The 115,343-nt window shown below is 71.0% G+C and carries 107 protein-coding genes and 4 pseudogenes; 48 read left to right on the top strand and 63 right to left on the bottom strand.

Going from position 1 to position 115,343, the window contains the following annotated elements; all coding sequences use genetic code 11:
* Window positions 1–51 precede the first annotated feature (51 nt).
* The gene (locus RR1_RS03035) at window positions 52–1,518 is read right to left on the bottom strand and encodes a FecCD family ABC transporter permease (protein WP_010839690.1); all 1,467 of its coding nucleotides are present in this window, start codon (window positions 1,516–1,518) and stop codon (window positions 52–54) included.
* Between the two features lie 285 nt (window positions 1,519–1,803).
* On the opposite strand from RR1_RS03035, the gene RR1_RS03030 reads away from it, so the two are divergent.
* Both RR1_RS03030 and RR1_RS03025 read left to right on the top strand, forming a co-directional pair.
* Entirely contained in the window at window positions 1,804–2,580 is a 777-nt protein-coding gene (locus tag RR1_RS03030; protein WP_010839692.1) for a hypothetical protein, read from the top strand.
* A 354-nt stretch (window positions 2,581–2,934) separates the two neighbouring features.
* On the top strand, window positions 2,935–3,336 hold the full coding sequence (locus tag RR1_RS03025; RefSeq protein WP_238559065.1) for a PaaI family thioesterase: 402 nt from the start codon (window positions 2,935–2,937) through the stop codon (window positions 3,334–3,336).
* 10 nt (window positions 3,337–3,346) lie between these two features.
* Here RR1_RS03025 and RR1_RS03020 read toward each other — a convergent pair whose 3' ends face one another.
* The 7 genes and pseudogenes from RR1_RS03020 to RR1_RS02990 all read right to left on the bottom strand — a co-directional run bounded on the left by RR1_RS03020 (window position 3,347) and on the right by RR1_RS02990 (window position 9,931).
* Complete coding sequence (locus tag RR1_RS03020) at window positions 3,347–4,783, bottom strand: NAD(P)/FAD-dependent oxidoreductase (RefSeq protein ID WP_010839694.1); 1,437 nt, start codon at window positions 4,781–4,783, stop codon at window positions 3,347–3,349.
* Between the two features lie 61 nt (window positions 4,784–4,844).
* Window positions 4,845–5,027, bottom strand: a complete 183-nt coding sequence (locus RR1_RS03015; RefSeq protein ID WP_010839695.1) for a hypothetical protein — start codon at window positions 5,025–5,027, stop codon at window positions 4,845–4,847.
* A gap of 170 nt (window positions 5,028–5,197) precedes the next feature.
* Entirely contained in the window at window positions 5,198–5,971 is a 774-nt protein-coding gene (locus tag RR1_RS03010) for an IclR family transcriptional regulator (RefSeq protein ID WP_010839696.1), read from the bottom strand.
* Window positions 5,968–7,107: an FAD-dependent monooxygenase gene (locus RR1_RS03005; protein ID WP_010839697.1), complete on the bottom strand. Its 1,140-nt coding sequence runs from the start codon at window positions 7,105–7,107 to the stop codon at window positions 5,968–5,970. The genes RR1_RS03010 and RR1_RS03005 overlap by 4 nt, the downstream gene beginning before the upstream one ends.
* A gap of 165 nt (window positions 7,108–7,272) precedes the next feature.
* The gene (locus tag RR1_RS03000) at window positions 7,273–7,821 is read right to left on the bottom strand and encodes a hypothetical protein (protein ID WP_010839698.1); all 549 of its coding nucleotides are present in this window, start codon (window positions 7,819–7,821) and stop codon (window positions 7,273–7,275) included.
* Between the two features lie 124 nt (window positions 7,822–7,945).
* Window positions 7,946–8,380: a PASTA domain-containing protein gene (locus RR1_RS02995; RefSeq protein WP_010839699.1), complete on the bottom strand. Its 435-nt coding sequence runs from the start codon at window positions 8,378–8,380 to the stop codon at window positions 7,946–7,948.
* Window positions 8,381–8,439: 59 nt separating this feature from the next.
* Window positions 8,440–9,931 (bottom strand): annotated as a pseudogene (locus RR1_RS02990) (flavin-containing monooxygenase).
* A gap of 189 nt (window positions 9,932–10,120) precedes the next feature.
* On the opposite strand from RR1_RS02990, the gene RR1_RS02985 reads away from it, so the two are divergent.
* On the top strand, window positions 10,121–10,891 hold the full coding sequence (locus RR1_RS02985; protein ID WP_010839701.1) for a VOC family protein: 771 nt from the start codon (window positions 10,121–10,123) through the stop codon (window positions 10,889–10,891).
* Here RR1_RS02985 and RR1_RS02980 read toward each other — a convergent pair.
* The gene (locus RR1_RS02980; RefSeq protein ID WP_010839702.1) at window positions 10,843–11,187 is read right to left on the bottom strand and encodes a Rho termination factor N-terminal domain-containing protein; all 345 of its coding nucleotides are present in this window, start codon (window positions 11,185–11,187) and stop codon (window positions 10,843–10,845) included. The genes RR1_RS02985 and RR1_RS02980 overlap by 49 nt on opposite strands.
* A gap of 84 nt (window positions 11,188–11,271) precedes the next feature.
* Window positions 11,272–11,937 carry a Pr6Pr family membrane protein gene (locus RR1_RS02975; RefSeq protein WP_040774753.1) on the bottom strand — a complete coding sequence of 222 codons (666 nt, stop codon included), beginning with the start codon at window positions 11,935–11,937 and terminating at the stop codon, window positions 11,272–11,274.
* A gap of 60 nt (window positions 11,938–11,997) precedes the next feature.
* Here RR1_RS02975 and RR1_RS02970 point away from each other — a divergent pair, with 60 nt between their 5' ends.
* Window positions 11,998–14,109 (top strand): heavy metal translocating P-type ATPase, encoded by a 2,112-nt coding sequence (locus RR1_RS02970; RefSeq protein ID WP_010839704.1) that lies wholly within the window; start codon window positions 11,998–12,000, stop codon window positions 14,107–14,109.
* 9 nt (window positions 14,110–14,118) lie between these two features.
* Here the strand turns inward: RR1_RS02970 and atpG are convergent, their stop codons facing one another.
* Window positions 14,119–15,018 carry an ATP synthase F1 subunit gamma gene (gene atpG / locus RR1_RS02965; RefSeq protein ID WP_010839705.1) on the bottom strand — a complete coding sequence of 300 codons (900 nt, stop codon included), beginning with the start codon at window positions 15,016–15,018 and terminating at the stop codon, window positions 14,119–14,121.
* 186 nt (window positions 15,019–15,204) lie between these two features.
* Entirely contained in the window at window positions 15,205–16,053 is an 849-nt protein-coding gene (locus tag RR1_RS02960; RefSeq protein WP_010839706.1) for an AraC family transcriptional regulator, read from the bottom strand.
* Window positions 16,054–16,302: 249 nt separating this feature from the next.
* On the opposite strand from RR1_RS02960, the gene RR1_RS21565 reads away from it, so the two are divergent.
* The 3 genes from RR1_RS21565 (at window position 16,303) to RR1_RS02945 (ending at window position 19,321) form a co-directional block, all read left to right on the top strand.
* A complete protein-coding gene (locus RR1_RS21565) occupies window positions 16,303–16,521 on the top strand; it encodes an antitoxin MazE-like protein (protein WP_081634230.1) in 219 nt (72 codons plus the stop codon).
* A gap of 526 nt (window positions 16,522–17,047) precedes the next feature.
* Window positions 17,048–18,553: an alpha/beta hydrolase gene (locus tag RR1_RS02950; protein WP_072713595.1), complete on the top strand. Its 1,506-nt coding sequence runs from the start codon at window positions 17,048–17,050 to the stop codon at window positions 18,551–18,553.
* Between the two features lie 63 nt (window positions 18,554–18,616).
* Window positions 18,617–19,321 carry a MerR family transcriptional regulator gene (locus tag RR1_RS02945; protein WP_010836229.1) on the top strand — a complete coding sequence of 235 codons (705 nt, stop codon included), beginning with the start codon at window positions 18,617–18,619 and terminating at the stop codon, window positions 19,319–19,321.
* Here RR1_RS02945 and RR1_RS02940 read toward each other — a convergent pair.
* A complete protein-coding gene (locus RR1_RS02940) occupies window positions 19,293–19,958 on the bottom strand; it encodes a class I SAM-dependent DNA methyltransferase (RefSeq protein WP_010836230.1) in 666 nt (221 codons plus the stop codon). The genes RR1_RS02945 and RR1_RS02940 overlap by 29 nt on opposite strands.
* A 400-nt stretch (window positions 19,959–20,358) precedes the next feature.
* Here RR1_RS02940 and RR1_RS02935 point away from each other — a divergent pair, with 400 nt between their 5' ends.
* Both RR1_RS02935 and RR1_RS02930 read left to right on the top strand, forming a co-directional pair.
* A complete protein-coding gene (locus tag RR1_RS02935) occupies window positions 20,359–21,000 on the top strand; it encodes a hypothetical protein (protein WP_010836232.1) in 642 nt (213 codons plus the stop codon).
* 63 nt (window positions 21,001–21,063) lie between these two features.
* On the top strand, window positions 21,064–22,107 hold the full coding sequence (locus RR1_RS02930; protein ID WP_010836233.1) for an alanine racemase: 1,044 nt from the start codon (window positions 21,064–21,066) through the stop codon (window positions 22,105–22,107).
* 1 nt (window position 22,108) lies between these two features.
* Here the strand turns inward: RR1_RS02930 and RR1_RS02925 are convergent, their stop codons facing one another.
* Window positions 22,109–22,441: a hypothetical protein gene (locus tag RR1_RS02925; RefSeq protein ID WP_010836234.1), complete on the bottom strand. Its 333-nt coding sequence runs from the start codon at window positions 22,439–22,441 to the stop codon at window positions 22,109–22,111.
* Window positions 22,442–22,659: 218 nt separating this feature from the next.
* Here RR1_RS02925 and RR1_RS02920 point away from each other — a divergent pair, with 218 nt between their 5' ends.
* The gene (locus RR1_RS02920; RefSeq protein ID WP_010836235.1) at window positions 22,660–22,998 is read left to right on the top strand and encodes an RNA polymerase-binding protein RbpA; all 339 of its coding nucleotides are present in this window, start codon (window positions 22,660–22,662) and stop codon (window positions 22,996–22,998) included.
* An 82-nt stretch (window positions 22,999–23,080) separates the two neighbouring features.
* Here the strand turns inward: RR1_RS02920 and lnt are convergent, their stop codons facing one another.
* The 6 genes from lnt to RR1_RS02890 all read right to left on the bottom strand — a co-directional run bounded on the left by lnt (window position 23,081) and on the right by RR1_RS02890 (window position 29,715).
* Window positions 23,081–24,655: an apolipoprotein N-acyltransferase gene (gene lnt / locus RR1_RS02915; RefSeq protein WP_010836236.1), complete on the bottom strand. Its 1,575-nt coding sequence runs from the start codon at window positions 24,653–24,655 to the stop codon at window positions 23,081–23,083.
* Complete coding sequence (locus RR1_RS02910; protein ID WP_010836237.1) at window positions 24,652–26,268, bottom strand: amidohydrolase; 1,617 nt, start codon at window positions 26,266–26,268, stop codon at window positions 24,652–24,654. Before RR1_RS02910 ends, lnt begins: the two co-directional genes overlap by 4 nt.
* A gap of 67 nt (window positions 26,269–26,335) precedes the next feature.
* Window positions 26,336–26,878 (bottom strand): FxsA family protein, encoded by a 543-nt coding sequence (locus tag RR1_RS02905; RefSeq protein WP_040772037.1) that lies wholly within the window; start codon window positions 26,876–26,878, stop codon window positions 26,336–26,338.
* 106 nt (window positions 26,879–26,984) lie between these two features.
* A complete protein-coding gene (locus RR1_RS22535) occupies window positions 26,985–27,902 on the bottom strand; it encodes an amidohydrolase family protein (RefSeq protein WP_040772016.1) in 918 nt (305 codons plus the stop codon).
* 53 nt (window positions 27,903–27,955) lie between these two features.
* The gene (locus RR1_RS02895) at window positions 27,956–29,137 is read right to left on the bottom strand and encodes an alcohol dehydrogenase catalytic domain-containing protein (RefSeq protein WP_010836240.1); all 1,182 of its coding nucleotides are present in this window, start codon (window positions 29,135–29,137) and stop codon (window positions 27,956–27,958) included.
* An 86-nt stretch (window positions 29,138–29,223) separates the two neighbouring features.
* Window positions 29,224–29,715: a CinA family protein gene (locus RR1_RS02890; protein ID WP_010836241.1), complete on the bottom strand. Its 492-nt coding sequence runs from the start codon at window positions 29,713–29,715 to the stop codon at window positions 29,224–29,226.
* 146 nt (window positions 29,716–29,861) lie between these two features.
* On the opposite strand from RR1_RS02890, the gene RR1_RS02885 reads away from it, so the two are divergent.
* From RR1_RS02885 to RR1_RS02875, 3 genes are read left to right on the top strand one after another with little or no spacing between them, the layout of a single operon-like run.
* Window positions 29,862–30,119 (top strand): hypothetical protein, encoded by a 258-nt coding sequence (locus tag RR1_RS02885; protein WP_010836242.1) that lies wholly within the window; start codon window positions 29,862–29,864, stop codon window positions 30,117–30,119.
* Between the two features lie 9 nt (window positions 30,120–30,128).
* On the top strand, window positions 30,129–30,386 hold the full coding sequence (locus RR1_RS02880) for a hypothetical protein (protein WP_010836243.1): 258 nt from the start codon (window positions 30,129–30,131) through the stop codon (window positions 30,384–30,386).
* On the top strand, window positions 30,386–30,868 hold the full coding sequence (locus RR1_RS02875; protein WP_040772017.1) for a DUF421 domain-containing protein: 483 nt from the start codon (window positions 30,386–30,388) through the stop codon (window positions 30,866–30,868). The genes RR1_RS02880 and RR1_RS02875 overlap by 1 nt, the downstream gene beginning before the upstream one ends.
* Window positions 30,869–30,964: 96 nt before the next feature.
* Here RR1_RS02875 and RR1_RS02870 read toward each other — a convergent pair whose 3' ends face one another.
* The 8 genes from RR1_RS02870 to RR1_RS02835 all read right to left on the bottom strand — a co-directional run bounded on the left by RR1_RS02870 (window position 30,965) and on the right by RR1_RS02835 (window position 35,866).
* Window positions 30,965–31,621 carry a methyltransferase gene (locus tag RR1_RS02870; protein WP_010836245.1) on the bottom strand — a complete coding sequence of 219 codons (657 nt, stop codon included), beginning with the start codon at window positions 31,619–31,621 and terminating at the stop codon, window positions 30,965–30,967.
* Window positions 31,618–32,382: a PIG-L deacetylase family protein gene (locus RR1_RS02865; protein WP_010836246.1), complete on the bottom strand. Its 765-nt coding sequence runs from the start codon at window positions 32,380–32,382 to the stop codon at window positions 31,618–31,620. The genes RR1_RS02870 and RR1_RS02865 overlap by 4 nt, the downstream gene beginning before the upstream one ends.
* On the bottom strand, window positions 32,379–33,311 hold the full coding sequence (locus RR1_RS02860) for an acyl-CoA dehydrogenase family protein (RefSeq protein ID WP_010836247.1): 933 nt from the start codon (window positions 33,309–33,311) through the stop codon (window positions 32,379–32,381). Before RR1_RS02860 ends, RR1_RS02865 begins: the two co-directional genes overlap by 4 nt.
* The gene (locus RR1_RS02855; RefSeq protein ID WP_010836248.1) at window positions 33,308–34,033 is read right to left on the bottom strand and encodes a glycosyltransferase family 2 protein; all 726 of its coding nucleotides are present in this window, start codon (window positions 34,031–34,033) and stop codon (window positions 33,308–33,310) included. Before RR1_RS02855 ends, RR1_RS02860 begins: the two co-directional genes overlap by 4 nt.
* Window positions 34,030–34,338, bottom strand: a complete 309-nt coding sequence (locus RR1_RS22590) for a hypothetical protein (protein ID WP_010836249.1) — start codon at window positions 34,336–34,338, stop codon at window positions 34,030–34,032. Before RR1_RS22590 ends, RR1_RS02855 begins: the two co-directional genes overlap by 4 nt.
* Before the next feature lie 122 nt (window positions 34,339–34,460).
* Window positions 34,461–34,742: a DUF7218 family protein gene (locus RR1_RS02845; protein WP_010836250.1), complete on the bottom strand. Its 282-nt coding sequence runs from the start codon at window positions 34,740–34,742 to the stop codon at window positions 34,461–34,463.
* A 25-nt stretch (window positions 34,743–34,767) separates the two neighbouring features.
* Window positions 34,768–35,616, bottom strand: coding sequence for an SDR family oxidoreductase (locus tag RR1_RS02840; protein ID WP_010836251.1), 849 nt, complete (start codon window positions 35,614–35,616; stop codon window positions 34,768–34,770).
* 16 nt (window positions 35,617–35,632) lie between these two features.
* Window positions 35,633–35,866: a metallothionein gene (locus RR1_RS02835; RefSeq protein ID WP_010836252.1), complete on the bottom strand. Its 234-nt coding sequence runs from the start codon at window positions 35,864–35,866 to the stop codon at window positions 35,633–35,635.
* A 221-nt stretch (window positions 35,867–36,087) separates the two neighbouring features.
* On the opposite strand from RR1_RS02835, the gene RR1_RS02830 reads away from it, so the two are divergent.
* On the top strand, window positions 36,088–36,780 hold the full coding sequence (locus RR1_RS02830; RefSeq protein WP_040772018.1) for a sigma-70 family RNA polymerase sigma factor: 693 nt from the start codon (window positions 36,088–36,090) through the stop codon (window positions 36,778–36,780).
* A 7-nt stretch (window positions 36,781–36,787) separates the two neighbouring features.
* Here the strand turns inward: RR1_RS02830 and RR1_RS02825 are convergent, their stop codons facing one another.
* A complete protein-coding gene (locus tag RR1_RS02825) occupies window positions 36,788–37,486 on the bottom strand; it encodes a GAF and ANTAR domain-containing protein (RefSeq protein ID WP_010836254.1) in 699 nt (232 codons plus the stop codon).
* Window positions 37,487–37,533: 47 nt separating this feature from the next.
* On the opposite strand from RR1_RS02825, the gene RR1_RS02820 reads away from it, so the two are divergent.
* The 3 genes from RR1_RS02820 to RR1_RS02810 are packed head-to-tail and all read left to right on the top strand — an operon-like array spanning window position 37,534 to window position 41,193.
* Window positions 37,534–38,301, top strand: a complete 768-nt coding sequence (locus RR1_RS02820) for a TSUP family transporter (protein WP_010836255.1) — start codon at window positions 37,534–37,536, stop codon at window positions 38,299–38,301.
* A 19-nt stretch (window positions 38,302–38,320) separates the two neighbouring features.
* Window positions 38,321–39,835, top strand: coding sequence for a TldD/PmbA family protein (locus tag RR1_RS02815; protein ID WP_040772041.1), 1,515 nt, complete (start codon window positions 38,321–38,323; stop codon window positions 39,833–39,835).
* Window positions 39,832–41,193: a metallopeptidase TldD-related protein gene (locus RR1_RS02810; RefSeq protein WP_010836257.1), complete on the top strand. Its 1,362-nt coding sequence runs from the start codon at window positions 39,832–39,834 to the stop codon at window positions 41,191–41,193. Before RR1_RS02815 ends, RR1_RS02810 begins: the two co-directional genes overlap by 4 nt.
* Window positions 41,194–41,223: 30 nt before the next feature.
* On the opposite strand, the gene RR1_RS02805 is transcribed toward RR1_RS02810, so the two are convergent.
* The 3 genes from RR1_RS02805 to RR1_RS02795 all read right to left on the bottom strand — a co-directional run bounded on the left by RR1_RS02805 (window position 41,224) and on the right by RR1_RS02795 (window position 43,382).
* Window positions 41,224–42,246, bottom strand: a complete 1,023-nt coding sequence (locus RR1_RS02805; RefSeq protein WP_010836258.1) for a zinc-binding alcohol dehydrogenase family protein — start codon at window positions 42,244–42,246, stop codon at window positions 41,224–41,226.
* A gap of 68 nt (window positions 42,247–42,314) precedes the next feature.
* Window positions 42,315–42,704 (bottom strand): PPOX class F420-dependent oxidoreductase, encoded by a 390-nt coding sequence (locus RR1_RS02800; protein WP_040772019.1) that lies wholly within the window; start codon window positions 42,702–42,704, stop codon window positions 42,315–42,317.
* A gap of 21 nt (window positions 42,705–42,725) precedes the next feature.
* Complete coding sequence (locus RR1_RS02795) at window positions 42,726–43,382, bottom strand: CG0192-related protein (RefSeq protein ID WP_010836260.1); 657 nt, start codon at window positions 43,380–43,382, stop codon at window positions 42,726–42,728.
* A 97-nt stretch (window positions 43,383–43,479) separates the two neighbouring features.
* Here RR1_RS02795 and RR1_RS02790 point away from each other — a divergent pair, with 97 nt between their 5' ends.
* The gene (locus RR1_RS02790) at window positions 43,480–44,331 is read left to right on the top strand and encodes a sulfurtransferase (RefSeq protein WP_010836261.1); all 852 of its coding nucleotides are present in this window, start codon (window positions 43,480–43,482) and stop codon (window positions 44,329–44,331) included.
* A complete protein-coding gene (locus RR1_RS02785) occupies window positions 44,328–44,804 on the top strand; it encodes a putative precorrin-3B synthase (RefSeq protein WP_010836262.1) in 477 nt (158 codons plus the stop codon). The genes RR1_RS02790 and RR1_RS02785 overlap by 4 nt, the downstream gene beginning before the upstream one ends.
* A gap of 125 nt (window positions 44,805–44,929) precedes the next feature.
* Here the strand turns inward: RR1_RS02785 and dprE2 are convergent, their stop codons facing one another.
* Window positions 44,930–45,685, bottom strand: coding sequence for a decaprenylphospho-beta-D-erythro-pentofuranosid-2-ulose 2-reductase (gene dprE2, locus RR1_RS02780; protein WP_010836263.1), 756 nt, complete (start codon window positions 45,683–45,685; stop codon window positions 44,930–44,932).
* A 79-nt stretch (window positions 45,686–45,764) separates the two neighbouring features.
* Here dprE2 and RR1_RS02775 point away from each other — a divergent pair.
* Window positions 45,765–46,170, top strand: a pseudogene (locus tag RR1_RS02775) (TIGR03618 family F420-dependent PPOX class oxidoreductase).
* 21 nt (window positions 46,171–46,191) lie between these two features.
* On the opposite strand, the gene ykgO reads toward RR1_RS02775, so the two are convergent.
* On the bottom strand, window positions 46,192–46,314 hold the full coding sequence (ykgO, locus tag RR1_RS02770; RefSeq protein WP_040772043.1) for a type B 50S ribosomal protein L36: 123 nt from the start codon (window positions 46,312–46,314) through the stop codon (window positions 46,192–46,194).
* Between the two features lie 192 nt (window positions 46,315–46,506).
* Here ykgO and treS point away from each other — a divergent pair, with 192 nt between their 5' ends.
* Window positions 46,507–48,342 carry a maltose alpha-D-glucosyltransferase gene (gene treS / locus RR1_RS02765; protein WP_010836266.1) on the top strand — a complete coding sequence of 612 codons (1,836 nt, stop codon included), beginning with the start codon at window positions 46,507–46,509 and terminating at the stop codon, window positions 48,340–48,342.
* Window positions 48,339–49,730: pseudogene (locus RR1_RS02760) on the top strand (maltokinase N-terminal cap-like domain-containing protein). Before treS ends, RR1_RS02760 begins: the two are co-directional and overlap by 4 nt.
* 23 nt (window positions 49,731–49,753) lie before the next feature.
* Here RR1_RS02760 and RR1_RS02755 read toward each other — a convergent pair.
* The gene (locus RR1_RS02755; protein ID WP_010836269.1) at window positions 49,754–50,881 is read right to left on the bottom strand and encodes a M24 family metallopeptidase; all 1,128 of its coding nucleotides are present in this window, start codon (window positions 50,879–50,881) and stop codon (window positions 49,754–49,756) included.
* 38 nt (window positions 50,882–50,919) lie between these two features.
* Here RR1_RS02755 and RR1_RS02750 point away from each other — a divergent pair, with 38 nt between their 5' ends.
* Entirely contained in the window at window positions 50,920–51,879 is a 960-nt protein-coding gene (locus RR1_RS02750) for a 5'-3' exonuclease (protein WP_010836270.1), read from the top strand.
* A 12-nt stretch (window positions 51,880–51,891) separates the two neighbouring features.
* Here RR1_RS02750 and RR1_RS02745 read toward each other — a convergent pair whose 3' ends face one another.
* The 7 genes and pseudogenes from RR1_RS02745 to pafA form a co-directional block, all read right to left on the bottom strand.
* Window positions 51,892–52,746 carry a DUF4333 domain-containing protein gene (locus tag RR1_RS02745; protein WP_010836271.1) on the bottom strand — a complete coding sequence of 285 codons (855 nt, stop codon included), beginning with the start codon at window positions 52,744–52,746 and terminating at the stop codon, window positions 51,892–51,894.
* A 121-nt stretch (window positions 52,747–52,867) separates the two neighbouring features.
* Window positions 52,868–55,522 (bottom strand): annotated as a pseudogene (locus RR1_RS02740) (DEAD/DEAH box helicase).
* Window positions 55,523–55,660: 138 nt separating this feature from the next.
* Window positions 55,661–56,632, bottom strand: coding sequence for a twin-arginine translocase subunit TatC (gene tatC / locus RR1_RS02735; RefSeq protein WP_010836275.1), 972 nt, complete (start codon window positions 56,630–56,632; stop codon window positions 55,661–55,663).
* Between the two features lie 106 nt (window positions 56,633–56,738).
* Window positions 56,739–57,011 (bottom strand): Sec-independent protein translocase subunit TatA, encoded by a 273-nt coding sequence (gene tatA, locus RR1_RS02730; RefSeq protein WP_071990674.1) that lies wholly within the window; start codon window positions 57,009–57,011, stop codon window positions 56,739–56,741.
* 105 nt (window positions 57,012–57,116) lie between these two features.
* Window positions 57,117–58,136 carry a helix-turn-helix transcriptional regulator gene (locus RR1_RS02725; protein WP_040772020.1) on the bottom strand — a complete coding sequence of 340 codons (1,020 nt, stop codon included), beginning with the start codon at window positions 58,134–58,136 and terminating at the stop codon, window positions 57,117–57,119.
* Window positions 58,133–59,146 (bottom strand): helix-turn-helix transcriptional regulator, encoded by a 1,014-nt coding sequence (locus RR1_RS02720; RefSeq protein WP_010836278.1) that lies wholly within the window; start codon window positions 59,144–59,146, stop codon window positions 58,133–58,135. The genes RR1_RS02725 and RR1_RS02720 overlap by 4 nt, the downstream gene beginning before the upstream one ends.
* A gap of 70 nt (window positions 59,147–59,216) precedes the next feature.
* Entirely contained in the window at window positions 59,217–60,575 is a 1,359-nt protein-coding gene (pafA, locus tag RR1_RS02715) for a Pup--protein ligase (protein WP_193746150.1), read from the bottom strand.
* Window positions 60,576–60,671: 96 nt separating this feature from the next.
* On the opposite strand from pafA, the gene RR1_RS02710 reads away from it, so the two are divergent.
* Window positions 60,672–62,210, top strand: a complete 1,539-nt coding sequence (locus tag RR1_RS02710) for a bifunctional phosphatase PAP2/diacylglycerol kinase family protein (protein WP_010836280.1) — start codon at window positions 60,672–60,674, stop codon at window positions 62,208–62,210.
* A 4-nt stretch (window positions 62,211–62,214) separates the two neighbouring features.
* On the opposite strand, the gene prcA is transcribed toward RR1_RS02710, so the two are convergent.
* From prcA to dop, 4 genes are all read right to left on the bottom strand, one after another.
* Entirely contained in the window at window positions 62,215–62,943 is a 729-nt protein-coding gene (gene prcA / locus RR1_RS02705) for a proteasome subunit alpha (protein WP_010836281.1), read from the bottom strand.
* A complete protein-coding gene (gene prcB / locus RR1_RS02700; RefSeq protein WP_010836282.1) occupies window positions 62,940–63,818 on the bottom strand; it encodes a proteasome subunit beta in 879 nt (292 codons plus the stop codon). Before prcB ends, prcA begins: the two co-directional genes overlap by 4 nt.
* Complete coding sequence (locus RR1_RS02695) at window positions 63,815–64,006, bottom strand: ubiquitin-like protein Pup (protein ID WP_010836283.1); 192 nt, start codon at window positions 64,004–64,006, stop codon at window positions 63,815–63,817. The genes prcB and RR1_RS02695 overlap by 4 nt, the downstream gene beginning before the upstream one ends.
* A gap of 215 nt (window positions 64,007–64,221) precedes the next feature.
* Entirely contained in the window at window positions 64,222–65,721 is a 1,500-nt protein-coding gene (gene dop, locus RR1_RS02690) for a depupylase/deamidase Dop (RefSeq protein ID WP_010836284.1), read from the bottom strand.
* 109 nt (window positions 65,722–65,830) lie between these two features.
* On the opposite strand from dop, the gene RR1_RS02685 reads away from it, so the two are divergent.
* From RR1_RS02685 to RR1_RS02675, 3 genes are read left to right on the top strand one after another with little or no spacing between them, the layout of a single operon-like run.
* Window positions 65,831–66,529 (top strand): HEAT repeat domain-containing protein, encoded by a 699-nt coding sequence (locus tag RR1_RS02685; RefSeq protein ID WP_010836285.1) that lies wholly within the window; start codon window positions 65,831–65,833, stop codon window positions 66,527–66,529.
* A gap of 4 nt (window positions 66,530–66,533) precedes the next feature.
* On the top strand, window positions 66,534–67,580 hold the full coding sequence (locus RR1_RS02680) for a MerR family transcriptional regulator (protein WP_010836286.1): 1,047 nt from the start codon (window positions 66,534–66,536) through the stop codon (window positions 67,578–67,580).
* 4 nt (window positions 67,581–67,584) lie between these two features.
* Entirely contained in the window at window positions 67,585–68,091 is a 507-nt protein-coding gene (locus RR1_RS02675) for an NUDIX hydrolase (protein ID WP_010836287.1), read from the top strand.
* A 76-nt stretch (window positions 68,092–68,167) separates the two neighbouring features.
* Here RR1_RS02675 and arc read toward each other — a convergent pair whose 3' ends face one another.
* Window positions 68,168–69,937, bottom strand: coding sequence for a proteasome ATPase (arc, locus tag RR1_RS02670; protein WP_040772021.1), 1,770 nt, complete (start codon window positions 69,935–69,937; stop codon window positions 68,168–68,170).
* A gap of 209 nt (window positions 69,938–70,146) precedes the next feature.
* On the opposite strand from arc, the gene RR1_RS22765 reads away from it, so the two are divergent.
* Window positions 70,147–70,662 (top strand): WKL family lipoprotein, encoded by a 516-nt coding sequence (locus RR1_RS22765; RefSeq protein WP_040772022.1) that lies wholly within the window; start codon window positions 70,147–70,149, stop codon window positions 70,660–70,662.
* 28 nt (window positions 70,663–70,690) lie between these two features.
* Here RR1_RS22765 and RR1_RS02660 read toward each other — a convergent pair whose 3' ends face one another.
* A complete protein-coding gene (locus RR1_RS02660; protein ID WP_010836290.1) occupies window positions 70,691–71,542 on the bottom strand; it encodes a tRNA (adenine-N1)-methyltransferase in 852 nt (283 codons plus the stop codon).
* A 238-nt stretch (window positions 71,543–71,780) separates the two neighbouring features.
* On the opposite strand from RR1_RS02660, the gene RR1_RS02655 reads away from it, so the two are divergent.
* Window positions 71,781–72,584, top strand: coding sequence for a thioesterase family protein (locus tag RR1_RS02655; protein WP_010836291.1), 804 nt, complete (start codon window positions 71,781–71,783; stop codon window positions 72,582–72,584).
* 19 nt (window positions 72,585–72,603) lie between these two features.
* Here RR1_RS02655 and RR1_RS02650 read toward each other — a convergent pair whose 3' ends face one another.
* The 8 genes from RR1_RS02650 to RR1_RS02615 form a co-directional block, all read right to left on the bottom strand.
* Window positions 72,604–73,932, bottom strand: a complete 1,329-nt coding sequence (locus RR1_RS02650) for a glucose-6-phosphate dehydrogenase (RefSeq protein WP_010836292.1) — start codon at window positions 73,930–73,932, stop codon at window positions 72,604–72,606.
* Window positions 73,929–75,797: a glycoside hydrolase family 15 protein gene (locus tag RR1_RS02645; protein ID WP_040772023.1), complete on the bottom strand. Its 1,869-nt coding sequence runs from the start codon at window positions 75,795–75,797 to the stop codon at window positions 73,929–73,931. Before RR1_RS02645 ends, RR1_RS02650 begins: the two co-directional genes overlap by 4 nt.
* Before the next feature lie 117 nt (window positions 75,798–75,914).
* Entirely contained in the window at window positions 75,915–76,766 is an 852-nt protein-coding gene (hisG, locus tag RR1_RS02640; RefSeq protein WP_010836294.1) for an ATP phosphoribosyltransferase, read from the bottom strand.
* Between the two features lie 52 nt (window positions 76,767–76,818).
* Entirely contained in the window at window positions 76,819–77,100 is a 282-nt protein-coding gene (locus RR1_RS02635) for a phosphoribosyl-ATP diphosphatase (protein WP_174555393.1), read from the bottom strand.
* Window positions 77,079–78,026 carry a pseudouridine synthase gene (locus tag RR1_RS02630; protein ID WP_010836296.1) on the bottom strand — a complete coding sequence of 316 codons (948 nt, stop codon included), beginning with the start codon at window positions 78,024–78,026 and terminating at the stop codon, window positions 77,079–77,081. The genes RR1_RS02635 and RR1_RS02630 overlap by 22 nt, the downstream gene beginning before the upstream one ends.
* A 1-nt stretch (window position 78,027) precedes the next feature.
* Window positions 78,028–78,858 carry an oxygen-dependent tRNA uridine(34) hydroxylase TrhO gene (gene trhO, locus RR1_RS02625; protein WP_010836297.1) on the bottom strand — a complete coding sequence of 277 codons (831 nt, stop codon included), beginning with the start codon at window positions 78,856–78,858 and terminating at the stop codon, window positions 78,028–78,030.
* 24 nt (window positions 78,859–78,882) lie between these two features.
* A complete protein-coding gene (locus RR1_RS02620; RefSeq protein WP_371836774.1) occupies window positions 78,883–79,602 on the bottom strand; it encodes an HAD family hydrolase in 720 nt (239 codons plus the stop codon).
* Between the two features lie 91 nt (window positions 79,603–79,693).
* Window positions 79,694–80,485: an SDR family NAD(P)-dependent oxidoreductase gene (locus tag RR1_RS02615; protein ID WP_010836299.1), complete on the bottom strand. Its 792-nt coding sequence runs from the start codon at window positions 80,483–80,485 to the stop codon at window positions 79,694–79,696.
* Between the two features lie 128 nt (window positions 80,486–80,613).
* Between RR1_RS02615 and RR1_RS02610 the strand changes: the two genes are divergently transcribed.
* Window positions 80,614–81,129, top strand: coding sequence for a MarR family winged helix-turn-helix transcriptional regulator (locus RR1_RS02610; protein ID WP_010836300.1), 516 nt, complete (start codon window positions 80,614–80,616; stop codon window positions 81,127–81,129).
* Window positions 81,130–81,167: 38 nt separating this feature from the next.
* On the opposite strand, the gene metH is transcribed toward RR1_RS02610, so the two are convergent.
* Complete coding sequence (gene metH, locus RR1_RS02605; protein ID WP_010836301.1) at window positions 81,168–84,737, bottom strand: methionine synthase; 3,570 nt, start codon at window positions 84,735–84,737, stop codon at window positions 81,168–81,170.
* A gap of 51 nt (window positions 84,738–84,788) precedes the next feature.
* Here metH and RR1_RS02600 point away from each other — a divergent pair, with 51 nt between their 5' ends.
* From RR1_RS02600 to RR1_RS02585, 4 genes are all read left to right on the top strand, one after another.
* Entirely contained in the window at window positions 84,789–85,742 is a 954-nt protein-coding gene (locus RR1_RS02600; protein ID WP_010836302.1) for a PAC2 family protein, read from the top strand.
* Complete coding sequence (locus RR1_RS02595) at window positions 85,739–86,899, top strand: MFS transporter (RefSeq protein ID WP_255312182.1); 1,161 nt, start codon at window positions 85,739–85,741, stop codon at window positions 86,897–86,899. Before RR1_RS02600 ends, RR1_RS02595 begins: the two co-directional genes overlap by 4 nt.
* 99 nt (window positions 86,900–86,998) lie before the next feature.
* Window positions 86,999–88,102: a hypothetical protein gene (locus RR1_RS02590; protein WP_051110984.1), complete on the top strand. Its 1,104-nt coding sequence runs from the start codon at window positions 86,999–87,001 to the stop codon at window positions 88,100–88,102.
* Between the two features lie 72 nt (window positions 88,103–88,174).
* A complete protein-coding gene (locus tag RR1_RS02585; protein WP_010836305.1) occupies window positions 88,175–88,399 on the top strand; it encodes a hypothetical protein in 225 nt (74 codons plus the stop codon).
* Window positions 88,400–88,410: 11 nt separating this feature from the next.
* Here RR1_RS02585 and RR1_RS02580 read toward each other — a convergent pair whose 3' ends face one another.
* The gene (locus tag RR1_RS02580; RefSeq protein WP_051110987.1) at window positions 88,411–90,756 is read right to left on the bottom strand and encodes an arylsulfatase; all 2,346 of its coding nucleotides are present in this window, start codon (window positions 90,754–90,756) and stop codon (window positions 88,411–88,413) included.
* A 367-nt stretch (window positions 90,757–91,123) separates the two neighbouring features.
* Between RR1_RS02580 and RR1_RS02575 the strand changes: the two genes are divergently transcribed.
* The 9 genes from RR1_RS02575 (at window position 91,124) to RR1_RS02535 (ending at window position 105,837) form a co-directional block, all read left to right on the top strand.
* Window positions 91,124–92,734 (top strand): ABC transporter substrate-binding protein, encoded by a 1,611-nt coding sequence (locus tag RR1_RS02575; RefSeq protein WP_010836307.1) that lies wholly within the window; start codon window positions 91,124–91,126, stop codon window positions 92,732–92,734.
* Window positions 92,731–93,744: an ABC transporter permease gene (locus RR1_RS22585; protein ID WP_051110985.1), complete on the top strand. Its 1,014-nt coding sequence runs from the start codon at window positions 92,731–92,733 to the stop codon at window positions 93,742–93,744. Before RR1_RS02575 ends, RR1_RS22585 begins: the two co-directional genes overlap by 4 nt.
* The gene (locus tag RR1_RS22580) at window positions 93,741–94,604 is read left to right on the top strand and encodes an ABC transporter permease (protein WP_081634048.1); all 864 of its coding nucleotides are present in this window, start codon (window positions 93,741–93,743) and stop codon (window positions 94,602–94,604) included. The genes RR1_RS22585 and RR1_RS22580 overlap by 4 nt, the downstream gene beginning before the upstream one ends.
* 25 nt (window positions 94,605–94,629) lie before the next feature.
* Complete coding sequence (locus RR1_RS02560; protein WP_081634049.1) at window positions 94,630–96,405, top strand: dipeptide ABC transporter ATP-binding protein; 1,776 nt, start codon at window positions 94,630–94,632, stop codon at window positions 96,403–96,405.
* 25 nt (window positions 96,406–96,430) lie between these two features.
* Window positions 96,431–97,423, top strand: coding sequence for a TauD/TfdA dioxygenase family protein (locus tag RR1_RS02555; RefSeq protein WP_010836310.1), 993 nt, complete (start codon window positions 96,431–96,433; stop codon window positions 97,421–97,423).
* A gap of 282 nt (window positions 97,424–97,705) precedes the next feature.
* Window positions 97,706–98,752 (top strand): hypothetical protein, encoded by a 1,047-nt coding sequence (locus RR1_RS02550; protein ID WP_371836771.1) that lies wholly within the window; start codon window positions 97,706–97,708, stop codon window positions 98,750–98,752.
* A gap of 91 nt (window positions 98,753–98,843) precedes the next feature.
* A complete protein-coding gene (locus tag RR1_RS02545; protein ID WP_010836312.1) occupies window positions 98,844–100,316 on the top strand; it encodes a TIGR02677 family protein in 1,473 nt (490 codons plus the stop codon).
* Window positions 100,313–101,593, top strand: coding sequence for a TIGR02678 family protein (locus tag RR1_RS02540; protein WP_010836313.1), 1,281 nt, complete (start codon window positions 100,313–100,315; stop codon window positions 101,591–101,593). The genes RR1_RS02545 and RR1_RS02540 overlap by 4 nt, the downstream gene beginning before the upstream one ends.
* Window positions 101,590–105,837 (top strand): TIGR02680 family protein, encoded by a 4,248-nt coding sequence (locus RR1_RS02535; RefSeq protein WP_010836314.1) that lies wholly within the window; start codon window positions 101,590–101,592, stop codon window positions 105,835–105,837. Before RR1_RS02540 ends, RR1_RS02535 begins: the two co-directional genes overlap by 4 nt.
* A gap of 37 nt (window positions 105,838–105,874) precedes the next feature.
* On the opposite strand, the gene mshC is transcribed toward RR1_RS02535, so the two are convergent.
* From mshC to RR1_RS02510, 5 genes are all read right to left on the bottom strand, one after another.
* Window positions 105,875–107,116, bottom strand: coding sequence for a cysteine--1-D-myo-inosityl 2-amino-2-deoxy-alpha-D-glucopyranoside ligase (gene mshC, locus RR1_RS02530; protein WP_010836315.1), 1,242 nt, complete (start codon window positions 107,114–107,116; stop codon window positions 105,875–105,877).
* 81 nt (window positions 107,117–107,197) lie between these two features.
* The gene (locus tag RR1_RS02525) at window positions 107,198–108,022 is read right to left on the bottom strand and encodes an SCO1664 family protein (RefSeq protein WP_010836316.1); all 825 of its coding nucleotides are present in this window, start codon (window positions 108,020–108,022) and stop codon (window positions 107,198–107,200) included.
* Window positions 108,015–108,614, bottom strand: coding sequence for a DUF3090 domain-containing protein (locus RR1_RS02520; RefSeq protein WP_010836317.1), 600 nt, complete (start codon window positions 108,612–108,614; stop codon window positions 108,015–108,017). Before RR1_RS02520 ends, RR1_RS02525 begins: the two co-directional genes overlap by 8 nt.
* A gap of 141 nt (window positions 108,615–108,755) precedes the next feature.
* On the bottom strand, window positions 108,756–109,424 hold the full coding sequence (locus tag RR1_RS02515) for a histidine phosphatase family protein (RefSeq protein WP_010836318.1): 669 nt from the start codon (window positions 109,422–109,424) through the stop codon (window positions 108,756–108,758).
* Between the two features lie 71 nt (window positions 109,425–109,495).
* A complete protein-coding gene (locus RR1_RS02510) occupies window positions 109,496–110,341 on the bottom strand; it encodes an undecaprenyl-diphosphate phosphatase (RefSeq protein ID WP_010836319.1) in 846 nt (281 codons plus the stop codon).
* A gap of 281 nt (window positions 110,342–110,622) precedes the next feature.
* Here RR1_RS02510 and RR1_RS02505 point away from each other — a divergent pair, with 281 nt between their 5' ends.
* The 5 genes from RR1_RS02505 to RR1_RS02485 all read left to right on the top strand — a co-directional run bounded on the left by RR1_RS02505 (window position 110,623) and on the right by RR1_RS02485 (window position 115,296).
* Window positions 110,623–111,561, top strand: coding sequence for an aldo/keto reductase (locus tag RR1_RS02505; protein WP_010836320.1), 939 nt, complete (start codon window positions 110,623–110,625; stop codon window positions 111,559–111,561).
* Between the two features lie 90 nt (window positions 111,562–111,651).
* A complete protein-coding gene (locus RR1_RS02500) occupies window positions 111,652–112,302 on the top strand; it encodes a biliverdin-producing heme oxygenase (protein ID WP_010836321.1) in 651 nt (216 codons plus the stop codon).
* A complete protein-coding gene (locus RR1_RS02495; RefSeq protein WP_010836322.1) occupies window positions 112,299–113,339 on the top strand; it encodes a heme/hemin ABC transporter substrate-binding protein in 1,041 nt (346 codons plus the stop codon). Before RR1_RS02500 ends, RR1_RS02495 begins: the two co-directional genes overlap by 4 nt.
* A complete protein-coding gene (locus RR1_RS02490; RefSeq protein WP_010836323.1) occupies window positions 113,336–114,424 on the top strand; it encodes a FecCD family ABC transporter permease in 1,089 nt (362 codons plus the stop codon). The genes RR1_RS02495 and RR1_RS02490 overlap by 4 nt, the downstream gene beginning before the upstream one ends.
* A complete protein-coding gene (locus RR1_RS02485) occupies window positions 114,421–115,296 on the top strand; it encodes a heme ABC transporter ATP-binding protein (RefSeq protein ID WP_010836324.1) in 876 nt (291 codons plus the stop codon). The genes RR1_RS02490 and RR1_RS02485 overlap by 4 nt, the downstream gene beginning before the upstream one ends.
* Window positions 115,297–115,343: the final 47 nt, after the last annotated feature.

Here is a 115,343-nt window from a genome sequence, read left to right as displayed (position 1 = left end):
CGGCGCCATGCGTCGTGGCGCCTGCGCCGATGGTCGTGTTCGGTGTCGTCGTCACAGCGACACCAGCTTCCGGCGCCGCACCAGCGCGACGAAGAAGGGGCCGCCGATCAGGGCGAGCACGATGCCGACCTGGAGTTCACCGGGCCGGACGAGAACGCGGCCGAGGACGTCGGCGACGAGCAACAGCGCGGAGCCCAGCAGCGCCGAGTAGGGGACGAGCCACCGGTAGTCGGGCCCGGTGATCGCGCGGGCGATGTGCGGGACGACGAGGCCGATGAACGCGATCGGTCCGCACGCCGCCGTGGCCGCGCCCGTGAGCAGGGTGATCGCGACGACCCCGACGATGCGGCTGAAGACGATGTTCGAGCCGAGCGAGCGGGCGACGTCGTCGCCGAGGCCGAGCAGGTTCAGCCCCGGCGTTCCCGCGAGCGCGAGCAGAAGGCCGACGACGATGAACGGAAGAACGGTCCAGAAGATGTCGAGGCCGCGGCCGGCGACCGAGCCGACGACCCAGAAACGGTAGGAGTCGAGGCTGTTCTGGTCGAGCACGATGATCGCCTGGGTGAGCGCCTGCAGCGAGAAGGCGACGGCGGCCCCGGCGAGGGCCAGGCCGAGCGGGCTGCCGCCGCCACCTCCGATCGAGGACAGTCCGAACACGACGATGCTCGCGAAGAACGCACCCGCGAACGCGAACCACAGGTACTGGCTCGGTGCGGTGAACGAGAACAGGTACATCGACAGCACGACGAGGAACGCCGCACCTGCGTTGAGGCCGAGCAGACCGGCGTCCGCGAGCGGGTTGCGTGTGAAGCCCTGGATGAGCGCACCCGCGACGCCGAGCGCGGCGCCGACGACGAGCGCGAGGAGCGTGCGCGGTCCGCGCAGCGTCTGCACGATGACGTCGGTCTGCGACCCGTCCGCGGCGAACACGCCGTGTGCGACCTCGGCGATGGTCAGCGGACGCGCACCGATAGCGACGCTCGCGACGACGGCGAACACGAGAATCGCGAGGAGCGCGAGTAGGCCGAGGAGGCGTCGGCGCCGCACCGCGGCGGGTGCGCCGTCGGGCTCGTGGGGCGTGAATCCCTCGGCGCGCGCGGTCTTCTCCCGCACGACCTCGATTCCGTCGCGGCGCAGCGCGCGCAGCAGAGCCCGGTCGCGGCCGATCGGCCCAAGGGTGCCGGTGTCGCGGGCGAGGACCCCCGCCCACCGCATTCCGGTGCTCTGCCCGGTGCCGCCGACGCGCAGCCCGAGATTCCAGACCGCGAGGGCGACGGCCGTTACGAGGGCGACGGCGCCGAAGATCCAGCGGTCGGCCTGGCCGCCGCCGTTGGCGTCACGCAGCGAGTCCACCACGAGCCATCCGAGGACGACGGGTGCTGCGGTGAGTCCGGCGTCGACGGTCCAGGCGAGCGCGCGCGACCGCATGGGGGCGGGGCCCTCGGGGATGTCGTCGTATCCGGCGCGGCGCTCGGAGAGACGGCTGGTCGAGCCGTCGGCGAGGCCGTGCGCGGTCACGTGGTGCTCTCGGACAAGATGTCGTGCTCCTCGGGGACTGCCGGTTCACTCGATGCTTAGGTTACGGAAACCTTACCCAGTCCGCCGGTGCGGGTCCTGCCGTGACGTGAATCACCGCACGGGCCGGTGTTCAATTGTTGTGAGGCTAGCCTAAGCTTCGTTCACATCGAGACGCGATCGCCGCGTGCCGCATGCCGGGTGTCCACCCGAACGGCCGCGGCGGCAGCGCTTTCGAGCCCCTGACCGCTTTTCGAGAACCAGTGAACGGAGTGCCTCGTGACCACGATGCTCGTCGCTCCCACCTCGCTCGCCGCCTTCGCGTCGCCGCTCGAGTCGTCCCGCGATCGACTGCGCGATCTCAACCCCGAGTACCCGCGCATGTACGCGGTCGCGGCGATGATGGACGAGGGGAAACGGCGATGGTGGGCGCTCGCGGACGCTCCCGGCAACGACCGCGTCGGCCGCATGTACCGGCGCGTGCTGCTCGATCTGCCCGATCCGGAGGCGGCGGCGCTGCAGGTCGCGGACTCGCTCATCCACGCCGTCGTGGGCCGGGTCGCCGCACTGATCGTCCTCGAGGGCCGCGCGTGGGATCCGGGCGTCGAGAACCTGTGGATCCACATGGACAACGACGAGGGTGCCGACTGGGCGGGCGTGCTCGACGAGGTCGTGCGGGTGCTGCCCGACGACCCGGCCGCGGGCATGCCGGGAACGGTCACCCTGCCGTGCGAGCGTGCGCTCGCGGTGTGGACGGCGCATCGGTGCCTGTCGTCGCTCACCGCCACGCTCACGGCCGTGACGGCCTGTGCGCCCGTCGATCCCGCGCGCTTCTGGAGCTCGGTGGGCCAGTCGATCCTCGGTGCGGCCGGCTGCGTGCCGTTGCTCGCCGGGGGAGGGGAGTCGACCGGGCACCGCCGCGGCCAGTTGCTGCTCGACGCGTTCACGGCAGCGGGCGTCCCGGTGCGCCGACGCGTGCATCCGTATCGGACGTCGCGGCGCAGCGGGGGGCGTGCACGCCGCGCATCGCTGAGCCTGCGGCGCGAGCGCACGGCATTCGTGTAGCTCTTGATAGTTAGGCAAGCCTTGCCTATAGTCGATCTCGGTTGTTCGTCACACGTCAGGCGACACGATCGTCCGGACCGGCCACACGGAGTCCTGAGGGCTGCAGCGACTCCCGGTCCATGCCCGGTGGGCCCCCACGACACGCGCGTCGTGGGGGCCCACTCTCGTCTCCGCCCCACACGGGCACGGGGGAGACGCCGAGGCGCAAGCGCGGTGGTGTAGTAACGACGGAGTACACAGCACGTCCAGATGCCGCCATCACGGGGCCCAGGGAAGGAACGGTGAACGATGGCCGAGACCCGAGGTGACACGCGCGATTCCGCGGCGCCGAGCCAGGACGAGATCGCCGAGCACATGGGCCGGCTGGGGCGCGGCTTCGACGCCGCGATCGGCCTCGAGTACCTCGAGGTGACGCCCGACCGCGTGCGCGCAACGTGGGAGGTCGTTCCCACCCTCCATCAGCCGGCGGGAATCCAGCACGGCGGTGTCTACTGCTCGGTCGTCGAATCGGTCGCGAGCGTCGCCGGTTCGGTGTGGTTCGCGGGCAAGGGGCACGTCGTCGGCGTCAACAACAACACCGACTTCCTGCGCGCAGTCCGTGAAGGACGGCTCGTCGCCGAGGGGCTGCCGATCCATCGCGGACGCAGCCAGCAGCTGTGGGAGGTGCGCATCACCGACGAGACCGAGCGGCTGGTCGCGAAGGGACAGGTTCGGCTCGCGAACATCGTCGACACGGCCGCCCTCGGCAACAGCTGACGGCCTCGGCTCAGCCGGCTGCGCGTGGCCTACCGTCCTGCGCATGTGATTCAGCGTCGAGATTCTGCGAGTCGCGCGCCGCTCTGTCGATCGCGAGTCTCGCGAACACCTGCTGCTCCGTCGACGCCATCTGCGCGCGGCTGCGGCCGAGGAAGGTCACCGTCCACGAGATGAGCGTCGACAGCCGATTGCGGAAGCCGACGAGGTACATCAGGTGGATGAACAGCCACGCGATCCAGCCGATGAACCCGGTGATCTCGAGCTTGCCGACCTGTGCGACGGCGTTGAACCGCGAGATCGTCGCCATGCTGCCCTTGTCGAAGTACTTGAACGGCGGTCGCGCTGCGGGTGATTCGCCGCGCGTGCCCGCGACGATCTGCTTCGCGGCGTAGCGGCCGCCCTGCATCGCCACCTGCGCGAGACCGGGGAGCTTGTCGAGCGACATCATGTCGCCGACGACGAAGACCTCGGGGTGACCGGGCACGGTGAGGTCCGGGTTCACGAGCAGCCGGCCCGCGCGGTCGACCTCGGCGTCGGTCTGGTCGGCGATGACGCGGCCGAGCGGGCTCGCCTGCACGCCCGCCGACCACACCTTGGTCCGTGCCTCGATCCGGCGCTCCGTCCCGTCCTTGTCCTTCACGACGAGTCCCGTGCTGTCGACGTCGACGACGAGCGCCCCGAGCTGGACCTCGATCCCGAGCTTCTCGAGGTCGGATCGCGCGGTGCGGCTGAGCTTTCCGCCGTACACAGGCAGGACGGCATCGGCGCCGTCGAGGACGATCACGTGCGCCTCGCGCGGGTCGATATGCCGGAACGCGCCGCGCAGTGTCCGGTGTGCGAGCTCGGCGATCTGCCCGGCGAGCTCGACGCCCGTCGGTCCGGCACCGACCACCACGAACGTGAGCAGCCGTCGGCGCTCGTCCGGGTCGGTGGTGAGTTCGGCGAGCTCGAACGCGCCGAGAATGCGGCCACGCAGTTCGAGGGCGTCGTCGATGGTCTTCATACCGGGAGCGAACTCGGCGAACTGGTCGTTGCCGAAGTACGACTGCCCCGATCCTGCCGCGACGACGAGCCAGTCGTACGGCGTCACGGTCTCGCGGCCCAGCACGTTCGAGGTGACGGTGCGGGCCGTGACGTCGATGTTCGTGACGTCGCCGAGCAGGACGGTCGCGTTCTTCTGCTTGCGCAGCACGAGACGGTTCGCGGGCGCGATGTCGCCGACCGAGAGGATGCCCGTCGCGACCTGGTAGAGCAGCGGCTGGAACAGGTGGTGCGTCGTCCTGGCGATCATGGTGACGTCGACGTCGGCCTTCTCGAGGGCCTGCGTCGTGAAAAGCCCGCCGAATCCCGATCCGACGACGACGACGCGCGGCCGGTGCGTGGGCTGCGTGCCGCTGCGCTGCGGCTCGTCCCCACTCGGCTCGTTCCCGTGCAACTCGGCGGTCATGAAGGCTCCTCGGTCGGTGGGATGCTCTCGTGCGATGGCCGGCTCGGGACGCCGTGCCGGCTCACTCGTCGATGCGGGGGAGTCGGGGGTCGTCGTCGCGGCGGTACGGGTCGACCTCGGTGGGACCGTGGTAGTCGCCGCCGATGGAGACGACGAACAGGGTGACGACGAGGGCCGTCACGACGATCACGGTGATGGCGACGACGCCGTAGCCGACGCCTGCTCCGATCGATTCCCAGTCCATGACGAACCTCCGATCGTGGGGTACCCGGCACGTTCGTGTCCAACCTATGCGCCGGGCATCGGTCCGGGGGAAGATTCGGCAGCGTGATAGTGAGAAATAGTCCGGCCAGGACGGAACAGTAGGAAAAACAGAAATCCGACTCCGTTCACGTGCGGCTGCACGACAGGCAGCTACAGCGGGGGCTCTCCGGGGCGCACGACCGCGGCGAGTGCTGCTGCGGCCGAGTGCACCGCGCGGCCCGTGCGGTCGCGCAGATCGGACTCGTGGAACAGCGTGGACGGGCCGGCGACGCTGATCGCCGCAACGGGGACACCGCCGGGGCCGGGCACGGCGGCAGCGCACGCGTCGATGCCTTGTTCGTAGCCCTGCTGCGACCACGTGACGGGCTCGGAGCGCGCGGCGTCGAGCAGGGGAGCGAGGGCGGCGTACGTCGTGGGGCTCGCAGTCGTCGCGGCGGTGAACGGCTCGTCGCCGAGCACGTTCCGCAGCGCGGCGTCGTCGAGTGCGGCGAGCAGGACGCGCCCCGGCACCGTGAGGTGCGCGGGGACGCGGCTGCCGACCGAGATGTTGCTGACGAGCGGACGATCCGGGATGGACCGCAGGAGGTACCGCGCGTGGCCGCCGTCCAGGATCACGAGATACGCGGAGAGTCCGAGTTCGCTGCTCAGCGACTCGAGCACGCGACGCCCGACCGACGTGAGGTCCTCGCCGCCGAGCGTGAGCGCCGACAGCGTGAGCAGCCGCAGGCCCGGGCGGTGTCCGCCGCCGGGACGCTTCGTCACGATGTCGAGGCTCTCGAGTTCCGCGAGCAGCCGCGTCGCCGTGACGCGGTTGATCCCGGTCTCGCGTGCGAGTTCGCTGAAGTTGGCCGTCGCCCCGCCGTCCGCGATGTAGTCGAGGAGGCGGAAGACGCGCGCCGTCGCGCTCGCGGGCGTATCCGTCACGCGGGGGAGGCTACAGCGGCGTCGCCGAGCGGGACGGTCCAGGGGTTGTACTCGTACACCCAGTCGCCACTGCCGGAGTCCTTGAGCCAGTTGTTGTTTCGTGAGCCCACCTGGATACGCGCGGTCCGCTCGCGCCGGGCCGCCTCGTACGTCGCGAGTGCGGCGGGGATGCCGGGAACGGTGTCGATGCAGCGCGCGAGGACGACGGCGTCCTCGACGGCCTGGCCGGCACCCTGCGCCATGAACGGCATCATCGGATGGCACGCGTCGCCGAGCAGCGTGACGGCTCCCATGCTCCACGCCGGCAGCGGATCGCGGACGTAGAGCGCCGAGGCTAGGACGGTGTCGCATCCGTCGAGCAGGGCGCGGGCTTCGGGGTGGAACTCGCGGTAGAGCGCCCGCAGTTCGTCGGGGTCGCCGGGCATCGTCCACGATTCGGCGGTCCACGTCGATCGGGGAGTGGTGGCGAAGACGAAGATGTCGCGGCCGCGGTTGAGCGGGAACGTCACGATCTGCGTGTCGGGGTCCGGCCCCCACCACTTGGTGAAGGCGCCGAGGTTCGGGACTCCGGCGAGCCGTTCCGCGGGGACGACGGCCCGGTAGGCGACGACGCCCGTGAAGTCGGGGTCGTCGGGACCGAAGCATGCGGTGCGGATCGCGGAGTGGATGCCGTCGGCGCCGATCACGACGTCGGCGCTCGCAGCCGCGTGGTCGGCGAACTCGATCGTCGCGGTCGTGGGGTCGACCGTCGTCACCTTGGCGCCGAACTCGATCGCGACGGTGGGCTCGGCGACGGCCGCGCTCTCGAGCGCCGTCATGAGATCGGCCCGGTGCATCGTGAGCTGGGGTGCGCCGTAGCGGTCGAGCGCGGTCTCCGACAGCGCGATCCGTGACGTCTCCTCGCCGGTGTCCCACGTACGGCTGATGCGGTGAGTGGGCTGCGCGGCGGACTCGCGGAGCGCGGCGCCGATGCCGTCGAGCCCGCAGACCGCGTTGGGGGTGAGGTTGATGTCGGCGCCGACCCGGGCGAACTCGGGGGCCTGCTCGTAGACGGTGACGTCGTGACCTGCGCGGCCGAGCGCGACGGCGGCCGTGAGGCCACCGATCCCGGCGCCTGCGATGGCGATGTGTGTCATGGCTTCCTCGCTGAGTGTCGTCGAGCTGATGACTGTATGTTCATTTATGAACGCTATGAACTTCAGTGAACAGAAATGTAGCGTGCGTTAGCCACGTCCGCCACCCGTGGCGACGACGAAGGCCCCGCATCGGTGGCGATGCAGGGCCTTCGGAGCAGGGCGGTGTCACTCGTGGACGGTGCGCGCGGCGACCACCTTCGTGAGGCTGATGACGACGGCGCCGATGAAGCCGTGCACGACGCCCGCGCCGATCGCGGCCGGCCACGTCTGCGCGGCGATGAACGGAAGCACGACGACCGCGATGACGACGAGCGTCGCCGACCACGTGTAGAACGTGCCGGGCGAGGGGACACCCTGCGCGAGCAGCCACATCAGCAGGCCCGAGCACAGCGCCGCGAATCCGCCGGTGATCGCCGCGGTCCACGGGTCGACGAGGCCGTACGCCCACACCGAGCCCCATTCGAACCGGTTGAACAGAGCCTGCAGGACCGCGGTGAGGACCCAGCCCGCGATCGCAGCGACGAGCACCGTCGCGGCGATGCCCGCGGCGAAGGGCCCGGTCTCGATGCGCGGTCGCCGCGGCCCCTGCGGCGGATACGGTTCGCCGCGATACGGCTGTTGCCCCTGGCCGGGGTACCCGGCGCCGTCGGCGTATCGGGGGTCGTAACCGCGCCCGTACGCGCGAGTCGGATCGTCCCCGTACTGATTGCTCATCTCACCCTCGTTCGTCGAGTGCCGTGCGACGCCCTGTCGTGCGGCCGACTCTACCGAGACGTGGCCGCCGACACGGCGCGCACGGGACCTCAGGTGTGTCGAGGTGATTCGCCGGTCAGGAGGCTCAGCGAGGTTCGAGGATCACCCACACGTCCGAACCCGGCGGTACGGTCTCCTGCGGCTCGGGCAGGGTGAACGCGACGATTCCGTTGTCGTCTCCGCCGTCCGTCACCATCGAGTCGAACGCCTGCGCTGCTTCCTCCTCGGACATCTGGTCGGCGTCGAGCCGTTCCTCGTCGACTTCGTCCCAGGATCTGATGGTGGACACGCGGTCAAGGTTCAGTCCCAGCTGTTCGAGGCCGATCCGCGCGTCCCGGAGCGACGTTCCCTCGTAGTCGGGCATCACGACGCCGGACTGGTCCGATCCCGGTTCGGTGGCGGTGGCCGGCGGCAGGGTCGTGGGCGTGGCCTCGGTGTCGTCGTCCTCCGCGCATCCCAGCACCGAGACGGAGAGCAGGAGTGCGCATCCGACGCCTCCGGTGACCCGTTTCCAGTTCATCGTCGCTCCTCTCACGGAGCGATCGCGTCTGGGATCTGCTCCTGGGCTGCGCGCTCAGCCTATCGAGGCACGGCGTCGATCGAGTCCGATCGCGCGGGATCGCTTCGCCGAGGCCGTGATTCGTAGCGGTAGTCGTCGAGCGGGAACGAGGTCGCCGCACGGTGCGTGCGGAGGGTCGAGTTGGGGCGGAGCAGCGTCGCCTCGCCGTGCTGATTGAAGTAGTAGCTGCGCGACGTCGCACAGTCGCCGGCGTAGAACACCGAATCCTCGAGCCGTGCGGTCGCATCGTCGAGGAAAGCGGTGTTCGCGCTCTCCTCGACCTCGAAGACGTCGGCGCCGCGTCGGCGCATCTCGGTGAACAGCCGCTCGAGGTGCTTCATCTGCGCCTCGATGGTCGTGAAGTAGGAGAGGCCGCTGTACGCGTAGGGGCTGTTGAGCGACAGCAGATTCGGGAACCGGGGCACCGTGATCCCCTCGTACGCCTGGAAGCGGTTCTCGCGCCACCACGCACCGAGTTCGCGGTCGTCGCGGCCGACGATCTCGAACGCCGGGAAGTTCGTGTCCCACAGGTCGTATCCGGTTGCGAGGACGAGGGTGTCGGCGGCGATCGTGCGTCCCGTGCGGGTGACGATCCCGCCCGGTTCGATCCGTGCGAGACCGTCCGTCTCGAGATGCACGTTCGTGCGATCGAACGAGCGCCAGTAGTCGTTGGAGAAAGTGGGGCGTTTGCAGCCGAAGTCGTAGTCCGGCGTGAGCTTCTCGCGGGTGCGCCGGTCCCGCACCTGCATGCGCAGGTGTGCTCGGGAGGCGAGCGCGGCGAGCGCGTTGACGCGATGGGCCTGCCGGAACTTCAGGACGCCCACGACCATGATAAGTTCGAGGATCGAGGTGTTGACCGCCCGCGCGATCCGCTGGGTCACCGGTGCGCGGCGGAACAGGCGCCGCACGACGGCGGGGATGGGCAGGTCGGGTTTCGGGACGACCCAGATCGGGGTCCGCTGGAAGACGGTGAGTTCGGTGGCGTCGCGGGCCAGCTGCGGCACGAGCTGGACCGACGTCGCACCCCGTGCCGACGACGGCGACGCGCCGTCCGGCCGCCGAGTAGTCGTCGTCCCAGGCGGAGGTGTGCAGGATGGTGCCCTCGAACGTGTCGATCCCCTCGAACGGAGGCACGTGCGGCTGCGACAGGAAGCCCGTCGCCGTGACGAGATAGCGGGACGTCGTGGTCTCCCCGCCGGCGAGGGCGACCCGCCACAGTCGGTCGCGCTCGTCCCAGGTCGCGCGCTCGACCGCCGTGCCGAAGCGCATGTGGCGCCAGAGGTCGTAGCGGTCCGCGATGTACTCGGCATAGGACTTCAGCTCGCTGCCCGGCGCGAAGAGGCGCGTCCAGTTCGGATTGGGTGCGAACGAGTACGAGTACGTGACCGAGGCGATGTCGACGGCGAGACCGGGGTAGTGGTTGACGTGCCACGTTCCACCGAGGTCGTTCTCGCGTTCGGCGATGAGGAGCGAGTCGAAGCCGAGGCGCCGCAGCGAGATGGCGGCTCCCATTCCGCCGAAGCCGGCGCCGACGATCACCGCATCGAACTCGGGAGAACCGGCGAACTCGGGGGAGGTGTGGTGACGGGGAGCTCGCTGTGCCATGACTGCCTTCCGACGCGACGCGCTGTGTGTGTTTCTTTCGGTCACAGTAATTCGAGTCACAGGTCTCCGCAATCGTGTGTGTGATTCGATCGCGGCATGAGCGCTCCCGCCGCGGCCGCGCGCCGCATCATCGTCGACCTCGACGGGACCGACCGGACGGCACTCGCGTACGCGCGACTGTTCGCCGCCGAGCCCGGTTCGCCTCTGGGCGTCGCGACGGCGACGGTCGACGTGCGGCAGGGCGGTACGGGACAGGGTGGGGTAGGACACCGCGTGCTGTTCGCGGTCGAGGACCACGAGGCCGCGACACGGCTGCTGCACCGCCGGGGCGAGACGGTGACGACGGACCAGTGGGGGAGTGTGCTCGACCGTTTCCCGTACCTCGGGGTGACCGCCGAATACGGCGCCACGGAGCACGGCGGCGCAGAGGACAACGAGAAATCGGGGGACAACGAGGGCTCGGGGGACATCGTCGCGCTCGACCACGTCGTCCTCACGTCGCGTGATCGCGACGGCGCCGTCGCGTTGTGCTCGGGAGTTCTCGGCCTGGACTTCCGGCTGGACAGCGAGGCGTTCGGGATGCGTCAGTTGTTCTTTCGCGCGCCCGCGACCGTCGTCGAGGTGGTGCTCACCGGTGACGACGGCCTCGGCGGGCTGGCATGGCGCTCGCGCGACCTCGCGGCGACGCGGACGCGGCTGCTGGCGGCGGGATGCGAGGTGAGCGAGATCCGCACGGGCCGCAAGCCCGGTACCCGGGTCGCGACGGTGCGCGACCCGGAGCTACTGCTGCCGACGCTGCTCCTCGAGCAGCGTGAGCGTCACGATCCGAGCGCCTCCACGAGCGCTGCCTTCGGCATCCGCGAATAGCCCGGGACGCCCGCCGCTTTCGCGCGGGAACGCAGTTCCGCGGCCGTGAGGGACTCGAGATCCTCGCCCGCGGGCGCGCTCTGCGGGATCGGACTCCCCGGCGCGGCCTGTTCGAGTTCGTCGACCCGAGCCCGCAGCGACGTGTTCTGCTCGATCGCCTTGCGCGCCTTCTTCTCCGCCTTGCGGACGGCGGTGACCGCCTCTGTGGTGAGCCGTTCGACGTCCGCCTCGAGTCGCGCGATGCGCTCGCCGAGTTCCTTCTTCGTCGGCTTCTTGCTCGCCGTCTTCTTCGCCACGGTGCCTCCTGCCCGCCCGCCGAGTGGGATCGGTTCGTACGGTACGCGCCCCGAGCGGGGTGGGCTGGCGTTCGACGCGACGCGCTAGCCGGCGGCGGCCCTCCGGACGCGGGTGCGCACGCTCTCGGTGGCGCGCCCGAGCGCCCACAGCACCGCCGCCACGACGACGCCCGTGACCAGCACCCAGCCCACGTTCACGGCTGCGGTGCCCGCGCCGAGATGCGCGACGTCGAGGAACGGGTACGGGTACCAGCCCGTGATCGCGCCGTGCGCGAACGTGTAGGCGAGCCACGCGAGCGGCCAGATCAGGGCGCGGGCGATCACCGCGGCGTCGAGGACGAGCGTCGGGCCGAACGCGAGCCACGTGAGGATGGTCAGGGCCGGGACGACGTAGTGGAGTCCCTTGTCGACGACGGCGGCCACTCCGGTCGGTGAATTGTCGTCGGCGAGGACGACGGTGTAGACGAGGCCCGTGACCGTGATGCCGACGAGCGCGTCGAGGTGGACGGCGCGGAACCCCGGGCTCGGCCGTGACATCGAGCGTGCGAGGAGCACCGAGGTGACGGTGACGAGCACGGTGCTCTGGATCGTGAAGTAGCTCGCGAGTTCGAGCAGCCGGCGTGCGGCGGTGCCGTCGCCGCCGCCCGTCGCGACGAGCCACACCTGCACCACCAGGCACAGTCCCGCGATTCCCGCGACGAGGGAGTACGGCACCGCAGCTGCGGACGGGGTGCGACGTGGGGCGGACATCCGCTCATCCTGCCTGCGCGATTCCGTGACATATACCCTATAGGGGTATATGTTGGAACCATGCACGCGAACCACGAGACAGAACCCACGGTGCACGCGCACGGCGGCGAGAATCCTGCCGAGCCCGGCCACGATCACGGCGGGCACGATCACGGCGGCGGACACGATCATCACGACCACGTCGCGAGTTTCCGCCGCCTCTTCTGGATCATGCTCGTCCTGGCGGTGCCGGTGGTCGTGTTCAACGACATGTTCGCCCACCTCGTCGGCTACCACCTGCCCGACGCCGCCTGGGTCGGGTGGGTCTCGCCGATCCTCGGCACCGTCGTCTACCTCTGGGGCGGGCGGCCGTTCCTGACCGGCGCGATCAGCGAGATCCGCGGCCGCGCGCCGGGAATGATGCTGCTCATCGGCCTGGCGATCACGGTCGCCTTCGTCGCGTCGTGGGGCTCGACGCTCGGCATCCTCGACGCGCAACTCGACTTCTGGTGGGAGCTCGCGCTGCTCGTCGTCATCATGCTCCTCGGTCACTGGATCGAGATGCGCTCGCTCGCGCAGACGACGTCGGCGCTCGACTCGCTCTCGGCATTGCTGCCGGCCGAGGCCGAGAAGCTCGACGGGGACGACATCGTCACGGTCTCACCCGACACCCTCGTGGTGGGCGACGTCGTCGTCGTGCGGCCGGGGGCGTCGGTCCCTGCTGACGGCGTGATCGTCGACGGCTCGGCCGACATGGACGAGTCGATGGTCACCGGCGAGTCGAAGCCGGTCGCTCGCGCCGTGGGTGATCACGTCGTCGCCGGCACCGTCGCGACCGACTCGGGTCTGCGCGTACGGGTCACCGCCGTCGGCGACGACACCGCGCTCGCCGGCATCGGACGCCTCGTCTCCGAGGCACAGAACTCGACGTCGCGCGCCCAGCGGCTCGCCGATCGCGCTGCGGGCTGGCTCTTCTGGTTCGCGCTCGGTGCGGCCGTCGTCACCGCACTCGCGTGGACGGTCCTCGGCATGCCCGACGACGCCGTCGTCCGCGCCATCACCGTGCTCGTCATCGCATGCCCCCACGCGCTCGGCCTCGCGATCCCGCTCGTCGTCTCCATCGCGACGGAACGCGCGGCGCGCGGCGGCGTCCTGGTCAAGGATCGGCTCGCCCTCGAGGCCATGCGCACCGTCGACTCGGTGCTCTTCGACAAGACCGGCACCCTCACGAAGGGCGAGCCCACCGTCACCGGTGTCGAGCCCGCGCCCGGCCACGACGCCGACGACGTTCTCGCACTGGCCGCGGCGGCCGAGGCGGACAGCGAGCACCCGCTCGCGACCGCGATCGTCGGTGCAGCGCGGGAGAAGTCGCTGACGGTGCCGAGCGCGTCCGGATTCTCGTCGTCACCCGCGGTCGGTGTCACGGCCACCGTGGGGGAGCGCGAGGTGCGGGTCGGTGGCCCGCGCCTGCTCGACGAGACGAACACGGACGAGCTTCCCGTCGCAGACGAGTGGCGCCGCGAAGGCGCGATCATCCTCCACGTCGTGGTCGATGGCGCCGTCGTCGGTGCGCTGCGGCTCGCCGACGAGATCCGGCCCGAGTCCCGCGAGGCCGTCGACGCGCTGCACGCGCTCGGCATCTCCGTCGTCATGGTCACCGGCGACGCCCAGGCCGTCGCGGAGACCGTCGCCGACGATCTCGGCATCGACCGGGTCTTCGCAGGGGTGCGGCCCGAGGACAAGGCGGACACGATCGCGCAGTTGCAGGCGGAGGGCCGCAAGGTCGCGATGGTCGGCGACGGCGTCAACGACGCACCCGCCCTCGCCCGCGCCGACGTCGGCATCGCGATCGGTGCCGGCACGGACGTCGCGATCGGCTCCGCGGGAGTCGTGCTCGCGAGTTCGGATCCGCGTTCGGTGCTCTCGGTGCTCGAACTCTCGCGCGCCGCGTACCGCAAGATGAAGCAGAACCTGTGGTGGGCGGCGGGTTACAACCTCGCGGCTGTCCCGCTCGCGGCCGGCATCCTCGCACCCATCGGGTTCGTCCTCCCGATGAGCGTCGGCGCCATCCTCATGTCCGCGTCGACGGTGGTCGTAGCGCTCAACGCCCAGCTGTTGCGCCGCCTCGACCTCACCCCGGAGCACAGCGCGCGCGTCGTCCTCGACCGGGCACACACCGGCCGAGAACACTGACCGCGGTCGTCACGACAGGATGTCGCCGACGATCTCCGACAACTCCTGGGTGACCTGCGCCTGCCGCTCCTTGTTGGCGCGCAGATGCAGGTCGTCCAGGAGTTCCGACGCGTTGTTCGTCGCCAGGTTCATGGCGGCACGGCGCGCCGCGGAATCCGACACCGACGCGTCGAGCATCGCCGCGAACACGTGCGAGGTGACCGCGCGCGCGAGCAGGGCGGGCGCCACGTCGTCGATCTCCGGCTCGAGCGCGCGATCGGCCGCGGTCGTCACGATCTCGGGTGGGAGTTCGACCGGCGCCAGACGCAGCGACACCGGGCGCTGGTCGATCATCGACACGAACTTGCTGTGCACGACGTACGCCGCGTCGAGCCCGGGCACGACGTCGCCGCCGAAGCCGGTGAGCGTGCCGTCCGAGCCCGCGACGACCGACTCCGCGAGGAAACTCCCGATCGACGCCGCGGTCTCCGGGCTCGGGTTCTGCGTCTCACCTGTCCACGTGTGCGCGACGTCCCGCTCGTGGAAGCGGAAGTACTCGACCGCCTTGCCGCCGATGACGTAGTACACGGTCTCGGTGCCCGCGCGCCCCAACTCGTCGTCGAGCCGATCCGCGCAGCGCACGACGTTGCCGGTGTAGCCGCCGTTGAAGCCCCGGTCGCTCGCCACGACGAGAACCGCGGCGCGCCGGATGGTCTCGCGTGGTGCGAGCAGCGGATGATCGAACGGGATCGACGCGCGATCGAGAAGTCCGAGCAGCCGCACGAACTCGTCGTCGTAGGGCGCGGTCCGCTCGAGCGTCGTCCGGGCCCGGACGACGCGCGCCGACGCGATCAGTTCCTGCGCGCGCGTGATCTTCTTCGTCGACGAGACCGACTTGATCCGTGCCCGGACCTCCCCACCACCCGACACACCCGATCACCGGCCACGGCGGCGCCCCACGGGGTGGGCCGGCCGCGCGACGTCGAGGTACATCACTCGATGATGACCGCTCGTGGGCCGTCCCGATGCCGAATCGGGCGGTCGGGGCACTGCTACGTTCTCGGGGAATGACCGTTCCGGCCGCGAGCGGCCACTCCCGGGAGGGATCGACCGCGATCACGCCTCGTCGGGCTCGACGGGGATCCACAGGTCGCCGCGGCCCGAATCTCCCTCGTCCTCGGTGATGCTGAGCAGCTGTGGTCCCGGTGCCCACCGGTAGGGGTGGGTGGGGAACCACTCGGTCGCCGCCGTGGCCCAGAGTTGTTGCAGCGCTTCGGGAAACACGCCGCCGCCGGTGAACACGACCCACCGGCCGGCCGGAACGTCCTTCGACTCGACGCCCTCGGGCGCGTCTGCCGTGGTGGCGACTGCGTGCCAGTACTCGACGATGTCGTCACGGCCGTCGAGATACTCCGTCACACCGAGGGTTCCCCGCGGCTCGACGTTCGAGATGTCGACGAGCCGCTCCGCCGCATCGGGGTCGATGTTCCGTTCGAACTGCTCCATGACGTCGTTCCGGCCGAGCGCGACGATGGGGACGACGGCCCGGAAGCCGACGAGACGGAACGGCCCCTTGTCTTCGATCCGATACTGCACGTCGGTGCTCCCTTCTATGGTCAGGTGAAATGTCAGCCGCGACTGCGAGTGCAGCGCGGTGCCGGGGGAGCGGGCCTGCGACGGCGTGACGCCGTGCATCGCCTTGAACGCTCTCGTGAACGAGTCCGCGGAGCCGTAGCCGTACGCGAGCGCGACGTCGAGGACGGGGCGGCCGCCCACGATCTCGGTGGCCGCCGCGGTGAGGCGGCGCCGCCGGATGTACTCCGACAGCGGCATTCCCGCGAGCGTCGCGAACATCCGCCGGAAGTGGTATTCCGACGTCAGGGCGATCCGCGCGAGGTCCGCAGCCGAGACGTTCTCCGTCAGCGTCGCCTCGATGTGCTCCATCGCGGCGTTCCATTCGCGCATGTGTCTCCTCCCGGTCACCGTCGATCCTGCCAACGGGAGGGTGCCGGGGCCCGACGATCGATGCCCGATTCGGTCGGTGCGCGTGCGTGCGTCCGCGGTTCTGCACCCCTAGTTGCGTTCTGCACCCGCATCAGGCGATCGAGCGGGGTGCAGAACGGCATTTCGGGTGCAGAATCGCGGAACCGCGAGCGAATCGCTCGAGCGAAGCGAATCGCTCGAGCGATTCGCAGCCGCTGATACCGGCGGCGGATGCGCGAACGGGGACTGCGACCACTACAGGTCTGGGTTCCCGATGTGCGCACGCCCGAGTTCGCCGCAGAAGCCCGCAAGCAATCGGTTCTCGTCGCGCAGGCCGACGCGACAGGGCGTTCCTGGGCCTCGCACGGTGACTCCATCGCCGACCGAGCAGCGGGGGCGACGGATGCCGGCTCGACCGCGCCCACCCGCCGCAGAGTTGACATAATGTAGATTATCGGCGCTTTATCGCAGGCGCTGGTGGAGCCCGAGGATCGGTCCACAGGTAGGCCTGCAGCACGGCTCGGAGCCGTATCCGGCCACCTCGCGGAATCGACCCTGCGACGGCGTGATGCATCGACAGTCGCGCTCCCGCGTTCTGCCGCGCGAATATTATTCACGCTCTCGGATGAGTCGGGCACGAGTGAGGCGGTTCGCGCCGACCCCGCTCCGGAGCGCCACCGTCCACGCTTCGCATCACTTCGAGCCCCTCGAGCCACTTCCCCGCACTTCCGGCTTACACACCCTCAATTCGTCACTGTGACGTAATGGCGCATGTCCACGCCCCGTATTCCGAGTTCCTGCACCCGAAACCTTGACCCTGTTGTTGGAACATGGTGTGTCCTCGAGTGACACGCGCCGACAAGAGGAAGGCACATCACCGATGGACTCCCGGGATCTACGCGTCGATCATCTTGGCGGCACACGCACGAAGCTCGTGTGTCGAACACGTCGTCACACGCCGAGGGTCCTCGTCGGGATGTTGGCGTTGCTGCTCGGCACGACAGCATGCACGGCCGGAACGGACGACGAGTCGCCGCCCGACCTCACCGGCTTCTACGAGCAGGAACTGAGCTGGGAAGCATGCGCGGACTATGCGACGACGCCGACGGAGAGCGAGCTCTACACGGCGGCGTCAGCGGCGCGGTGCGCGCGGCTGACGGTGCCGCTCGACTATTCCGCTCCTGACGGTGAGACGGCGTCGATCGCCGTCATGCGGATCGGTGCTCGCGGCGAATCCCGCGGCCCGTTGATCACCAATCCCGGTGGCCCCGGGGGTTCGGGACTGATGAGCACGATCCTGTCGTACGGCGGCCTCGCCGACAGCCGGATCACCGAGAACTTCGACATGGTCGGCTTCGATCCGCGCGGTGTTGGTGCGTCGACCCCGGCCATCGAGTGCTTCACCGATGCCGAACGCGATCGGATCCCCGCGCTCGGATCGCAAGGAACCACGACGCCGTTCACCGGCGACGATGCACGCGCGCTCGCCGACCGGTGCGCAGAGCGATCCGGCGGCCCGGAGGTGCTGGCGCATGTCGGGACCCGTGACGCCGCACGGGACATGGACATGCTGCGTGCGGCTCTCGGTCAGGAGCAGACCAATTACCTGGGTCAGAGCTACGGCACCAGGCTCGGCGCGGTGTACGCGGAGCAGTTCCCCACGCGGGTGCGAGCGATGATTCTGGACGGAGCCGTCGACTCCGCAGCCGGCACGTTCGAACGACGAGTCGGAGCGTACGCGGGCTTCCAGGAAGCGTTCGATTCCATGGCAGCCTTCTGCGCGACCGAGGGCGACTGCCCGCTGGGCGACGATCCGAGCCGGGCCACCGAGGTGTTCTCCGACCTCGTCCAGCCGCTGCGCGACAACCCGATTCCCGCGTTGGGCGCCGAACTGACCTTCGATTCGGCGGTCGGTGGGGTCATCGCCGGTCTCTACTCCCCTACCGCGTGGCCCAGGATCATCGCCGGTGTCGACGAGGTTCGAGCCGGACGCGGCGACGAACTCCTCCAGCTCAGCTACGATTTCAGCCTTCGCGATCCGTCCGGCGCGTGGACCAATCAGAACGAGGCGAACTACGCCATCAACTGCATGGACGAGGAACGCCTGACCCCTTCGGAGAGCGGCGACCTCCGGGCAGCGACGTTCCGTGACGCACCCTTCATGGATCCTGGAGTCGACGTCACCCGAGACGTCCACGACGGCTGCGAATCATGGCCGGTGCAGCCCACTCTCGGATACCCGTACGCACAGGACATCGAGGGCCTGCCGGAGACGCTCGTCGTGGCGTTCACCGCCGACCCGACGACACCGTACGAGGGTGGACGGACGTTCGCGGAGAATCTGGGCGCGTCCCTGCTGACGGTCCGCGGCAGCGGCCACACCGTCGTCATGGCCGGCACCAACCCGTGTGTGGACGAGATGGCCGCGGACTACCTGATCGACCTCACCACTCCGCCGCCCGGCGCGACGTGCGAGTCCTGACGGGTCGCGTGCGATCTGTGTGAAGGTGGACGTCGTTCGAGTCGACGCGAAGGAGATGGTCGGGTGTGGAGCACACGTGAACTGGCGGATCTGGCCGGCACGACGACGAACACGGTCCGTTACTACCATCGCATCGGGCTGTTGGCCGAACCCGAACGCCGCAGCAACGGGTACAAGCAGTACCGGGTCGAGCATCTGGTTCGGCTGTTGCGGATCCGCCGATTGAGCGACCTCGGTGTGCCACTCGCTCGCATCGATGCCGTGGACACTGCCGACGACACCGAGGAGTCTCTGCGTGCCCTCGATGCAGAGCTCGCGTCGACGATCGAACGGCTTCAGCATGCCCGCAGCGAGATCGCCACGGTTCTCGAGCATGGAGTGCCCGCCGACACGCCGTCGGGCTTCGGAGCCGTCGCCTCACGGCTGTCCGATGCCGATCGGTCGCTGACGTCGATCTATTCACGGCTCTACGACGGGGGAACCCTGGCCGACATCAGCCGGATGATCGCCGACAACGACCAGGCCGACGACGAGTTCGAACACCTCCGCGACGACGCCGACGAAGCGACCCGTCAACGGCTCGCGGAGAAACTCGCACCCGCACTGGGGCGAACGTTCTCCGACTACCCGTGGCTGCGAGACCCGGCATCCCGGTTGACTCCGGGCATCGATGCCGATACCGCTCGTCGGACGATGTCGGAGGCACTCCGCGAGCTGTACACACCGAATCAACTCGACGTCATTCGCCGGGTCCTCCTGCTGGTGTGAGACCCACCGCTTCACCCGCGAATTGCGTGCCTTGGCGCATCAGCAGACGTCCCTGACGGAACCGCTCTCCTTCGAGCGGCTCACGCAGCGTCCGGCCGACCTCGATGAATCCGGCTTCGCCAGCCAGCGTCGCGAGGTCGTCGATCGGCCATCGGTAGGCTGCTGTCACTTTGTGGTCGAACTCTGTCACCGGGTCGTTCTCCGACTCGAAGAAGCCGAGCAGGAGGTGTCCGCCGGGTGCGAGAACTCGACGGAACTCGCCGAAGTAGGAAGGCACGTCCTGCGGTGGAGCGTGAATGACCGAGTACCAGGACACGATTCCTTGCAGCGTTCCGTCGGCCATATCCAGCGCGTCCATGGACCCCACCTCGAACCGCAGCCCGGGGTAGGTCTCGCGGGCGAGATCGATCATTACCGGTGACAGGTCGACGCCAAAGATATCGAGCCCTAGATCAGCCAGGTGCGCGGTCACATGTCCAGGCCCACAGCCGAGATCGGCGACCGGGCCTGGACCGGTCGCCCGCACCACCTCGGCGAACGCGGCGAGTGTCGCGCGATCCGATGGAGAGCCGTCGAGCGCATCGCTGAAGAGTTCGGCGTAGAGGACGGCGACAGCGTCGTAGGCATCTGCTGTCACACGGGCATGCGAGGGAAGTGCTGTCACAAGCAACGACACTAGGACCGCTCTGCTTCGCTGACCAATGCCCGCCGTCAGGTCTTCGCCCAGGTGTCGCCGAGGGCCTCGTAGCCGCAGGCGAGCAGGTCCGAACAACGCGTCGCGGACCCGTAGCAGCAGGTTCCCGGTCGGGCCGAGTTCAGCGTCGATGTCCACCTCGAAAGCGCCGACTCCTCGCCGCTGGTCTCGGAACCTCGCAACCGCGCCAACGCCCCATTCGCAATCACCGGTGTCGCACACGAAACCCGATCCAGCCACACCGACCGAACCTCATCGGCAGCCAGGCGAGCACCAACCCAGCCCCTCCGCGGCCCGAGACGTTGCAGCGGATAACCGCTGTTCAACCCGCTGTCGTTGTTTCGTGCGCGATTCTTGCCGAATTCGGAGCGACATCGATGCGAAGATCCGCGACCGCATCGTCGCCGGCGACATCTCGTTCGCCGAAGCCGAGAGGATGCGGTATCGAGCATCGCTGCAGCGAGTCGTGGCGTACGACTTCATGCGGGCACTGTCGTTCCCTGCACTGGGCGAAGCGATACCAGGGCGCTTCTCGTTTCTCGTGGCGGCGTTCGCGATGTCGGGGGCAGCCGACGATTCGGCATGGCCGGGTGACATTCCCGAGCCGGTCGCCGAGACGCTGCAGTGGGCGGTCACCGTCGTTCCCGGCCGGGACATACAGCCGGCATCCGGCAGAGACGTTCGGGCCGAGTTCGAGCGCACGGTCCGCGCCAGGTTGGTCCCGAACGAGAGCGACGATCGGCGGCGCGGTCTCGTCATCCACACCCGCACCGTCGCGAGCGATGTGCGCGACGGCGCGCTCCATCCGTACATCGGCGCAACCATCGCGGGATGGGCCGACCTCCGTGCCGACGACCTGGACCTCGCCGAAAATTTGTTCGTACGCGACGCCGCGGACGCGAGCAGTCGGTGGCTCTCCCGCCGCGAGGATCGCTCCTCGATCGAGTCGGATCTGATCGCTCGCGCGACAGCGTGCTCGTGGTAGCGACGCGGCGGCAAAGGTCTTTCCGTGACCTCGTCGCCCACGGCGGTCTGACATCATCGTCCGATGACCGATCGCACGCCGCACGTCCGGATCGATGTCGAGGTCCTCGACGCCAATATCACTGCGATGCAGTCGTTCTGCGATAACCGAGGCATTGCGCTGCGTCCCCACGTCAAGACGCACAAGAGCCTCGTGATCGCGCGACGCCAGCTCGATGCGGGCGCACACGGGCTGACCGTGGCGACGCTCGGTGAGGCGGAGGTCTTCGCTGCAGTGGCCCGCGAGTACGGCGTCTCCATCCTCGTCGCGTACCCGGCGCTCGTGGACGCCGACCGGTTGCGGGCGCTCACGCAGCGTGTCGACGTGATCGTCGGTGCCGACTCCGAGCATTCCTTCGATGCGATCGCCGGGTCCGGTGCTGCGATCTCGATCGAGATCGACACGGGGCTGCGGCGCTCGGGTGTCGCGGTCGACCGGCTCGACGCGCTCGTGCGGGCCGCCCATGCACGGGACATTCCCGTCGAGGGCGTGTTCTCGTTCCCCGGTCACGGCTACAGTGCGGGCTCCGGTGCGGCAGATGCAGCCCGCGACGAAGCCGTCGCATCGGCCGCCGCTCGCGACGTCCTGCACGCGGGCGGGGTGACCGATCCGGTGTTGTCGGGAGGGTGTACCCCGACGGCGGCGCACACCGACGCGACCGTCGTGACCGAACTGCGCCCGGGTGTCTACGCGCTGATGGACGCACAGCAACGTGCCCTGGGCGTCGCGCGAGACGAGGACCTGGCGTTGACGGTGCGATCCTCGGTCGTGAGCACGGCGGTGCGCGGCAGCTACGTTCTGGACGCCGGTGCGAAGCTGCTGGGCCTCGACTCCCCCGCCTACGTCGAGGGACACGGCTGGATTCCGTCGCGGCCCGGCGACGTCGTCGCACGGTTGTGGGAACACCACGCCGTCGTGACGCCGGTACCGGGTTCGCCGCTCCCGAGCGTCGGGGACCGGATCGACGTCGTCCCGAATCATGTGTGCGCGACGGTGAACCTCGTCGACGAACTGCACACGTCCGACGGTGGCGTCTGGCCCGTCGACGCGCGCGGCCGCAACACGTGAGTCAGCGGAGCCGCTCGGCCTCGCGGAGCGCGTCGACGAGGGTGCTGCACAGCGCGGCGAGTTCCGTGCTCGCGGCGCCTTCGTCGACGGCAGTGGCGACATCCTCGGCGGCACAGCGTGCGGTGAAGATCCGGTCGGCGATGGACGTCACCTCGTCGGCGGTGAGCACGACGCTGCCCTCGGGCAGCCCGAGGGCCTTCGCGCGATTGCGCTGTTCGTAGGCCCGTTGCCGGCACGAGCGGCCGCAGTAGAGACGTCGCCGGCCGAGCCCGGTGTCCCCGCAGTCGCGGCCACACCACTGACAGGATTCGGGGCGTCGGCGCGATGCGGTCACGAAGACCGACCCTACTGTGCGACGGTCTCGGTATCCGTGAGGCGTACACCGGGTAGAATCGAGCGGTTGACATGTCGCGGCGAGACGCGAACGTTCGTGTGGGAACGTTTCCGGGCCGCGGCGCGTTGAGTACACGTGTGCGTAGATCGCGCCCGGCCGGGAGACCGCCGCGGTGTGCTCTACGCGGTCACGGAGTCGATCGACGAGAGGACACCACCATGGCAGATCGCGTTCTTCGAGGCAGCCGACTCGGTGCCGTCAGCTACGAGACCGATCGCGACCACGATCTGGCTCCCCGCCGGATGGCGCGCTACCGCTGCGACAACGGCGAGATCTACGACATCCCGTTCGCGGACGATGCCGAGATTCCCGGGACGTGGATGTGCAAGAACGGACTCGAGGGCACCCTCATCGAGGGGACGGCGCCGGAGCCGAAGAAGGTGAAGCCGCCGCGTACCCACTGGGACATGCTGCTCGAGCGCCGCTCGACGGACGAGCTCGAGGAACTGCTCAAGGAGCGCCTCGACCTCCTCAAGCAGCGCCGCCGCGGAGCCTGAGTCCCGCCGCGCAACGACACGACGAAGCCCCGGAGTGAACGTTCACTCCGGGGCTTCGTCGTGTCCGGTACTCGTTCGGGGCTCAGGAGCGTCGGCGACGGACTGCGACGAACACGAGCGCGACCAGCGCCCCGGCCGCGAGCACGTACTCGGGGGCCGGGCCCAGCCGGTTTGCGAGCGTCGTCGTCTCCGACAGCGAGACCTCGTGGACGAGTGCGGCGGGGACGAACAGGTCGGTCTGTTCGACGATCGCGCCGTCCGGCGAGATGACGGCGCTGACGCCGCTCGTCGCGGCGACGACGACGGAGCGATCGTGCTCGACGGCGCGAACGCGGGACATGCCGAGCTGCTGGTAGGTCATCTCGGTGTCGCCGAAGGTCGCGTTGTTCGTCGGGACGGTGAGCAGTTGCGCGCCGGCGTCGACCGACTGCCGGAAGGCCCGGTCGAAGGCGACCTCGTAGCAGGTGGCGACACCGATCGCCGTCTCCGCAGCGTGGACGACGCCGTCACCGTCGCCGGGAACGAAGTTTCCGGCGCGATCCGCGTACTCGGAGAACATGCTGAAGAACTCGCGGTAGGGCAGGTACTCGCCGAACGGCTGGATGATCTTCTTGTCGTGCCGCTCCCCCGGCCCGTCCTCGCCGTTCCAGACGATCACGGTGTTGGTGGACGTGCCGTCGGGGTTCGACACGACGCTGCCCACGAGGATCGGCGCGTCGATCGCGACCGAGGCGCGCGTGATGTCGGTGTAGGCGTCGCGGTTGCGCAGAGGATCGATATCGGAGGCGTTCTCCGGCCACACGACGACGTCGGGCTGCGGCGCGCGGCCGGAGCGCACGTCGTCGGCGAGCTCGAGGGTCCGTCCGACGTGATTGTCCAGCACTGCTTTGCGTTGCGCGTTGAAGTCGAGGCCGAGCCGCGGCACGCTTCCCTGGATCGCGGCGACGGTGAGCGTGTCCGCATCGGGCTCCGCGCGGTCGACGAAGGGGGTCGCCGCGACCGCGAGGAGCGACGCGGCGACGGTGACGACTCCCACGCCGGTGAGCGCGCGGACACGTTCCCGCGTTGCGACGGCGAGCGCCAGTGCGGCGAGGCCCGTGCCGGTGAGTGCGACGCCGAACGAGAGCAGCGGCGCGCCGCCGAGTGCAGCGAGCGGGAGCAGCCAGCCGTCGGGCTGACCGAACGCGAGGCGGCCCCACGGGAATCCGCCGAACGGCACCGAGGAGCGCAGCCACTCGGTGAGCGACCACAGCGCGGCGACGGCGACGGGGTCGAGCCACCGTGGCAGCACGCGACTGCGGAGGATCACCGCGGTCCCGGCACCGAAAGCGCCGACGAACACGGCTTCGGCGGCCGAGAGCGCGAGCCACGGGAGCGCGCCGACGAACTCGCCGATCCACGGCAGCAGGGGAAGGAAGAACGCGAGGCCGGTGAGATACCCGTAGCCGAAGCCGGCTCGCGCGCGCAGCGGCGTCCGGCGGCGTGTCGTGAGGGTCAGCACGAACAGCGCGATGCCGAGGGGCGCGAGGAACCACAGCGGCCGCGGCGGGAAGCTCGCGAACAGCAGCAGACCGGCCACGACGGCGCACAGCGAGCGCGCGAGCACCTCGAGTGCGCCCGAGCGCCGGCTCGTGGCGGCAGGTGCGTCCGCCGTCATCGCGTGTACACGGTGCGTCCGCGGTGGACGGACGAGAGGCACACGGGCAGCGTCGCGTCGGCGTCGAGCCGTGGCAGGGCGGGAACCCCGGAGCGCGGATCGGTCGACCACCGCTGCACTGCGTCCTTGGGTGCGGCGACGACGAGTTCGTCGGTGTCCCACACCGCGTACGACGCGGGGGCGCCGGGCTGGAGGGTGCCGGCGAGTCCGTCGCGCACCCCGCCCGCGCGCCAGGCGCCGCGAGTGGCGGCGGCGAACGCGGCACGCGGTGACACGGCGCTGCCGGGCGTGTGGTGATGAACAGCGGCCCGCAGCATCGTCCACGGGTCGACGGGTGTCACGGGCGCGTCGGAGCCGAATGCAAGGGACACTCCGGCGCCGGCTGCCATGACGAACGGGTTCATCGCCGCAGCGCGCTCGGCGCCCAGGCGGGTGGCGTACATGCCGTCCGGGCCGCCCCAGAGCGCGTCGAACACGGGCTGCACGCTCGCGATGACACCGAGCCGCGCGAGGGCCTGCGCGTCGCCGGCACTCATCATCTCGGCGTGCTCGAGCCGGTGGCCGAGGCGTGCGACGGCGGGGCCACCCAGCCGGTCCGCGACCCGGGAGAACCCGTCGACGGCGACGGACATCGCGGCGTCGCCGATGACGTGGAATCCGGCCTGGACTCCGACCTCGGTGCATGCCGCGACGTGCGCGGCGACGCGCTCGGCGTCGAGATAGGACTCGCCGACCAGGTCGGGCCGGTCGGTGTAGGGCTGCGACAGGTGCGCGGTGTGGGAGCCGATCGAGCCGTCGAGGAACAGGTCGCCGCCGAGCGCGTGAGCACCCGTGCGGTCGAGCAACTCCTGCGCGTGCCCGGCGTCGCGTGCGGCCTCGCCCCAGTATCCGCGCACCTCGACGGCGTGCTCGTGCGCGAGGAGTTCACGGAAATCGTCGAGCCCGGAGATGTCGGGACCACCGCACTCGTGGACGGCGACGACGCCGCGCGACGCCGCGAGGTCGAGTGCCGCGGTGCGCGCGGCGGCGCGCTGCGCGGGGGTGAGCAGATCACGGGCGACGGCACGTCCGAGGTGGTGGGCGTCGAACCGCAGTGGCCCGTCCGGTGAGTATCCGGCGCTCTCGTCCAGCCCGGCGACGACGCGGCGCAGTGCCGTCGAGCACACGGCCGAGTGAACGTCGATGCGGGAGAGGTAGACGGGGCGGCCACCGGCGGCCTCGTCGAGCTCCGCGGTGGTCGGCGGGCCGCCGTCGTCCCAGGACTCGTCGTCCCAGCCGTGGCCCCACACGATGTCGTCGGCGCTCGTCGCGGCGTAGGCGCGGACCCACTGCAGACATTCGCTGCGCGACCGTGCCCCGGTGAGGTCGAGTCCGATGAGATTGAGCCCGAGCGCCGTGACGTGGACGTGGGTGTCGACGAACCCGGGTGCGACGAACGCGCCGTGCAGATCGACGACGTCGGCGTCCGGATGCAACGCGCGTCCGGTGCGGTCCTCGCCGACCCAGACGACGGTGTCGCCGGTGATCGCCATCGCCGTCGCGTCCGGCGCGAAGGAACTGTAGATGTGCCCGCCGAGGAGGAGGGTCGTGCCCGCGCGTTCTCCGATACTCACGCCTCCCAGTGTCCCCGACGGAGACGGGGAGTTCCGAACGGGGATACCGCGATCCGAACCGAGATGTTCAGCGGCGGCGCTGGTCGTCGGCCGGATCGATGATCTCGCCTTCGAGGACACGCCCTTGCCAGGCGTCGTCCGCACGGGTCGTTCCTGGCTCGGGCGTGTCGTGGGTCTCGGCGACCACCTCGCCGTCGATGACGTCACCGCCACCGGGTCGACGCATCCGGCCGTACACGCCCGCACCGGCCATCACGGCGGCACCGCGGCGTCCGGCGACCGCGACGGCGAGCGGGCGCATCAGCATGCGGGTGAACGGGAGCAGGCACAGCAGGCCGAGGACGGACGTCACGAGACCGGGAACGACCATGAGGACCGAGCCGGCCGCGACGAGCGCGCCGTCGGCGACGGCGCTACCGGGCGAGCCACGCCCCTGCGATGCGCTGCGGAAACCTTCCATCACGCGCCGCCACTGCGAGCGGAGCAGCGCGAGCCCGACGAGGGTGCCGGCGAGCAGCAACAGCACGGTCCAGCCGGCGCCGATGAAGTTCGCCGTCACGAGCAGCGCAGCGAGCTCCGTGACCACGTAGAGAACGAAGAGGGCGGGCACGGTGAGGGTCCTTCCGTCGGTGTCGTCCTGTTCAACGTACGAGACCGACGTTTTTCTCCCCATCCGGATGAATCGGGCGCACGGGTCGTGTCACGACCTTGCCCGTTCACTCGCGGAACCACAGCGACGCGGCGTTCGCCGTCGCGATGTACTCGGCGTCGACGGGACCGAGGCAGTCGAGCAGAACTGCGATCTGGCGGGCGCGGTCGGCGAACATGTCGGCGCGTCCGACCGTGTCGGTGCCGACGACGAAACGATCGGGGCGACGCCGCAGCACGTCGGTCCACCGGTCGTCGAGTCGACCACCGTCGAGAATTCGGTCGAGCAGGACCCACGAGAGGTCGACATGCAATCGAGGGTGGCGTCGCGTCAACTCGTCGAGCATCTCGGCCTGACCGCGGGGATCGATCCGACGCGACACGCCACCGTGCGCCCACACGACGGAGGTGCCGGGGTGCCGGCGCAGCAACCGGTCGAGTTCGGCGACGTACTCGTGACGACCCGGACGGCCGGGTGAACTCGAATCGTGATGGACGAGCAGCGGAACGTTCTTGTCGCGGCAGAAGTCGGCGACGACATCCATCGCGATGTGATCGGCGGTAGGAGTCTCACCTGCGGTGAGATCGGTGAGATCGTCGTGCCGGAGCATCACCTCGCCGACACCGGCCCAGCGCTCGGAACGTTCCCACAGGTGCTCGAGATGTTCGCCAGCGAGCCGGTCCGTCGGCGCGAACCCGGATGCGAGGGGCGCGACACGGATCCCCGCCCGTTCGAGCTCGTCGACGGCGTCGAGGAGAACGACGTCCGTCAACGAGTGGTAGTGGCAGGGTGCGTTGTCGTCGAGATAGTAGGTGGGCTTCTCCGGCTCGCTCCGGGCCCAGTGCTTCTTGACGGGAAGCCCGAACGCGACCGCCCGGGTGCACCCGTGTTCGCCCATCTCCCGGGCGAGTGCGCCCATGTCGCCCCGATGCTGCAGGAAGTCGACGACATGCACGTGGCTGTCGGTCCAGGGACGCTGTGTCACCTGTCGAGAGTTACCACGCGGGCGCGGTCGTCGCCGGTCTTCGCGGCCGCGCGTCAGGGCTGAAGGACGATCTTGACGGCGCCGTCTTCCTTGCGCTGGAACATCTCGTACGCGCGGGGTGCGTCGGCGAGCGGCAGTGTGTGGGTGGCGAAGGTGTCGACGCCGAGCGGATCGTCGTCGGTCAGCAGCGGCAGGATGTCGTCCGCCCACCGCTTGACGTTCGCCTGCCCCATCCGGAGGGTGACCTGCTTGTCGAACAGAGTGAGCATCGGCAGCGGGTCCTTCGCGCCGCCGTAGACGCCGCTGAGCGAGATGGTCCCGCCGCGGCGGACGATGTCGATCGCCGAGTAGAGGGCGCCGAGCCGATCGACTCCGGCCTTCTCCATGAACGGCTTGGCGACGGACTTCGGCAGCACGCCGGCGAGCCCCTGCAGGCCTCCGGCGACCGGCGAGCCGTGCGCTTCCATCCCGACGGCGTCGATGACGGAGTCGCTGCCACGGCCGTCGGTGCGGTCCCGGATCGCGTCGCCGAGGTCGTCGCCGAGTTCCGCGGAGTCGAAGACCTCGACGCCGCGCTCGCGTGCTCGTGCGCGCCGTTCGGGCACGGGGTCGACGCCGAACACGCGCGCCCCCCGGTGCAGGGCGACTCGTGCCGCCATGTCGCCGATCGGGCCGAGCCCGAGCACCGTGACGGTGCCGCCGTCGGGGATGTGCGCGTACTCGACTCCCTGCCACGCCGTGGGCAGCACGTCCGACAGATAGACGAACCGCTGATCGTCCGGCCCCTCCGGAACGGTGATGTGAGTGAAGTCGGCGTGCGGAACCCGCAGGTACTCGGCCTGCCCGCCCGGCACGCTGCCGTAGAGCTCGGAGTACCCGAAGAGCGCGGCGCCCATACCGGTGTCGCGGACCTGCGTCGTCTCGCACTGGGTGCTCAGCCCGTTGCCGCACATGTAGCAGTGCCCGCACGCGATCTGGAACGGGACGACGATGCGGTCGCCGACGGACAGGCCGGTGACGTCGCTGCCGACCTCCTCGACGATCCCCATCGGTTCGTGGCCCAGGATGTCGCCGGCGTGCATGAACGGCCCGAGCACCTCGTACAGATGGAGGTCCGATCCGCAGATGTTGGTGCTGGTGACGCGGATGATCGCGTCGGTCGGCTCCTCGATACGCGGATCGGGGACCTCCGTGACCTCGACCTTGCGCTTGTCCTGCCAGGTGACCGCCTTCATCGCGTCTCCTCTCGCCGATGCGTGTGTCCTCGTACCGGTGCCTTACCCGGACCGGGCTCGGCCGACACATCCGCGCGCGGGCCGGGTCACTCGTTCCGGTTCGACTCCGGGTCGTCGTCGACGTACCGATGGAGGTGCGCCGCGAGGAGATCGAGTGCGTAATCGCAGGTCTTCTCGACGATGTCGCCGGGTTCCCCGCTGAACACGTGCCGCTCGGTGTCGCACTCGCCGCGACGGGCGAGCGCCACCCACACCGTGCCCGGCTCCGCGCCGTCCTGGCCCTCCGGCCCGCCGGCGCCGGTGACGGCGAGCGCGAGATCGGCGCCCAGCAACCGCGCGGCGTTGGTTGCCATCGCTTCCACGGCCGCCCGACTGACCACCGGCCCGTCCGGGACGGCGAGAAGATCACGCTTCACGCCCTTGGAGTAGGAGACGATCGCACCCCGGTACCAGTCCGACGACCCCGGCGCCGCGGCGAGGGCGCACGAGACCTGTCCGCCCGTGAGCGATTCGGCCACGGCGACCGTCAGCCCGGACCGGCCGGCGAGGTCGGCGATTCGAGCAGTGTCACGTGTCATCGTTAACCTTCTTCCCTGGTCGCTCGTGGCCGCGGTCGGTAGGCGGAGCACGACGGTGTGCGTCTCCTTCACGGTATAGCGCCACCGCCCGTCACCGGGTTCTCCCGAAAGCACCGGAGAGCCGAGCGGTCGGGCAGGATCACCACATGGGCACAGACGACTACTCGACGTTCGTGGACGTTCGTCGTCGAGCACGGCCCCGTGCGGTCACCGTGGTCCGGGGCGTGGCGGCCGGCACCCTCGCCGTCGTGGTGGTTCTCGCGGCGCTCGGCAGGTTGGGTGTGCACAGTACGTCGACGTCGGCCAGCGCTCCCGGGTGGTTTTCCGAACTCACCTACGCGAGCGTCGCGCGTTCCGGGCTGGACGTTCCGTTCAGCTTGTCGGTTCACCGGGACGGCGGATAGCCCGCCGGCGTGGCGGTGGCGGTGTCGTCGCAGTATCTCCGCATCCTCGAGACTCAGGGCTGGTCGCCCGAGCCTGCGACGGAGACCGCCGACGAGTCCGAGTTGTTCATGACGTTCGATTCGCCACCGGGCGAGGTCTTCGTGCTCGACTTCGACGCCTACGTCCAACCGAGCAGCCAGTGGGGCTCCGACGGCTGGATTCGCGTCCTCGACGACACCGGCGCCGAGGCGGTGGCGGTCTCCTTCACGACATGGGTGGTGCCCTGATGGAACTCGTGGTGCGCGCGGTGATCGTCTTCTTCTTCCTGTGGGCCGTCACGCGCCTGGTGGGTCGCTCGACGGTCGGTGAGCTCAGCACGTTCCAACTGGTGTTGTTCATCGTCATGGGAGATCTGGTGCAGCAGGGCGTCACACAACAGGACTACTCGGTGACGTCGGCGGTGCTGGCGGTGGGAGTGTTCGCGTTGCTCACCCTCGCATTGTCGTGGACGAACGCACGGTTCCCGCGAACCCGTGGTGTCACACAGGGGATTCCGGTGGTGATCGTGGAGAACGGCACACCGGTGGCGAAGCGCCTGCGATCCGAACGCATGTCGATCGACGACCTACGCGCAGATGCGCGACAGCACGGGATCCGCGATCTCGCAGACGTCGAGATCGCGATCTTGGAGACCAATGGGAGAGTCTCCTTCTTCACGCGGTCGGGTCGTCCCGAGCCTCCACCCGACGACCCATCCCCGATCATGTGAGGGTGCCGCGTACCTCCCACCTCCGACCGCGGGGACTCCCAACGGTCCGACGCACGAGTTCATGGTGCGAACTCGGGTATCCACGGCACGGAGCACCTATGACCGGCGGACCCGATCCGGCGACGGTCGCCCTGGTCGCTCGGTGAGTCCGCCGCGTTCGGCGACGGATAGCGCGGGGGGCCGCTCGAACGTCTCGACGATCACGTCGCGGTCCCGGTAGCGGCCGGTGCAGACCCAGTCGGGGCGGTTCGCGAGGATCTCGTGGACTGCATCACCGGTGAGCGGGTAGTCCTCGACGCTGTGGCGCCAGTGGACGGCGAGCACCACGCCGCCCGGTGCGAGGTGCTCCGCGGCCTGTGCAGCGGCGTGCTCGAGCGCAGCGGCGTCCAGGTAGTAGCCCACCTCGCTCAGCACGATCAGATCGAACGTCTCGTCCGGCCAGGGTTCGTCGAGCGATCGGGGGAGCAAGTCCACGCGGCCGTCCGTCACGGCGGGCCCGAGCCGCTGTGCCGCGGAATCGAGTGCGGCCTGCGCGATGTCGGTGGCGACGACGCGGTCGCATCGCGTGAGCAGGTCCGCGGTGAGGACGCCGATCGAGCATCCCGGCTCGAAGGCCGTCGCGAAGCGTGGATACGGCAACGCCGCGAGCGTGAGGGCGCGTTTGCGCTGCTCGTACCAGCGCTCCTCGAACGACCACGGGTCGCGCGCGTCCCGGTACATCGCGTCGAAGTATTCGTCCGGTAGCCGGCTCACGAGACGAACACCGTCTCGCGCGTGCCGAGGAAGCGTTCGAGGATGTGCGGCGGCAGGATCGCGCGGTCGGCGGGGTCCTCCGACAGCGGCGCGGTCTGCGTGACGAACTCGTCGATCGCGCGGCGCTTGGCGGCGTGCACGTCGGGCGGCAGTTCCACTGCCCTGGCCCTGCCCCACGGGATGTGCGGGTCGTCGGGTGTCCCCCAGTGCCAGGCCCAGATCGGGAACTCCAGCAGTCGCGCACCGGCGCTTCGGGCCGCGCGTGCACTCGCGCGTCCGGTCGCCTCGTGGTCGGGGTGGCCGTCGCCGCGCCACGTCGTCAGGCACCACCAGCCCGGACGCAGAAGACCGGCGATCTCCTCGGTGAGGCGGGCCTCGTGGGCGCCGACGTCACCGTCGGGAAGCCCCAGCCGGCGGGGTGGGTCGAGTCCGAGATGTGCCGCCGCACGCTGTGATTCGCCGATTCGTGCACGCACCAGACGGTCGCGGCTCCACGTGGGAGACCCCGGGTGGGACGCGTCGCCGTCGGTGACCGCGACGGTTCGGACGCTCACCCCCGCCGCGGCGAGCAGTGCGGCCAGTCCGCCGACGCCGAGGACCTCGTCGTCGGGATGCGGGGCGACGACGACGGCGCCCGGGCAGTCGCTCGTGTCCAGTGGCGGCGGAACCAGTCGCGCCCAGACGGATGCGGGGGTTCCGCTGCTCTCGGACGGCGTCGCAGCGAGACGCGCACTCCCCCATCGGGTCTCGTCACCGCTCATCGCGCCCCCTCGCCGTCGGTGCCGACGGCGCGCGCATCCGCGCCGAGGGCGGCGAGGTCGCGTTCGGCGTGGCTCTGCCGCAGATAGACGCCGAGATCGGCGACCAGCTGGGCATGTCGCCGATTCGCCGTGAGGGGGCCCGGTCCGAGTGCCCTGCCCACCCGGTCGATCGTGGCGGTCGCGACGTGTTCCACGATCGCCCGCACCCGGCGGGCCCGGATCCGGGCCGCGTCGGTGTCGTCCGGGGCGAGGTCCGTCTCTCGCGCCGCAGCCTCGAGAGCGGCGCGTGCGGCGTATTCGGCAGCGTCGACCGCACCGAGATGAGCGAGCGTGAAGGGATCGTCACGCCTGCTGTCGCGCAGCGCGTCACCGACGGCCAGTGCCCCGCCGAACCAGCACGCGGCGACCCCGATCGCGCCGTGCCAGAAGCCGGGGCGCGCGAGATAGTCGCCCGGTTCGCCGATCGGCTGCGCCGGCACGTCGTCGAAATCGACTGCACCCGAGTCGGATGCGGCCATCCCGATCGCGTGCCAGCTGTCCGGAACCGGCCGCACCGAGGGCTGTCCGAGATCGACCGCGAACAACTGGACTCGGCCGTCCTCACGGGTGGCGGTGACGAGTGCGTGCGTGCACGAATGCGCGCCCGAACACCACGGTTTGCGGCCACGCAACCGGTGGCCCGCGTCGGTGGCGACGGCGCGCAGCACGGGATCGGGCGGTTCGGCGGCCCACACGCCCCACCACTGCCCCGGGCGCGGCGCGTCGGCGCCCAGCTCGTGCAGGATCGCGGCGGCGTCGTTGTGTGCCTCGAGGAAGCGCGCCGCCACGAGGTCGCGCCGCGCGGCGGAGATCAGCGCGTCCCAGCGCCCCGCGGTCTCGCCCTCGCCCGGCAGCGGCAGCAGCGTGGTGACATCGACGTCGGTGCTCACGGCGCTGCCACCTCCTGCGAGATCGTGCGCAGATGGCCGGCGAAACCCGCCGGTGCCCGGCCGCGCACCCGATCCGACGTGAGCACGGGATTGTCGACGACGGAGTGCACGCGGGCACCCCGCGCCCGCAGCCGCCGCACCAGATCCACATCCTCACCGCTGCGCAGCGGACGGAACCCGCCGACGTCGCGGTAGGCGTCGGCCCACACGCCGAGGTTCGCGCCGTGCACGTGCGTGTGGCGGCCGCCTCTCGTCCCTGCGCGGTATCGCGCGTCGTAGCGGCGGCGGACGTCGAGCCCGTACGTGTGCCAGTCGACGGTGACGGTGCCCAGCAGCGCGTCGCAACGTCCCCAGTGCGTCGCCTGCGCGGCCAGCCAGCGCTCCGGCACGACCGTGTCGGCGTCGGTGGTCGCGAGCCACGTGTCCGAGCAGCCGGTGGACAGCGCCGCCGCGAACCCGGCCCGGCGCGCGGCCCCGACGTTGCGCGCCGAGGTCTCCACGACGAGGAGATCCCGGGCGGGCGACACGGTCGCGTTCGAGCCGTCGTCGCACGCGTCGAGAACCACCACGATCGTCACCGGCACGGGGCACGGCGCCGCTGCGCGCCGCAGCGAGGCGATGCACCGGGGCAGCAGTTCCGCTTCGTTGTGTACCGGAACGATCACCGCGACCCGGTCCGGCTCCGTTCGTGTCGCGCGGACGGTCGTCGCCTGGACGGTCAAGGGCGTTCGTTGTCGGGCGTGTAGACGATGGGGTCGTTCCGGCGGCGCCGGGCGTCCCGCATCACCAGGAGCGTGAGGACGGCGAGCACGAGTGCCACCGGTCCCGCGATCCACGCCCACCCGGCGAATCCGCCCGCGAGCGCGGTCAGGAACAGTCCTGCCGCCACCACGGTGAGAAGCGCGAGAACGATGGTGAGAAAGCGTTCGCGCGAGCGCGGTCCGGTCGCTCCACCCGGCGCCTCCGCGGCACGCTCGTGCCCGGCCGCGGCGCCCGGTGCCCGATCGTGTCCTTCGTCCGGTGCCATGTGATCTCCCGTCTGTCGGCGGGTCGCCAAGGTTCGACCCGTGTGTCGACCGTAGCGACCCCGGCGCGTCCGCTGGGGTGGACGCGTCGCCACGGTGACGCCGGAATCCGGCGGGCTCGGAGTCAGTGGTTCCGGAGTTCGTCGATCAGGTCGCCCTTGTTCATGTCCGAATACCCGGTCATGCCCAGCTCTTTCGCCCTCGACCTGAGTTCGTCGACGGTCCACTCCTCGTAGGCCTCCGCGTGCCCGCCCTTGCGGCCCACGGCGCTGCGGCCCCGGTTCGCCGCCGCGTTGGAGATGCGCGCCGACTTCTCCTTCGAATTGCCCTCGTCGCGCAGCTTCTCGTAGAGGTCCTGATCCTTCAGCTCGGGCTGATCGTCGGATCGGCCGGATTCCTTCGGCATGACGCGTTCCTTTCGTCGGCCCGGCTCAGCCGGGCAGCGTCTCGCCGCCGATCGGGGCGAGCACTTCTCCTGTGTAGTACGACGACAGTTGCTCCGAGGCGAAGAAGACGTACGACGGCGCGATCTCGTCGGGCTGTGCGGCCCTGCCGTACGGCGTCTGTGCGCCGAAGTCGCCGACCTTGTCCGCGGGCAGCGTCGCGGGAATGAGTGGCGTCCACACCGGGCCGGGGGCGACGCAGTTGACCCGGATCCCCCGATCGAGCAGCGACTGGGCGAGCGAGTACGTCAGCGCCGTGACCGCGCCCTTGGTGGCGGAGTAGTCGATCAGAGTCTTGTTGCCGCGCAACCCGTTGATCGATCCGGTGTTGACGATCGCCGAGCCGCGGGGCATGTGCTCGACTGCGGCGCGCGTCGTGTGGAAGAAGCTGTCGATGTTCACCGCGAAGGTGTGGTCCCACTGGTCGGGCGTCAGCTCGAGGAAGTCGTCGACGGGCGACTGGTAGGCGATGTTGTTGACGAGGACGTCGAGGCCGCCGAGCTGCTGCACCGTGGCCTCGACGATGCCGCGGGCGTGTGCGGGATCCGCGAGATCGCCGGGCAGGACCGCAGCGGTCACTCCCTGCTCGCGCACCAGGGCGGCGGTGTGCTCGGCGTCCGAGTCCTCGGAGAGGTAGGCGATCGCGACGTCGGCGCCCTCCTTCGCGAAAGCGACGGCGACCGCGCGGCCGATCCCCGAATCGCCGCCGGTGACCAGCGCCTTCTTGCCGGCCAGCAGTCCGCGGCCCTGATAGGAGCGCATCTCGTCGTGCGGTTCCTCCGCCATCTCGCCCGTCTCCCCGGGGTAGGGGATGCGGTGCGGCGTCTGCTCGGTCATCGAGAACTCCCTTCGGTCATGCGCGGTCGGTGAGCTGTGCGGCGCCGGCGGCACGCGCGCAGTGGGCGCAGCAGTACACGGTGTCGCCGGCTTCGACCCCGTGCCCGAGAATGCGCGTGCCGCAGTGCGCACACTGCGGCGCCATCGCCTGGGCAGCGCATTCGAAGCTGTCGAAGACCCCCGTGCGGTCGCCGCGCGTCAGGGTGAAGGTCTTGTCGTAGTCGTTTCCGCAGGTTTCACAGGTGGCCATGACGACTCCTCGTGTCGCGGTTTTCCGTGCCGGTCGAGTCCTACCCGAACACCGCATGCGACAAACGCCCTTGCCGACGGTGTGCGTCGGTCACCCCACGCGGTACGCCGTTCCGGTTACGTTCGAGACGAGAGGTGAAGAAGCCGGCCTCCGACGTCCTGAACACCCGGGCGCGCCGGCGACGACCACCGCGCGCTCGCAGACTCGGAGGAGCGTCGCCGATGACCGCACCCGATTCCCGCTCGACCGATGCCGATCTCGCTGCGGCGGTGCAGCGTCACCGCCCGCTCGCCGAGGCCCTGGCCCGCCGCTACGCGGGGCGTGGCCAGCCGCTCGAGGATCTGCAGCAGGTCGCGTACTGCGGGCTCGTCACGGCACTGCGACGGTTCGATCCGGATCGTGGGGTCCGCTTCGAGACGTACGGGTCGGCGACGATCGTCGGCGAGATACGCAAGTACTTTCGCGACTGCACGTGGCCGGTCGCCGTCGCGCGCTCGGCGAAGGAGATCCAGGGGTCTCTCGACGAGGTCGCGGCCCGGCTCGAGGCTCGTCACGGCCGGCCACCGACCACCGACGAACTCGCGGCCCACTACGGGGTGAGCGTCGAGGTCATGGCGCGTGCGCTCGCCGCGCGTTCGGCGTACCGGACGGATCTGCTCGACGCGGCGACCGAGCAGAGTGCCCGTGCCCTGCACCACGACGACGACCTCGATCGGGTCGACGACACGCTCGAGTTGCGGACCGCGGTCGGCGCGCTGCCCGAGCGGCCGCAGCAGCTGCTGCACATGCGCTTCGTCCTCGACATGACGCAGACGACGATCGCGCACGATCTCGGGTGTTCGCAGATGCAGGTGTCCCGGGAGCTGCGGGCGACCCTCGCCGGGCTGCGGCGGACGCTCGACGCGGCGGGGTGATTCCCGATCAGGCGTTCTCGCCGGAGTGCTCGACGACGGTCCGCGCGACCTCGATCAGCGGCGAGTTCGTGTTCTGCGAGATGCCGGAGAGCATCCGGAACGCCGCGGCGGCGTCGAGGCCGTAGCGTTCCATGATCATGTCCTTGGCCTGGCCGATGACGTCGCGGCTCGCGACGGCCGACCGGAGCTGGTGCTCGAGCGTGTTGGCGACGATCGTCGACGCCGCATGCGCCGCGAGGGACTCGGCGACGACGATCGCATCGTCGTCGAAGGCGCCGGGGGCCGGCGCGACGACGTTGAGCGCGCCGATCCTTCCCTCCCGCGTGTAGAGGCGCACCGAGACCATGCTGCCGACGCCCGCCTCGGCGGCGGCGCGAGCGAAGCGGGGCCAGCGAGTCTCGTCGTTCATGTCCTGGCTGACCGTGGTCGCGGCCTCGGGCGCTGTCGCCGCGGCGACACAGGGCCCCTCCCCGAGCGAGATCTGCAACGCGTCGAGCCGTTCGACGGACTCGCTCGTCGCGGCCCGCGAGGTGAAGGTGCCGTCCGCCTCGATCATGAGGACGTCGACGCTCTCGCACCCGGGAATCAGCGCCAGCGCCGAGCGAGTGATCTCGCGCAGCAGGTCGTCGAGGCTCTGCTCGGGAAGCCGCCAGTCGCGAGCGTGCTCCGCCAGTTCGCGCAGGATCTTCTCGCTCGTCGGTCGCATACCGGGCCACTCTACGGTCGCGGTATCGGCAATGATCGAATGATCCGGTGGGTGCACTCGACTGGACGGTTCTGCTCGTCGCGGCGACGGCCGCCGGATGGGTGGATGCCGTCGTCGGTGGCGGTGGCCTGATCCTGCTTCCCGCGATCCTGCTGGCGGCACCGCATCTGTCGCCGGCGACGGCACTGGGCACCAACAAGCTCACCGCCTGCACCGGGACGACGGCGGCGGTGCTGACGTTCGCACGGCGCGTGCCGATGAACCTGCGGGTGCTGCTGCCCGCGGGTGTTCTCGCGGCGCTGACGTCCGCGGCGGGCGCGGCCACGGTCTCGCTCATCGACCGTGATCTGTTCGTCCCCATCATCATGTGCGTGCTGATCGCGGTCGCCGTCTTCGTGACGCTGCGTCCCACGATCGGTACGACGGCTCCCGCGACGCCGCCGACCAAGCGCCGGATGCTGCTCGTCGTTCTCACCGCCGCCGCCGTCATCGGCTACTACGACGGGATTCTCGGCCCGGGCACGGGCACCTTTCTGATCCTCACGTTCGCGACGCTGCTGGGGACGGAGTTCGTGCGCAGCGCCGCGATGGCGAAGGTCCTCAACCTCGGCTCGAACATCGGAGCCCTCACGTTCTTCGCCGCGACGGGAAGCGTGTGGTGGACACTCGGCCTCGCGATGGCTGTGTGCAACGTCCTCGGCGCCGTGGTGGGGTCGCGGATGGCGATCAGCAAGGGCGCGGGCTTCGTCCGGGTCACGCTGCTGATCGTCGTCGTCGGCATGGTGATCCGGCTCGGATGGCAGCAGTTCGGCTGACGAGCCGGTTACGGTGTCGATCGTGCCCACTCACGAGATCGACAGCGACTTCCTCGCACTCGACCACGCGGGTCTCGCCGACGCCGCACTGAGCGCGGCGCGCGCGGCCGGCGCGGAGCATGCGGACGTGCGCGTGCACCGGGTGCGCTCGCAGTCGCTGCAGTTGCGCGACGGCGCGGTCCAGTCCGCCGTGGACGACGAGGACCTCGGCATCGCCGTCCGCGTGCTGGTGAACGGGGCGTGGGGGTTCGCGTCGCACGCCGAGCCGACCCGCGACGCCGCGGCGGCCACGGCGCGCCGCGCGGTGACGGTCGCCCGGCGACTCGCACCCCTCGTCCGTGACCCGGTCGTTCTGGCCGACGAGTCCGTGCACCGGGACGCGGTGTGGGTCTCGGAGTACGAGGTGGATCCGTTCTCGCTGTCCGTCGGCGACAAGCTGGCGGTGCTCGCGGAGCGGTCGCGGACCCTGCTCGCGGCACCGGGAGTCGCCCACGTGTCGGCGAGTGCCCTGCTCGTGAAGGAACAGGTCTTCTACGCCGACCTCGCGGGCTCGTCGATCGTGCAGCAGCGTGTCCGCGTGCATCCCGAGGTGACGGCCGTCGCGGTCGACACCGCCACCGGCGAGTTCGACTCGATGCGCACGCTGGCACCACCCACCGGACGCGGCTGGGAATACGTCGCGGGCGACGAGCACTGGGACTGGACCGGCGAACTCGACGCACTGCCGTCGCTGCTCACCGAGAAGCTGCGCGCGCCGTCGGTGCGTGCGGGCGCCACCGACCTCGTCGTCGACCCCAGCAATCTCTGGCTCACGATCCACGAGTCGATCGGGCACGCCACCGAGTACGACCGCGCGATCGGTTACGAAGCCGCCTATGCGGGTACGTCGTTCGCGACCCCCGACCTGCTCGGTACGCTGCGCTACGGCAGCGAGGCGATGACGGTCCGCGCCGACCGCACCGAGCCGCACGGGCTCGCGACGGTCGGCTTCGACGGCGTCGAGACGGGCGCGTGGGATCTGATCACCGACGGCGTCTTCACCGGCTATCAGGTCGATCGCGCGTTCGCCGCGAAGCTTGGCCTGCCGCGCTCCAACGGCTGCGCGTACGCGGACTCGGCGCATCACATGCCGATGCAGCGGATGGCGAACGTCTCGCTCGAACCGGACCCGCACGTCGATCGTTCGACGGCCGATCTGATCGCGGGCGTCGAGGACGGCATCTACGTCGTCGGTGACCGGTCGTGGTCGATCGACATGCAGCGCTACAACTTCCAGTTCACGGGCCAGCGCTTCTATCGCATCCGCTCGGGGAGGCTCGACGGGCAGGTGCGCGACGTCGCGTACCAGGCGACGACGACGGACTTCTGGAACGCGATGGAGGCGGTCGGCGGCCCCTCGACGCGCGTGCTCGGCGGCGCGTTCAACTGCGGCAAGGGCCAGCCGGGGCAGGTCGCCGCCGTCGGCCACGGCTGCCCCTCGGCACTGTTCCGGGGCGTCTCGGTGCTCAACACGCGTGAGGAGGGTGGACGATGATCCCCGCAGGTGACCTCGTCGAACGGGTACTGCGTGCCGCGCGCGCCGACGAGACGATGTGCATCGTCACCGACCGCGCGGAGACGAACGTCCGGTGGGCGGGCGGGTCGCCGACGACGAACGGGCTGACCACCGCACGGCACTGGACTGTGATCTCGCTGCTGCGGTCGACCGGCGGCACGCGCATCGGTGTCGTGGGATCCGCGAGCACCGACCCCGACGCCGTCGCCGCCGTCGTACGGGCCGCGGAGGACGCCGCGCGGGCAGCCGAACCCGTCGACGACACCGCGCCGCTCGTCGCGGGCGCCGAGGACCCGGACTGGGGCGACGACGCGGCGACCACCGACTTCGACGTTCTTGCCGGTGTCGTCGACGCCCTCGCCACAGGATTCGGCGGACCCGACCCGCTGTACGGGTACGCCGAGCACGCAGCCGAGACGGTGACCCTCGGAACGTCGACGGGGGTGCGACGCCGGCACGTCCAGCCGACCGGGTCGATCGAGATCAACGCCAAACGCGGCGACGCGAGCGTCTGGGTCGGGGCGGGAACCACCGACTTCACCGACGTCGACACCGAGGCACTGCTCGCGGACGCCGCGCGGCGACTGGACTGGTCGGCGCGCACCGTCTCGCTGCCAGCCGGCCGCTACGAGACGCTGCTGCCGCCGTCCACCGTCGCCGATCTCCTGATCCCGCTGATGTGGGCGATGGAGGGACGCGCCGCCCACGAGGGCCGATCGGCGTTCGCGGCCCCCGAGGGGCGCACCCGCGTCGGCGAACGGCTCACGTCGCTGCCACTCGCGCTCGTGAGCGACCCGACCGCACCCGGCATCGGGTACCGGCCGTTCGTCGCGACCGAGTCCTCCGGTGACGCGCTCTCGCTGTTCGACAACGGGATGACGGCGGACGCCGTCGAGTGGATCGCGGACGGCACGATCGCGGCCCTCGCCTACTCCCGCGCGAGCGCACACCGCTTCGACGCGCCCGTCGCCGTGCCCGGCGACAACCTGATCCTGCACTCGCACTCCACGACCGACCTCGACGCGATGATCGCCTCGACCGAACACGGACTGCTGCTCACCACGCTCTGGTACATCCGCGACGTCGACCCCACCACGCTGCTGCTCACGGGGCTCACCCGCGACGGCGTGTATCTCGTCGAGGACGGCGAGGTGCGGGCTGCCGTGAACAACTTCCGGTTCAACGAGAGTCCGCTCGACCTGCTGCGGCGCGCCACCGAGGCCGGGGCCACCGAACGCACCCTGCCGCGCGAATGGAAGGACTGGTTCACCCGCACCGCGATGCCCGCACTGCGCATCCCCGACTTCCACATGTCGTCGGTCAGCCGAGCACAGTGACGCCGGCGTGCCGACCAGGGGTGTGCCGACTCAGGAGATGTCGTTGATCAGGACGGCGGCGCCGTCGAACCGGCCCGCCTTCAGATCCTGCAACGCGCGCGGGGCCTCCGACAGCGGATAGGTGTGCGTCGTCGCACGCACGTGATGACGCACCGCGAGTTCGAGGAACTCGCGGCCGTCGCCGCGAGTGTTTGACGTGACACTGCGGATCTCCTTCTCGTAGAACAGTTCCCGCTCGTAGTTCAGTGGCGGGGTGTCCGAGAGATGGATACCCGCGATCGAGAGGATCCCGCCGCGGTCGAGTGCGCGCATCGCGACGGGGACGAGCGACCCGACGGGCGCGAACGTGATCGCCGAATCGAGCGGTTCCGGCGGTGAGTCGGTGACGCCCTGTACCGATGCCGCGCCCAGCTCGTGCGCCAGCCGCCGGGCCGCGTCGCCGCGCGTCATCACGTGCACGCGCGCCCCGCGGGCGATCGCGACCTGAGCACACAGGTGCGCGCTGCCGCCGAAGCCGTAGAGACCGAGCCGGCCGCCGTCCGGAACCGCTGCACGCACGAGGGCTCGGTAGCCGATGATCCCGGCGCACAGCAGCGGCGCGAGTTCGACGTCGGGGATGTCACCGCCGAGCGTGGCGGCGTCGAGGTGATACGCGTAGTCGGCGGGCACGGTCGTGTACTCGGCGTACCCGCCGTCGGCGTCCCACCCGGTGTATCGGGAGTCGGGGCAGAGATTCTCGTCGCCGCGCCGGCAGTACCGGCACACGCCGTCCGTGCTGCGCAGCCACGCGACCCCGGCACGATCGCCGTCACGCCAGCCCGTGACGGCGTTGCCGAGCCCGACGACGGTCCCGACGACCTGATGTCCGGGGACGACGTGCCGGCGGTGGACGGGCAGGTCTCCCTCCGTGACGTGCAGGTCGGTGCGGCACACTCCGCACACCCGCACGTGCAGCAGCAACTCACCCGGTCCCGGTTCGGGGACCGGACGCTCGGTCCAGCGCAACGGAATCGTCTCGATCGGGGCAGGATCGGTGACCTCCCACGCGTGCATGTATCGACGCTACGACACGCTCGCGGGCCCCGGACCCGGTTCGGGGCGGGAACGGATCACGGTGCGGGTCAGGCGGCGGGCTCCCCGGTGATCCGGATTCCGATCGTTCCCGTGCGCCCGCGACGCACCCGGCTGCCGAACAGCGTCAGCCGCCCGAGAATGCCGTACTTGCGCGCGACGAGCGTACGCACATGATCGGACCCGGCGTCGTCGAGCAGTTCGGCGTGGGCGGAGACGGAATCGCCCCGCACGTTCCCGCGGACGTCGCACTCGGCGACCGTGACGCGGGGCGTGTGACGGATGCGCCGCACCTTCCACGACTCGCGGGGCGTCCACACCACGGCGGCGTCGCCGTCCGGCGCGACCCACAGCGGGGTGTCGACGGGGGTGCCGTCCTTCCGGAACGTCGTGAGCAGCACGTACTGGGCGGCGGCGAGATCGCGCACGGAAGGAGCCATGCGGTCAGGATAGGGCGTACCTCACACCGTGCGCGCCCGCGCCGCGGCGAGCAGCACGTCGTCCTCGACCCCGGGCCACCGGCCCACGAGCGCTCCGGTCTCGCTCGTCTCCGGCACGGGCCCCTCCGGTCGCCGGTACACCGCGAGCGTCACGGTCCCGGAGTCCACACGCGTGACGGTGCCGTCGTCGGCGACGGCGGACACGCTCCCCGGCGTGGCCGCTCCCCCGAGCCCGGCCCCCGATCGGTGGACGGTCGCGGACGGCGTGCGCGGCGTTCCCTTCGCCGGGTCGCCGTCGTCACCGACGCTCGTCTCCTCGGCCTGCGCCGCATCGCCGTTCACGACCGCCGTCAGCGCGGCGGCGTACACGGGGTCGCCGCACGCGTCGTACACCCACCGGTGCCCGAGGACCGAGTGTTCCGTCTCGCCGGCGAGGAAGCGTTCGGCTCCCACCAGTGGCGCCCCGCGATAGGTCAGCGGGACCTGCCACACGCCCCCGTCGCCGGACTGCACGAGGTGGGTCTCGATGCCCACCTCGCCGTCCGGATCGTCGAAGCGATACGCCGCGAGCATGCGGAGGCCGGCCACGTCACCGTCGAACCACGGCTGCGCCGGCAGCCATGCGGCCACCAGGTCCGCTTTCGACGGGTCCAGTTGCGCGTCGTAGATGATCGCCATGCCGCGAGCCTAGCCGCGCCCGGTCCACGCACCCGGCGACTCGACACGACTACCGTCGAAGGGGAGCCACTCCCCCCTCGATTCGCTGGAGGCCCTCATGAGCGCACCCATCACTCCTCCGCTCGTCACCGTCGACTGGCTGCGGGACCACCTCGACGACGCCGACCTCGTCGCCGTGGACGCGAGCAATCACCTCGTCGTCCCGGACGACGGCCCCTACACCCCCGAGTCGGGGCGCGACGCGTATCTCGCCGAGCACATTCCGGGTGCGGTGTTCGCCGACCCGCTCACCGCGTTCGCCGACTCCGACGCCCCGTTCCCGTGGACGGCGCCGTCGCACGAGCAGTTCGCGGCCGCCGCGGGCGAGATCGGGATCGGTGACGGCGCGCGCGTCGTGATCTACCAGGACACCCCCGGCCCGCAGATGTGGTCGACGCGATTCTGGTGGCAGCTGCGGCTCGAGGGGTTCGACGACGCCGTCGTCCTCGACGGCGGGCTTCCCGCATGGAAGGCAGAGGGCCTGCCGGTCACCGACGACGAGACCGTCCCGGTACCGCGGACCTTCAGCGGCGTCCACCGGCCCGAGCTCATCCGCACCACGCAGCAGGTGCTCGCCGAGCTCGACGATCCCGGCACCGTGCTCGTCAACGTCCTCGACCCCGCGACGTACCGGGGCGAGAGCACCAACTACGCACGGCCGGGACACATTCCGGGCTCGATCAACCTCCCCGTGAGCGAGATCGTCGACCCCGACACGGGTGGGCTGCGTTCCCCCGACCAGCTGCGGACGCTGTTCTCCGACGCAGGCCTGCTCGACCCGCAGCGCACCCCCGTCGCCCACGCGCTCGCCATCGCGGGCCGTGACGACGTCGCGGTGTACGACGGCTCGATGACGGCGTGGACCGCCGATCCCGATCTCCCGCTGGTCGAGGGCGCCGACCCGAGGTGACCGAACTCGAGTACCACCCGCCCCGCGGGGAGCTGTCACCCGAACAGCTGCAGCTCCTCGCGGAGGTCGCGGCCGACTCGGCCTCCGCCGCGATCACCCTGTCGCCCGGCGGCGTCCGGCTGACCGGTCTCGACGACGTCGACGCGGTGCGCGCCCGGCTGCGCGAGACCGGGCTCGAGGACGGGCCCCCGAGCCCGGACGACGAGCACGCACCGGCCGAGATCGGCTGGATCGCGCACGCCGAGTCCGACGGCGCCGTCGTCACGCTCGGTGCCGGCGTCGCCGACGGAATCCTTCCCACCCGAACGGCCGAATTCCTCGCGGCAGTCGGGCACCCGATCGTCGTCACGCGCCGCCGCACGATCCTCGTCCACGGGCTCGACGACTGGCGCGCCGAGCAGATCGTCCGCGTTCTCGCACCGCTCGGGCTGATCTTCGACGCCGACTCCCCCGCACTCGACCTGAACGACTGAGCCTCTCGTGTCGGTGCTGGTGCGAGGTCGCGTACCTGTGGTGTGCGCTTATTCGTGTTTTTCTAGAGTTCCGTCCGGGTCGGAGTCTTCTACGTCAGGTTCGCGGCGGAACGGTCGTCGAGCGCTCAGCGCGGCAGGCGCCGCCACACCGGGCCGGGCAGCAGCCGCATGCCGAAGAACACGACCCGCAGGATTCCCGGGACCCACACGGTCCTCGCTCCCCTGCGTAGCGCCGCGACGGTCGCGTCCGCCACCCGATCCGGCGTGCTCGACCACGGCGCCGGGTCCATCCCCTCGGTCATGTGCCCCACGACGAAGCCCGGTCGCACGACGAGGACGTGAACTCCCGTGCCGTGCAGGGCGTCCGACAGCCCCGTCGCGAATCCGTCGAGGCCGGCCTTCGCGGACCCGTACACGTAGTTCGCGCGTCGCACACGCCAGCCCGCGACGGACGAGAAGACCACGAGCGCTCCCCTCCCCCGCGCCCGCATGAGTTCCGCGAGGCGTGTGAGGACGGCGATCTGTGCGACGTAGTCGGTGTGAACGATCTGCACCGCGTGCTCCGCGTCGCGCTCGGCGCGGGCCTGATCGCCGAGGATCCCGAAGGCCGGCACCGCGAGGCCGATGTCGCCGTGACGTTCGACCACGCCGGCGATGATCGCAGCGTGCGTGTCGAGGGCGTCCGCGTCGAACTCGACGGTGTGCACGGCGGCAGCGCCCGCGTCGAGCAACGTCCGGCGTTGCGTCTCCAGGTCGCCGCTGCGCCGGGCCGCGAGCACGATGGTCCGTCCCGCGGCGACGCGGCGCGCAGTCTCGACACCGATCTCGCTGCGCCCACCGAGTACCAGCACCACGCCGTCGGGAATCTCTCGTCTGCTCATGCCCCCAGTCTTGCCCATGCCGCCTCTCTCGCGGCGGCCGCACCGGTCGGCGGTCGCGCCTCCCGATACCGTGAGCGGTATGCGCGACACGCCCGTTCCGGTCCTCTCCGACGCCGCCACCGAGTTCGTGACCGAACGGCACATCGCGACGCTGACCACCCTCCGCCGCGACGGCAACCCCGCACGTCGTCGCCGCCGGATTCACGTGGGACCCCGACACGGGCATCGCGCGGGTCATCACCACAGGAACGACGCAGAAGGCGCGCAACGTCGAGCGCACCGGGTATGCGGCGCTCTGCCAGGTGGACGGTCGGAGATGGCTGACGGTCGAGGGACCGGCGCGCATTCTCTCGGACGCCGAGTCGGTGCGCGACGCCGAACGCCGCTACGCGCGGCGGTATCGGGAGCCGCGGCCCAACCCGCAGCGCGTCGTCCTCGAGGTGACGGTCACGCGGTGGCTCGCGGCGCCGTCGCTGCGAGCCTGATCCGGGTGCGTCCGGACGGGGCTACTTCTGTCGCCCCTTGAAGCGGGGATTCTTCTTGTTGATCACGAAGATGCGGCCGCGTCGGCGCACGACCTGTGCGCCGGGCTGCGCTGCGAGCGATTTCAGGGATGCACGGACCTTCACGGGACCTCCGGTGTTCTCGGCACGACACAACAACACAGTAATGATAATCGTTGCCATTACTGGCGCGCGATGCGCCCCACCACGCGCGCCCGCACCGCCGGATCCCAGCGCGAACGCAGCCCAGCCCTTACGCTCGGACCGAATCCGCTTCGCCAGCGCGCGTGAGGCTTCGGCACACGAACAGGGGCGCGTATGGGACACGAGCAGGCACGATCCGCCGAGGGCACGCCGCAGGCGGACACCGACGCCGAAGGGCACGTGATCGAGGCCCAGGCCGACGATTTCGCGCACGCGCGCGAGTTGCCCGAGGACACCGAGTGGTTCAAGACGGCCGTCTTCTACGAGGTGCTCGTCCGCGCCTTCTACGACTCCACCGGCGACGGCGTCGGCGATCTGCGCGGCCTCACGAGCAAGCTCGACTATCTCGACTGGCTCGGCGTCGACTGCCTGTGGCTGCCGCCGTTCTACGACTCGCCGCTGCGTGACGGCGGCTACGACATTCGCGACTTCCGCAAGGTGCTCCCGGATTTCGGCACGGTCGACGACTTCGTCGAACTGTTCGACGAGGCGCACAAGCGCGGCATCCGCGTCATCACCGACCTCGTCATGAACCACACCTCCGACACCCACGCGTGGTTCCAGGCGTCGCGCTCGGACCCGGACGGCCCGTACGGCGACTTCTACGTGTGGGCCGACGACGACACCGGCTATCCCGACGCGCGGATCATCTTCGTCGACACCGAGACGTCGAACTGGACGTGGGATCCGGTGCGCGGCCAGTACTACTGGCACCGCTTCTTCTCCCACCAGCCGGACCTCAACTACGACAATCCCGAGGTGCAGGAGGCGATGCTCGCCGTCCTGCGGTTCTGGCTCGACCTCGGCATCGACGGCTTCCGGCTCGACGCCGTCCCGTACCTGTTCGAACGGGAGGGCACCAACTGCGAGAACCTCCCGCAGACCCACGCCTTCCTCAAGAAGTGCCGCGCCGTGATCGACGCCGAGTACACCGGCCGCGTCCTGCTGGCCGAGGCCAACCAGTGGCCGTCGGACGTCGTCGAGTACTTCGGCGAACCCGACGTCGGCGACGAATGTCACATGGCCTTCCACTTCCCGCTCATGCCGCGCATCTTCATGGCCGTGCGGCGGCAGAATCGGTTCCCGATCTCGGAGATCCTCGCGCAGACCCCGCCGATCCCGCAGTCGGCCCAGTGGGGCATCTTCCTGCGCAACCACGACGAGCTGACGCTCGAGATGGTGAGCGACGAAGAGCGCGACTACATGTACGCCGAGTACGCGCAGGATCCGCGGATGAAGGCGAACATCGGCATCCGCCGCCGGCTCGCGCCGCTGCTCGAGAACGACCGCAATCAGCTGGAGCTGTTCACGGCACTGCTGCTGAGCCTGCCGGGATCGCCGGTGCTGTACTACGGCGACGAGATCGGGATGGGCGACAACATCTGGCTCGGCGACCGCGATTCGGTGCGCACGCCGATGCAGTGGACCCCCGACCGCAACGCGGGCTTCTCGCGCGCGGACCCGGGCCGAATGTATCTGCCGGTCATCATGGATCCGACCTACGGCTACCAGTCGGTCAACGTCGAAGCGCAGATGAACTCCACCAACACGCTGCTGCACTGGACGCGGCGCATGATCGAAGTGCGCAAGCAGCATCCGGCCTTCGGCAAGGCGTCGTTCACGGAGATCGGCTCGCTCAACCCCGCCGTGCTGTCGTATCTGCGCGAGATGCCGCTCGGCCCCGACGGCGAGTACAGCGACGTCATCCTGTGCGTCAACAACCTCTCGCGGTACCCGCAGGCGGTCCAGCTCGACCTCACCGCGTTCGCGGGCCGGATCCCCGTCGAGCTGACCGGTTCGGTGCCGTTCCCCACGATCTGCGACGGCGAGTACCAGATCACCCTGCCCGGCCACGGGTTCTACTGGTTCTCGCTGCAACCCGACCCGGCGACGAGCGACGCCGCGCCGCACCGGCACGTCAGCAGCGAGGCCGAGGAGGCCGTCCGATGAGCGGCGGCGATCGCGATCTCACCGAGCTCCTCGCATCCTGGCTGCCGCGGCAACGGTGGTTCGCGGCGAAGGGAGCGACCGTCACCGGGCTGCGGATCGTGCTGAGCGACACCGTCGTCGACCGTTCCGATCTGCGTGTCGATCATCTCGTCGCCGAGGTCGCGTTCGACGAGATCCCGCCGCAGCTCTACCAGATCCCGATCGCGTTTCGCGCCGTCGTTCCCCGCGGCCTCGAGCCGTGGTGTCTCGACGACGTTCCGGGCGACGACGATCCGGATGATGCGGGCGAGCGGCGCCCCCGGCCGTACGACGCGATGCGCGATCCCGAAGCGATCGAGGCGTTCGTGCGCGCCGCGCGCCCGGGCGGCCCGGTCGTCGTGCACTCCGCCGACGGCGACGTCGACGTCCACATCGAGGGCTCGCCGCGCGTGCTCGGCGCCGAACAGTCGAACACCTCCGTCGTGCTCGGAGAATCGCTGCTGCTCAAGCTCTTCCGGTGACTCACACCGGGCGTGAACCCCGACGTCGAACTGCAGCTCGCGCTCGCCGCCGCGGGCTCGGAGCACATCGCGCCGGTGCGCGGCTGGGTCGACACAGCGCTGGACGACGTCGTCACGACGCTCGCGATGGTGCAGGACTACGCCGCGAACTCGGCGGACGGCTGGGCCACCGCGCTCGGCAGCGTCCGCGATCTCATGATGGAGGCCGATCTCTACGCGGGCGAGGTGGGAACGGACTTCGCGGGCGAGGCGCAGCGCATGGGCGCCGCGGTCGCCGACGTCCACGAGAGTCTCGCCCGCACCCTCGGCACCGGTACCGTCCCGGTACGTGCGGTCGCCGCGGGGATGACGGCACGGCTCGACGCCGCCGTCGCCGAGGCCCCGGAACTCGAGGCGCTCGCTCCCCGGATCCGCGCCGTCTTCGACGATCTCGCGGACGGCGACGACCTCGAGGTGCAGCGCATCCACGGCGATCTGCACCTCGGTCAGGTGTTGCGGACGCCGGAGCGATGGTTGCTCATCGACTTCGAGGGCGAGCCCGCGAAATCGCTCGCCGAACGCCGCACCCCGGACAGCGTGCTCCGCGACGTCGCCGGCATGGCCCGCTCGTTCGACTACGCGGCCCACTTCCCGCTCGGCGACACCGAATCCGACGCGCGCTCTGCGCAACGCGAGTTCCGCGCGCGCGAATGGGCAGACCGCAACGTCGACGCCTTCTGCCGCGGCTACGCCGAGCGCATCGGCGTCGATCCGCGCGCGACCGGGTCCACGCTCGAGGCGTACGTCCTCGACAAGGCCGTCTACGAGGTGCTGTACGAGAAGCGCAATCGGCCGGGCTGGATCGGCCTGCCGCTCGGCGCGATCGAACGCGTGCTCGCGGCCGGCTGAGCCCGTCCCATGACGTCAGGCCGTCACAGCACCGTCAGGCCGTGCGGGCGGGTGTTGAGCGGTTCGCAGCCGTCCTCGGTGACGACGACGATGTCCTCGATCCGCGCGCCCCACGCGCCGCGGAGGTAGATGCCGGGTTCGACGCTGAACGCCATGCCCGGCTCGAGCACGGTCCTGTTGCCCGCCACGATGTACGGCTCCTCGTGCACCGACAATCCGATGCCGTGACCGGTGCGGTGCACGAACGCCTCGCCGAGACCGGCCGCGGCGATCGGTTCGCGTGCCGCGGCGTCGATCGACTCCGCCGTCGCTCCGGGCCGGACGGCCGCGACCGCGGCGCGCTGCGCGTCCTCGAGGACGGCGTACTGCTCCGCGATCCGCGCGTCCGGTTCGCCCATCGAGTACGTGCGGGTGGAGTCGGAGTTGTAGCCGGGTTCGACGGGCCCGCCGATGTCGATCACGACGATGTCGCCGGTCTCGATCACCCGATCGGACACCTCGTGGTGCGGGTCGGCGCCGTTCGGCCCGGATCCGACGATGACGAACTCGGCGCCCGTGTGTCCCTCTTCGACGATCGCGGCCGAGATCGCGTCGGCGACCTCGGCCTCGGTCCGCCCGGCGACGAGCAGCTCCGGCATCCGCGCGTGGACGCGATCGATCGCGGCCCCGGCGCGACGCAGCGCGTCGATCTCGGCGTCGTCCTTGATCATCCGCAGCTCGCGGATCACCGCCGTCGCGAGGACGGGAACCGAGCGCAGCCGCTCCGCGAGCGGGACCAGGTGCAGTGCGGGCATCGCGTCGGTGACCGCGACCCGCGCACCGGCGGGCAGCATGTCGGTGACCAGCGTGTGCGGGTCGACGCCGTCGACCCATTCGTGCACGGGCAGACCGAGATCGGCGATCGCCGATCCCTTCAGGCTCGCGAGTTCGAGCGTCGGCACGACGACGGACGCGGGCTTGCCGTCGGTGGGGACGACGAGGCACGTGAGCCGCTCGAACGACTCCGCGCGGGACCCCACGAGATACCGCAGGTCCGGCCCCGGCGTGACGAGCAGCGCGTCGAGACCGGCATCGCGCCCGATCGCGGCGGCCCGCTCGAGCCTGCGGCGGTAGACGTCGGTCGCGAACAACGGCGCAGCAGCGGAAATCATGACGCCCAGGCTAATCCTCCGTTTGGCAGGATGAGCGCATGAGTGCGCATCCCGACGGCAGACCGCTCGTACTACTCGACGGCGCGAGCCTGTGGTTCCGGGCCTTCCACGCGATGCCGGATTCGCTCCGCTCCCCCGGCGGCGAGCCGATCGGTGCCGTGCGCGGCTTCCTCGACATGGTGACCTCGCTCGTGACGCGCCTCGAACCGCATCGCCTCGTCGTGTGTCTCGACGTCGCGTGGCGGCCACGTTTCCGCGTCGCGGCAGTGCCGTCGTACAAGGAGCACCGCGTCCTCGCCGGCACCGACGGGCTCGTCGAGGAGGTTCCGCCCACCCTGCCGCCGCAGGTCGAACACATCATGGCGGCGCTCGCCGCCGCCGGAATCGCGACGGCGGGCGCACCCGACTGCGAAGCCGACGACGTCCTCGGCACGCTCGCGGCGCACGAGGACCGCGACACGACCGTCGTCGTCAGCGGTGACCGGGATCTGCTGCAGGTCGTGACCGATCGGCCGCTGCCCGTCCGGGTGCTCTACGTCGGTCGCGGACTCGCGAAGGCCGAGCTGATGGGTCCGACCGAGGTGGCGGCGAAGTACGGGATTCCCGCCGAGCGTGCGGGCGAGACGTACGCCGAACTCGCGCTGCTGCGCGGCGACCCGTCGGACGGCCTGCCCGGCGTCACCGGCGTCGGGGACAAGACCGCGGCGGGGCTGCTGTCGACGTACGGCAGCCTCGACACGCTGCGCGCCGCGGTCGCAGACCCGGAGTCGCCGCTGGCGAAGGGGCAGCGCGCCAAGCTGACCGCCGCCGCCGACTATCTCGACGCAGCACTGCCCGTGGTCCGAGTCCGGCGCGACGCACCGGTCTCGATGTCGGGGCCCGACACGCTGCCGGCCGCCCCCGCCGAGCCGGACGCGCTCACGGCGCTCGCGGCCGAACTGGGGATCGAGTCGACCGTCACGAGACTCGTGAAGGCACTCGCCGCGTACGGCGAGTGACTCCGCCGGTCGTCACTGCGGGCGGCCGACCTCGTATGTTCCCTCGTCGTCGGTGAACGTCACGGTGACCGTGCGGGGTTCGCCGTCGACGGTGAGCTCGCACGTGAAGCTCGCGCCCTCTTCGACGCGCTGGCCTGCCGGGCAGCTGACGTCGGAGACGTCGAGCGCGCCGTACGCCTGCGTCACGATCTGCGCGACGCCTTCCTGTGCCGCCGCCTGATCGAGCGTGCGGCCGACACCGCCGAGCACCATGACGACGACGGCGGCCACACCCGCGAGAAGCACGACGACACCGACGATCGCGGCGATCACGATGCCGCGGCTCGTCTTCTTCGGGGGCGCGGCCCACTCCGGTGAGTTCGGATCGGTCGGCGCACCGAGCTGCCCCGGCTGCTGCTGCCCCCACGGACCGGGCGGCGGGCCGCCCCACTGCGGCGCCTGAGTGCCGTACTCCGGACCGCCCCAGCCCGGCGGAGTCCCGTACGGCTGCTGCGGATACTGCTGCTGGGGGTACGGCTGACCCTGATACTGCTGGCCGCCCTGATACTGCTGGCCCTGATACTGCTGCTGGGGGTATCCGGCACCGGGGTACTGCTGCTGATACGGCTGCCCACCGTAGGGCTGCTGACCGTACTGCGGGTACTGCGGCGGATACTGCCCGGGCGGCGGGTATCCGGTGTGCTGCTGCTCGGGTGTCCCCGACTGCGGACCGGCGGAGGGATCGCTCGTGGGCTGTCCCCCGGACGGCGGCGTGTCGTCCTCACCCTCCTGCCGCGGCGACTCCGAGTTCTCCGGTTCGGACGGCGACGCACCGAACTGCCTGCTCCACTGGGCGTCGTGATCCTGCGGTCCGTTCGGGCCGGTCATCGTCTCTCCTTCGTTCTACGGGTCCGTGCCGCTCGTGGATCCCGCGGCACGCTCGGACGACCCGAGTCCCCCCTCGGTCCGCATCCAATCACACGTCGGCGCACCGTCGTCAGTTCTGGCGTCAGTTCTGGTCGAGGGCGACGACGCCGCGCCGGATCGCGGCGACGGCACGTCCCGCTGCCTTGCCGACGGCGTCACCGCCGGACGTCGTCCTGATCTGCTCGAGCAGATCGATCACCTGACGGCACCATCGCACGAAGTCGCCTGCCGACAGCCCGCGCGGGCCGTCGTCGGCCGCCGTCAGCGCGTCGACGAGGGTGCCGCCGCTCGCCCACGCGTGGATCGCGCCGACGAAGCCGGGATCGGGTTCGCGCGTCGGATCGAGGCGGTGGCACAGCTCGTCCGAGCGCAGGTCGTGCCACACGCGCACGGTGTCGCGCAGTGCGGAGTGGACGGCCGCGGTCGTCGCGCGCGGCCCCGTCGCCGTCGCGGCGCGACTCGTAGACGACGGTCGAGACCACGGCAGCGAGTTCCGCGGGTTCGAGTCCCTGCCACGCGTCCTGCCGCAGACACTCGGCGACGAGCAGATCGCTCTCGGAGTAGATGCGGGCGAGTCGATCACCGCTCGGCGTGGTCTCCGGCGTCGACCCGTCCCCGGGCGTGATGTAGCCGCGTTCGCCGAGCAGCGCGACGATGCGATCGAAGGTGCGTGCCAGCGAGTTCGTCGTCGCCGCCACGCGGCGCCTGCCGTTGTCGGTCTCGCGGCGCAGTGCGATGTAGCGGTCGGCGATCCGGTCGAGCTCACGGCGGTCGGGCAGCGTGTGCGCCGGGTGGGCACGCAGCTGCTTGCGCAGCATCGTGACCTCGCCGTCGTCGGCGGCGCGCCGTCGGTTCTTGGCTCGCCGTCGCGATGGATGCACCCCCGACGATCGCAGCGCCGCGGCGATGTCGCGGCGGCCGCGTCCGGTCCGCGGGTCGGCGTGACGGGGAATCCGCATCGAGGCGAGCGCGTGCGCGGGTTCGGGGAAGTCGCCCACCGACACCCGGCCCGACCACTTCTCCGCGGTGACGACGACGGGGCGTGGATCGTCGTCGTCGCGGGCGGGCGTCACCACGACGGCGAGCCCCTTGTGGCGGCCGACGGGGATCGCGACGATGTCACCGCGCCGCAGGGTCGCGAGCGAGCGCGCGGCGACGTCGCGCCGCTCGTTCCTGCCCTCGCGTTCGAGTTCGCGTTCACGGCGGCCGAGCCGGTCGCGGATGTCGACGTATTCGAGGAAGTCGACGTCGGCGTGCTCGAGCTGGTCGTGCAACTGTGCGAGTGCGGCCTCGTTCCGTTCGATCGTCCTTGTCGCACCGACGACCGAACGGTCGGCCTGGAACTGCGCGAACGAGCTTTCGAGCAGCACTCGCGAGCGCGCCGCGCCCATGCGGGCGACGAGGTTGATCGACATGTTGTAGCCGGGACGGAACGAGCTGCGCAGCGGGAACGTGCGGGTGGACGCGAGCCCGGCGACCTCGGTGGGGTCGATGCCGGGTTGCCACAGCACGACGGCATGCCCCTCGACGTCGATACCGCGCCGCCCGGCGCGGCCGGTGAGCTGCGTGTACTCCCCCGGAGTGAGGTCGGCGTGCGTCTCGCCGTTGAACTTCACGAGCCGCTCGAGGACGACGGTGCGTGCCGGCATGTTGATCCCCAGCGCGAGCGTCTCGGTCGCGAAGACCGCGCGCACGAGGCCCGAGACGAACAGCTCCTCGACGGTCTCCCTGAACGCCGGCAGCATGCCGGCGTGATGGGCCGCGAACCCGCGTTCGAGCGCGCGGCGCCACTCCGAGTAGCCGAGTACGTCGAGATCCTCGCGCGGCAGCTCGGCGGTGTGCCGATCCACGATCTTCCGGATCCGGACGCGCTCCTCCTCGCTCGTGAGGGTCAGCGACGACCGGCTGCACTGGGCGAGGGCGGCGTCGCATCCGGCGCGGCTGAAGATGAACGTGATGGCGGGCAGCAGGCCCGCCTCGTCGGTCGGGCGACGACCTCGGGCCGGGGCGGCGGCCGATACCCACCGCGTCGCCCGAACGCGAGTTCGCGGTCGGTGCTCTCGCGCTGCTCGACGTAACGGACGAGGTCGGAGTCGATGACGAGTTCGCGCCGCCGCCCCTGACCGCTCGCCCGTGCGTCGAAGAGATCGAACAGGCGCCGGCCGACGAGGACGTGCTGCGTGAGCGGGATCGGCCGGTGCTCGTCGACGACGACGGTCGTGTCACCGCGCACCGTCTCCATCCACGCGCCGAACTCCTCCGCGTTGGAGACGGTCGCGGACAGGCTCACGAGGCGCACGTCGTCCGGCAGATGCAGGATGACCTCCTCCCACACCGCGCCGCGGAAGCGGTCCGCGAGGAAGTGCACCTCGTCCATCACGACGTGCGAGAGCCCGCGCAGCGCGTCGGACTCGGCGTAGAGCATGTTGCGGAGCACCTCGGTCGTCATGACGACGACGGGAGCGCCCGCGTTGACGCTCGTGTCCCCGGTGAGCAGCCCGACCTGTTCGGGGCCGTATCGCTCGGTGAGGTCGGCGTACTTCTGGTTGCTCAGCGCCTTGATGGGCGTGGTGTAGAAGCACTTGCGGCCGGACGCGAGTGCGAGATGCACCGCGAACTCGCCGACGACGGTCTTGCCGGCACCGGTCGGCGCACACACCAGGACGCCGTGCCGGTGTTCGAGGGCCTGGCACGCAGCGCGCTGGAACGAGTCGAGCTCGAACCCGAGGCCGCGCATGAAGTCGTCCAGTTCGGGTCCGGGCGACGAGACGGCGCTCGGGTCGGTGCTCACGGATCGCTCGCTGCTCACTCCTCGAGGGTGTCACAGCGCGTGCGCGGTGGTGGCACAGCGGCCCACCCGCGCCGGCTCGTGTCGCTAGAGGGTGTCGCTGAAGTCCTGGCCGGGCGTGTTGGCTCCGGTCGGACGGCGAACAGGACCGGCCGGCCCCGTGGCCGTCGCGGCGTCGACGGGGGCGGGTGCATCGATCGGCGACGCGGCGTCGTCGTCGACAGCGCCCCACTCCTCGACGACCTTGCGGGCCTTGCGGCGATCGCCGATGCGGGCGATCTGGATCGCCATCTCGACGAGCACGGTCAGCGCGAGCGCGAGCGCCGTCATCGTGAACGGGTCCTGGCCCGGGGTCACGATCGCGGCGAAGACGAACAGCGCGAAGATGATGCCGCGCCGCCACGCCTTGAGCTTCTCGTACGGCAGGACGCCGACGGCGTTGAGCGCGACGATGAGCAGCGGGATCTCGAAACTCACGCCGAAGATGACGAGCACGTTGATCATGAAGCTGAAGTACTCGGCGCCGCTGAGTGCGGTGACCTGCACTTCGTTGCCGATCGTCAACAGGAAGTGCAACGCCTTCGCGACGACGAAGTAGGCGAGCACTGCGCCACCGACGAACAGCACGGCGGCGGACGTCACGAAGCCGATCGCGTACCGGCGTTCCTTGGAGTACAGGCCCGGCGTGATGAACGCCCACAGCTGATAGAGCCACACCGGGCACGCGAGGACGATGCCCGCGGTGAGCGCAACCTTGAGACGGAGCATGAACTGCTCGAAGGGGCCCGTCGCGAGGAGCCGGCACGTGCCGTCGTTCGAGAGGTCGGCGCGGGCTTCGGGCGGGAGTTCACAGTACGGTCCGCGCAGGATCTCGCCGAGGCTTTCGATCCCGAGGATCTGATGGGAGTACCAGAAGAAACCGAACGCCGTGGTGACGACGACGCCCAGCAGTGCCCACAGCAGCCGGGTGCGCAGTTCGTAGAGGTGATCGACCAACGACATCGTGCCGTCGGGGTTCGTCCGCCGCCTGCTGGTGCGGAGATCGAAAGGAATGCGCACGTCTGATCCTGGTGGTCGGGCGATCCTGGTGTGGGGACGGTTGTGGACGGGCGGGTATCACCGGACCGCCGTGTGGCGTTCCGGTACCTGCCGGTGGCGTCGGACGCTACGCCGAGCGGTGTTCGGCGCGGTCGGCCTCGGAGACCGGAGCGGGCGCGGGACGCTCGGTGATCTCGGACTGCGGCGCGGGCGCGGGACGTGCGCTGTCGGTCTTGTCGTGGCTCGACGAGTCGTCGTTGGTCATCTCCTTGACCTCGCTCTTGAAGATCCGCAGCGAGCGTCCGAGACCGCGAGCGGCGTCGGGCAGCTTCTTGGATCCGAAGAAGATGACCAGGACGAGAATGACGACGGCCCAGTGCCAGGGGCTCATGGCTCCCATGATGAAACCTCCAGAATGTTGGTCGATCCGAATGCTACCGGAGTCGCGGCGAACGGCATCTCGGTGTGCGCTCCGCGAACTCCCGGGCGTGGCGGACGGACGGCGTCAGCGCGCTGCCCCACCGCCGTCACCGGGCGCGGCGTCGTAGAACTCCAGCGCGGCGGTCGCCGCGGCACGGACCGAGGCCGCCAGATCTGCGGGCGAGATCACACCGATGGTCGCGCCGCACCCGAGGACGAAGCGCGTCATCCAGTCCGCGTTCGCATACGGCATCGTGACGGTGAGGCTGCCGTCCTCCCCCGTCGCGACGGGATCCATCGGGTAGTAGTCGAGCATCCACGTGTTGCCGGGCGCGAGCCGCAGCGTCGCGCGCGGGACCGCCGAGTGGTCGCCGAACAGGTCGAGGCTCTCGCCCGCCTCGCGCGCCGTCTCCGGTGGTGCCGAGGGCTCGTCGAGTTCGCGTGCGGCGTCGATCCGGTCGAACCGGAACAGCCGGACCCCCAACGCGGACCGGCACCAGGCCTGCAGATAACTGGTGTTGTCGACGACGACGATCCGGATCGGATCGACGGTCCGTTCGGTGACGGTGTCACGCGACGCCGAGTAGTACGTCAGCGCGAGGGCGTGCCCGGCGGTGAGCGCACCGCGCACGATTGCCGTCGTGGGATTCTCGGCCGGGGGATTCTCGGTGGCGCGAGCCGTGACGGGCAGGCTCGCCCTGCTCGCGGCAGCCGCACCGACGGCGTCCTCGATCTTCGCGATCGCACGTTGAGCGGCCGTGGGATCGACGGTGCCGGGCAGTTCGACGAGCGAGCGCAACGCCACGAGCAGTGCCGTGGCCTCGCGGGAGGTCAGCCGCAGCGGCCGGTCCATCCCCGCCGAGAACGTCACCTCGATGCTTTCCTCCGAGAAGGACAGGTCGATGAGATCGCCCGGCCCGTATCCGGGGAGCCCGCACACCCACAGCTGGTTGAGGTCGGTCATGAGCTGGTCGACGGAGACACCGAACTCCGCGGCCGCCGTCTCGGCGCTGATCCCCGGGTGGGCGAGGAAGTACGGAACCATGTTGAGCAGGCGGGTCAGCCGAGGGCCGAGGCGTCCCCCTCGGGCAGCGGGACGAGTCATCGCGCGATCACCTCTCCGCCCGGCGCCGCGAGGGCCCCGCGCAACTCCTCGACGACGGCGTTCTGCAGCTCGGGTGGATCGAGTGCGACGGCGTCGGTGCCGTATCCCGCGATGGTGCGCGCGAGCCACCCGAGCGAGCGAGCGGGAATCGCGAGCACGGTCCCGGTGCGGCCGCGCAGGACCTGCTCGCCCGCGGCGGTGCCGAGCCTGCGCAGCTCGTGTGCCCGTTCGTCGGCGACCCACACGCGTGCGGGGGCCGTGGCCGGCTCGGCCGACGCGGTCGCCTCGCGCACGATCGCCCGCAGGTCGACGCCGTCGGGCCGGTGGACGGCCCCGCGCGCGCCGGTCGGCGTGACGTCGCCGACGATGCGGGAGAGCCGGAAGGTGCGTGGCGCGTCGCGGTCGACGTCGTGGCCCACGAGATACCAGCGGCCGTTCGCGGTGACGACACCCCACGGCTCGACGGTGCGGGTCCGCAGCGGCGCCGCGGGCGAGCTGCGATGGTCGAAGGTCACGCGCCGCCCCGCGTCGATCGCGCCGATGAGCGTGTCGAGGGTGGGCTCCGCGCCGCGGACGCGGCTCGCGAGCGCCGTCATCGACTCCGCCGACGTGTCGGCCTCGACCTGCACTCCGACGGACCGCAGCTTGGTGACGGCGCTCTGCGCCGCGGACACGAGTTCGGGCGAATCCCACAGCCGGACGGCGACCGCGACGGCGGCCGCCTCCTCACTGGTGAGGTCGATGTCGGCGAGTTCGTACGCCGTGCGATCGATGCGATAGCCCTCGACGGCGGACGTCCGCGAGACCGGTCCCGTCTCGAGCGGTACACCCAGATCCCGCAGTTCGTTCTTGTCCCGCTCGAACATGCGGCTGAACGCCTCGTCGCTCCCGTCGCGGTCGTAGCCGGCCACCGACGCGCGGATGCGGTCCGCGGACAGGAACTGCCGGGTCGACAGCAGGCAGATCACGAGGTTGAGGAATCGCTCGACCTTGTCGGTTCTCGTCGCCACTCGGGCAGCCTATAGGGCGAACGTCCCTGCCCACCGCACCCGGATCCGGCGAAACCGGTCGATCGCCCCGTCACATCGATTCGATGAGCCGCTCGACCCGTTCGTCGACCGAGCGGAAGGGGTCCTTGCACAGGACCGTCCGCTGGGCCTGGTCGTTGAGCTTGAGGTGCACCCAGTCGACGGTGAAGTCGCGTCCGGCACGCTGCGCCGCGGCGATGAACTCGCCGCGGAGCTTGGCGCGCGTCGTCTGCGGCGGCGTCGACGTCGCCTCGTCGATCGCGTCGTCCTCCGTCACGCGCTTGACGAGTCCCTTGCGCTGCAGCACGTCGAACACGCCGCGGCCACGCTTGATGTCGTGATACGCGAGATCGAGCTGGGCGATCTTCGGATCGGCGAGCTCGAGATCGTAGCGATCCTGATACCGCTGGAACAGCTTGCGCTTGACCACCCAGTCGACCTCGGTGTCGACCTTCGCGAAGTCCTGCGATTCGACGGCGTCGAGCATGCGTCCCCACAGGTCGACGACCTGCGCGACGTGCGGATCGGGTTCGCGGTTGCCGAGATGCTCGACGGCGCGCGCGTGGTACTCGCGCTGGATGTCGAGCGCACTTGCCTGCCGCCCGCCCGCGAGCCGCACCGGCCGCCGCCCGGTCGGATCGTGACTGACCTCGCGGATCGCGCGGATCGGGTTGTCGAGCGCGAAGTCCCGGAACGGAATGCCCGCCTCGATCATCTCCAGGACGAGCGCAGCGCTGCCGACCTTGAGCATCGTCGTCGGCTCGGCCATGTTCGAGTCGCCGACGATGACATGCAGCCGCCGGTACTTCTCGGCGTCGGCGTGCGGCTCGTCGCGCGTGTTGATGATGGGGCGCGAGCGGGTCGTCGCCGACGACACGCCCTCCCAGATGTGCTCGGCACGCTGCGACAGGCAGAAGGTCGCGGCCTTCGGCGTCTGCAGGACCTTCCCGGCGCCGCAGATCAGCTGGCGCGTCACGAGAAACGGCAGCAGGACGTCGGAGATGCGGGAGAACTCGCCGGCCCGCGCGACGAGATAGTTCTCGTGGCAGCCGTACGAGTTGCCCGCCGAATCGGTGTTGTTCTTGAACAGGTAGATGTCGCCGCCGATGCCCTCTTCGACGAGCCGCTGCTCGGCGTCGATCAGCAGTTCCTCGAGGACGCGTTCGCCTGCGCGATCGTGGGTGACGAGCTGGACGAGGTCGTCGCACTCGGCCGTCGCGTACTCCGGGTGCGAGCCGACGTCGAGATACAGGCGCGCCCCGTTGCGCAGGAACACGTTGGAGCTGCGGCCCCACGAGACGACGCGGCGGAACAGGTACCGCGCCACTTCGTCCGGGCTGAGCCGACGGTGACCGTGGAAGGTGCAGGTGACACCGAACTCGGTCTCGATTCCCATGATTCGTCGCTGCACGATTCGACACTACCGCGCGTGTCGCCGATCATCCGGTGTTCGCGGCCGTGGCGGCCGGATCCCCGCGATCGGCGTTCTCGGACATAGGGTTGCGGCGTGACCGATGGACCACGCCCCACCGCCGCGGTCGCCCCGCACGCGGCCGGACCGTACTCGTTGCTCCGCTGGGCGCGCTCGCGCGATCGCGCCCTCGCCGAGCGCAGCGCGGGCCTGCACGCACCGAACGTCGACACCGCGATGCGCACCCTCAGCCGCGCCGCCGATCACGGCGTCCTGTGGTGGGGCGTCGCGGGCGGAGTCGCCCTGTTCGGCACACAGGCCCGGCGCGGTGCCGTACGCGGCCTGGTCGCGACGGCACTGACCAGCGCCGTCGCGAACGGCCTCCTCAAGCCCGTCTTCCCACGTCGACGCCCACCCGCGCGGATCTGGCGCAACCCGCGCCGCGGCGTGCGGATGCCCACGTCCTCGTCGTTCCCGTCGGGTCACGCGGCCTCGGCGGCCGCCTTCGCGACGGGCGTCGCACTCGAGTCGCCGCTCGCGGGTGCCGTCGTCGCGCCGCTCGCGGCCGCGGTCGCCTACTCGCGGGTGCACAACGGTGTCCACTGGCCGTCGGACGTCGCGGTCGGCGCGGCGGTCGGCGCGGGGATCGCCATCGGGACCCGCAGGTGGTGGGCGGTGCGCTCGGACGACCCGGCCGAACTCGGACCGCAGCGCGACGTCCCGGCCCTTCCCGACGGCGCCGGACTGCTGGTGCTCGACAACAGCGGTGCGGGCACCGCGAGCGAGATCATGGAGCGGGTGCGCTCACTGCTGCCCGCCGCGACCGTCGTCGACCTCGGCGGCGACGAACCGTTCGGGCAGCAGTTCGACGCGGCGATCCGCCGAGAGCGGCCGCAGGCGATCGGAGTGTGCGGCGGCGACGGCACCGTCGCGGCCGCGGCGGCCGCCGCCGTACGGCACGATCTGCCGCTCGCGGTCTTCGCCGGTGGGACGCTCAACCACTTCGCACGCGACGCGGGCGCCACGAACGTCACCGACGTCGCCGAGGCCGTGACGGCGGGAACGGCCCTCGCCGTCGATCTCGCCGAGGTCCGGGCCGCCGAGCACCCCGAACGCGACGAGAACGGGAACGAGCAACGGCTGTTCGTCAACACCGCGAGTCTCGGCGGCTATCCGGACGCCGTCCGGCTGCGCCAGCGGTGGGAACCGCGACTCGGGAAGTGGACGGCCGCCGCCCTCGCGATGGCACGCGTACTGCGGACGGCCGAGCCGTTGCACGTCACGATCGACGGGCGTCCGACCGCCTGCTGGATGCTGTTCGTGGGCAACGGCCGCTACTCCCCCGGGGATCAGGTCCCGATGAACCGGCCCGCGATGAGCGGCGGCGTCCTCGACCTGCGCTATCTCCGCGCCGATCGACGGCTGTCGCGGACGCGGCTGCTCGGTGCGGCACTGACAGGAACCCTCGGCACGTCCCGCGTCTACGAGCGGAATCTCGTGCCCGCGGTCGCCGTGACCGTCGCGGGGCCGTCGGTCGCACTCGCGACCGACGGCGAAGCGGACGGCGACGCCACCGCGTTCGAGTTCCGCTCGTGTCCCCGCTCGCTGACCGTCTACCGCGCCCTGCCCGGCTGACGCGTCAGCCGGGCTCGCCGGTCCCGGCGCCCGCCGCCGGGGCGGGCAGCAGCTCGTCGAGGGCGGCGCCACCGATCCGCTTGAACGCGCGGCGCGGCCGGTTCTGGTCGAGCACGGCGACCTCGAGGGCGTCGAGGCTGCGCGACTCGCCGTCGCCGCCGGAGCGGGCCAGGGCCCCCACGGCCGTCGCGAGTGCGCCACGCAGGTCCTGGCCCGCCGTGTACGACTCCCGCATGGCGGCGACGATCGGCTCGGTCGCACCGCCCATGACGACGAAGTCCTTCTCGTCGACGATCGAGCCGTCGTAGGTGATCCGGTACAGCTGCCGCTGCGGATCGCCGCCCTGCCGGCCGACCTCGGCGACGCAGATCTCCACCTCGTACGGCTTGGGCTGCTCGGTGAAGATCGTGCCGAGCGTCTGCGCGTACGCATTGGCGAGCGACCGGCCCGTGACGTCGCGGCGATCGTACGAGTATCCGCGCATGTCGGCGTGGACGATTCCCGCGCGGCGCAGGTTCTCGAACTCGTTGTACTTGCCGACGGCGGCGAAGCCGAGGCGGTCGTAGAGTTCGCTGATCTTGTGCAGGGCGGTCGAGGGGTTCTCCGCGACGAACAGCACGCCGTCCGCGTAGGTGAGCACGACGACGCTGCGGCCGCGGGAGATTCCCTTGCGCGCGAGTTCCGAGCGATCACGCATGATCTGCTCGGCGGATGCGTAGTACGGCATCGTCATCGCGGCGTACCCCCTTCCTCGTTCTGCCGGGTTCGTGTGCGTTCGGCGATCACGTCGCCCGCGATCCCCGACAGGCGCTCGGTCGGGATCTGCGCGGAACCGCTCGCCGTGACGCTGATCGCCGTGGGGTAGATGCCGCGGGTGACGTCGGGACCACCGGTCGCGGAGTCGTCGTCGGCGGCGTCGTACAACGATTCGACGGCCGCACGCAGCGCCGACTCCTCGTCGCCGCCCGGCCGGTAGAGCTTCTTGAGCGAGGACTTCGCGAACAGCGACCCGGACCCGACGGCGTGATAGCCCGAGCGTTCCTCGTAGCGGCCGCCGACGACGTCGTATGACACGATGCGTCCCGCTGTACGCGGCTCGCGGGCGTCGAGGTCGAATCCCACGAGCAGCGGCACCACAGCGAGTCCCTGCATCGCGGCGCCGAGGTTGCCGCGGACCATCGACGAGAGCCGGTTGGCCTTGCCGTCGAAGGTCAGCTGAACGCCCTCGATCTTCTCGTAGTGCTCGAGTTCGACCGCGAACAGCCGCACGATCTCGAGCGCGATTCCCGCGGTGCCGGCGATGCCGACGGCCGAGTAGTCGTCGGTCGCGTAGACCTTGTCCATGTCGCGGTTCGCGATGAGGTTGCCCTGCGTGGCACGGCGATCACCCGCGATGATCACGCCACCGTCGAAAGTGAGCGCGACGATCGTGGTGCCGTGCGGTGCGAGGTCGCCGGAGTCCATCGTCTCGCTCCGTCTCTGGGCGCCGGCACGATGCCCCGGCAGCAGTTCGGGCGCATGGGCGCGCACGTGCTCGAAGAACGACGACAGGTGCGAGGCGCCCGAGATCGTCTCGCCGAGCGGCAGGCCGGGAGACTGTGCCGTCACTGGCCGCCCTTCTGAACGTAGGCGCGAACGAAGTCCTCGGCGTTCTCCTCCAGGACGTCGTCGATCTCGTCGAGCAGATCGTCGGTGTCCTCGGCGAGCTTCTCGCGCCGTTCCTGACCACCGGCGCCGTCGCCGGTCGGTTCGTCGTCGTCTCCGCCACCGGAACGTTTGGTCTGTTCCTGCGCCATGACCGACCTCCTCGTTCGGGGAAGCGTCCCGCGAAGCGAACCCTCACGGGTGGAACACTTCCGCACCATCACCCGGCCCGGCGACACGCGTGGCGCGTCCGGCCGTCCGGGCGGAGACCGCCCGGACCCTCACCCTACTCACGGGGCGGCGGGCACGCGGCGGACCGACGCCGCGTGTTCGCCCACGGCGCAAGGCCGCTGCCGCGTGCCTGCCGTCAGTTCGTGAGCGAATCGACGAGTTCGGCAGCGGTCTCGGACGACTCGAGCAACTCGCCGACGTGCGATTTGCTGCCCCGCAGCGGTTCGAGGGTCGGGATGCGCACGAGCGAATCGCCACCGAGATCGAAGATCACCGAATCCCAACTCGCCGCCGCGATCTCGCTGCCGAACTTCCGCAGCGCCTCGCCGCGGAAGTAGGCGCGGGTGTCGGTCGGCGGGTTCTGGACGGCGTCGAGCACCTGGGCCTCGGTGACGAGCCGCTCCATCGACCCGCGCGCGACGAGCCTGTTGTAGAGGCCCTTGTCGAGACGGACGTCCGAGTACTGGAGATCGATCATGTGCAGCTTCGGCGCGGCCCAGCCGAGGCCCTCGCGGCTGCGGTAGCCCTCGAGCAGGCGCAGCTTGGCGCTCCAGTCGAGCAGGTGCGCCGTCTCGAGCGGATCGCGTTCGAGCAGGTCGAGGACGTGCGCCCATGTCTCGAGCAGGTCGGTGACGCGCCGGTCGTCCTCGCCGCGGGCGTCGACGAACTTCGAGGTGCGGTCGAGGTAGATGCGCTGCAGGGCGAGCGCCGTGAGTTCCCGGCCGTCGGCGAGCGCGACCGTCGCGCGCAGCGACGGGTCGTGGCTGATGTGATGCACGGCCGTCACCGGGCGGGCGAGTGCCAGATCGGTGAGGTCGACCCCGCCCTCGATGAGATCGAGCACGAGCGCGGTGGTGCCCACCTTGAGGTAGGTCGCGGTCTCCGCGAGGTTCGCGTCGCCGATGATGACGTGCAGGCGGCGGTACTTGTCGGCATCGGCGTGCGGCTCGTCGCGCGTGTTGATGATGCCCCGCTTGAGGGTCGTCTCGAGGCCGACCTCGACCTCGATGTAGTCGGCGCGCTGGGAGAGCTGGAAACCGGGCTCGTCACCGTGCTGCCCGAGCCCGACGCGCCCGGATCCGCACACGACCTGCCGCGACGCGAAGAACGGGGTGAGCCCGGCGATGACGTCGGTGAACGGGGTGTCGCGCGACATGAGGTAGTTCTCGTGGGTGCCGTAGGAGGCACCCTTGCCGTCGACGTTGTTCTTGTACAGCTGCAGTTTCGGCGCACCGGGCACGCTCGACGCGTGGAGGGCGGCCGCCTCCATGACGCGCTCGCCCGCCTTGTCCCAGATCACGGCGTCGAGCGGATCGGTGACCTCGGGCGCGGAGTACTCGGGATGCGCGTGGTCGACGTACAGCCGGGCGCCGTTGGTGAGGATCATGTTGGCGGCGCCGACCTCGTCGGCGTCGATGACGGGCGCCGGGCCGCTGAGCCGGCCGAGATCGAATCCGCGGGCGTCGCGCAGCGGGGATTCCACCTCGTAGTCCCAGCGGGTGCGCTTCGCACGCGGCACTCCCGCGGCCGCCGCATACGCGAGGACGGCCTGCGTGGACGTGAGGATCGGGTTCGCCGAAGGCTCGTTGGGCGAAGAGATTCCGTACTCGACCTCGATACCGATGATCCGCTGCATGGAGTCGAGCCTAGAGCGTCGGCGACGGATACATCCCGCGACGGGCTGGACCCTCACACGGTGACAGGTGATCGACTGGCGCCACAGCCCTGATGCCACAGCCCAGGAGGTGGTTTCCGTGACGACGCACGATCCCCGTCCCGACCCGACGCTCACCGACCCGAGAATCACCGCGCTCGCCGCGCCGGACGCGTCGGTCCGGCTGCGTGCCGCGCTGGCCGTCGGCAGCGACCCCGGCCCCGGTTCCGGCGTCGAGACGGCCCGCGCGCTCGTCGCCCGCTGCGCCGCCGAGCCGGACTTCTACGTCCGCGACATGCTGACGTGGGCGCTGTGCCGGCTCCCCCCGAACACGACCGTCCCGCTGCTGGTCCACGAGCTCGGCGCACGCCGCGCTCAGGCGAGAAGCCAGGCCCTGCACACGCTGTCGAAGATCGGTGACGCGTCCGCCTTCCCCGCGGTCACGGCCCTGCTGCACGACCGTGACGACGACGCCGCGCGCAGCGCGTGGCGGGCGGCCGTCGCGCTCGTGGCGCCGGAACAGCACGGGTGGCTGGCAGCGGAACTGGCAGACGAGCTGGGCCGCGGCGACCGTGAGACGGCGGCGGGTCTCGCCCGCGCGCTCGTCGCGCTCGGCGAACCGGTTCTCCCCGTCGTCGAGCACGCCGCGACGCGTCGGGATCCGCGGGTGCGAGCGCACGCCGAGGCGACGCTGCAGCTCTATCGTGATCCCGACAGTGGATTCGCGCTGTCGGAGCACTGGGCGCGCCGAGCGGCCGCCCTGGGCCCCGGTCGCGACGACGGGAGGTGAGCTCGTGCTGATCGGCGAGGTGTCGCGCCGTTCGGGTGTCAGCGTCCGCATGCTGCGGCACTACGACGCTCTCGGGCTCGTGCATCCCACGGGCCGGACGTCGGGCGGCTACCGCGAGTACTCGACGGCCGATCTGCGCCGATTGCTGCACGTCGAGAGCCTGCGGACGCTCGGGCTCTCGCTCGCGGACACCACCAGGGCACTCGACGATCCCGAGTTCACCCCGTCCGAGCTGGTCGGTGAAATGGTTCGGCTCACGCGCCGGCGAATCGCCGCCGACGAGGAACTGCTCGAACGGCTGGAGCGGGTCGACGCCGCGGGCCCCGAGAACTGGAAGGACGTGCTGCGCGTCGTCGCGCTCGTCCGGGCCCTCGGGTCGGAGTCCGCGGCGGTGCGGCAGCGAGCCCTCCTCTCCCCCGGCGAGACGGCGCCGGCCCCGGTGGAGCCGCTCGTCGAGGCGGTTCTCGCCGAGACCGACCCGAATGTCGCAGGGGCGCTGCGCTGGTCGCTCGCGCGAGCGGGTGCGGACGCCGCTGATCTCGCCGCCGGCCTGGCCTCGGAGTCGGCGGCGGTCCGCCGGCGCGCCGTCGCCGCGGTGGCGGCACTCGACACCCCCGCCACGACGGCCGCGCTCGGGCGTGCGCTCACCGACCGCGATCCCACGATCCGCGACGACGCGGCGCTCGCCCTCGGGTCGCGCGGCGTCCTGCCACCGGGCGCGGCGGCCGCCGTGCTCGGCGTTCTCGTCGGCATGGTGACGGAGGGCCGCCGCGACGTCGGCGCCGCCGAAGCGCTGGGACTCGCGGCGGCGTGCGGCGCCCTCGCACCGGAGGCCGTCGTCGGTGCACTGCAGGACGCGTTCGCTCACGCGGCCGGGCCCTCCGCCGCGTCGCGGATCACGCAGGCGTTCGCCGAGATTCCCGGCGACGAGGCCGTGGCGGCGCTCACCGCGCTCACCGGCGACCCGGACCGGACGGTGTCGACGACCGCGGCGGCGATCCTCCGCTCCCGGCGCCGCGCGTCGTCGTCGCGCAGCCGAGTGCAACGATGACGAGATGGACGAAACGGTGTCGGTCTACGACGACCGGGGCAGACCGGTCGGCGAGGCACCCCGCTCGCGGGTGTACGACGAAGGGCTGTGGCACGCGAGTGCGGGAGTGATGCTCCGGTCGCGCGACGCCGAACGCATCTACGTGCATCGGCGCACCGACACGAAGGCCGTCTTCCCCGGCATGCACGACTGCCTCGCGGGCGGCGTCGTCGATCCCGGCGAGACGCCCGAGCAGACCGCGCTGCGCGAACTCGAGGAGGAACTCGGGGTCGCGGGCGTCGAGATCCTGCCGTTCTCGCACACCGTGTGGCAGGGCGCCTCCGGCGACCGGACGCTGCGCGTGCACCTGTTCGGGTACGAGGCGCGGTGGGACGGCGAGATCGTCCACCAGTCCACCGAGATCGCCGACGGCTGGTGGTGGACGCGCCGCGAGCTGCGCGAGCACCTCGCCGATCCGGAGTGGCCGTTCGTCCCGGATTCGCGCGCACTGCTCGAGTCCGCCGACTGGTGACCCGGCAGGCGTGAGACGCGCAGCGGCCCGGTCGGATTCCCGACCGGGCCGCTGCGCCGTCCTCAGGGCGTTCGCGTCAGAGGTACTGACCCGTGTTCGACTCGGTGTCGATCGCGCGCGAACTCGACGCGTTCTTGCCGGTGACGAGGGTGCGGATGTAGACGATCCGCTCCCCCTTCTTGCCCGAGATCCGGGCCCAGTCGTCCGGATTGGTGGTGTTGGGCAGGTCCTCGTTCTCGGCGAACTCGTCGACGATCGAGTCGAAGAGATGCTGGACGCGCAGGCCCGGCGCGCCCGTGTCGAGGACCGACTTGATCGCGTACTTCTTCGATCGGTCGACGATGTTCTGGATCATCGCACCGGAGTTGAAGTCCTTGAAGTACAGGACCTCCTTGTCGCCGTTGGCGTACGTGACCTCGAGGAAGCGGTTCTCCTCGCTCTCGGCGTACATCCGTGCGACGACGCGGTCGATCATCGCCTTGACGCACAGCGAGCGATCGCCGCCGAACTCGGCGAGATCGTCGGCGTGTACCGGCAGCGAATCGGTCAGGTACTTCGAGAAGATGTCCTGGGCCGACTCGGCGTCGGGCCGTTCGATCTTGATCTTCACGTCGAGCCGGCCGGGACGCAGGATCGCGGGATCGATCATGTCCTCGCGGTTCGACGCACCGATCACGATGACGTTCTCGAGTCCCTCGACGCCGTCGATCTCGGCGAGCAGCTGCGGCACGACGGTGGTCTCGACGTCGGACGACACACCCGAGCCGCGGGTGCGGAAGATCGAGTCCATCTCGTCGAAGAACACGATCACGGGTGTTCCCTCGGACGCCTTCTCGCGCGCCCGCTGGAAGATGAGCCGGATGTGCCGCTCGGTCTCGCCGACGAACTTGTTGAGCAGCTCGGGGCCCTTGATGTTGAGGAAGAACGACTTCGCCTCACGCGAGTCCTCGCCACGCGATTCGGCGATCTTCTTCGCGAGCGAGTTGGCGACCGCCTTCGCGATGAGCGTCTTACCGCAGCCGGGCGGGCCGTAGAGCAGCACACCCTTGGGCGGCCGCAGTGCGTACTCGCGGAACAGATCCTTGTGCAGGAACGGAAGTTCGACGGCGTCGCGGATCTGCTCGATCTGACGGCCGAGCCCGCCGATGTCCTCGTAGCCGACGTCGGGAACCTCTTCGAGGACGAGATCCTCGACCTCGGCCTTGGGGATCCGCTCGAACGCGAAGCCCGCCTTGGTGTCGACGAGCAGCGAGTCGCCGGGGCGCAGTCGCCGCGTGCCGTCCTCGTCGGCGATGCTCTCGGTGAGCGCTTCCGCGTGGGCCTCGGCGAGTGGTTGCGAGAGCCACACGATGCGTTCCTCGTCGGCGTGACCGACGACGAGGGCGCGGCGGCCGTCGTCGAGAACCTCACGCAGCGTGCTGATCTCGCCGACGCTCTCGTAGTCCGTGGCCTCGACGATGGTGAGCGCTTCGTTGAGCCGCAGCGTCTGGCCGAGCGACAGAGCACTCGCCTCGATGTTGGGCGAGCACGCCAGGCGCATCTTGCGTCCCGATGTGAACACGTCGACTGTGTCGTCGTCGTGCACCCCGAGGAGGACGCCGTATCCGCTCGGCGGCTGACCGAGCCGATCGACCTCCTCGCGCAGCGCGATGAGCTGTTGCCGCGCTTCCTTGAGGGTCTCCATCAGCTTGGAATTGCGGGTCGTGAGCGAATCCACGCGGGATTCGAGTTCGCGAATCTGTTCGGGCGATCGCGCAAGCTGACGCTCCAGCGCCAGTTTCTCCGCACGCACCGCATCGAGCTCTCGTGCCACCGCCACCGGATCGGGATTGTCTGTCGGGCTCATGCGCGTCTCCTCCCAGCGTGATCTATCAACGCTACCGGCCCACTCCTCGATGTGCCGCTCGACACGAGCATTGCGATCCGCGCGGTGTGCGGTGGCGGTTTCGGGAGAACCGGCGAATCGGGACACCGGGAGTTGAACGCTTGTTATGTTAGCCTCACCTTCTGCGCGCCCGGACGGTGCGCGTCCCGCACTGGAGAAAGGCCGCACCGGTGAAAATCCGCACGCCGCTGATCGCACTCGCCGCAACCGCTTTGCTCGTCGCCGGATGCGCGAACGAGGACACCGACACCTCGCCCGAGAGCGCCCCGACCGTGACGACCGGCGCCGCCGCTGCGAGCGCGACCGCGGACCAGACCGAGGCAGAGGGCGGGGGCGAGACCGCCGGGGCCGCCGACGCGCCGACCGCCGAGGAACTGCAGGACCAGTTGACCCTCCTCGCCGATCCGGCACAGCCGATCGACGCGAAGGTCGCCGTCGTCGAGAACGGCGAGGAACGTCGCCCCAACCTCGAGGCGATGACCGCGGCGATGACGAACTACCAGGTCGGCTTCGAGGTCACCGACGTCCAGGCCGAGGGCGACACCGCGACGGCCGACGTCGCCGTCGAGAGCCCGCACGGCACCGCGGCGCCGACCCCGTGGACGTGGGTCGAGGCCGACGGCGAGTGGAAGGTCTCCGACGAGAGCACCTGCGCCCTCCTCGGAATGGCGCGCGCCGGCTGCTGACGCCCGACCCCACGCCTCCGACGCCGGCTCAGCCCTTGCTGGGCCGGCGTTGCGGTTTCGGCGTGACGGTGCCCTCGGCCAGCCGGCGCGCACTCACGAGAAACGCGGTGTGGCCCTGCATCCGGTGTTCGGGACGGACGGCGAGGCCCACGACGTGCCAGCCGCGCACCATCGACTCCCACGACCGCGGCTCGGTCCAGCACTCCTGCTCGCGCATCGCCTCGACGACCTTCGAGAGCTGCGTCACCGTCGCGACGTAGACGACGAGCACACCGCCGGGCACGAGTGCCTTCGCGACGGCGGGCAGCGCGTCCCACGGCGCCAGCATGTCGAGGACGACGCGGTCGACCTGTCCGCCGGCGGCGGCGTCGTAGTCCGCGACGTCGCCGATCGCCAGCTCCCAGTTCTCCGGCCGCTCACCGAAGAACGTCTCGACGTTGCGGACCGCGTGCACCGCGTGGTCCTCCCGGATCTCCCACGACCGGACGGAACCACCGGGGCCGACGGCCCGCAGCAGCGAGCACGTGAGCGCGCCCGATCCGGCACCGGCCTCGAGGACGCGGGCACCGGGGAAGACGTCGCCCTCGTGCACGATCTGCGCGGCGTCCTTGGGATAGATCACCTGGGCACCGCGCGGCATCGACATGACGTAGTCGACGAGCAGCGGCCGCAGCGCGAGGTAGGGCGTGCCGTTCGTCGAGTTCACGACCGAGCCCTCGGGGGTGTCGATCAGATCGTCGTGGAGGATTCCGCCGCGATGGGTGTGGAACTCCTTGCCCGGCTCGAGGACGACCGTGTACTTGCGGCCCTTGGCGTCGGTGAGCTGCACTCGATCGCCCACCCGGAAGGGTCCGCTCGGGCGGGTCTCGCGGCCGTTCATGCTCGTCGCTCCTCGATCGTGTCGGCACGCCGCGATCGCGGACGGCCGTGAACGTCACTCGGCGTGCTCGCACGTGCGGTGCGGCGCCGGTGACACGGTCCGTCCAGCGTGCCAGGTTCGGCCCCGGGCGGCGCACTCGCCCCCGCAGCCCCCGGCCGGTGCCCGTGACGGGCGCCACGCCGGGTGATGCGATCATCGGTCGGATCGTGTCCGTAGCTCTCCCGGAGGTGCCCGTCCCATGCCCGTGTCCGCGTACTACCGCCCGCTCGACGCCGCTCCCGGCACCGGGGACGAGCGCTTCTCGAGCACGACGGGCACGGTGAGCGTGTGGGCCGAGACGATGCAGCACGGCGCTCCCCCGTCCGCGCTGCTGGTGCGCGCGCTCGAGCGCGCCGGTGACCGCGACGACGTGCGGCTCACGCGGGTGACGGTCGAGATCCTCGGGCCGGTGCCGGTCGCCGATCTGGAGGTGCGGGTCGACGTCGTGCGGCCGGGTCGGCGCGTCGAACTCCTCACCGCCGAGCTGTGGACGATCGGCGACGACGCGCGGGCGGTCGCGCGGGCCCACGGATGGCGCATGGCGACGGTCGACACGCAGGCGATCGCGAACGCCGCCGACGCCACCATCCCCGGCCCGGACGAGGGGCGTGAGGGCGGCATGTGGGCGGCGTGGGGTTCCGGATACCTCGAGACCCTCGACTGGCGGTGGATCGCCGCTCCCGGTGCCGACGGGCCCGGGATCGTGTGGGCGCGACCGACACCCGCACTCGTCGAGGGTGAGACACCGACCGCGCTCGAGCGACTGTTCGCCGTCGCGGACATCGCGAACGGTGTCGGCTCGAAGCTCGATCCGTCCGAATGGACGTTCCTCAACACCGATCTCACCGTCCACATCCACCGCATCCCAACGGGCGAGTGGGTGGGCGTGTCCGCCGAGACGTCCGTGGGTCCGGACGGCGTCGGGATGTGTGCGGGCGTCCTCCACGACGAGGCGGGCCCGGTGGCGCGCATCGCCCAGACGGTGCAGATCCGCTCGCGCTGAGTCGCGTGCCGGGCGGCCGTCACGGCCCGGCGGAGCCGGCGGGGTAGGTCTGCAGCGGCACGTCGCCCGATTCCCATGCGCGGAGGACGGGTTCGACGATGCGCCAGCACTCTTCGGCCTCGACGTCGCTGATCGACAGCAGCCCGTCGCCGTCGAGGATTCCGGCGAGAACGGTCGCGTACGGGGACGCCGTGCCCGGCGGCGGCGTGTAGGTGAGTTCACAGCGCGCGAGCGATTCGGGATCGTCACCGCGCGTGAGGTTCACGGCGAGCACGACGCCGTCCGGATCGAGCCGGAAGGTCAGCTCGTCCGGATCCGGAGCGCCGTCGAACGGCGAGTGCTCCGGTGGGCGGAACCGGATCGTGACATCGCGTCGCCCCGTCGCGAGCGCCTTACCCGTCCGCAACCGGAACGGCACGCCGTCCCATCGCGGGGTGTCCACGCGCACCGTGAACTCCGCGTACGTCTCGGTCTCGCGGCCGGGATCGACGCCCTCCTCGTCCGCGTACGCGGGCAGCTCCCGCTCGCCGATCGTCCCCGCGGTGTAGCGCGCCCTCACGTGCGGGGCCTCGAGATCGACGCGCGCATCACGCAGGACGTCGCCGCGCCGCCGGGCGAGTTCACCGGCGTCGATCGCATCGGGCGGTTCCATCGCGACGAGCGCGAGAACCTGCAGCAGGTGGTTCTGCAGCATGTCGCGCAGCGCGCCCGCCGAGTCGTAGTAGCCGGCACGGCCCTCGAGACCGAGCGCTTCGTCGAAGACGATGTCGACTCGCTCGATGTGCTCGCTGTTCCACACGGGCTCGAAGACGCGGTTCGCGAAGCGCGCACCGAGCAGTTCGAGGACGGTGTTCATGCCGAGGAAGTGGTCGACGCGGAACACGTGCGATTCCGGCCGGATCTCGTGCAGCAACCGGTTGAGGTCGCGGGCGTCGCCACGGTCGGTGCCGAACGGCTTCTCGACGACGATCCGCGTGCCGTCGCCGGTTCCCGCGGCCGCGAGGGCCCGGAGCGTGTCGGCGAAGATCGCGTTCGGCAACGCGAGGTAGACGACGGGATCGTCCAGATCGCGCAGGATCTCGCCGAGTGCGCCGGCGTCGGTGACGTCGGCACTCCGATAGCGGGCGTGCTCGGTCACCGTCCGGGCGGCGTCCTCGTCGCCGTCACCGTGGGTGGCGAGGGCCTCGCCCAGCCACGCCCGGTACTCGTCGTCGCCGTACTCCTTCCTGCCGACGGCGACGATCTCGGGGCACGGCCGTCCCGCACCGACGAGTTCGGCGATCGCCGGGAGCAGGAGTCGGCCCGCGAGATCACCGTCGCCGCCCAGCAGGACGAAGTCGGTGCTCATCGCGTACCCCCGCCGTTCCCGCGGCGCTGCTCCGCCTTCGCGAGCCGATGCCCGCTCGCGACGATGCCGATGTGACTGAACGCCTGCGGCAGGTTGCCGAGGAACGATCCGTCCGCCGGATCGATCTCCTCACTGAGCAGGCCGACGTGATTGGTTCGTGCACACAGCGATTCGTACAGCTCGTGCGCCTCGTCGAGCCGACCCTGGCCGGTGAGATTGTCCACCCACCAGAACGAGCACAGCAGGAACGCTCCCTCGGTGCCCGGCAGCCCGTCGGAACTCTCGTCGTGGCGGTACCGGTACAGCAGCCCGTCGCCGGCCGAGAGATGTTCGGTGACTGCCGCCGTCGTCGCGACCATGCGCGGATCGTCGAAGTCGATCACCCGGCGCAGCGGCAGCGCGAGCAGCGACGCGTCGAGCCCGTGGTCGTCGCCGGAGTCGTCGCCGTCCGCGAGCTGCTCGGTGAAGGTCTGCCGCTTCTCGTCCCACGCACGGTCGAGGAGTTCCGCGCGCATCGTGTCGAGCTCGTGCTGCCAGCCCTTGCCGGGCCGGTGCCCGGTGAGGTCTGCGACGCGCAGCGCGCGGTCGACTGCCACCGAACACATCCCGACCGAGTACGTGAATCGGCGTCCCGTGTCTCGGATCTCCCAGATGCCCTGGTCCGGGGTGCGCCAGTTGTCGATCGCCTGATCGGCGAGCGACGACAGCGTCGTCCACAGTTCGCCGTCGACGGCACCGCCTCCGTGCGCCCACTGGTAGGCGACGTCGAGCAGCTCGCCGTAGACGTCGTGCTGCACCTGCCCGGCGGCGCCGTTGCCCCAGCGCACCGGACGGGAGTTGCGCCACCCCGACAGGCCGGGATCCTCGCGTTCGTCGGGCGGCTGCCCGCCGTCGAGCGCGTACATGATCGACGGGCCGCCGTCGCGCTCGGCGCACTCGAGTGTCCACGCGAGAAAGGCGTCCGCCTCCGAGCGAAGCCCGATTCGGCGCAGCGCGTACGTCGAGAACGCAGCGTCGCGCACCCACGTGTAGCGGTAGTCCCAATTGCGCACTCCGCCCACCTCTTCGGGCAGCGACGACGTCGCCGCGGCCATGATCGCGCCGGTCGACGAGTGATCGAGCATCTTGAGAGTCAGCGCCGACCGCAGGTCCGTGCCCCGCTGCGGGCCCTCGTACGTCACGTTGCCCAGCCACGCGCGCCACGACTGCGCGGTGCGCTGCACGAGCGCCGCCGGATCGAGCCGATCGAGCAGCCGCACGTTGCCCGACCAGTGCAGCGTCACGGTGAGCTGCTCCCCCGCACGCAGTCGCACCCGGCCGCGCATCGCGCCGTCCGGCTCCGGTCGCAGATCGTGCGAGCACCACAACGACAGCGGCAGATCCCGGTCGGCGGCCCAGCGCACCGACCACGCACCCGCGAGGCGGCGCACCTCGATGTGGTCGCGCGGGGCGAAGCGCACGTCGAGGTCGACCTCGCCGGTGAGCACACGAACGACCCGGAGCAACTCGTGGCGCGCGGCGGGGACGAGTTCGGTGAGGTCCGCACCGGAGCGCAGCGGCATGCAGTCGGTGATCTCGACGACGCCTCCCTCGGCGGCGAGTGTCGTGACGACGATCGCCGTCTCGTCGAGATAGCGCTGGTGACCTCCGCGCAACCCGTCGGGTGTGATGGCGAACTCACCGCCGTGCTCGGCGTCGAGGATCCCCGCGAGCATCGGCGGACTGTCGAAGTTCGGCAGGCACAACCACGGGATACTGCCGTCGCGCGCGACGAGCGCGCAGGTCGAACCGTCCCCGATCAGGGCCTGGTCCTCGAGCGGGAGATGGCCGTCACGCGGTGCGAACGGAGGGAACGACTCGGGCATCGGCGAACTCCTCGCGTGGGTGGCGATGTCCGATTCCGATGCTGGCACAGCCCGCGCCGTGCCACGGCAAGATTCGCGTCGCCCCGCCGCAGCGGGTGCGGCGGGGCGACGCGAATCTCAGAGTGCGCGCGTGGAGCGGATGTCGGAGGCGAGGATGGCCTTCGCGCCGAGATCCGCGAGTGCGTCCATGACGGAGTTGTGACCACGGACGGGGACGAGCGCGCGCACCGCCATCCAGTTCTCGTCGGCCATCGGCGCGAGGGTCGGCGACTCGATTCCGGGCGTCAGCGCGAGCGCGGCGTCCAGGATCTCCTTGGGGCAGTCGTAGTCGAGCATGACGTTCTGCTGCGCGAAGACGATGCCGCGCAGCCGCTCGGTGAGCTGGTTGCGCGCGGAGTTCGCTTCCGTGGCCCCGTCCTGTTCGAGCAGGACCGCCTCGGAGTCGCACAGCACGTCGCCGAACGCGACGAGTTCGTGCTGGCGGAGCGTGCGGCCGGAGCCGACGACATCGGCGATCGCGTCCGCGACGCCGAGCTGGATGGAGATCTCGACGGCGCCGTCGAGCCGGATCACCTCGGCATCGATGCCGCGCTGGGCGAGGTCGTCGCGCACGAGATTCGGGTAGGACGTCGCGATCCGCTTTCCGGCGAGATCGGCGACCGTCCAGTCGCGGCCGCGCGGCGCGGCGTAGCGAAAGGTCGAGCGACCGAAGCCGAGCGCGAGCCGCTCGTGAACGGGTGCTTTCGAGTCGCGCGCGAGGTCGCGTCCGGTGATGCCGAGATCGAGCTCACCCGACCCGACGTAGATCGCGATGTCCTTGGGGCGCAGGAAGAAGAACTCGACCTCGTTGCTCGGGTCGAGCACGGTGAGATCGCGGGAATCGGTCCGGCGGCGATAGCCGGCTTCGGCGAGCATCGCCGCGGCGGAATCGGACAGCGAGCCCTTGTTGGGTACTGCGACGCGCAGCATGAGGGGTCCTCTCGGGGAAGTACGGAATCCGTTCGATGACCGGCCGGGCCGGTCACAGATGTCGGTAGACGTCCTCGAGCTTCAGGCCCTTGCCGACCATGAGAACCTGCACCCAGTACAGCAGCTGGGAGATCTCCTCGGCGAGCGCGTCGTCGCTCTCGTGCTCGGCGGCGATCCACACTTCGCCGGCTTCCTCGAGCACCTTCTTGCCCTGCGCATGCACACCCGCGTCGAGCGCGGCCACCGTGCCGGAGCCCTCCGGCCGCGTCGTGGCGCGTTCGGTCAGCTCGGCGAACAGCGATTCGAAGGTCTTCACGATGGCCCATTGTCGCACGCTGGTGTGGCCCGCCCGCAGCGGACCGGCTCGGCGAGCGGATCACGGGCGAGGGTGCGGCGGGAGACGAAGGCGTGAGGCTCGCCGGTGACGGGGTCGGTGAACGTCAGCCGCCGGGCGAGCAGCTGCAACGGCTCGGCGAAGTCGTGCGGGTCGCGCGAGCGGAACTGCGGATAGAAGTCGTCGCCGAGGATCGGCAGCCCGAGCGAGAGCATGTGGAGGCGCAACTGGTGGGTGCGGCCGGTGCGGGGCACGAGCCGGTAGCTGCCGAGCCCGGCCCGCGCGCCGATCAGGTCGATCGTGGTGTCGCTGTTCGGTTCGCCGTCGCGCTGCGTCGCCGTCATGACGCCGTGCTCCTTGTCGATCCTGGTGCGCACCCGCGCGGGGAACTCCAGCCCGGCCCGGGTGCCGGCGACGGCCCGGTACTCGTTCGCGACGGCGCCGGTCGCGAAGAGTTCCTGATACGCGCGGCGGTCCGCACGCCGGATCACGAACACGAGGACGCCCGCCGTCATCCGGTCGAGGCGGTGCGCGGGGATCAGCTCGGGCAGGTCGAGATCGCGTCGCAGCCGCACGAGCGCGGTCTCGCGGACGTGTCGCCCGCGCGGGATCGTCGCCAGGAAGTGCGGCTTGTCGACGACGACGAGGCGGTCGTCGCGGTGCAGGACGTCGAGCGCGAACGGGACGGGAACCTCGGGTGGTGGCTCGCGGTAGAAGTACACGAAGCGGGTCGGCATGCACGTGGTTCCGGGCCCGACGACGCGGCCGTGCTCGTCGACGACGTCGCCGGCCGCGATGCGCCGGTCCCAGTCCTCGTCCGGCGCGGCGCCCTCGAGGAACCGCGCGACCGTGAGGCCCGCGGAGCCGGCGGGCATCCGCAGCCGGTCGGGACCGAGCCCGTCGCGGACCGGGAGCGGGGCGGGCATGTCAGCCGCACGCCTCGCACACGAGGATCAGTGTGCGGTCGTCGTCCTCGTCGTTGACGTAGCGCCCCGTGGGGTCGCCGCAGCGCGTGCACACGCCGAGCGGGACGGTGCCGGCGCCGACGTCGACGCTCATCCTGCCGTCGAAGACGTAGAGCGCCCCGTCCCAGAGGCCGTCGCTGCCGTACTTCTCGCCGTAGCGGACGATGCCGCCGTCGATCTGGTAGACCTCGCCGAAGCCGCGAGCCGTCATGAGCGCGGACAGCACCTCGCACCGCACCCCGCCCGTGCAGTACGTGACGACGGGTTTGTCCTTGAGGTGGTCGTACCTGCCGCTGTCGAGTTCGCCGACGAAGTCGCGGGTCGTGCGCACGTCGGGGACGACGGCGCCGCGGAAGCGGCCGATCTCGGCCTCGTACGCGTTGCGGCCGTCGAAGAACACGACGTCGTCGCGCGTCTGGACCAGCTCGTGCACCTGACTGGGGGTCAGGTGTACTCCCCCACCGATCACACCGTTCTCGTCGACCTTCAGCTCATGGGGTACGCCGAACGTCACGATCTCGGGTCGCGCCTTGACGCTCAGGCCGGGGAACTCGCCGCCGTACGTCGTCGACCACTTGACGTCGGCGCGGGCGAACGGCGCGTAGCCACGGGTGGCGCGGACGTAGCGTTTGACGGCACCCATCTCGCCGGCGAGCGTCGCGTTGATGCCGTGCTCGGAGACGACGACGCGGCCGGTCAGCCCGTGGGCGTCGGCGATCGCGTGCTGCCACAGCCGGATGGCCTCGGGGTCGGCGAGCGGGGTGAAGACGTAGAACAGGACGGTCTTGCGCATGGGGGTCGATCGTGTCCGTTCTGCTCAGGCCGCCGGCGCGCCGTCGCGCCACACTGCGGCGATGTCCGCCTCGCTCAGCCCGACGAGGCCGTCGCGGAAGACCCGTCCGGGGCCTGCGGGTACGGCGGCCTCGCTGGGGACGACGAGGACGCGGCATCCCGCGGCGGCCGCCGCCGCCGTCCCGGTGGGCGAATCCTCGACGGCGAGACAGTCGCGCGGATCGACGCCGAGCAACTCGGCGCCCCGCAGATACGGGTCGGGATCGGGCTTGCCGGAGGGCACCTCGTCGCCGCACACGGAGGCGTCGAAGAAGTCGCGTCCGATCGTGTCGAGCGCAGGTTCGGTGAGTACGCGCTCGGTGTTCGTGACGAGCGCGGTGCGCAGGCCGAGGCCGCGCACCGTCGCGAGCGCGTCGCGGGCTCCGGGCCGCCAGTCGAGGCCGCCACCGAACAGCTCGCCGACCCGGGCGAAGAGCCATACCTTCGCGTCGGCGACGGCCGCGGGCTTCTGCTCGGGTCCGAGCGAGTCGAACAGCACAGCGAGAGCGTTCGCACTCGACGCGCCGAGGGTGGCCTCCCGCGTCTCCTCGGACATCGGACCGCCGAGGTGCTCCGAGAGCTCGCGCATCGCGACGTCCCACAGCCGCTCCGAGTCGAGCAGCGTGCCGTCCATGTCCCACAGGACGGCGGCGGGAAGCCTTCGCCCTCGACCAGCAGTGTCGTGCGAAGCGGCGGTACTCACGATGCCTTTCGATAGGTCCGGTACGGCGGATCGCCGTCCAGACTATCGCGACCCGGGCCACGGACACGTCGGGCCCGGCCTCCGTCGGCGGACATCAGAGGGTCGTCGTGAGCGTGCCCCCGTCGGCGCGCACCGCGGCACCGTTGATCGCCGAGGACAGCGGGCTGGCCAGGTACGCCGCGAGGCTCGCGATCTCGTCGGGCTCGATGAAGCGCTGCAGCAGCGAGGTCACGTTGCGCGCTGCTATCGCGCTCTTGGCTTCGTCGACGGGCACGCCCTGTGCCTGTGCGATCAGTTCGACGGTTCGGGCAACTCCGTCGGAGTACGTCGGCCCACCCAGGATCGTGTTGACGGTCACGCGCGTTCCACGGGTCGCCTTGGCCAGGCCGTTGCTCAACGCGAGCATGGCGGCCTTGGTCGCGCCGTAGTGCGTCATGTCCGCGGGAACGTTCACCCCCGACTCGCTGCCGACGAAGACGATGCGCCCCCATCCTTGTTCCAGCATCGCGGGAAGGAGTCGGCGCGACAGGCGCACACCGCTCATGAGGTTGACATCGAAATACCGCTGCCAGTCGTCGTCCGAGACGTCCTCGAACGCGGCGACCTCGAAGATGCCGACGTTGTTCACGAGGATGTCGATCTCGCCGATCGACTGCAGGAGGCGATGAACATCGCCCTGATCCGCGAAGTCGGCGGCGATTCCCTCGACCTGCGCCGAGGGCACTGCAGCACGGAGCCGCTCGACCGCGTCCTCGACGCGGTCCTCGCTGCGCCCGTTGAGGACGACGGCCGCACCCTCGTCGGCCAGTGTCCGTGCGATGGCGTGGCCGAGGCCCTGCGTGGACCCGCTCACGAACGCCGTCCTGCCGGTCAGACCCAGGTCCATGTCGCTCCGTTCCGTCGCCCGCATGCCGACTGTCGACTTGCCTGGGCAAGTGAACTCTAGAGAGGTTCACTTGCCTGAGCAAGTCATCGACGCGATTGCGGCCCGGCGCGCAGGGGTAGGCTGCCGCCATGCGCGACGCCATCGAACCCCCCGCGGCCCCGGAGCTGACCGGCGACGACCTCGCGACGTGGGCCGCGGTGGCAACGGTGCTGGAATGGCTGCCCGCCGCCCTCGACGCCAACCTTCAGCGAGACGCACAGCTCACCCACTTCGAGTACGGCGTGCTGTACGCCCTGTACCGCGCCCCCGAGGGAACGCTCCGAATGAGCACGCTGGCCGGGTACGCGAACAGCACCCTCTCGCGGTTGTCGCGCGCGGCGTCGAGGCTGGAGTCGAAAGGGTGGGTCCACCGCACCCCCGACCCCGCCGACGGGCGCTACACGCTCGCCGTCCTCACCGAGCGCGGGTACGGCAAGGTCCGGCAGGCCACCCCGGGACACGAGCGCACGGTCAGGCGGCTCGTCCTGGATCCACTGACGGCATCGCAGACGCGACAGCTCCGCGAGATCGGCCACCGCATCATGCGTGCCGTGCGCGACGAGGACGGCTGGGCACCGCCGCCCGGCCCCGCACCGAGCCCGTAGGCGGTGCGGGGACGGGCGACGCGGTCGAGCAGGCGGGATCAGACGTTGAAGTACTTGGCCTCCGGGTGGTGCAGCACGAACGCGTCAGTCGACTGCTCGGGATGCAACTGCAGTTCCTCCGACAGCGTCACCCCGATGCGGTCGGCGCCGAGCATCTCGACGAGCGGCCCGCGGTCCTCGAGGTTCGGGCACGCGCCGTACCCGAAGGAATAGCGCGCCCCGAGATAGCCGAGGTCGAAGAACTGCTCGACGTCGTCGGGGTCCTGCGCCGCGACGGCGCGACCGTCGCCGAAGACGAGTTCTTCGCGGACCCGGCGATGCCAGTACTCGGCGAGCGCCTCGGTGAGCTGGACCCCGAGACCGTGGACCTCGAGGTAGTCGCGGTACGCGTTCGCCTCGAACAGCTCGTTCGCGAAGTCGGCGATGGGCTGTCCCATCGTCACGAGCTGCATCGGCCACACGTCGACCTGACCGCTCGCACGGGCGCTCTCGCGCGAACGCACGAAGTCGGCGATGCACAGGAACCGCCCGCGCTGCTGACGCGGGAACGAGAACCGCTGCCGCACTTCGGCATCCGGGTCCGGCTCGGCGAGCACGAGGACGTCGTCACCCTCGCTGACGACGGGAAAGTAGCCGTACACGACGGCCGCGTGCGCCAGGATCCCCTCGACGCCGAGCCGGTCGAGCCAGTACCGCAGCCGCGGCAGGCCCTCGGTCTCGACGAGGTCCTCGTACGTCGGCCCGTCGCCCTTGCGCTGGCCGCGCAGCCCCCACTGCCCGAGGAACAGCGCGCGGTGATCGAGGAGTTCCGAGTACTCGGCGAGAGCGACGCCCTTGACGATCCGGGTTCCCCAGAACGGCGGCGTCGGCACCGCGATGTCGGCGGCGACGTCCGAACGCTCCGGCACCTCGACGGGAGCCTCTGCAGCCTTGCGCTTCTCGGCGATCCGCTTGCTTCGCTCGTGCCGGGCCTTGCGCTCCGCCGCCTTCTCGCGGGCCGCGATCGCCTCGGGGCTGTCCGGATCGGGGGCGTGACCGCGTTTGGTCGCCATGATCTCGTCCATGAGCCGCAGCCCCTCGAACGCATCGCGCGCGTAACTGACCTCGCCCTCGTACATCTCGGCGAGATCGTTCTCGACGAACGAGCGGGTCAGTGCGGCGCCGCCGAGCAGCACCGGGTACTTGTCCGCCACCCCGCGCGTGTTGAGCTCGGCGAGGTTGTCCTTCATGACGACGGTGGACTTCACGAGCAGGCCCGACATGCCGATCACGTCGGCGCGCTCGGCCTCGGCGGCCTCGATGATCGACGAGATCGGCTGCTTGATCCCGAGATTGACGACGTCGTAGCCGTTGTTGCTGAGAATGATGTCGACGAGGTTCTTGCCGATGTCGTGGACGTCGCCCTTGACGGTCGCGATGACGAGCCGGCCCTTGCCGTCCTCGTCGGTCGCCTCCATGTGCGGTTCGAGGTGCGCGACGGCGGCCTTCATGACCTCGGCCGACTGCAGCACGAACGGCAGCTGCATGCGGCCCGATCCGAAGAGCTCACCGACGGTCTTCATGCCCGACAGCAGCGTCTCGTTGATGATCGCGAGCGGCGGCTTCTCCTCCATCGCGGCAGCGAGGTCGTCACCGAGGCCGTTGCGATCGCCGTCGACGATGCGCCGCTCGAGCCGCTCGAACAGCGGCAGCGCCGCGAGTTCCGCGGCGCGCGACTCGCGTGCGGACGCCGCGGAGACGCCCTCGAACAGTTCCATGAGCCGCTGCAGCGGGTCGTAGCCCTCGGCACGGCGGTCGTAGACGAGGTCGAGGGCGACCTCGCGCTGCTCGTCCGGAATCCGCGCGATGGGAACGATCTTCGACGCGTGGACGATCGCGGTGTCGAGTCCGGCCTGCGTCGCCTCGTGGAGGAACACCGAGTTGAGCACCTGCCGCGCAGCGGGATTGAGACCGAAGGAGATGTTCGAGATGCCGAGCGTGAAGTGCACGCGCGGATGACGTTTCGCGAGTTCGCGGATCGCCTCGATGGTCTCGATCCCGTCGCGCCGCACCTCCTCCTGGCCGGTGGAGATCGGGAAGGTCAGCGCATCGATGACGACGTCGGACTCGTCGAGTCCCCACGTGCCGGTGATGTCCGCGAGCAGGCGCTCCGCGATGGCGACCTTCTTCTCCGCGGTGCGGGCCTGGCCCTCCTCGTCGATCGTGAGAGCCACGACGGCCGCGCCGTGCTCCTTCACGAGGGCCATGATCCGCTGGTACCGCGACTCGGGGCCGTCGCCGTCCTCGAAGTTCACCGAGTTCACGACGCAGCGGCCGCCGAGATTCTCGAGTCCGGCCTGCAGCACGGCGGGCTCGGTCGAGTCGAGCATGATCGGCAGCGTCGACGCCGTCGCGAACCGGCTCGCGAGCGCGGCCATGTCGGCGACGCCGTCGCGGCCCACGTAGTCGACGTTGAGGTCGAGCATGTGCGCGCCGTCGCGGGTCTGGTCCTTCGCGATCTCGAGGCACTGCTGGTAGTCCTCGGCGATCATCGCCTCACGGAACGCCTTCGAGCCGTTGGTGTTCGTCCGCTCGCCGATCATGAGGATCGACGCGTCCTGATCGAACGGGACGGACGTGTACAGCGACGACGTCGCGGACTCGTGCGACGGCGTGCGCCGGGCCCGCTCGGCGTCGGCGACGGCGTCGGCGAGCACCCGGATGTGCTCGGGCGTGGTGCCGCAGCAGCCGCCGACGAGCGAGAGCCCGAACTCGCTCACGAAGCCCGACAGCGCCTCCGCGAGCTCGTCGGGCGTCAGCGGGTACTCCGCGCCGTTGGGCCCGAGGAGCGGGAGCCCGGCGTTCGGCATGACCGAGACGGGCATCGAGGCGTGCTGCGACAGGTGCCGCAGGTGCTCGCTCATCTCGTCCGGGCCGGTGGCGCAGTTCAGCCCGATGACGTCGACGCCGAGCGGCTCGATCGCGGTGAGCGCGGCACCGATCTCGCTGCCGAGCAGCATGGTGCCGGTCGTCTCGACGGTCACGTGGGTGATGACGGGCAGGTCGACGCCGCGGCGGGCCATCGCGGCGCGGCTGCCGAGGACCGCGGCCTTGACCTGCAACAGATCCTGGCAGGTTTCGACGAGGATCGCGTCGGCGCCGCCGTCGATCATGCCGAGCGCCGCCTCGGTGTAGGCGTCGCGCAGCGTCGCGTAGGGGGCGTGGCCGAGGCTGGGAAGTTTGGTGCCCGGCCCCATCGAGCCGAGCACGAACCGCGGCAGGCCGTCGCGTCCCGGTCCCATCTCGTCGGCGACCTCGCGCGCGAGCGCGGTGCCCTTCTCGGACAGCTCCTGGATGCGGTCGGCGATGTCGTAGTCGGCGAGATTGGGCAGGTTGCAGCCGAAGGTGTTGGTCTCGACGGCGTCCGCACCGGCCTCGAAATAGGCGCGGTGGATCCCGCGCAGGACGTCGGGACGCGTGTCGTTGAGGATCTCGTTGCAGCCTTCGAGGCCGGCGAAATCGTCGAGCGTGAGATCCGCGGCCTGCAACATCGTGCCCATCGCGCCGTCACCGATGACGACACGCGTGCGGAGCGCATCGAGCAGGCCAGAGCGGGAGACGGCAGACATGGCGTCCAGACTAGTGGGCACAAGCGCGGCCCCCGGTCGTAGGCTGGGTGGGTGAACTCTCCCGACATGCCGACAGGTGCCGACCGCACAGGCGATTCCCGTTCCGGGAACGCCGACGGCGCCGCGGCAGGCGTGCCCGAGATCACAGGGCTGCCCGCGCTGCGCGATCCCGTCCTCGTCGCGTCGTTCGAAGGATGGAACGACGCCGGCGACGCCGCGAGCGGGGCGGTCGAACACCTCGAACTGATCTGGGACGCGCAACCGCTCGCCGAACTCGACTCCGAGGACTACTACGACTACCAGGTCAACCGCCCGACGGTCCGCATGATCGGTGGCGTGACCCGCGAGATCTCGTGGCCCGCGACGCGGCTGTCGGTGTGTACCCCGCCCGGCTCGACCCGCGACATCGTGCTGTTGCGCGGCATCGAGCCGAACATGCGCTGGCGCAGCTTCTGCGCCGAACTCATCGAGCTCATGAACGAACTGAAGATCGAGACGGCGGTCATCCTGGGTGCACTACTCGCGGACACCCCGCACACGCGGCCCGTGCCCGTCACCGGCTCGGCGTACAGCGCGGACGCCGCGGCGAAGTACGACCTCGAGGAGACCCGGTACGAGGGCCCGACGGGCATCACGGGCGTCCTGCAGGACGAGTGCGTGCGGGCCGGCAACCCGGCGGTCTCGTTCTGGGCGGCCGTTCCTCACTACGTCTCGCAGCCGCCCAACCCGAAGGCGATGGTCGCGCTGCTGCAGCGGGTCGAGGAGGTCCTCGATCTCGAGGTCCCGCTGGGCGAGTTGCCGACGCAGGCCGAGGCATGGGAGGACGCCGTCACCGAGATGACGACGTCGGACGAGGAGATCGGCGACTACGTCCGTTCGCTCGAGGAGCGCGGCGACGCCGAGATCGACATCTCCGATGCGATCGCGAAGATCGACGGCGACGCGCTCGCCGAGGAATTCGAGCGGTATCTGCGGCGGCGCGGTCCCGGCGGATTCGGGCGGTGACGCGCGGCTCCGCCGCGAATCGCGGGGAGGGCCCCCGGCGCAGGCCGCTGCGCCCCCGTCTCCAGGTGGCCGTGCTCTACGGCGGCGGCTTCCTCGGTCCGTTCGGCGGCAGCGTCGTCGCGTCGGTGCTGCCGGAGATCGGTGCGGATCTCTCGGTCGGTCCCGCCGCCGCGGCGACGAGCCTGACGTCGTACCTGCTGCCGTTCGCCGCCTGCATGCTGTTCTCCGGCACGCTCGGTGCCCGATGGGGCCGCGGCCGCACCGTCCGGATCGCGTACGGGGTGTACGCGGCGGCGTCGCTGCTGTGCGTGCTCGCCCCGACCTTCGTGGTGTTCTCGGCGGGGCGCGTGCTGCAGGGCTGCGCGAACGCGTTCACCACTCCCCTGCTCATGGCGGCGCTCGCGGCCGTGACGCCGCGTGAGCGGCTCGGCCGGGCTCTCGGCATCTTCGGTGCCTGCCAGGCCGCCGGCCAAGCGAGTGCCCCGCTCGTCGGCGGCCTCGCGGGCGAGGTGACGTGGCGGCTCGCGTTCGTCGTGCTGGCGGTCGTCGCGGTCGGGATGGGCGCGACAGGGATGCCCGCGGCCACGGCGACCGGCGGCGAGCCCGCGCGGCTGCGCGACGCCCTCACGGCCCGCACTCTGCGCATCGGCGGGGTCGCGCTGCTCGGTTGGGGCGCGCTCGGCGGGCTGAACTTCCTCGTCTCGTTCCGCGCCGACGACGTGTTCACGCTGAATCCGACCGCGCGCGGGCTCGTTCTCACGGGCTTCGGGGTCGCGGGGATCCTGACGGCACGCCGGGTCGGCGACGTGATCGACCGACTCGGTGCGTATCGCGCGACGCTGCTCGGCGCGGTGACCGGTGCCGCGCTCGTCTGCGCGGTCGGTGCCGTCCCGAGCGTCGCGGTCCTCTCCGTCGCGTGGTTCTGTGCCGGGGTGTCGGCGCAGTTCGTGCTCGTCGGGGTCAACACCGCCGTCCTGGGCTCGACGGAACCGGGAGCAGCGGGCGCGGTCTCGGTCGTTCAGGCGCTGCGCTTCTCCGGCAACGCGATCGCGCCGCTCGCCCTCACCCCCGTGTACGCGATCTCGCCGCTCGCCGCGTTCGTGATCCCAGCCGTCCTCCTGGTGGTTCTGGCGCCGATGCTCATGCCGCGCCGGTGAGTTCGGGTTTTCTTGCTGTTCCGTCCTGTCCGGATTCACGACACGCCGTACTCGCGCAATTCCGGTTTCCGCACGGGACCGACTCGTAGCGTTCGGATCGTGACGGCACACCCCGAGACGATCACGGCGGACCTTCCCCCGCGGCCCGAACGCGACATCGACCTGTTCCGGCTCGCGGTCACGACGCTGCGCGCCGCCCTCCCCCCGGGCTGGACGGTCGCCTCCGGCAAGGCTCGCAGCCTCGCCGACGCACCCGAACGGCTCACGGTCACCGCTCCCACCGGCGAGGTCGCCTCGTTCTCGGTCGTCGCGGCACGCGGTGTCCTCGCGGGCGACGTCGCCCGGATCGCCGAGACCGTCGCCGACGGTGACAACGGGCTCGTCTGCGCGCGGTATCTGTCGGATCCCGTACGCCGCCACCTGGACTCGCGAGGACTCTCCTACGCCGACGCGACCGGCAACGTGTCCTTGTGCGCGCCGCGACCCGCGATCTGGGTACGCGATCGCGGTGCCGACGCCGACCCGTGGCGCGGCCCCGGCCGCCCGCCGGCGCAGCTCACCGGCGACCCCGCCGCACGCGTGGTGCGCGCGCTCGCCGACAACTCGGGTCAGCCCTCCGTCCCGCAGGTCGTGACGCTCTCGGGGGCCTCGACCGGGGCCACCTACCGCGTCGTCGAGACGCTCGCGGAACGGGACCTGCTCGACCGGATTCCGCGTGGCCCGATCACCCGCGTCCGGTGGCAGGCGATGCTGCGGGCGTGGAGCGCCGACGCGTCGTTCAGTGGGTGCCAGCGCCAGGGATTTCGCGCGCCCGACGGCGTCGCAGAGGTGCTGTGCAGGCTCGCGGCACTCGACGAGCACGTGTACTCCGTGACCGGCAGCGCCGCTGCACGTCTCGTCACCGACTACGCAGCCGTGTCGGCCCTCGATCTCTACGCCGACGACGTCCGTGCGCTCGCCACCGAACTCGGCCTGCGCCCGCTCGTCTCACCGGCCGATCCGGCGGCCGACGTCGTCGTCGCGACCCCCCGCTCCCCCGTGGTGTTCGACCGGCTCACGCGCCGCGACGACGTCCGCTACGCGCCGCCCGCCCAGGCCTTCGCCGACCTGCTGGGCTGTGGCGGCGCGAAAGCCGAGGAGGCGGAGCACCTGCTGCAGTGGATGACCCGCAACGAGGCAGCGTGGCGCACACCGATGTCCTGACCCTCGTGACGCGCCCGCCCCGAGACGCTCGCCGCCCTCGGCCGCGCCCTGCGACCGGCCCCGGGCACGCGCGTGCTCGACCTCTCCTGCGGGTCGGGCGAGATGCTGTCCGATCGAGACAGCTGGGATCGCTACGTCGCGGCGCAGTGGCTGTCGATGCGCCGGTGGCTCGACCGGAACCCGGACGACGACCTCGCAGCCGAGGCCCGGGCCGAACTCACCACCGAGCCCGCGCAGTATGCGCGGTTCCAGCGCGAATACCTCGGCCGGGGAGTTCTCGCTCTCGTCCGGCGCTGACGCCTCGCCGCTCAGTCGGTGAGCGCCGCGTACTCGCGCTCGATCGCCTCCTCGATCTCGGGCGCGATCGACCGCGGGCCGCTCGCGTACGTGACGTCGCGCAGTTCACCGGTCCACGGGAACACTCCCCGACGATTGCGCAGATCGGGATCGACCGGGCCACGGGCGTCGCGGCCGATCGAGATTCCCGTCCACGGCGCCATTCCGACGAGTTGCGGGACGTCGGAGATCGTTGCGACGACATCGTCGCCGATCACGAGTGCGAGGTCCCACCGCACCGGGCCGGTCACCGTCGCGACGACACCGATTCCTGTGGCGCCGTGGGGAACCGGGGACGCGGCGCGTTCGATCACGCCGTACGCGTTGTACACGAGCACCGCGTCGCCGTCCTCGACGTACAGCGCGTACCCGGCCTGCGGGTCGCCGTGTGCGAGCAGCACACCCACCTCACCGGCGTACGCACCGATCCGGGCGTGCGCCGACCAGTCGCGCAGCGCGACGAGCCGGGCACTGCGATAACGCTCGAGGACGGGTGTCCCGGGCAGCAGCCGCACCGGCGCGGCGTAGTGCTCCTCCCCCGGCCCGCGGACCGCACCGACCGCGTTGCCCAGGATCGGGTACACGGTGTTCGCCCATGCCGCGTCGTCGAACGCTTGCGCGAGTTCGGCGACCCGCTCCGGATACCGCGCGGCGAGATCGTGGAGTTCGGTGGGATCGGATCGCACGTCGTAGAGCTCCCAGCGCGGCTCGCCCACGTCCGAGGCCGGGTCGAGCAGTGTCGGGTTGAGCGCCAGCAGCTTCCAGCCGTCACGGTAGTAGCCGCGATTGCCCGTCATCTCGGTGTACTGCTCGGTGTGCGGCGAGTCCGCCGCCGGATCGCGGAGCACTTCCGCGACGGACACACCGTCTACGGGCTGTGCGGGCAGGCCCCGCCGCCGCTCGGGGGCCGTCGCCCCGACGAGGTCGAGCAGCGTGGGCGCGAGATCGGTGACGTACGCGAACTCCGTCCGTAGCCCGTCGTCGTCCGCCTGCCGCGCCAGCCCGGCCGGCCACGACACGAGCAACGGGACGCGGACGCCGCCCGCGAACGACTGCCCCTTGTAGAACCGGAAAGGCGTGTTCGACGCCTGCGCCCAGCCGCGGGGATAGTGCACGCCGAGGCGCGGGCCACCGATGAGATCGACATCGTGCGGAACGTCGCCGACCCAGCCCGGTTCGCGGATCCGCGCGAACTCCGCGAAGTAGCTGCGGGTCCCCTCGGCACCACCCTCGGCGGTCCCGCCGTTGTCCGTCGTGAAGACGACGATCGTGTCGTCGGTCTCGCCGAGCTCGTCCAGCAGCGCGAGCAGCCTCCCGAGCGAGTCGTCGATCGAGGTGACCATCGCGGCGTACACCTCCTGATACCGGGCGTAGCGCTCCTGCGTCTCCGCGTCGAGCGAATCCCACGCCGGGACGTCGAAGCCGCCCAGGACGTTGCGGGCGTCGCGGGTCCCCTCCGGAAACAGGCCGTCGGCGATCTGGCGCGCGAACCGCTCGCGACGCACGGCGTCCCACCCCTGGTCGTACCGCCCGCGGTGCTTCGCGATGTCGGCCGCCTTCGCCTGCAGCGGACCGTGCATCGCGACGTGCGCGAAGTACAGGAAGAAGGGCTTCTCGGCGTCGTGCGCGCGCAGATCCTTCACGAACGACAGCGCGCGGTCGGTGAGATCGTCGGTGAGGTAGTAGTCCTCCGGATACTCGTCCACGTCCTGCGCCGAGTTGTCGGCCACCAGCTGATTGGGGTGGAAGAACGAGTTCAGCCCCTCCAGCGAGCCGTAGTACCGATCGAAACCGCGCTGGGTGGGCCAGGATTCGCGGGTACGGCCGGGACTCATGTTCGCGTCGCGCACCAGATGCCACTTGCCCACGGCGTACGTCGCGTACCCGGCGCCGCGCAGCACCTCGGGCAGGGTGTGGACGTCGTCGGCGAGTTCGAGGCGCAGGCCCGGGAAGCCGGGATCGGCGTTCGCGACGAAGCCGTATCCCGCGCGGTGCGGGTTGAGACCGGTGAGCAGCGCCGCGCGCGACGGCGAGCACAGCGGTGTCGTGTGGTAGTTCGTGAACCGGTAGCCGTCGCCGGCGATCCGGTCGAGGTTCGGCGTCGGGATCTCGGAGCCGAACGGACCGATGTCGGCGAATCCCATGTCGTCGACGAGGATCACGACGACGTTGGGGCTACCGGAACGGGCACGCTCGCGCGCGGGCCAGTGGGGCGTCGACTCCGCCGCGGTGCGTCCGGCCACTCCGCCGAAGCCGTCGTACCCCCTGGCGTGGGGCGGGATCTCGGACTCGCGCGGCGCGCGGGATGTGGGCGACATGCCCGCAGTGAAGCACCCGTTCGCGGCGGCGCCGGATTGAAATCGGCGTGAGCAGATGTCCGCGCACGTCACGTGCACGAGATCGTTCGAATCACCGTGAGTGCAACTGTTTTCGGTTCTCCGGCGATTGCGGGCCAATCGGGTGTGCTCTACGGTTCGGCCCATGACCAGCGCCGATACCGCACACGCCGTCACGCCTCGCGTGGCGCCGTGTCGCACGCGCTGTCGCCGCTGCTGTCGCTGACGCCGGCTCGTCTCGCTGCGCTCTCTCGCCGCAGCGCTCTCGCGTTTCCGCACCGCCGCGCTCGCGGCGTACCTCCCGCCTTCCCGGCTACACGCCTTCCCGGCACGACACGAAGGACGACCTGTGCCCGTTTCCATCCGACCACCGGACTCGGTGATCCGGCCGACACGCCGAGCATTCCTCGGCATGTCGCTCGCCCTGGCCCTCGGCGCCGCGACCGGCTGCTCCTCCGCGGTCGCCGAACTCCGGTCCGGCGCGGCCACGAGTGCCGCGACCGGCCCCGTCCGCGGCGGAACCCTCCGCGTCGGGGTCCTGCAGGATCTCGTCGCCGGCGGCGTGATGATGGGGACCCACTCGACGGCGACACTGCTGACGGGACTCGCCTTCGACCGGCTCGTCGAGTACTCGGACGGCACGCTCACCCCGCAGCCGTCGCTCGCTACGGAGTGGACGATCTCCCCCGACGGCCGCCGCTTCGAGTTCACGCTCCGCGACGACGTCCGCTACCACTCGGGCCGCCCCTTCACCTCGGCCGACGCCGAGTTCTCGCTGCGCGCCTACGCCGACCCCGTCTGGACGGCCCAGTTGCGCAGCACGGCGGCCGCGATCACGTCGTTCGACAGCTCCGATCCGCACCGGCTCGTCCTCGGCCTCGACGCACCCGTCGGCAACCTCTTCGATCTGCTCTCCATGGTGCCCATGATCGACGCCGAGTCCGCCGAGGACCTGCGCGCCGGACTCCGCTACGTCGGGACGGGCCCGTTCCGGTTCGCCGCCCGCACCCCGAACTCGCGGATCGAGTTCGTGCGCAACGACTCCTACTGGCAGCCCGAACGGCCGTATCTCGACGGCGTCGCCGTCACGATCGTGCCCGACGCCTCCGCACTGCTGTCGAGCGTGCGCGCCGGACAGGTCGACATCTCCCCCGATCTCACCTACCGCGACGCGAACAATCTCACGCGCCTCGGCGGTTTCCGCGTCGTCGACGGCAACGGCGCGGAGTCGAACGCCTACCTCGGGATGAACGTTCTCGCGCCGGGGCTGTCCGACGTGCGGGTACGCCGCGCCGTCGCCCTCGCGGTCGACCGCGACCGCATCGTCGACGAGGTGTACCGCGGCTCGGCCCGCGCCGCGAGCCTGCCCTGGCCCGAGTCCTCGCCCGCGTACGACCCCGTCAAGGACCGGACGTTCACCCGTGACGTCGAGGCCGCCCGCGCACTGCTCGACGAGGCCCGCCGCGACGGCGACGTCCCGGCCATCCCGCTCTCGTACTCCGCCGGCAGCCCGAGCTACGAGGTCATCGCGCAGATCGTGCAGGCCGACCTCGCCGAGGCGGGCCTCGAGATCCGGCTCGACCCCGTCGAGTACACCGTCGCGATCGAGCGGCTGACGTCCGGTGAGTTCCCCGGAATATGGCTCCTGCAGCACGGTTTCGCGCAGTACCAGCCGTCGACACTCACGGTGAGCGCGTATCCGTTCAACGCGCGCCGGAACGCCTCCAACTTCCGGTCCGACGACTACATCCGGATCGCCGACGCCGCATGGCGAATCCCGGACGGGGCGTCGCCCGACGCGATCGCGCGCTACGGCGAGCTGAGCGACGCACTGCTCGACTCCGTCTTCCTCGCCGAGCTCGCCGTCGTCACCCCACGCACCGTCGTGTCGTCCCGCGTACAGGAGTTCACATGGAATCGGCGCGGCGAAGCGCTCCTCGCAGGGACGTACCTCTCATGACGACACCGGGTACGACGACCACACCTGCTCCCCCGACCCGCCTGCGTGCGCTCGCTCGCCATCTCGCCGGGCGGCTGCCCTCTGCCGTCGCGGTTCTCGTCGGCGCCTCGATCCTCGTGTTCGTCTCGCTGCGGCTGCTTCCGGGCGACCCGGCCGTGGCCCTCGCGGGCCAGGACGCGACCCCCGAGTCGATCGCGGCGATCCGCCATGAACTCGGTCTCGACGCGTCGCTCGTCGCGCAGTACTGGAGCTGGATCTCCGGGCTCGTCACGGGCGACGCCGGCCGCAGCCACCAGATCGGCGGCAGCGTCGGGGAACTCCTCGCGGACGCGCTGCCCAACACCGTCGTGCTCGCCGGGACCGCGCTCGGCTTCGCGATTCTCACGGCCCTCGTGCTCTCCGTCGCCTCGGTCGCATGGCCCAAGCGGGCACTCACCACGATCGTCGACGCCGCGGGCACCCTCGCCGTCGCGCTCCCGCCGTTCGTGACGGGCGTGCTGTTCGTGCTGGTGTTCGCCGTGCTCGTCCCGATCCTCCCGGCAGGCGGCCTGCCGCCCGGCCGCTTCCTCGACCGGCCGGACATCACCGCCCAGTATCTGCTGATGCCGGCGCTGTGCCTGGGACTGCCGGCGGCCGCCGCCCTCACCCGGTTCCTCACCGAGTCGCTGCGCACCGAGATGAACAGCCCGCACGCACTCACCCAGCTCGCGCTCGGTGTCTCCCGCGTGCACATCCTGACCCACGGCGCGCTGCGCGCCGCGCTGCCGCCGGTGACCACGGTGCTCGGCGTCGTGACGGGAACGCTGCTCGGCGGCGCCGTCCTCGTCGAGGCGATCTTCGCGTGGCCCGGCGTCGGAATGCTCATCGAACAGGGCATCAGCCGGCGCGACTACCCGGTGGTGCAGGCCCTGCTGCTGCTCGCCGTCGCGGTGTTCGTCGTCATCCAGCTGCTCACCGACCTGGTCAACGCCCTCCTCGATCCTCGTATCACGACAGGAGCACGCTCGTGACCGTCTCCGAACTCCACCGGCCGGCGCCCGCGCCGCGTCCCGAGCCGCTCGCGCGCGGCCGCCGCGTCCGGCCCGACGCTCGCATCCTCGCCGGCGGCGGACTCGTGCTCGTCGTCGTGCTCGCGGGCCTCGCCGCACCGTGGCTCGCACCGTACGGGCCGCTCGAACAGATCCGCGGCGCGAACCTCGTCGGCGCGAGCGCCCAGCACTGGTTCGGCACCGACGAGGTCAATCGGGACGTGTTCAGCCGCACGCTGTTCGGCATCCGCACCAACCTCGCGATCGTCGTCCCCGCAGTCCTCGTCGGCGCCGCACTCGGCACCCTCCTCGGCCTGCTCGCGACGACGCACCGCGCCCTCGACACCCTCACCCAGCGTGCCTTCGACGTCGTGCTCGCGTTTCCCGCGCTCATCCTCGCGATCGCCCTGGCCGCGGCGTTCGGTCCCGGTGCGACGACGGTCGCCGTCGTCATCGCCGTCGTCGAGGTCCCGCTGTTCGGCAGGCTCGTACGGTCGTCGGTGCTGTCGATTCGGGAGCGTCCCTACGTCGAGGCCGCCGAGGTGATCGGCGCGTCACGCCGGTGGGTGCTGCGGCGGCACGTGCTGCCCAACTCGCTCGAACCGCTCGGCGTGCAGCTCGCCCTGTCGCTGTCGACCGCCGTCTTCGTCGAGGGAGCCATGAGCTTCATCGGAATCGGAGTGCGCCCGCCCGACCCGTCGCTCGGCGCCATCGTGTCCGGCGCGGTCCCGAACATGGACGCGAACCCCTTCTACGCGATCGGCCCGCTCGCCGTCGTCGCGGCGCTCGTCCTGGGATTCCTCCTCGTCTCCCAGGGAATCTCACGCACCCGCCGATCGTGACCGCCCGCTCCGGACAGGACTCACCATGACAACGCAGACCACGAGAAGCCGGACGGCGACGCCACACACCGTGGCACCGCCGCGCGGCACCCGGCCCGACGCAGCGCACGTCCCCGCACTCGCCGTTCGCGGGCTCACCGTGGCGATCACGGATCGCCGCGGCGACACCAGGGCCGTCGTCGACGACGTCGACCTCACCGTCGCGCGCGGCGAGATCGTCGCGCTCGTCGGCGAATCCGGCTCCGGAAAATCCCTGACTGCACGCGCCGCACTCGGCCTGCTGCCCGAGCGCGCGAGGGCGAGCGGATCGATCACGGTCGCCGGTACCGAGGTCGTGGGGGCCGACGAGGCGACACTCCGCTCGGTCCGGGGTGCTCGCGCCGCGATGGTGTTCCAGGAGCCGCAGACCGCGCTCAACCCCGTCCAGACCATCGGGACGCAGCTGCGGACGGCGCTGGGCGCACACGAGTCGCGCCCGGCACGAGGCCGGCGAGCCCGGGCCGAGGTCCGCCGCCGCAGCATCGAGTTGCTGCGGCGCGTCGAACTGCCCGATCCGGAGGCGCGCCTCTCGTGGTACCCGCACCAACTGTCGGGCGGGCAGAAGCAGCGCGTCGTCCTCGCGCTCGCCCTCGCGAGCGAACCGGACGTGCTCCTCGCGGACGAGCCCACCACCGCGCTCGACGTCACCGTCCAGGCCGAGATCCTCGCGCTGGTCCGCTCGCTCGCGGCAGGCGGCGGGACCGCCGTTCTGCTCATCACGCACAACATGGGCGTCGTCGCCGACAGCGCCGATCGGGTCGTGGTGATGCGGGCGGGACGCGTCGTCGAGACCGGCGAAGTGCACGCACTCTTCGCGGCACCCAAGACCGACTACACGCGCACCCTGCTCGCGTCGGTCCCGAGGCTCCCCGCAGCGGCGCCCGACCCCGTCCGCACCGCTGCTCCCATTGCCGAGACCACCGGCACCGACACCGACACCCGCGCCGGCGACACTCCCGCGGCCGTGACCTTCGAGGCCGTGACCCGCACGTACGGCGAGTTCACGGCCGTCGACGACGTCACGCTCACCGTCGCGCCCGGCGAGGTACTCGGCATCGTCGGCGAATCAGGTTCGGGCAAGACCACACTCGGCCGCATCGCCCTCGGTCTCGAACGGCCGAGCTCCGGGCGCGTCCTGCTCGGCGGCGTCGACCCCTCGACCGTGTCGCGACGCGACCTCGCGTCGCTGCGGCGCGGTATCGCCCTCGTCCACCAGGATCCCGCCGCGGCGCTCGACCCGCGCTGGTCGATCGCGCGGTCGGTCGCCGAACCGCTCGTCGTCCACCGCGACGCCACCGGATCGCTCGCCCGCGAGCGTGCGCTCACGATGCTCGACGCCGTCGGGCTGCCGCGGCATTTCGGTGCGCGGCGGCCCGCCGAACTCTCGGGCGGGCAACGCCAGCGCGTCGCCCTCGCCCGCGCCCTCGTGCTGCGCCCGACGCTCGTCGTCGCGGACGAACCGACGAGCGCGCTCGACGTCTCGGTGCAGGCGGACGTGCTCGACCTGTTCGAGGACCTGCGCGCGGAGTACGGCTTCGCGTGCCTGTTCATCGCGCACGACCTCGCGGTCGTCCATCGCATCGCCGATCGCGTCGCCGTCATGCGGCACGGGCGCGTCGTCGAACACGACGACGCCGCGACGGTGCTCGGCGCACCCACCCATCCCTACACGGCGGCACTCGTCGACGCCGTCCCACCTCCCGATCCCGTGTCGGCACGCACGCGCCGCACACACCGAATCGTGCCGGCCACTCCGGCGTGAAGCACCCCCACGAAAGGACATCCTCATGACCAGCATCGAATCGCCTCGCCTGCAGGACCTCTCGGTCGACGAGCTGTACCGCGAGGGCGGGATCACCGTCCGCAAGTACGGCCATCACCTCGGCGCGATCGTCGAGGGCGTGACGCTCTCGGGCGACATCTCCGACGCGACGGCACTCGCGATCGAGCACGCGCTCGCCGCGAACGAGGTGGTCTTCTTCCGCGGCCAGGAGCACCTCACCGACCGCATCCAGTACGAGTTCGGCGAGCGGATCGGATCGCCCACCACGACGCATCCGACCGTCCGTTCCGACGACAACCGCACCCTCGTCCTCGAGGCCGCCGCGAGCAGCTGGCACACCGACGTCACCTTCATCGACCGAATCCCGAAGGCGTCGGTGCTGCGTGCCGTCACCGTCCCCGAATACGGCGGCGCCACCACGTGGGCGTCGACGACCGCCGCCTACGATCAGCTCCCCGCGCCGCTGCGGAGCCTCGTCGAGAACCTGTGGGCGGTGCACTCCAACGAGTACGACTACGCCGAGGCGACGCAGGGCCGCCATGCGGACCCGAAAACCGCCGACGCGGCACGCGAGCGCTACTACACCGAGTTCACGCGCGTGATCTTCGAAACGGAGCATCCGGTGGTGCGCGTCCACCCGCAGACCGGCCGGAAGTCGCTGCTGATCGGGCATTTCGTGAAGTCCTTCGTCGGCCTCAAGCCGTCCGAGACGACGGCCCTGTTCCAGCTGCTGCAGAACCGAGTCACCCGGCTCGAGAACACCGTGCGCTGGGCGTGGGCGCCGGGCGACGTCGCGATCTGGGACAACCGCTCGACGCAGCACTACGGCATCTCCGACTACGGCACGGCGGCGCGCCGCATCCACCGCACGACGCTCGCGGGCGACGTCCCCGTCTCGCCCCAGGGCGAGACCAGCCGCATCCGCACGGGCGACGCATCGCACTTCTCGGTGATCGACGAGCCGCGCCCGCTTCCCGGTTTCGCCGCGTCGCACTGAGCGAGCAGCGGATTCGGGCCGGCGCGGTCCGATTACGGCGGTCCGCTGCTGCGGGCGTTCGCACGTGACGGCAGGATGGACACCCGGTGCGCGGTTCGCGTGCACCGGGTGAACACCACGTCACGACCAAGGGAGTGCGGATGACCGTCGGAGTCGGGCTCAGGATCGGTGGTGTGGTCTCGACCGCCGTGGTGGCGACCAACGATCCGGGCTCCCCCGACCCCGTCGTCATCGTCCGCGACACCGTGTTGCACATGTTCCCCGACGGCACGGCACTCTTCGGTGGACGCGCCCCCCGCCGGCGGCGGTGTGCACTCGGTGTCGGGCTTCGTACCGCTCGTCGGCGACGAGGCGGGTCTGCTCGTCGGTGACGGCATCCGTTATCGCGCCGAGGATCTCGTCGCAGGATCGGTCCCGTGCCTGCTGACGGAATGCGAGCCGCTGCCCGCGCGAGGCGGTCGGTCCGGCGGCCGTCCCGACATCATGGTCGCCCACCCCACCCGCTGGGACGCCCACGCGATCGCCGCGCTCCGCGACGCCCTCGACTACGCCGGCCTCGACGACATCGCGCTCGTCTCGGACGCCGAGGCCACCTCGGCGTGGTACGAGTCCGAGATCGCCGACCGGCCCGGTCAGCTCGTCGGCATCTACCACGTCGACGACGCGGGAGTCACCGTGTCGCTCAACCGGTCCGGCGTCCCCGCCGGGAAGGCCTTCCGGTACACCGACCGCTCGGGATCGCCCGCCTCACAACTCGCGACGGCGCTCGGCGCGTTCGGATGGCTGCCCGAGAATCTCGACGCCGTCGTCGTCACGGCGGACGGCGTCGTGGCCCGCGACAACACGGCGATCCGCTCCGTGGCCGAGACGATCAGCAGCAAGCTCGCGGTGCACTGCGTCATCGGACCCGGACCCGAGCAGACCGCGGCGCTCGGCGCGGCGATCCGCGCGACCGGGTTCAATCCCACGACGCACCGGCAGACCCCGATCGGGCTTCCGCCGTCGTACGACATCACCGAGGTGATCCAGGCGATCGTCGACGACCGCCCCGCGCCCGACGCCGCCGCCGATCCGTCGGTCACGACCGCGGCGACGACGCCCGCACAGCACGGCGGCACGACCGAGGCGGCCGCTGTCGCGACACGCACGGCCGCCTCGTCCGACTCCCCCGCGTCCGACTCCGGTTCGCCCGGGTCCGGCCCGTCCGACGCCGGCACGGCCGACCCCGTCGCTGCCTCGTCGTCGTCACGGGTTCCCGTGTGGGCCCTCGTCGCCGCACTGGTCGTGGTCGTCGCCGGGGCCGGTGTGGGCGCCGCCGTCCTGCTGTGATCGCCGGGCGACGGTTCGGCTTTTTCTGGTGTTCCGTTCGTCACGAAGTCGTGCTTCGCGGTGGAAGGACGTCGGCCTCTAGGCTGTCGCGGTGACCTCCGACGCCGACGAGCGGCTGCGCGTCCTGTCGTTCGCGACCGCGGACCGCCGCACCGACTACCTCCGCGTCCTGCGCGCGTTCGATCACGCGCACCGCGACTACGCGGTCGTCCTCCACGCGCGCGACGTCGAGGCCCACGTCGCACACGACACCGCAGCCGGTGCGTCCGCACTCACCACCGCCGAGATCGCTCCCCTGCTCGAACAACTCCACACGTGGGGTGTCCTCGACCGCAGCTTCGACGGCCGCCGCGCGACGAGCCTCACCGAGTACCGCAACCGGCACTTCGTGTACCAGTTCACTCCCGTCGGGCATCAGGCCTTCGCCGCCGTCGACGAACTGCTGCGCAGCCGCGACGACGACATCGCGCTCGCCCGGCTCGCGCTTCCCGAGCTGCTCACCGATCTCACCGAACTCGCCGCGGCGACGCGCGACGGCGACGGCGAACTCGTCTACCGCAAGCTCAACCGGCTCGCGGCCACGTTCGCCGAACTCACCGACCGCGCGGCCCGCTTCTATCTCGCGATCGGCACGATCGCCAGGACGACGGACGCGAGCATCGACACCTTCCTCGCACACAAGGACGCCCTGCTCACCCACATGCGCGAGTTCGGACTCGACCTCGCGCGGTACGCCCCCACGCTGCGCGCCGCGATCGACGACGTCACGGCCGCGGGAGTCGAGTCGATGGTCGCCGCCGCCCGCCACGACGGCCGCGTGCTGCTCTCCCTCGACGAGCGCGCCGACCACTGGCGCGGCCGCTGGCTCGCGCTCAGTCGCTGGTTCGTCCCGGACGGCTCGGGACCGAGCGAGGCGCAACGGCTGCGGGACGCGACGACGAGCGCGATCGCAGGCGTCCTGTCGCTGCTGCGCCGGGTCACCGAGGGCCGCCGCACCGGCATCAGCCGTCACACCCAGCTGCGGACCCTCGCCGAGGCGTTCGCCGCCTCGCCCGACGATCACACGGCGCACTCCCTGTTCCGGACCGTCTTCGATCTCTCGGCCCCGCGTCACGTCGGTGTCGCCCACGAGGACGCCGACGTCGCCGGCGCGCACGACTCGTGGTGGGACGCCCCGCCGGTCCCCCTCTCGCGCACGCTCGCCGAGACGGGACGCACCGCGGCGCCCGCCGGTCCCGCGAAGCTCGAGCGCGACGACGACCGCGTCCGGCGACTGCGCGAACGTCAGCTCGAGACGGGCCGGGCGCGTCGCGCGGCGGCCGCGTCGCTCGCCGGCGGTGGAGTGCTCGGCCGCACGCTGTCGACCGCCGAGACCGACGTGCTGCTGCGACTGCTCGACACCGCGCTGTCGACCCGCGTGACCGTCTCCGGCCGCGTCGCCGACGTCAGCGGCGGTGGCGACGGCGTCCGTATCGACGTGCATTTCGACGACGCCGCCGTGACGGTGATCGACACCGACCGCGGCAGACTGCACCTCGCGGGATTCGAGGTGGCGGTCCGATGAGTACGCGTCCGGGCAGCACCGCTCCCGTTCCTGGTGGCGTCGACGCCGAGTCGTATCGGCGTGCGTTGCGGACGCTGCTGCTGCATCGCGTCGTCACCCCTGCATTTCCCGACCGCACCGCGCTGGTCGCGATCCGCCGATGGACGAGCGAGCTTCGCGACGACCTGCACGAGCTGTTCGGCTACCGCCTCGAGGTCACCGAAACGTGCGCGCGCGTGTGGGGAGTGCGGGACCGTCCCGCCCCTGCCGTGCCCGCCACGACGTCGACCGACCGGCCGTTCGATCGGCGCCGCTACGCGTACCTCGCCCTCGCCCTCGCCGCTCTCGGGCGCGGCGCCGACCAGATCACCCTCACCGAGCTCGCGGCGTCCGTCGTCGCCGACACCGCACACACCTCGGCCGTCGCACTCGACGTCGACCGCGCCGCCGATCGCGATGCGTTCGTGGACGCGGCGACCTGGCTCGTCACGCGCGGCGCACTGCGCCTCGCCGACGGCGACGCCTCCGGCTGGGCCGCGGATCCCGCTGCGGGCGAGGCACTCTACGACGTCGACCGCGCCGTCGTCGCCGCGCTGTTCCGTCCCGACACCGTGCTCGATTCGCCCGAGGCCGTCGCGCGGCTGCTGAGCGCCACCGCCCCCGCACCCGACGAGAACGCCGCGCAGCGGAGCCGCCGGCTGCGCCGCGCGCTCGTCGAACAGCCCGTGGTGTACGCGGCCGAACTCGGCGACGCCGACCGGCTGCTGCTCGCCCGGCCCGCGACGGCCGCGGCGGTCGCCGAGCCGCTCGGGCTCGTCGTCGAACACCGGCGCGAGGGCATCGCGCTCGTCGATCCCGCTGGCCGCTTCTCCGACGTCCGCTTCCCCGCGACCGGGACGATCGCGCAGGTGTCGCTGCTGCTGGCCGGGGAGATCGCCGAGTACGCCGCGCCGTGCGACCGGGGCGAGGACCCGCCGTTCGTGGCGCGTCCGTGGCTCGACGACACCGTCGCCGCCCTCACCCGGCGCTACGGCAGGACGTTCGCAGCACGCTGGCGTTCGGACGTCCCCGGACTGGCCGACGCCGCGCTCGACATGCTCGACCGCCTCGGCCTGATCGCGCACACGGACGGCGGAGTGCTCGCGCTGCCGCTGCTCGCACGCTTCCGCGGCGTCACCGTCGCCGTCCGAACTCTCGACGGCGCCGAGTTGTTCGCCGGCCCCGAACCACCCACCGGCCCCGACAGTCCCACCGACCCAGAACCGGGCCCCGTCGCCACAGAGGAAGAGAACACGTGAGCAGCGATCGTTTCCGGCCGAGCCGCGCGGGCATCGTCAATCTCTGGGACTACCGTGATCAGGAGTTCGTCTTCGCCGACGGGCGGCTCGTCCTGCGCGGACCGAACGGCTCGGGCAAGACGAAGGCGCTCGAGGTGCTGTTCCCGTTCGTGTTCGACGGCCGCATCGAGCCGCGGCGGCTCAACCCGTTCGCGGGCGAGGAGCGCACGATGCGCTCGAACGTCCTCTATCGCGGCCAGGAGAGCGCGCACGCCTACGTGTGGATGGAGTTCACGCGCGGCGACGCCGAGGATCCCGAGGCCGTCACGGTCGGGATCGGGATGCGCGCGAGCCGCGGCACCGACCGCGTCGCGCGCTGGTATTTCGTGGCAGACGGCCGCGTCGGCATCGACTTCTCGCTGCTCGGCCCGGACGACCGCCCGCTCACCCGTCGTCAGCTCGCCGACGAGGTGGGCGCCGACGCGATCGTCGATCGGCCGGTCGACTACCGGGCCGCGGTCGACGCCCGCATGTTCGGGCTCGGTCTCGAACGCTACGAGCAGCTCATCGACCTCGTCCTCACGCTGCGCCGTCCGCAGCTCGCGAAGAACCTCGATCCGAAGGGGCTCTCGCGCGCCCTGAGCGACGGGCTCCGGCCGCTCGACGACGCGCTCGTCCGCGAGGCCGCCGCGTCGTTCAGCGACATGGAGGACGTCGCGAAGGTGCTCGAGGGACTCGTCACCGCCGACGACGCCGCCCGCGCCTTCGTCGACGTGTACGGCGAGTACGTGCGGCAGCACGCCCACGCCGCGGCCGACGCCGTCTCGGCTCGGCTGCACGCCGTCCGCGAGTGCGCCGCCGCGCTCACGGACGCGACCGCGAGGACCCACGAGGCGCAGCGGACCCGGGACGACTCCGCCGCGCGGGTCGCGCGCGCCGAACGCGATCTCGAGGACGCGACCGCGCGTCAGGAGGCGTTGCGCCAGTCGGCCGCCTACGAGGGAAAGCAGCAGATCGACGATCTCGCGCAGTTCGTCGCCCGGCGCGAACAGATCGCGCAGCGCGATCGTGCCCGGGCCGACGAGGCCGCCGCGGCCGCCGCACAGCGTGCCGAGGCCCTCGGCGCCGCGACCGAGCGCGTCGAGCAGACCCGTACCGCGCTGACCCGTGCCGTCGACGCCCTCGCCGGCGCCGCGCGCGACGCCGGAATCGACTGGGCGCCACCGAGCGAGGGCGAATCGGCACTCGCGCTCTCGGTCCGCGACGCAGCACTCGCTCGCCAGGGCGATGTCGCCGCCGTGCGCGACGCCGCCGCCACGGCGGCGCGGGCGAGCACCGACCGCACCCGGGCCGAGGAGAGCGCCGAACGTGCCGAGCGCGACGCACAGGGCGCCGACGCCGCGCTCGCCGACGCCGAGAAGGCCGTCGAGCGCGCCCGCGTCGACGTCCTCGCGTCGCTTCGCGGCTGGCTCGCCGACCACCGCGACCTGCTGGCGACGCTCGACCCCGCCGCGACCGGCCTCGCCGACGACCTCGAACAGGCCGTCCGCGATGCCGGGGAACCGGATGCCCCGCTCCCGGCCGACGTCGTCGAACGCCGCTCCGCACCGGCCACGGCGACGGTGCGCGCCCGCGCCGCCGCTGCCGAGGCCCGCAGCGGCGAGATCGCGTCCCTGATCGCGGACCTCGAGTCCGAGCGCACCCGCATCGCGAGCGAGCAGGAGGACGCGCCACCCGCGTCGGCCACCCGCACCGACGACCGCACCGGACGCCCCGGTGCGCCGCTGTGGACCGTCGTCCGATTCCGCGACGGTGTCTCCGACGCCGACGCGGCGGGCATCGAAGCCGCGCTGACCGGAGCGGATCTGCTCGACGCCTGGGTCCTGCCGCCCGGAGTTCCGGTTCCCGAGATCCGGTCGGATCGCCTGCTGACGACCGCCGCGACCCCGCCCGCCGCGACTCCCGCCGCCGACGGCGCGCGGTCGCTGGCCGACGTCCTCGAACCGGATCTCGACACGAGCACCGGATGCGACACGAGCACCGGACTCGATGCGGAGGCCGTCGAGACCCTCCTGCGCGGAATCCGCCTCGTGGACCTCGCCTCGGGGAGCGCCGGCCCCCACGACCGGCAGGACGACGGGCCGTACACGATCGGTGTCGACGGCCGGTACCGCTTCGGCCCCGCCGTCGGCAGGCACACGAGCTCCCGCGCCGGTTTCATCGGTGCCACGGCCCGCGCGCGCCGCCGCGCCGAACGGATCGCCGTCCTCGACGACCGGCTCGCGGCGTCCCGCGACGACGCCGAGGCCGCCGCCGCCGACCTCGCGCACGCGCACGATCTGCTCACGCGCTTCGCCGCCGCTGCGGCGGCCGTGCCCCGCACCGGACCGATCGTCGCCGCGCGTGCGTCCCTGCGCGAGGCGGCGGGCGCCGCCACCTCGGTGCACCGCGCACACGCGACTGCCCGAGCCGGCGTCGACCGCGCCGTCGCCGACCACGCGACAGCGCTACGGCATCTGCGTGAACGCGCCGCGGTGCATCGCATCGCCGTCGACGCCGAGTCGCTCGACGCCGTGGCCGCGGCGATCACGTGGTTCGAGCGATGCGGCGAGACCGCGGCGCGCGCTCGTCGCGATGCCGACGACGCCGCACGCGACGCCCAGCGTGCAGGCGAATCCGCCGACGACACCGCACGCGTCGCCGCCGAGCGCTCCGAGGACGCCGCGGCGGTCGAGTTCGAACTCACCGCCGAGCGGGCGCGTCTCGACGCGCTCCGCGACACCCTCGGTGCCGACGCCTCACGCGTCGACGCAGAGCTCGAACGACTGCGCGGCACCGTCGACGCCGCGAAACGCGAGGTCCGTGACGCTCGCACCGCGCACGAGGCCGCCGTCGGCGACATCGGCTTCGCGGACGGCGCCGCCACGGCCGCGCGCGGCGCGCTGCGGTCCGCCGTCGACGAGATCCTGCGTGACAGCCGCGAACTCGCGGCGTACGCGCGCACCGACGTCCTGCGTATCGTCGGGGCCGTCGCGCCCGGAGAGCATCCGCCGGTGTGGCCCGACGACGCCGTGTGGCCCGACGCTGACGCGCTCGCGCATCGCCTCGAGGTCGAGGCCGCGACGGCCGACGTCCTGCCCGCCGGCGCGCAGTGGCTGCACGACGCGCTCGTCGCCGCGACCGAGGACGTGCGCAGCACCGAGGCGACGCGCAAGGCGATTCGCTCGAAACTCACCACCGCGCTGCAGGAGTTCGACGCGAGCCTCGCCGCGACCGGCGAGCACTACTCGCTGCGCTGGGACAACCCCGACGGGCTCACCGTGGTCGAGGTCCACGGCGACGGCGGCGCGGAGTCGATCGCCGACTTCTCGGCGCACATCGGTGCCGCGCGCAGCGAGCAGGAGTTGCTGCTCACCGACGCCGAACGGCGGATCCTCGAGGACGCCCTGCTCACCGGCCTCGCCCAGCAGATCCACGAACGCACGGTGGCCGCGCGCGAGATCATCGCCGCGATGGCGACCGAGATGCGGACCCGCCGCATGTCGTCGGGCTCGACCGTCGGCCTGCGCTGGGTGCTCGCCGACACCCTCGACGACGAGGGGCGCGCCGTCGCGAAGCTGCTCGAACGCGATGCGACGATGCTCGGCGCCGACGAGCTCACCCGGGTTCGGGCGTACTTCGCGTCACGGATCCGGGCCGAGCGCGCCGTGCATCCCGAACGCTCGTATCCCGAGATCCTGCGCACCGCACTGGATTACCGCACGTGGCGCAGTTTCGCGTTCTCGCTGATCGACCCGAGCGGCGAGGAGGAGCGGCTCACCGTGGCGCGGCACAGCGCGCTCTCCGGCGGCGAACAGTCGGTCTCGCTGCATCTTCCGCTGTTCGCCGCGGCGCACGTCATGCTCGCGTCCGCCGACCCGCAGGCACCGCGACTGCTCGCGCTCGACGAGGCGTTCGCGGGTGTCGACGAGAACGGGCGGACCGAACTCCTCGGTCTCACCGCACAATTCGACCTCGACCTGTTCATGACGGGCTACGACCTGTGGGTCACGAGCCCCGAGATCTCGGCGTGCGCGCACTACGATCTGTCGCACTCGAACGCCGAGCACGCCGTCGACGCACTGCTCGTGCTGTGGACCGGCGAGGAGATGCACGCCGAGTACACCGGTGCCCGGGATCTGGCGGCGACCCTCGGCTCCCCCGGGCGTCGCCGCGTCCTCGACACCGCTGGGGCACTGGACATCGAGCCCGCGGTCACCGGCTGACAGGGCGGTCCGCCGCCTCCCCCCGGCGGACCGGCGATCAGCGCAGGTCGATGCCCAGCAGGGCGTCGACGGCGTCGGCGATCGCGGCCGGAGCCTGCGCGTCGGACCCTTCGCCGTCGAGGCTCCGGGACGCCCATCCGTCGAGGGCGTCGATCGCCTTCGGGGTGTCGAGGTCGTCGGCGAGATGCTGCCGCACCCGCGCGATCACGTCGCCGGCGGGCACCCCGGCGGGGCGCGCCGCTGCACGCCGCCATCGGTCCAGGCGCCCCAGCGCCGTCGCCAGCACGTGGTCCGTCCAGAAGCGATCCTGCCGGTAGTGCCCGGCGAACAGGCCGAGCCGGATCGCGGCGGGATCGACGCCCGACTCCCGCAACTCGGAGACCTTCACCAGATTGCCGCGGCTCTTGGACATCTTCTCGCCGTCGAGGCCGATCATCCCGGTGTGCACGTAGAACCGCGCGAAACGCCGTTCCCCCGTGACGGATTCGGCGTGCGCGGCGGAGAACTCGTGGTGCGGGAAGACGAGATCGCTGCCGCCGCCCTGCACGTCGAACCCGGAGCCGATGCGGTTGAGCGCGATCGCCGAACACTCGACGTGCCAGCCCGGCCTGCCGGGACCGAACGGCGACGGCCACGACGGCTCGCCGTCGCGGGCGGCACGCCACACGAGGGCGTCGAGCGGATCGTGCTTGCCCGGCCGATCGGGATCACCGCCACGCTCGGCGAACAGCGCCGCCATGGTCTCGTGGTCGTAGCCGGACTCGTAGCCGAACTGCTCGGTGGCGTCGGCGCGGAAGTACACGTCGGGGTACTGCTCGTCGTCGACGACGTACGCCGCGCCCGACGCGAGCATCTTCTCCACCATCTCGACGACCTCGCCGATCGTCTCGACCGCACCCACGTAGTCGCATGGCGGCAGCACCCGCAACGCCGCCATGTCCTCGCGGAAGAGCGCGATCTCGCGGGCGCCCAGATCACGCCAGTCGACGCCGTCGCGCTCGGCCCGCTCGAACAGCGGATCGTCGACGTCGGTGATGTTCTGCACGTAGTGGACGTCGTGCCCGGCGTCGCGCCAGACCCTGCCCACGAGGTCGAACGTGAGGTAGGTCGCGGCATGACCGAGATGCGTCGCGTCGTACGGGGTGATGCCGCACACGTACATCGTCGCGACCGGTCCCGCGGCGACGGGGCGCACCTGCCGGTCGGCCGTGTCGTGCAACCGCAACGGCGGCCCCTGCCCTGGGACGGTGGGAACGGCGACCTCGGACCACGACTGCATATATCCGAGCCTAATGGAGCGGTTCGCGTCGCCCCGCGCCCGTCCCCGTCGGGAGGTCCGCCCGGAACGGCGGCCGATCCGTCAGAACGGCGGCCAGGGGATGCGGCGTGAGCCGTACGGCAGCGGCATCGTCGGATCCTCGACGAGGTCGACGGCACGCACCCCGAGCGCGGTCACCTCGTCGCGCGTGATGTGCTCGGCCAGCTGCTCCCCGAGTTCGCCGTCGAGCGACGACACGAGATCGGCGACGTCCACGACGAGCGGAGCGGGCACGCGCGTACCCGCCCATCCCCACAGCACCGTGCGCAGCTTGTCCTCGGTGTGCAGGCAGATGCCGTGATCGACGCCGTACACGGTGCCGTCGAGACCTTCGAGGACGTGACCGCCCTTGCGGTCCGCGTTGTTGATCAGGACGTCGAGGACCGCCATCCGGTGCAGCCGCGGATCGTCCGCGTGGACGAGCGAGATCGGTTCTCCCGCCGAGTCGATCGCCTCGAAGATCTCGAAGCATCCCGGCGGGGTGTGCGACGGCGAGCACAGGTCGACCAGGTCCGGGTCGCCGCCCCCGGCGCGATCGACGGAGTCGATCCAGCGCTGCACCATGCCGGCCCCGAACGGGCCGTCCCGCAGCAACGTTCGCGGGATCACGCCCCAGCCGAGCGCCTCCGAGACGAGGTACGACGCGTACTCGCGGCCCGCGAGCGTGCCGTCGGGAAAGTCCCACAGCGGGCGCTCGCCGCGCACCGGCTTGTAGACGCAGCGCACCGGGGTGCCGTCGGCGTCGTCGACGGTGCACACGAAGGTGGCGTTGCTCGCCGTCGTCACGGCACCGAGCACGGTGAGCTCGCCCGTCGCGAGCGGATCGTCGCCGCCCGCCCCCGGTGCGCCGCTCGCCGCGCTACTCACCGTCGTCGTCGAGTTCGGAGCCGGTGAGACCGAACATCTGGCCGCGCTTGTAGCCGTTGGTGCGGATGCACACGTGACCCTCGGGCGCGAGCGGCTCGCCGCACAGCGGGCACGGCTGCCGGCCCGCCGCGATGACGAGTTCGGACCGCAGCGAGAACTCCCGTGCCTGAGCGGGAGTGAGGAACACTCGCACGGCGTCCGGGCCGTCCTCCGTGTCGTCGAGTACGACCGACTCGTCGAACTCGGTCTCGGTCACGGCGAGCAGTTCCACGACGACGGACTCGGCGTCGGCATCCCAGCCGAGGCCCATCGTCCCGACGCGGAACTCGGCGTCGACCGGCATCTCGAGCGGCTCGGAGTCCTCGACCTCGGAGGACTCGGGCGGGATGGCCGTGCCGAGCCGGCGGGCGACCTCGTCGAGCAGCAGACCCATCCGGTCGGCCAGCACCTGGACCTGCTGCTTCTCGAGCAGCACGCTGACGATGCGGGCCTCGTGGACCGCCTGCAGGTAGAACGACCTGTCGCCGGGCTCGCCGACGGTTCCCGCGACGAACCGATCAGGAGTGCGGAAGACGTGAATCGCGCGCGGCATGGACACCTCCCTCGGCTCCGCAGGCCCCGTGGCGGGCGCCCTGCGTCGTTGCGTGCCGCCTCGTGTTCTCGACACGGCTGTTCTCGGCGCTCGGGCACCCGGTGCGGTGCCGCGCGGCCGCCGTCGGCCCCGCACTCGTCGTCACACCTCACCTCCCGGTACCGCGGCAGCGGGCTGCTCGCGCGGGGCGAGCCCCGCGACGACCCCGCCGACGTCGTTCGTGCGCAGCACGTAGGGCCGCGTCGGGGTGTATCGCACGACGCTGACCGACGCCGGCTCGACGACGATCCGCTGGAAGCCGTCGAGATGGATGCCGAGCGCATCGGCGAGGACGGACTTGACGACGTCGCCGTGCGTGCACGCGACCCACAGGACGTCGCGACCGTGTTCGGCCGCGAACCGCGCGTCCAGCTCGCGCACCGCCGCGACGGCGCGCGCCTGCACGTCCGCGAGGCCCTCGCCGCCCGGGAAGACCGCGCCCGACGCGTGCTGCTGGACGGTCTGCCACAGCGGTTCGTTCACGAGTTCCGACAGCGCGCGCCCCGTCCACGACCCGTAGTCGACCTCGACGAGCCGATCCTCGACGATCGGCTCGAGCTCCAAGGCCTCCGCGAGCGGCGCCACGGTCTGCGCGCACCGCAGCAGCGGCGACCGCACGATCGCGCTCGGCTCACCGCCCGCGAACCGCGCCACCAGACCACGCGCCTGCTCGAGGCCGTGGTCGTCGAGTTCCACACCGGGCGAGCGGCCGGCGAGCGTGCGAGCGGTGTTCGACGTCGACCGACCGTGCCGCAGAAGTACCACCGTCACCGGACCCAGCGTAGTGCCGGGCCGCGGTGCGCGCGGTCGACGCGCAGGGGTGTTCGCCCCCGGCGCAATCGTCAGGTCGCCGAGACGACCCCGGTCGCCAGCAGTGCGAGGACGATGACGCCGAGACCGATGCGGTAGCCGACGAACCAGTACATCGAGTGGTTCACCACGAAGCGCAGCAGCCACGCGATCGACGCGTAACCGACCACGAACGCGATGATCGTCGCCACGACCAGCTGCGGTCCGCTCGCGACGAGTCCCCCGCCCGCGGGCTCGAATGCGTCGGGAAGGCTGAAGAGCCCGGACGCGACGACGGCGGGAATGGCGAGCAGGAACGAGTACCGCGCGGCGGCCTCACGTGTGAGACCGAGGAACAGGCCGGCACTGATCGTGCCGCCCGAGCGCGAGACGCCCGGGATCAGCGCGAGCGCCTGCGCCGAGCCCATCACGATGCCGTCCTTGAGCGTGAGGTGCTCGATGTCGCGACGCTTGCGGCCGTAGCGTTCGGCGGCGGCGATCACGAGCGCGAACACGATGAGCATCGTCGCGATGAGCCACAGGTTGCGTGCGACGGTGCGGATCTCGTCCTTGAAGAGGAAGCCGAGGATGCCGACGGGGATGGTGCCGATGATGACGTACCAGCCCATCCGGTAGTCCAGGTCGCCGCGGTGCTCGGGATGGAACAGGCCGCGGAACCAGCCGCGCACGATCGTCACGATGTCCCGCGCGAAGTAGAGCACGACGGCGGCCTCGGTTCCCAGCTGCGTCACGGCGGTGAACGACACTCCCGCGTCGGTGCCGAAGAACACCTCGGACACGATCCGCATGTGCCCGGATGAGGAGATCGGGAGGAACTCGGTCAGTCCCTGCACGAGGCCCAGCACGATGGTCTGGACCCATGTCATCGCTTCGGTCACCGGGCACGCCCCCCGCACCGCGGCGTCACCGGCCGGCCCCGGGTAGCCGCACAACGGACAGTACGGACAGTGTGGTCGGGCCTCACGCCGGCGAGTCCTCGCCGCACGGCGAGACTCGCCACGATCGCTTCATCGTTCACGCGAACACGGTACCGGCACGGCGGCGCGGCGTGGCGAGGCGACCGATGCGGCCGTCACGAATTACTGTGCACACGCGACACATCCGGCCACCGCACCGTGCGCCGGCCGACAGGAACGACGCAGGAGCCGACGCGGGAGCCATGGAACAGAGAACGGTGGGGACGAGTGGGCTGCGGGTCTCGCAGCTCGGACTCGGCACGTTGACGTGGGGACGCGACACCGGTGGCGACGAGGCCGCCGCCCAGCTGTCGGCGTTCGTCGACGCGGGTGGGACGCTCGTCGACTCGTCGCCCGCGTACGGCGACGGCGCGGCACAGCGGATCCTCGCCGAACTGCTCGGCGACGTGGTCCCGCGGCGCGATGTGATCGTGAGCACGAGTTCGGGTGTCGGCCCGGCACCGGAGCCGGGAGCCGCGCGCCACGTCGACTGCTCGCGGCGCGCGCTGCTCGGTCAGCTCGACGAGACACTGCTCGAACTCGGCACCGATCACGTCGACGTGTGGCAGGTCGCGACGTGGGATCCGCATACTCCCGTCGACGAGGTCGCCGCGACGCTCGATCACGCCGTCGCGAGCGGACGCGCGCGGTACGTCGGGGTACGCGGCTACCTGGGCTGGCAGCTCGCGACCGCGGCGAGCGCGGCGTCGGCGCCGCTCACCGCGACCCAGGTCGAGTACTCGCTGCTCGCGCGCGGCGTCGAGGAGGAACTCGTCCCGGCCGCGCGCCACCACGGTCTCGGTGTGTTCGCGGCGGTGCCGCTCGCGGGCGGTGTGCTCACGGGCAAGTACCGCGACGGCATCCCGGCGGACTCGCGCGGCAGCGACGAACTGCTCGCCGCGAGTGTGCGGCGGTATCTCGACGCGCCGTCGGCGCGCGTCGTCGATGCGCTCGTGACGGCCGCGGACGGCCTGGGAACGTCTCCGCTCGCCGTCGCGCTCGCCTGGGTGCGTGACCGGCCCGGCGTCGCGAGCGCCGTCGTCGGCGCGCGCGATCTGGCGCAGCTGACCGGAGTCCTCGACGCCGCGACCGTCGAACTGCCGCCTGCGATCGCGGCCGCACTCGACGACGTCAGCGCGTGAGGCGGGCGGCCACCGAGCGACAGGTAGGCAGGGCAGGCTAACCTGATCTGGACGCGGCCGAGTCGTCGCGACCGTCCCGAGGAGGTACACATGTCGACGATTCCCCACGTGCGCGGGCTCTCCGAACGCCTCCGCACCGACACCGCCGACGCCCATCGGCAGGCCGAGGAATCCGGATTCGTCGACGCCCTCCTCGCCGGCGAACTGCCGATCGAGGCGTACGCCGAACTCCTCGCGCAGAGCTACCTGATCTACGAGGCCCTCGAGCGGGTCGGCGCCGAGTCGGCCGACGACCCGATCGTCGCCGAGTTCCTCGCCGACGAACTGCTCCGCGTCCCCGCCCTCGAGGCCGACCTCGCGCACCTGCGCGGCGCCGGGTGGCGCGAGACCCTCACCGCGCTGCCCGCGACGGCGCGCTACGTCGAGCGCATCGAGAGCGCGCGGACCGATCCCGCAGTCTTCGTCGCCCACCACTACATCCGCTATCTCGGCGATCTCTCGGGCGGCCAGATCATCCGCCGCAAGGTCGGCGACGCGTACGGCCTGACCGGCGACGGCGTGCGCTTCTACATCTTCGACGAGATCCCCAAGCCCAAGCCGTTCAAGGACGCCTACCGCGCGAGCCTCGACGCCGCGCCGTTCGACGATCTCCAGGCGCAGCGCATCGTCGACGAGGTCACGGCCGCGTACGAACTCAACCGCGCCCTGTTCGCCGACCTGGACGAGTTCGCACGCCGATGACCGCTCTCACCGCACACCGCCCGGCCCGCACTCTCCTCGCCGTGGTGGCGAGCATCGTCGTGGTCGCGATCGGTCCGGCCGGCTGCAGCACCCCCGCGACGGAGGACGACTCGCCGCGAATCGGTCACCGCGTCGCGACGCTCGATCCCGCCGACCCCGAGCCGATCGCGACCGCGCCGACGCCCGTGCTGCCCGCGACCGTCACGGACGCCGAAGGCACCGAGGTCACCGTCGAGGACGTCTCGCGGATCGTCGCGGTGGACCGTCACGGCACCCTGACCCAGACGGTGTACGCGCTCGGTCTCGGCGACAACCTCGTCGGCCGCGACATCGCCGCGAAGTTCCCCGCCGTCGAGGACGTCCCCGTCGTCAATCCCGGCGGTCAGTCGCTCAACGCCGAGGCGATCCTCGATCTGCGTCCGACCGTCGTGCTCACCGACACGACGATCGGCCCGCGCGGCGTGCAGGATCAGCTCCGCGCCGCCGGGGTCCCGGTCCTGTTCATGGACCCGACGCGGTCGCTGGACACCGTCGACGATCAGATCCGCGCGACCGCCGCGGTGCTCGGCCTCCCCGACGAGGGCACCGCACTCGCCGATCGGACGCAGTCGGAGATCGCGGCGGCCCGCACCCGCGCACCCGAAGGCGCCGATCCGCTCTCGATCGCCTTCGTCTACAGCCGCGGCCCGGCGATCACGATGCTCGGCGGCCCCGGATCGGGCGCGGACTCGCTCATCGACGCGCTCGGCGCCGTCGACGCCGGAACGCGCGCCGGGCTCACCGCCGAGTTCACGGCGATCACGAGCGAAGCGATGATCGCGGCCTCCCCCGACGCCTTCCTCATGATGACGCACGGCCTCGAGTCGATCGGCGGCGTCGACGGGCTCGAACAGGTCCCGGGGATCGCGCAGACCCCCGCCGGCCGCACCGAATCCGTCGTCGACATGGAGGACGGCCTGCTCCTGGGCTTCGGCCCGAACACCGGCCGCGTCCTCGCCGCACTCGCCGACGCCTTCTACCCCGACACCGGCTCGTGAGTACCGAGGCCGCACCGCACCAGCGGGCGGCGCCGGCCCGGCCGAACGCGCGACCGACCCGGGTCGGCGTCGTTCTCGCGATCCTCGTCGTGGGACTGCTCGCCGCGGCCGTCGCGTCCGCGTGCATCGGGCAGGTCTCGACGTCGCCCGCCGAGGTACTCGGCTCGATCCTGCACTGGATGGGCCTCGACCTCGGGCCGCTGCCCGCGCATCCCGCGGGTCAGGTGACGCTGTGGGAGGTCCGCTTCCCGCGCGTCGTCCTCGCGATGCTCGTGGGCGCCGGGCTCGGCTGCTCCGGCGCACTCCTGCAGGGCGTGTTCGCCAATCCGCTCGCCGAACCCGGCGTCATCGGCGTCTCGTCGGGCGCCGCCGTCGGCGCGAGCGCGGCGATCGTCGCGGGCGCGTCCTTCGCCGCGGGGTGGACGGTCGCTGCGGCCGCGTTCGCCGCGGGCCTCGTCACGACGGCGGGCGTGTACATGCTGTCGCGTCACGCCGGCCGTACCGAGGTCGTCACCCTCGTGCTCACGGGCGTCGCGGTCAACGCCTTCGCGGGCGGCCTCATCGCGTTCTTCACGTTCGTCGCGTCGCCCGCCGCGCGCGACCAGATCGTCTTCTGGCAGCTCGGGTCGCTCTCGGGCGCCACCTGGAACGCGGTGTCGGTGGTCGCGCCGATGTGCCTCGTCGGTATCGCCGCGGCGATGCTCATCTCGCGGCGGCTTGACCTGCTCTCGCTCGGCGAGAGCGCCGCACGGCACGTCGGTCTCGACGTCGAGCGGCTCCGTCAGATCGCGGTCGTCGTGGTCGCGATCCTCGTCGCGTCGAGCGTCGCCTTCACCGGCATCATCCTGTTCGTCGGCCTCGTCGTCCCGCACCTCATGCGCATCGCGGTCGGGCCGGGCCACCGCATCCTCATCCCGGCGAGCGCACTGTGCGGAGCGCTCGTGCTGCTGGTCGCCGACCTCGGGGCACGCACCCTCGTCCCGAACGCCGATCTGCCGCTCGGCATGCTCACGGCGCTGGTCGGCGGCCCGTTCTTCTTCTGGCTGCTCCGCCGCACCCGCGCACGACAGGGAGGCTGGGCATGAGCCGGCTGCTCGCCCGCGCCCGCGCCGCGCTCGGGCACACCCCCGTCCCGGAACCGGTCGCACCCGGCGCCGTCACGATGGCGGCCGAGAACGTCGCGCTCGCGCACGGCGACCGCACCGTCCTCTCGGACGTCGATCTGCAGGTGCACGCCGGCGAACTGCTGGTCCTCGTCGGCCCGAACGGCGCCGGCAAGTCCACGCTCCTCGCGGCACTCGCGGGCGATCTGGCACCGACGTCCGGCACGATCCTGCTGGGCGAACGGCCGATCGACTCGTACGGCCCGCTCGAGATGTCCCGTCGCCGCGCGGTGCTGCAGCAACAGAACACCGTCGGTTTCCCGTTCTCCTCGCTCGAGGTCGTCCGGATGGGCCGGGCGCCGTGGCTGCGTACCCCACGCGAGGACGACGACGAGCAGATCGTCGCCGACGCGATGGAGCAGTGCGATGTCACCCGTTTCGCCGACCGCGCGTTCACGTCGCTCTCGGGCGGCGAGCGTGCGCGCGTCGCCCTCGCCCGCGTCCTGGCGCAGGACACCGAGACGATCCTGCTCGACGAGCCCACCGCCGCCCTCGACCTCGGCCATCAGGAGACGGTGATGACGATCGCCCGCGATCACGCGCGGGCCGGTCGCGCCGTCGTCGTCGTCCTCCACGATCTCGGACTCGCCGCGGCCTACGCCGATCGCATCGTCGTCCTCGAGGACGGCAGGATCGCCGCGGCGGGGCCACCGGCGGAGATTCTCACGGCCGAACTGCTCACCCGCGTGTATCGCCATCCGATCGAACTCGTCGCCCACCCGGCGACGGGTGCACTGCTCGTGGTCCCTCACCGCGTCGGCCCCCAACGCGTCGTTCCCGAACGCACCCGATGACGGGGTCCCGGTGACCGGCGCCGTTCGGCGATCGTGGATGCTGGAAG

This window comes from Rhodococcus rhodnii NBRC 100604, from assembly GCF_001894925.1.
Lineage (GTDB): Bacteria > Actinomycetota > Actinomycetes > Mycobacteriales > Mycobacteriaceae > Rhodococcus_F > Rhodococcus_F rhodnii.
Note: the sequence above shows the minus strand (reverse complement) of the source record. Positions and strands in the feature narration are given on the sequence as shown.

Coding starts and splice junctions, on each gene's coding strand:
- RR1_RS02675 (WP_010836287.1), top strand. CDS start 67,585: ATGGACGAAACGGTGTCGGTCTACGACGACCGGGGCAGACCGGTCGGC.
- RR1_RS02810 (WP_010836257.1), top strand. CDS start 39,832: ATGATCCCCGCAGGTGACCTCGTCGAACGGGTACTGCGTGCCGCGCGC.
- RR1_RS02885 (WP_010836242.1), top strand. CDS start 29,862: ATGGGCACAGACGACTACTCGACGTTCGTGGACGTTCGTCGTCGAGCA.
- RR1_RS22590 (WP_010836249.1), bottom strand. CDS start 34,338: ATGGCACCGGACGAAGGACACGATCGGGCACCGGGCGCCGCGGCCGGG.
- prcA (WP_010836281.1), bottom strand. CDS start 62,943: ATGACGATGCCGTACTACGCATCCGCCGAGCAGATCATGCGTGATCGC.
- RR1_RS02560 (WP_081634049.1), top strand. CDS start 94,630: ATGACAACGCAGACCACGAGAAGCCGGACGGCGACGCCACACACCGTG.
- RR1_RS02725 (WP_040772020.1), bottom strand. CDS start 58,136: ATGACTCGTCCCGCTGCCCGAGGGGGACGCCTCGGCCCTCGGCTGACC.
- RR1_RS02865 (WP_010836246.1), bottom strand. CDS start 32,382: ATGAGCGGTGACGAGACCCGATGGGGGAGTGCGCGTCTCGCTGCGACG.
- RR1_RS02975 (WP_040774753.1), bottom strand. CDS start 11,937: ATGTCCGCCCCACGTCGCACCCCGTCCGCAGCTGCGGTGCCGTACTCC.
- RR1_RS03030 (WP_010839692.1), top strand. CDS start 1,804: ATGCTCGTCGCTCCCACCTCGCTCGCCGCCTTCGCGTCGCCGCTCGAG.
- RR1_RS02790 (WP_010836261.1), top strand. CDS start 43,480: ATGAGCGCACCCATCACTCCTCCGCTCGTCACCGTCGACTGGCTGCGG.
- RR1_RS02505 (WP_010836320.1), top strand. CDS start 110,623: ATGGAACAGAGAACGGTGGGGACGAGTGGGCTGCGGGTCTCGCAGCTC.
- RR1_RS02895 (WP_010836240.1), bottom strand. CDS start 29,137: ATGAAGGCGGTCACCTGGCAGGACAAGCGCAAGGTCGAGGTCACGGAG.
- RR1_RS02500 (WP_010836321.1), top strand. CDS start 111,652: ATGTCGACGATTCCCCACGTGCGCGGGCTCTCCGAACGCCTCCGCACC.
- RR1_RS02835 (WP_010836252.1), bottom strand. CDS start 35,866: ATGGCCACCTGTGAAACCTGCGGAAACGACTACGACAAGACCTTCACC.
- RR1_RS02995 (WP_010839699.1), bottom strand. CDS start 8,380: ATGAACTGGAAACGGGTCACCGGAGGCGTCGGATGCGCACTCCTGCTC.
- RR1_RS02800 (WP_040772019.1), bottom strand. CDS start 42,704: ATGGCTCCTTCCGTGCGCGATCTCGCCGCCGCCCAGTACGTGCTGCTC.
- lnt (WP_010836236.1), bottom strand. CDS start 24,655: ATGACGGCGGACGCACCTGCCGCCACGAGCCGGCGCTCGGGCGCACTC.
- treS (WP_010836266.1), top strand. CDS start 46,507: ATGGGACACGAGCAGGCACGATCCGCCGAGGGCACGCCGCAGGCGGAC.
- mshC (WP_010836315.1), bottom strand. CDS start 107,116: ATGCAGTCGTGGTCCGAGGTCGCCGTTCCCACCGTCCCAGGGCAGGGG.
- RR1_RS02920 (WP_010836235.1), top strand. CDS start 22,660: ATGGCAGATCGCGTTCTTCGAGGCAGCCGACTCGGTGCCGTCAGCTAC.
- RR1_RS02660 (WP_010836290.1), bottom strand. CDS start 71,542: ATGAACGGCCGCGAGACCCGCCCGAGCGGACCCTTCCGGGTGGGCGAT.
- metH (WP_010836301.1), bottom strand. CDS start 84,737: ATGTCTGCCGTCTCCCGCTCTGGCCTGCTCGATGCGCTCCGCACGCGT.
- RR1_RS02540 (WP_010836313.1), top strand. CDS start 100,313: ATGAGTACGCGTCCGGGCAGCACCGCTCCCGTTCCTGGTGGCGTCGAC.
- dop (WP_010836284.1), bottom strand. CDS start 65,721: ATGCAGCGGATCATCGGTATCGAGGTCGAGTACGGAATCTCTTCGCCC.
- RR1_RS02650 (WP_010836292.1), bottom strand. CDS start 73,932: ATGAGCACCGACTTCGTCCTGCTGGGCGGCGACGGTGATCTCGCGGGC.
- RR1_RS02555 (WP_010836310.1), top strand. CDS start 96,431: ATGACCAGCATCGAATCGCCTCGCCTGCAGGACCTCTCGGTCGACGAG.
- RR1_RS02840 (WP_010836251.1), bottom strand. CDS start 35,616: ATGACCGAGCAGACGCCGCACCGCATCCCCTACCCCGGGGAGACGGGC.
- RR1_RS02985 (WP_010839701.1), top strand. CDS start 10,121: ATGAGCGCTCCCGCCGCGGCCGCGCGCCGCATCATCGTCGACCTCGAC.
- RR1_RS02615 (WP_010836299.1), bottom strand. CDS start 80,485: ATGGACCTGGGTCTGACCGGCAGGACGGCGTTCGTGAGCGGGTCCACG.
- RR1_RS02830 (WP_040772018.1), top strand. CDS start 36,088: ATGACCGCACCCGATTCCCGCTCGACCGATGCCGATCTCGCTGCGGCG.
- RR1_RS02825 (WP_010836254.1), bottom strand. CDS start 37,486: ATGCGACCGACGAGCGAGAAGATCCTGCGCGAACTGGCGGAGCACGCT.
- RR1_RS02805 (WP_010836258.1), bottom strand. CDS start 42,246: ATGCACGCGTGGGAGGTCACCGATCCTGCCCCGATCGAGACGATTCCG.
- RR1_RS02845 (WP_010836250.1), bottom strand. CDS start 34,742: ATGCCGAAGGAATCCGGCCGATCCGACGATCAGCCCGAGCTGAAGGAT.
- RR1_RS02755 (WP_010836269.1), bottom strand. CDS start 50,881: ATGATTTCCGCTGCTGCGCCGTTGTTCGCGACCGACGTCTACCGCCGC.
- RR1_RS03000 (WP_010839698.1), bottom strand. CDS start 7,821: ATGAGCAATCAGTACGGGGACGATCCGACTCGCGCGTACGGGCGCGGT.
- RR1_RS03015 (WP_010839695.1), bottom strand. CDS start 5,027: ATGGACTGGGAATCGATCGGAGCAGGCGTCGGCTACGGCGTCGTCGCC.
- trhO (WP_010836297.1), bottom strand. CDS start 78,858: ATGCGCAAGACCGTCCTGTTCTACGTCTTCACCCCGCTCGCCGACCCC.
- tatA (WP_071990674.1), bottom strand. CDS start 57,011: ATGGGAGCCATGAGCCCCTGGCACTGGGCCGTCGTCATTCTCGTCCTG.
- RR1_RS02655 (WP_010836291.1), top strand. CDS start 71,781: ATGCCCGTGTCCGCGTACTACCGCCCGCTCGACGCCGCTCCCGGCACC.
- RR1_RS02630 (WP_010836296.1), bottom strand. CDS start 78,026: ATGCCCGCCCCGCTCCCGGTCCGCGACGGGCTCGGTCCCGACCGGCTG.
- RR1_RS21565 (WP_081634230.1), top strand. CDS start 16,303: ATGCGCGAACGGGGACTGCGACCACTACAGGTCTGGGTTCCCGATGTG.
- RR1_RS03020 (WP_010839694.1), bottom strand. CDS start 4,783: ATGACCGCCGAGTTGCACGGGAACGAGCCGAGTGGGGACGAGCCGCAG.
- hisG (WP_010836294.1), bottom strand. CDS start 76,766: ATGCTGCGCGTCGCAGTACCCAACAAGGGCTCGCTGTCCGATTCCGCC.
- RR1_RS02485 (WP_010836324.1), top strand. CDS start 114,421: ATGAGCCGGCTGCTCGCCCGCGCCCGCGCCGCGCTCGGGCACACCCCC.
- RR1_RS02695 (WP_010836283.1), bottom strand. CDS start 64,006: ATGGCGCAGGAACAGACCAAACGTTCCGGTGGCGGAGACGACGACGAA.
- RR1_RS03005 (WP_010839697.1), bottom strand. CDS start 7,107: ATGACACACATCGCCATCGCAGGCGCCGGGATCGGTGGCCTCACGGCC.
- RR1_RS02495 (WP_010836322.1), top strand. CDS start 112,299: ATGACCGCTCTCACCGCACACCGCCCGGCCCGCACTCTCCTCGCCGTG.
- RR1_RS03025 (WP_238559065.1), top strand. CDS start 2,935: ATGGGCCGGCTGGGGCGCGGCTTCGACGCCGCGATCGGCCTCGAGTAC.
- RR1_RS02645 (WP_040772023.1), bottom strand. CDS start 75,797: ATGCCCGAGTCGTTCCCTCCGTTCGCACCGCGTGACGGCCATCTCCCG.
- arc (WP_040772021.1), bottom strand. CDS start 69,937: ATGAGCCCGACAGACAATCCCGATCCGGTGGCGGTGGCACGAGAGCTC.
- RR1_RS02960 (WP_010839706.1), bottom strand. CDS start 16,053: ATGCGCGAATGGAACGCCGCGATGGAGCACATCGAGGCGACGCTGACG.
- RR1_RS02875 (WP_040772017.1), top strand. CDS start 30,386: ATGGAACTCGTGGTGCGCGCGGTGATCGTCTTCTTCTTCCTGTGGGCC.
- RR1_RS02580 (WP_051110987.1), bottom strand. CDS start 90,756: ATGTCGCCCACATCCCGCGCGCCGCGCGAGTCCGAGATCCCGCCCCAC.
- dprE2 (WP_010836263.1), bottom strand. CDS start 45,685: ATGAGCAGACGAGAGATTCCCGACGGCGTGGTGCTGGTACTCGGTGGG.
- RR1_RS02890 (WP_010836241.1), bottom strand. CDS start 29,715: ATGACACGTGACACTGCTCGAATCGCCGACCTCGCCGGCCGGTCCGGG.
- RR1_RS02745 (WP_010836271.1), bottom strand. CDS start 52,746: ATGACCGGCCCGAACGGACCGCAGGATCACGACGCCCAGTGGAGCAGG.
- RR1_RS02970 (WP_010839704.1), top strand. CDS start 11,998: ATGCACGCGAACCACGAGACAGAACCCACGGTGCACGCGCACGGCGGC.
- RR1_RS02750 (WP_010836270.1), top strand. CDS start 50,920: ATGAGTGCGCATCCCGACGGCAGACCGCTCGTACTACTCGACGGCGCG.
- RR1_RS02610 (WP_010836300.1), top strand. CDS start 80,614: ATGCGCGACGCCATCGAACCCCCCGCGGCCCCGGAGCTGACCGGCGAC.
- RR1_RS22585 (WP_051110985.1), top strand. CDS start 92,731: ATGACGACACCGGGTACGACGACCACACCTGCTCCCCCGACCCGCCTG.
- RR1_RS02930 (WP_010836233.1), top strand. CDS start 21,064: ATGACCGATCGCACGCCGCACGTCCGGATCGATGTCGAGGTCCTCGAC.
- RR1_RS02520 (WP_010836317.1), bottom strand. CDS start 108,614: ATGCCGCGCGCGATTCACGTCTTCCGCACTCCTGATCGGTTCGTCGCG.
- RR1_RS02950 (WP_072713595.1), top strand. CDS start 17,048: ATGTTGGCGTTGCTGCTCGGCACGACAGCATGCACGGCCGGAACGGAC.
- RR1_RS02795 (WP_010836260.1), bottom strand. CDS start 43,382: ATGGCGATCATCTACGACGCGCAACTGGACCCGTCGAAAGCGGACCTG.